This window comes from Janthinobacterium salmonicoloratum, assembly GCF_051380845.1.
Taxonomy (GTDB): domain Bacteria; phylum Pseudomonadota; class Gammaproteobacteria; order Burkholderiales; family Burkholderiaceae_D; genus Janthinobacterium; species Janthinobacterium lividum_F.
This window is the reverse complement of record NZ_JBNYXV010000001.1, coordinates 2,609,575-2,724,917: the sequence shown is the minus strand read 5'-3', so window position 1 is coordinate 2,724,917 and position 115,343 is coordinate 2,609,575. Positions and strand designations below refer to the sequence as shown.

Annotated in this window: 95 protein-coding genes, 1 tRNA gene and 3 pseudogenes (2 of these 99 only partly in view); 70 read left to right on the top strand and 29 right to left on the bottom strand. The window is 58.5% G+C overall.

Annotated elements, in window-relative coordinates; translation table 11 throughout:
- Positions 1-835, top strand: the 3' portion of a protein-coding gene (hrcA, locus tag ACQ4WY_RS12555; RefSeq protein ID WP_034745713.1) for a heat-inducible transcriptional repressor HrcA. The gene continues 182 nt to the left of window position 1, outside the view; only the last 835 of its 1,017 coding nucleotides appear in the window; the start codon falls outside the window, past its left edge; the stop codon is at positions 833-835.
- Between the two features lie 58 nt (positions 836-893).
- On the opposite strand, the gene fur is transcribed toward hrcA, so the two are convergent.
- A complete protein-coding gene (gene fur, locus ACQ4WY_RS12550; RefSeq protein ID WP_099761922.1) occupies positions 894-1,325 on the bottom strand; it encodes a ferric iron uptake transcriptional regulator in 432 nt (143 codons plus the stop codon).
- 194 nt (positions 1,326-1,519) lie between these two features.
- Here fur and ACQ4WY_RS12545 point away from each other — a divergent pair, with 194 nt between their 5' ends.
- Genes ACQ4WY_RS12545 through ACQ4WY_RS12535 form a run of 3 tightly spaced genes read left to right on the top strand, consistent with a single transcriptional unit; the run spans position 1,520 to position 3,319 of the window.
- Complete coding sequence (locus ACQ4WY_RS12545; RefSeq protein WP_436504444.1) at positions 1,520-2,155, top strand: outer membrane protein assembly factor BamE; 636 nt, start codon at positions 1,520-1,522, stop codon at positions 2,153-2,155.
- Positions 2,156-2,174: 19 nt separating this feature from the next.
- Positions 2,175-2,984, top strand: coding sequence for a 4-hydroxy-tetrahydrodipicolinate reductase (gene dapB / locus ACQ4WY_RS12540; protein ID WP_436504273.1), 810 nt, complete (start codon positions 2,175-2,177; stop codon positions 2,982-2,984).
- 8 nt (positions 2,985-2,992) lie between these two features.
- Entirely contained in the window at positions 2,993-3,319 is a 327-nt protein-coding gene (locus ACQ4WY_RS12535; RefSeq protein ID WP_436504272.1) for a barstar family protein, read from the top strand.
- A 54-nt stretch (positions 3,320-3,373) separates the two neighbouring features.
- Here ACQ4WY_RS12535 and ACQ4WY_RS12530 read toward each other — a convergent pair whose 3' ends face one another.
- Entirely contained in the window at positions 3,374-4,633 is a 1,260-nt protein-coding gene (locus ACQ4WY_RS12530; protein ID WP_436504271.1) for a CaiB/BaiF CoA transferase family protein, read from the bottom strand.
- On the bottom strand, positions 4,633-5,811 hold the full coding sequence (locus ACQ4WY_RS12525; RefSeq protein WP_035822683.1) for an acyl-CoA dehydrogenase: 1,179 nt from the start codon (positions 5,809-5,811) through the stop codon (positions 4,633-4,635). The genes ACQ4WY_RS12530 and ACQ4WY_RS12525 overlap by 1 nt, the downstream gene beginning before the upstream one ends.
- Before the next feature lie 159 nt (positions 5,812-5,970).
- Between ACQ4WY_RS12525 and ACQ4WY_RS12520 the strand changes: the two genes are divergently transcribed.
- Entirely contained in the window at positions 5,971-6,876 is a 906-nt protein-coding gene (locus tag ACQ4WY_RS12520) for a LysR substrate-binding domain-containing protein (RefSeq protein WP_436504270.1), read from the top strand.
- Here ACQ4WY_RS12520 and ACQ4WY_RS12515 read toward each other — a convergent pair.
- Positions 6,873-7,265: a VOC family protein gene (locus ACQ4WY_RS12515; RefSeq protein ID WP_436504269.1), complete on the bottom strand. Its 393-nt coding sequence runs from the start codon at positions 7,263-7,265 to the stop codon at positions 6,873-6,875. The two genes, ACQ4WY_RS12520 and ACQ4WY_RS12515, sit on opposite strands and share 4 nt — an antisense overlap.
- Positions 7,266-7,317: 52 nt before the next feature.
- Complete coding sequence (locus tag ACQ4WY_RS12510) at positions 7,318-8,061, bottom strand: DUF6597 domain-containing transcriptional factor (protein WP_436504267.1); 744 nt, start codon at positions 8,059-8,061, stop codon at positions 7,318-7,320.
- A gap of 177 nt (positions 8,062-8,238) precedes the next feature.
- On the opposite strand from ACQ4WY_RS12510, the gene leuS reads away from it, so the two are divergent.
- The 31 genes from leuS to ACQ4WY_RS12355 all read left to right on the top strand — a co-directional run bounded on the left by leuS (position 8,239) and on the right by ACQ4WY_RS12355 (position 48,690).
- Positions 8,239-10,878: a leucine--tRNA ligase gene (gene leuS, locus ACQ4WY_RS12505; RefSeq protein ID WP_436504266.1), complete on the top strand. Its 2,640-nt coding sequence runs from the start codon at positions 8,239-8,241 to the stop codon at positions 10,876-10,878.
- A gap of 2 nt (positions 10,879-10,880) precedes the next feature.
- Complete coding sequence (locus ACQ4WY_RS12500) at positions 10,881-11,471, top strand: LPS-assembly lipoprotein LptE (RefSeq protein WP_436504265.1); 591 nt, start codon at positions 10,881-10,883, stop codon at positions 11,469-11,471.
- Positions 11,472-11,481: 10 nt separating this feature from the next.
- Positions 11,482-12,498, top strand: a complete 1,017-nt coding sequence (gene holA, locus ACQ4WY_RS12495) for a DNA polymerase III subunit delta (RefSeq protein ID WP_436504264.1) — start codon at positions 11,482-11,484, stop codon at positions 12,496-12,498.
- A 24-nt stretch (positions 12,499-12,522) separates the two neighbouring features.
- Positions 12,523-13,794, top strand: coding sequence for a glutamate-5-semialdehyde dehydrogenase (locus ACQ4WY_RS12490; RefSeq protein WP_436504263.1), 1,272 nt, complete (start codon positions 12,523-12,525; stop codon positions 13,792-13,794).
- Between the two features lie 70 nt (positions 13,795-13,864).
- Positions 13,865-14,302: a CopD family protein gene (locus tag ACQ4WY_RS12485; protein WP_034745744.1), complete on the top strand. Its 438-nt coding sequence runs from the start codon at positions 13,865-13,867 to the stop codon at positions 14,300-14,302.
- 10 nt (positions 14,303-14,312) lie between these two features.
- Complete coding sequence (locus tag ACQ4WY_RS12480) at positions 14,313-14,927, top strand: 2-hydroxychromene-2-carboxylate isomerase (RefSeq protein ID WP_251351286.1); 615 nt, start codon at positions 14,313-14,315, stop codon at positions 14,925-14,927.
- 100 nt (positions 14,928-15,027) lie between these two features.
- Positions 15,028-16,233, top strand: a complete 1,206-nt coding sequence (locus ACQ4WY_RS12475; protein WP_374106359.1) for a THUMP domain-containing class I SAM-dependent RNA methyltransferase — start codon at positions 15,028-15,030, stop codon at positions 16,231-16,233.
- A 74-nt stretch (positions 16,234-16,307) separates the two neighbouring features.
- On the top strand, positions 16,308-17,588 hold the full coding sequence (locus tag ACQ4WY_RS12470) for a multidrug effflux MFS transporter (protein WP_436504262.1): 1,281 nt from the start codon (positions 16,308-16,310) through the stop codon (positions 17,586-17,588).
- Positions 17,589-17,790: 202 nt separating this feature from the next.
- On the top strand, positions 17,791-19,944 hold the full coding sequence (locus ACQ4WY_RS12465; RefSeq protein ID WP_436504261.1) for an HDOD domain-containing protein: 2,154 nt from the start codon (positions 17,791-17,793) through the stop codon (positions 19,942-19,944).
- Between the two features lie 5 nt (positions 19,945-19,949).
- Complete coding sequence (locus tag ACQ4WY_RS12460) at positions 19,950-22,154, top strand: EAL domain-containing response regulator (protein WP_436504259.1); 2,205 nt, start codon at positions 19,950-19,952, stop codon at positions 22,152-22,154.
- 3 nt (positions 22,155-22,157) lie between these two features.
- A complete protein-coding gene (locus tag ACQ4WY_RS12455) occupies positions 22,158-23,747 on the top strand; it encodes an SEL1-like repeat protein (protein ID WP_436504257.1) in 1,590 nt (529 codons plus the stop codon).
- A 181-nt stretch (positions 23,748-23,928) separates the two neighbouring features.
- Entirely contained in the window at positions 23,929-24,633 is a 705-nt protein-coding gene (locus ACQ4WY_RS12450) for a DUF4197 domain-containing protein (protein ID WP_436504255.1), read from the top strand.
- A gap of 380 nt (positions 24,634-25,013) precedes the next feature.
- On the top strand, positions 25,014-27,944 hold the full coding sequence (locus ACQ4WY_RS12445) for a YjbH domain-containing protein (RefSeq protein ID WP_436504253.1): 2,931 nt from the start codon (positions 25,014-25,016) through the stop codon (positions 27,942-27,944).
- Positions 27,945-27,998: 54 nt separating this feature from the next.
- On the top strand, positions 27,999-29,933 hold the full coding sequence (locus ACQ4WY_RS12440) for an SLBB domain-containing protein (protein ID WP_436504251.1): 1,935 nt from the start codon (positions 27,999-28,001) through the stop codon (positions 29,931-29,933).
- 94 nt (positions 29,934-30,027) lie between these two features.
- Entirely contained in the window at positions 30,028-31,251 is a 1,224-nt protein-coding gene (locus ACQ4WY_RS12435; RefSeq protein ID WP_436504249.1) for a GumC family protein, read from the top strand.
- Positions 31,252-31,302: 51 nt separating this feature from the next.
- Positions 31,303-32,073 carry a glucose-1-phosphate cytidylyltransferase gene (gene rfbF, locus ACQ4WY_RS12430; RefSeq protein WP_436504247.1) on the top strand — a complete coding sequence of 257 codons (771 nt, stop codon included), beginning with the start codon at positions 31,303-31,305 and terminating at the stop codon, positions 32,071-32,073.
- On the top strand, positions 32,073-33,140 hold the full coding sequence (gene rfbG, locus ACQ4WY_RS12425; RefSeq protein ID WP_436504245.1) for a CDP-glucose 4,6-dehydratase: 1,068 nt from the start codon (positions 32,073-32,075) through the stop codon (positions 33,138-33,140). The genes rfbF and rfbG overlap by 1 nt, the downstream gene beginning before the upstream one ends.
- Before the next feature lie 18 nt (positions 33,141-33,158).
- Positions 33,159-34,484 carry a lipopolysaccharide biosynthesis protein RfbH gene (gene rfbH, locus ACQ4WY_RS12420; protein ID WP_436504243.1) on the top strand — a complete coding sequence of 442 codons (1,326 nt, stop codon included), beginning with the start codon at positions 33,159-33,161 and terminating at the stop codon, positions 34,482-34,484.
- A gap of 22 nt (positions 34,485-34,506) precedes the next feature.
- Positions 34,507-36,321 carry a thiamine pyrophosphate-binding protein gene (locus ACQ4WY_RS12415; protein ID WP_436504241.1) on the top strand — a complete coding sequence of 605 codons (1,815 nt, stop codon included), beginning with the start codon at positions 34,507-34,509 and terminating at the stop codon, positions 36,319-36,321.
- A 62-nt stretch (positions 36,322-36,383) separates the two neighbouring features.
- A complete protein-coding gene (locus tag ACQ4WY_RS12410) occupies positions 36,384-37,322 on the top strand; it encodes an NAD-dependent epimerase/dehydratase family protein (RefSeq protein WP_436504239.1) in 939 nt (312 codons plus the stop codon).
- Positions 37,323-37,392: 70 nt separating this feature from the next.
- A complete protein-coding gene (locus ACQ4WY_RS12405; protein ID WP_436504237.1) occupies positions 37,393-38,295 on the top strand; it encodes an acetaldehyde dehydrogenase (acetylating) in 903 nt (300 codons plus the stop codon).
- On the top strand, positions 38,288-39,304 hold the full coding sequence (gene dmpG / locus ACQ4WY_RS12400; RefSeq protein ID WP_436504236.1) for a 4-hydroxy-2-oxovalerate aldolase: 1,017 nt from the start codon (positions 38,288-38,290) through the stop codon (positions 39,302-39,304). The genes ACQ4WY_RS12405 and dmpG overlap by 8 nt, the downstream gene beginning before the upstream one ends.
- On the top strand, positions 39,301-40,353 hold the full coding sequence (locus tag ACQ4WY_RS12395) for an NAD-dependent epimerase/dehydratase family protein (protein WP_436504235.1): 1,053 nt from the start codon (positions 39,301-39,303) through the stop codon (positions 40,351-40,353). The genes dmpG and ACQ4WY_RS12395 overlap by 4 nt, the downstream gene beginning before the upstream one ends.
- A 39-nt stretch (positions 40,354-40,392) precedes the next feature.
- Positions 40,393-41,649, top strand: a complete 1,257-nt coding sequence (locus tag ACQ4WY_RS12390; RefSeq protein ID WP_436504234.1) for a lipopolysaccharide biosynthesis protein — start codon at positions 40,393-40,395, stop codon at positions 41,647-41,649.
- Between the two features lie 23 nt (positions 41,650-41,672).
- Entirely contained in the window at positions 41,673-42,473 is an 801-nt protein-coding gene (locus ACQ4WY_RS12385; RefSeq protein WP_436504233.1) for a glycosyltransferase, read from the top strand.
- Positions 42,474-42,494: 21 nt separating this feature from the next.
- Positions 42,495-43,160 carry an acyltransferase gene (locus tag ACQ4WY_RS12380; RefSeq protein WP_436504231.1) on the top strand — a complete coding sequence of 222 codons (666 nt, stop codon included), beginning with the start codon at positions 42,495-42,497 and terminating at the stop codon, positions 43,158-43,160.
- Positions 43,160-44,293 carry an NAD-dependent epimerase/dehydratase family protein gene (locus ACQ4WY_RS12375; RefSeq protein WP_436504230.1) on the top strand — a complete coding sequence of 378 codons (1,134 nt, stop codon included), beginning with the start codon at positions 43,160-43,162 and terminating at the stop codon, positions 44,291-44,293. The genes ACQ4WY_RS12380 and ACQ4WY_RS12375 overlap by 1 nt, the downstream gene beginning before the upstream one ends.
- Positions 44,290-45,171 (top strand): glycosyltransferase family 2 protein, encoded by an 882-nt coding sequence (locus ACQ4WY_RS12370; protein ID WP_436504229.1) that lies wholly within the window; start codon positions 44,290-44,292, stop codon positions 45,169-45,171. Before ACQ4WY_RS12375 ends, ACQ4WY_RS12370 begins: the two co-directional genes overlap by 4 nt.
- Before the next feature lie 122 nt (positions 45,172-45,293).
- Positions 45,294-46,289: a glycosyltransferase family 4 protein gene (locus ACQ4WY_RS12365; RefSeq protein ID WP_436504228.1), complete on the top strand. Its 996-nt coding sequence runs from the start codon at positions 45,294-45,296 to the stop codon at positions 46,287-46,289.
- Entirely contained in the window at positions 46,286-47,212 is a 927-nt protein-coding gene (locus tag ACQ4WY_RS12360; RefSeq protein WP_436504227.1) for a glycosyltransferase family 2 protein, read from the top strand. Before ACQ4WY_RS12365 ends, ACQ4WY_RS12360 begins: the two co-directional genes overlap by 4 nt.
- Positions 47,213-47,445: 233 nt before the next feature.
- Positions 47,446-48,690, top strand: a complete 1,245-nt coding sequence (locus ACQ4WY_RS12355) for a hypothetical protein (RefSeq protein WP_436504226.1) — start codon at positions 47,446-47,448, stop codon at positions 48,688-48,690.
- An 872-nt stretch (positions 48,691-49,562) separates the two neighbouring features.
- On the opposite strand, the gene rfbD is transcribed toward ACQ4WY_RS12355, so the two are convergent.
- The 8 genes and pseudogenes from rfbD to ACQ4WY_RS12315 all read right to left on the bottom strand — a co-directional run bounded on the left by rfbD (position 49,563) and on the right by ACQ4WY_RS12315 (position 57,231).
- Complete coding sequence (gene rfbD / locus ACQ4WY_RS12350; RefSeq protein ID WP_436504225.1) at positions 49,563-50,447, bottom strand: dTDP-4-dehydrorhamnose reductase; 885 nt, start codon at positions 50,445-50,447, stop codon at positions 49,563-49,565.
- A 28-nt stretch (positions 50,448-50,475) separates the two neighbouring features.
- Positions 50,476-51,021 carry a dTDP-4-dehydrorhamnose 3,5-epimerase gene (gene rfbC / locus ACQ4WY_RS12345; protein ID WP_436504224.1) on the bottom strand — a complete coding sequence of 182 codons (546 nt, stop codon included), beginning with the start codon at positions 51,019-51,021 and terminating at the stop codon, positions 50,476-50,478.
- A 24-nt stretch (positions 51,022-51,045) separates the two neighbouring features.
- A complete protein-coding gene (gene rfbA, locus ACQ4WY_RS12340) occupies positions 51,046-51,939 on the bottom strand; it encodes a glucose-1-phosphate thymidylyltransferase RfbA (RefSeq protein ID WP_436504223.1) in 894 nt (297 codons plus the stop codon).
- Positions 51,939-53,018, bottom strand: coding sequence for a dTDP-glucose 4,6-dehydratase (gene rfbB, locus ACQ4WY_RS12335; RefSeq protein ID WP_436504221.1), 1,080 nt, complete (start codon positions 53,016-53,018; stop codon positions 51,939-51,941). The genes rfbA and rfbB overlap by 1 nt, the downstream gene beginning before the upstream one ends.
- 118 nt (positions 53,019-53,136) lie before the next feature.
- Complete coding sequence (wbaP, locus tag ACQ4WY_RS12330) at positions 53,137-54,600, bottom strand: undecaprenyl-phosphate galactose phosphotransferase WbaP (protein WP_436504220.1); 1,464 nt, start codon at positions 54,598-54,600, stop codon at positions 53,137-53,139.
- 77 nt (positions 54,601-54,677) lie between these two features.
- Positions 54,678-56,094 (bottom strand): annotated as a pseudogene (locus ACQ4WY_RS12325) (mannose-1-phosphate guanylyltransferase/mannose-6-phosphate isomerase).
- A gap of 241 nt (positions 56,095-56,335) precedes the next feature.
- Complete coding sequence (locus tag ACQ4WY_RS12320) at positions 56,336-56,692, bottom strand: diacylglycerol kinase (protein ID WP_436504218.1); 357 nt, start codon at positions 56,690-56,692, stop codon at positions 56,336-56,338.
- A 299-nt stretch (positions 56,693-56,991) separates the two neighbouring features.
- Positions 56,992-57,231 carry a hypothetical protein gene (locus tag ACQ4WY_RS12315; protein WP_436504217.1) on the bottom strand — a complete coding sequence of 80 codons (240 nt, stop codon included), beginning with the start codon at positions 57,229-57,231 and terminating at the stop codon, positions 56,992-56,994.
- A 298-nt stretch (positions 57,232-57,529) separates the two neighbouring features.
- Here ACQ4WY_RS12315 and ACQ4WY_RS12310 point away from each other — a divergent pair.
- The 3 genes from ACQ4WY_RS12310 to galE all read left to right on the top strand — a co-directional run bounded on the left by ACQ4WY_RS12310 (position 57,530) and on the right by galE (position 59,549).
- Positions 57,530-57,603, top strand: a tRNA-Gly gene (locus ACQ4WY_RS12310).
- Positions 57,604-57,695: 92 nt separating this feature from the next.
- Complete coding sequence (gene trmB / locus ACQ4WY_RS12305; RefSeq protein WP_436504443.1) at positions 57,696-58,376, top strand: tRNA (guanosine(46)-N7)-methyltransferase TrmB; 681 nt, start codon at positions 57,696-57,698, stop codon at positions 58,374-58,376.
- A 153-nt stretch (positions 58,377-58,529) separates the two neighbouring features.
- Positions 58,530-59,549, top strand: coding sequence for a UDP-glucose 4-epimerase GalE (gene galE, locus ACQ4WY_RS12300; RefSeq protein WP_436504216.1), 1,020 nt, complete (start codon positions 58,530-58,532; stop codon positions 59,547-59,549).
- A 93-nt stretch (positions 59,550-59,642) separates the two neighbouring features.
- On the opposite strand, the gene ACQ4WY_RS12295 is transcribed toward galE, so the two are convergent.
- The 7 genes from ACQ4WY_RS12295 to ACQ4WY_RS12265 form a co-directional block, all read right to left on the bottom strand.
- Positions 59,643-60,929 (bottom strand): Glu/Leu/Phe/Val family dehydrogenase, encoded by a 1,287-nt coding sequence (locus tag ACQ4WY_RS12295; protein ID WP_034745922.1) that lies wholly within the window; start codon positions 60,927-60,929, stop codon positions 59,643-59,645.
- 290 nt (positions 60,930-61,219) lie between these two features.
- Positions 61,220-62,197, bottom strand: a complete 978-nt coding sequence (locus tag ACQ4WY_RS12290) for a LysR family transcriptional regulator (RefSeq protein WP_436504215.1) — start codon at positions 62,195-62,197, stop codon at positions 61,220-61,222.
- A 44-nt stretch (positions 62,198-62,241) separates the two neighbouring features.
- Positions 62,242-62,724 (bottom strand): hypothetical protein, encoded by a 483-nt coding sequence (locus ACQ4WY_RS12285; protein ID WP_436504214.1) that lies wholly within the window; start codon positions 62,722-62,724, stop codon positions 62,242-62,244.
- Positions 62,724-64,547 (bottom strand): DNA helicase RecQ, encoded by a 1,824-nt coding sequence (recQ, locus tag ACQ4WY_RS12280; RefSeq protein WP_436504213.1) that lies wholly within the window; start codon positions 64,545-64,547, stop codon positions 62,724-62,726. The genes ACQ4WY_RS12285 and recQ overlap by 1 nt, the downstream gene beginning before the upstream one ends.
- Before the next feature lie 6 nt (positions 64,548-64,553).
- Positions 64,554-65,399 (bottom strand): undecaprenyl-diphosphate phosphatase, encoded by an 846-nt coding sequence (locus ACQ4WY_RS12275; protein WP_353659741.1) that lies wholly within the window; start codon positions 65,397-65,399, stop codon positions 64,554-64,556.
- Positions 65,400-65,555: 156 nt separating this feature from the next.
- Entirely contained in the window at positions 65,556-66,704 is a 1,149-nt protein-coding gene (locus tag ACQ4WY_RS12270; RefSeq protein ID WP_436504212.1) for an MFS transporter, read from the bottom strand.
- A 33-nt stretch (positions 66,705-66,737) separates the two neighbouring features.
- The gene (locus tag ACQ4WY_RS12265; RefSeq protein WP_436504211.1) at positions 66,738-67,508 is read right to left on the bottom strand and encodes a DeoR/GlpR family DNA-binding transcription regulator; all 771 of its coding nucleotides are present in this window, start codon (positions 67,506-67,508) and stop codon (positions 66,738-66,740) included.
- Positions 67,509-67,657: 149 nt separating this feature from the next.
- On the opposite strand from ACQ4WY_RS12265, the gene ACQ4WY_RS12260 reads away from it, so the two are divergent.
- Entirely contained in the window at positions 67,658-67,906 is a 249-nt protein-coding gene (locus ACQ4WY_RS12260) for a hypothetical protein (protein WP_436504210.1), read from the top strand.
- On the opposite strand, the gene ACQ4WY_RS12255 is transcribed toward ACQ4WY_RS12260, so the two are convergent.
- The 3 genes and pseudogenes from ACQ4WY_RS12255 to ACQ4WY_RS12245 all read right to left on the bottom strand — a co-directional run.
- Complete coding sequence (locus ACQ4WY_RS12255; RefSeq protein WP_436504209.1) at positions 67,903-68,208, bottom strand: YkgJ family cysteine cluster protein; 306 nt, start codon at positions 68,206-68,208, stop codon at positions 67,903-67,905. The two genes, ACQ4WY_RS12260 and ACQ4WY_RS12255, sit on opposite strands and share 4 nt — an antisense overlap.
- Before the next feature lie 70 nt (positions 68,209-68,278).
- Entirely contained in the window at positions 68,279-69,148 is an 870-nt protein-coding gene (locus tag ACQ4WY_RS12250) for a head GIN domain-containing protein (protein ID WP_436504208.1), read from the bottom strand.
- A 791-nt stretch (positions 69,149-69,939) separates the two neighbouring features.
- Positions 69,940-70,262 (bottom strand): annotated as a pseudogene (locus tag ACQ4WY_RS12245) (ATP-binding protein); the annotation flags it as partial.
- Positions 70,263-70,969: 707 nt separating this feature from the next.
- Here ACQ4WY_RS12245 and pigA point away from each other — a divergent pair.
- The 17 genes and pseudogenes from pigA (at position 70,970) to ACQ4WY_RS12160 (ending at position 95,906) form a co-directional block, all read left to right on the top strand.
- Positions 70,970-72,118, top strand: a complete 1,149-nt coding sequence (gene pigA / locus ACQ4WY_RS12240) for a prodigiosin MBC biosynthesis dehydrogenase PigA (RefSeq protein WP_436504207.1) — start codon at positions 70,970-70,972, stop codon at positions 72,116-72,118.
- 128 nt (positions 72,119-72,246) lie between these two features.
- Positions 72,247-76,623: a prodigiosin ligase PigC gene (gene pigC / locus ACQ4WY_RS12235; RefSeq protein WP_436504206.1), complete on the top strand. Its 4,377-nt coding sequence runs from the start codon at positions 72,247-72,249 to the stop codon at positions 76,621-76,623.
- A gap of 52 nt (positions 76,624-76,675) precedes the next feature.
- Positions 76,676-79,117, top strand: a complete 2,442-nt coding sequence (gene pigD / locus ACQ4WY_RS12230) for a prodigiosin MAP biosynthesis protein PigD (protein WP_436504205.1) — start codon at positions 76,676-76,678, stop codon at positions 79,115-79,117.
- 113 nt (positions 79,118-79,230) lie between these two features.
- Complete coding sequence (gene pigE / locus ACQ4WY_RS12225; RefSeq protein ID WP_353659751.1) at positions 79,231-81,744, top strand: prodigiosin MAP biosynthesis aminotransferase PigE; 2,514 nt, start codon at positions 79,231-79,233, stop codon at positions 81,742-81,744.
- A gap of 13 nt (positions 81,745-81,757) precedes the next feature.
- Positions 81,758-82,780 carry a methyltransferase gene (locus tag ACQ4WY_RS12220; protein WP_436504204.1) on the top strand — a complete coding sequence of 341 codons (1,023 nt, stop codon included), beginning with the start codon at positions 81,758-81,760 and terminating at the stop codon, positions 82,778-82,780.
- Between the two features lie 46 nt (positions 82,781-82,826).
- A complete protein-coding gene (locus ACQ4WY_RS12215; RefSeq protein ID WP_436504203.1) occupies positions 82,827-83,105 on the top strand; it encodes a hypothetical protein in 279 nt (92 codons plus the stop codon).
- A complete protein-coding gene (locus ACQ4WY_RS12210) occupies positions 83,102-85,045 on the top strand; it encodes an aminotransferase class I/II-fold pyridoxal phosphate-dependent enzyme (RefSeq protein WP_436504202.1) in 1,944 nt (647 codons plus the stop codon). The genes ACQ4WY_RS12215 and ACQ4WY_RS12210 overlap by 4 nt, the downstream gene beginning before the upstream one ends.
- A gap of 153 nt (positions 85,046-85,198) precedes the next feature.
- Positions 85,199-86,827 carry a D-alanine--poly(phosphoribitol) ligase gene (locus ACQ4WY_RS12205; protein WP_436504201.1) on the top strand — a complete coding sequence of 543 codons (1,629 nt, stop codon included), beginning with the start codon at positions 85,199-85,201 and terminating at the stop codon, positions 86,825-86,827.
- A complete protein-coding gene (locus tag ACQ4WY_RS12200) occupies positions 86,787-89,549 on the top strand; it encodes a beta-ketoacyl [acyl carrier protein] synthase domain-containing protein (protein ID WP_436504200.1) in 2,763 nt (920 codons plus the stop codon). The genes ACQ4WY_RS12205 and ACQ4WY_RS12200 overlap by 41 nt, the downstream gene beginning before the upstream one ends.
- A 15-nt stretch (positions 89,550-89,564) precedes the next feature.
- The gene (locus tag ACQ4WY_RS12195; RefSeq protein ID WP_436504199.1) at positions 89,565-89,885 is read left to right on the top strand and encodes a RedY/HapK family protein; all 321 of its coding nucleotides are present in this window, start codon (positions 89,565-89,567) and stop codon (positions 89,883-89,885) included.
- Positions 89,882-90,622 carry a 4'-phosphopantetheinyl transferase family protein gene (locus tag ACQ4WY_RS12190; RefSeq protein ID WP_436504198.1) on the top strand — a complete coding sequence of 247 codons (741 nt, stop codon included), beginning with the start codon at positions 89,882-89,884 and terminating at the stop codon, positions 90,620-90,622. The genes ACQ4WY_RS12195 and ACQ4WY_RS12190 overlap by 4 nt, the downstream gene beginning before the upstream one ends.
- 15 nt (positions 90,623-90,637) lie before the next feature.
- Positions 90,638-91,789, top strand: a complete 1,152-nt coding sequence (locus ACQ4WY_RS12185; RefSeq protein ID WP_436504197.1) for a nitroreductase family protein — start codon at positions 90,638-90,640, stop codon at positions 91,787-91,789.
- Between the two features lie 13 nt (positions 91,790-91,802).
- Positions 91,803-91,991: pseudogene (locus ACQ4WY_RS12180) on the top strand (IS21 family transposase); the annotation flags it as partial.
- 625 nt (positions 91,992-92,616) lie between these two features.
- On the top strand, positions 92,617-93,267 hold the full coding sequence (locus ACQ4WY_RS12175; RefSeq protein ID WP_353659779.1) for a TetR/AcrR family transcriptional regulator: 651 nt from the start codon (positions 92,617-92,619) through the stop codon (positions 93,265-93,267).
- Positions 93,268-93,436: 169 nt separating this feature from the next.
- Positions 93,437-94,087 (top strand): protein-L-isoaspartate O-methyltransferase family protein, encoded by a 651-nt coding sequence (locus tag ACQ4WY_RS12170; protein ID WP_353659780.1) that lies wholly within the window; start codon positions 93,437-93,439, stop codon positions 94,085-94,087.
- Between the two features lie 13 nt (positions 94,088-94,100).
- A complete protein-coding gene (locus tag ACQ4WY_RS12165) occupies positions 94,101-94,424 on the top strand; it encodes a rhodanese-like domain-containing protein (RefSeq protein WP_436504196.1) in 324 nt (107 codons plus the stop codon).
- Positions 94,425-94,565: 141 nt separating this feature from the next.
- Positions 94,566-95,906 (top strand): TolC family outer membrane protein, encoded by a 1,341-nt coding sequence (locus tag ACQ4WY_RS12160; RefSeq protein WP_436504195.1) that lies wholly within the window; start codon positions 94,566-94,568, stop codon positions 95,904-95,906.
- Between the two features lie 69 nt (positions 95,907-95,975).
- Here the strand turns inward: ACQ4WY_RS12160 and ACQ4WY_RS12155 are convergent, their stop codons facing one another.
- Positions 95,976-96,443, bottom strand: coding sequence for a DMT family transporter (locus ACQ4WY_RS12155; protein ID WP_436504193.1), 468 nt, complete (start codon positions 96,441-96,443; stop codon positions 95,976-95,978).
- Positions 96,444-96,534: 91 nt separating this feature from the next.
- Here ACQ4WY_RS12155 and ACQ4WY_RS12150 point away from each other — a divergent pair, with 91 nt between their 5' ends.
- Complete coding sequence (locus tag ACQ4WY_RS12150) at positions 96,535-97,440, top strand: LysR substrate-binding domain-containing protein (RefSeq protein WP_436504192.1); 906 nt, start codon at positions 96,535-96,537, stop codon at positions 97,438-97,440.
- 4 nt (positions 97,441-97,444) lie between these two features.
- Here the strand turns inward: ACQ4WY_RS12150 and gloA are convergent, their stop codons facing one another.
- The 4 genes from gloA to ACQ4WY_RS12130 form a co-directional block, all read right to left on the bottom strand.
- The gene (gene gloA / locus ACQ4WY_RS12145; RefSeq protein ID WP_010401713.1) at positions 97,445-97,852 is read right to left on the bottom strand and encodes a lactoylglutathione lyase; all 408 of its coding nucleotides are present in this window, start codon (positions 97,850-97,852) and stop codon (positions 97,445-97,447) included.
- Between the two features lie 124 nt (positions 97,853-97,976).
- Positions 97,977-98,399 (bottom strand): OsmC family protein, encoded by a 423-nt coding sequence (locus ACQ4WY_RS12140; RefSeq protein ID WP_034788746.1) that lies wholly within the window; start codon positions 98,397-98,399, stop codon positions 97,977-97,979.
- A 100-nt stretch (positions 98,400-98,499) separates the two neighbouring features.
- Positions 98,500-99,810, bottom strand: a complete 1,311-nt coding sequence (locus ACQ4WY_RS12135) for a PQQ-dependent sugar dehydrogenase (protein ID WP_436504191.1) — start codon at positions 99,808-99,810, stop codon at positions 98,500-98,502.
- 39 nt (positions 99,811-99,849) lie between these two features.
- Complete coding sequence (locus ACQ4WY_RS12130) at positions 99,850-100,116, bottom strand: hypothetical protein (RefSeq protein ID WP_436504190.1); 267 nt, start codon at positions 100,114-100,116, stop codon at positions 99,850-99,852.
- A gap of 262 nt (positions 100,117-100,378) precedes the next feature.
- Between ACQ4WY_RS12130 and ACQ4WY_RS12125 the strand changes: the two genes are divergently transcribed.
- The 11 genes from ACQ4WY_RS12125 to ACQ4WY_RS12075 all read left to right on the top strand — a co-directional run bounded on the left by ACQ4WY_RS12125 (position 100,379) and on the right by ACQ4WY_RS12075 (position 113,170).
- Complete coding sequence (locus ACQ4WY_RS12125; protein ID WP_436504189.1) at positions 100,379-101,350, top strand: NAD kinase; 972 nt, start codon at positions 100,379-100,381, stop codon at positions 101,348-101,350.
- Positions 101,351-101,397: 47 nt separating this feature from the next.
- A complete protein-coding gene (gene recN / locus ACQ4WY_RS12120) occupies positions 101,398-103,065 on the top strand; it encodes a DNA repair protein RecN (protein ID WP_436504188.1) in 1,668 nt (555 codons plus the stop codon).
- 149 nt (positions 103,066-103,214) lie between these two features.
- Positions 103,215-104,324, top strand: a complete 1,110-nt coding sequence (gene hemH, locus ACQ4WY_RS12115) for a ferrochelatase (RefSeq protein WP_436504187.1) — start codon at positions 103,215-103,217, stop codon at positions 104,322-104,324.
- Positions 104,325-104,677: 353 nt separating this feature from the next.
- Positions 104,678-105,214: a nucleotide exchange factor GrpE gene (gene grpE / locus ACQ4WY_RS12110; RefSeq protein ID WP_034788734.1), complete on the top strand. Its 537-nt coding sequence runs from the start codon at positions 104,678-104,680 to the stop codon at positions 105,212-105,214.
- 91 nt (positions 105,215-105,305) lie between these two features.
- The gene (dnaK, locus tag ACQ4WY_RS12105; RefSeq protein WP_034745982.1) at positions 105,306-107,249 is read left to right on the top strand and encodes a molecular chaperone DnaK; all 1,944 of its coding nucleotides are present in this window, start codon (positions 105,306-105,308) and stop codon (positions 107,247-107,249) included.
- A 160-nt stretch (positions 107,250-107,409) separates the two neighbouring features.
- Complete coding sequence (gene dnaJ, locus ACQ4WY_RS12100; RefSeq protein ID WP_219115251.1) at positions 107,410-108,543, top strand: molecular chaperone DnaJ; 1,134 nt, start codon at positions 107,410-107,412, stop codon at positions 108,541-108,543.
- 135 nt (positions 108,544-108,678) lie between these two features.
- The gene (can, locus tag ACQ4WY_RS12095; RefSeq protein WP_225242737.1) at positions 108,679-109,350 is read left to right on the top strand and encodes a carbonate dehydratase; all 672 of its coding nucleotides are present in this window, start codon (positions 108,679-108,681) and stop codon (positions 109,348-109,350) included.
- A 161-nt stretch (positions 109,351-109,511) separates the two neighbouring features.
- Positions 109,512-110,396: a TauD/TfdA dioxygenase family protein gene (locus tag ACQ4WY_RS12090; protein ID WP_436504186.1), complete on the top strand. Its 885-nt coding sequence runs from the start codon at positions 109,512-109,514 to the stop codon at positions 110,394-110,396.
- A gap of 32 nt (positions 110,397-110,428) precedes the next feature.
- Positions 110,429-111,454 carry an ABC transporter substrate-binding protein gene (locus ACQ4WY_RS12085; protein ID WP_436504185.1) on the top strand — a complete coding sequence of 342 codons (1,026 nt, stop codon included), beginning with the start codon at positions 110,429-110,431 and terminating at the stop codon, positions 111,452-111,454.
- A 1-nt stretch (position 111,455) separates the two neighbouring features.
- Positions 111,456-112,301, top strand: a complete 846-nt coding sequence (locus ACQ4WY_RS12080) for an ABC transporter ATP-binding protein (RefSeq protein ID WP_353659790.1) — start codon at positions 111,456-111,458, stop codon at positions 112,299-112,301.
- Positions 112,298-113,170 carry an ABC transporter permease gene (locus ACQ4WY_RS12075; RefSeq protein ID WP_436504183.1) on the top strand — a complete coding sequence of 291 codons (873 nt, stop codon included), beginning with the start codon at positions 112,298-112,300 and terminating at the stop codon, positions 113,168-113,170. The genes ACQ4WY_RS12080 and ACQ4WY_RS12075 overlap by 4 nt, the downstream gene beginning before the upstream one ends.
- Here the strand turns inward: ACQ4WY_RS12075 and ACQ4WY_RS12070 are convergent, their stop codons facing one another.
- Complete coding sequence (locus ACQ4WY_RS12070; protein ID WP_436504182.1) at positions 113,171-114,064, bottom strand: HTH-type transcriptional regulator ArgP; 894 nt, start codon at positions 114,062-114,064, stop codon at positions 113,171-113,173.
- A 138-nt stretch (positions 114,065-114,202) separates the two neighbouring features.
- On the opposite strand from ACQ4WY_RS12070, the gene ACQ4WY_RS12065 reads away from it, so the two are divergent.
- Positions 114,203-115,343, top strand: the 5' end (the start) of a protein-coding gene (locus tag ACQ4WY_RS12065; RefSeq protein WP_436504181.1) for a penicillin-binding protein 1A. It continues 1,292 nt past the right edge of the window; only the first 1,141 of its 2,433 coding nucleotides appear in the window; the start codon lies at positions 114,203-114,205; its stop codon lies off the right edge, out of view.

The window sequence follows — 115,343 nt, the reverse complement described above, 5'->3', positions numbered from 1 at the left end:
CTCGGCCGGACGCATACCGACACCGCGCGGCTACCGCATCTTTGTCGATACCTTGCTGACCGTCAGGCATCTGGACGAGCACCTGGTGGAGTCGCGCATGCGTCTGCAGACGCCGCAACCGCAAAAAACCATCGCCAACGCGGCGCAGATGCTGTCGTCGCTGTCGCAGTTTGCCGGTGTCGTGCTCAGTCCGCGCCGCGAATCCGTGTTCCAGCAAATTGAATTCCTGCGCTTGTCCGAAAAGCGCATCCTGCTCGTCATCGTCGCCCCCGGCGGCGACGTGCAGAACCGTTTATTGCTGACGGAGGCCGACTATACGCCGGCGCAGCTGGTGCAATCGGCCAATTACATCAACCAGAATTATGGCGGCCTGTCCTTCGATGCCGTACGCGTGCGCCTGCAGGGCGAATTGCGCCAGTTGCGCGACGATATGGGCAGCCTGATGCAGGCGGCCGTGGAAGCGGGCAGTGAAGCGATGGCCGACCATAGCGATGACATGGTGATTTCCGGCGAGCGCAACTTGCTCAGCGTGAGTGATCTGTCATCGAATATGCATTCGCTGCGCCAGATGTTCGACATGTTCGAGCAAAAAACGGGCTTGATGCAACTGCTCGACGTGTCGAGCAAGGCAACGGGCGTGCAGATATTCATCGGCGGCGAATCGAACCTGGTGCCGATGGATGAGATGAGCGTGGTGACGGCGCCGTATGAAGTCAACGGCAAGATCGTGGGAACATTGGGAGTGATCGGACCGACGCGCATGGCTTACGAGCGCGTCATCCCGATCGTCGATATCACGGCTAAATTATTGTCCAGCGCACTCAGCCATCATTGAGCGTGATGCCTGCCGCGCCAGCCGTCCCATGGGAACGGCCGGCGGAATGTGTCAGACGTCAGGCTGTTTTGTGCGGGCAAGCCGTCTTGATGCAGTTGCCGTAGATGGCCAAGGCGTGTTCGGCGATCTTGAAGCCGCGTTCTTCGGCTACTTTTTGCTGGCGGATTTCGATTTCTTCGTCGAAGAATTCTTCGACCCGGCCACAGTCGAGGCACACCAGGTGATCGTGGTGGGAGCCTTCGTTGAGCTCGAAAATCGCCTTGCCGGTTTCAAAATGGTTGCGGTTGAGCAAGCCTGCCTGTTCGAATTGCGTCAGAACGCGATAGACAGTTGCTAAACCGACATCCATATTGTCGGCCAGCAGAATCTTGTAGACGTCTTCCGCGGTCAGGTGGCGTACCGGGCTACTCTGGAAGATATCGAGTATCTTCAGCCGTGGCAGGGTGGCTTTCAGGCCGCTTGCCTTGAGATCACTAGGATTGTTACTCATGTTTGTTGCTCGTATGTGGGTCAGGTGCTTTATCATATAGCGTTTTGTCGGGGAGTGCCAAAATATGCTTTTTTGGCGGGCCGGTCACTCCTGGCGTTTTGTTCATCCAATTGAGGTCATTTATGCGCGTAACACCGGCTGTATTGCCATCTCTCTGGCACCGTATTTCATTTCGAGCACCAGTCGTGGCAGGCATGGTCTGTGTCGCGCTGGCCATGTCCGGCTGCGCCAGCCGTGGCATCCTTGGCGAAAAGCCGGCAGCGAGCCAAAAAGAAGGCAAGGAACTGGTTCCCGAACAGGGCGCACAAACGACCACCATTACGCCGCTGCAAAAATTCATGTGGTTTTTCTCGCCGTACCGTCCTGACATTCAACAAGGCAACTTTGTCTCCGAAGAGATGCTGGCCCAGTTGAAAGTAGGCATGACGCGCGACCAGGTGCGTTTCGTCCTCGGCACCTCGCTGCTGACCGATATCTTCCATGCCGACCGCTGGGATTACCCATTCCGCCTGGCCCGGGGCAGTGGCGAAACCACCAGCAGCCGCGTGGTTGTGTACTTCGGCAAGGATGGCAAGGTTGAACGTTTCGAAGGCGGCAACTTGCCGACGGAGAAAGAATACATCGACCGCATTGCCGGTCCGTCGCCGTTTGCCAAGGTTGCCAAGGCCGATGTGCCTGCCGCCGTCGTTCCATCGCCCGTGGCGCCGAGCGCCGTGCCGGTGCCAGCCGATGCCGCACCAGCCATCCCTGTTAGCAAGCCTGACGTTGCACCAGCACCCGCAACGGCGCCTGCCGCCGAGCCTGTACCCGCTGCCGAACCCACCAAATAAGTTGTTGTAAGAGAATAAAATGACTGAACTGAAAATTGCCATCGCTGGCGCCAGCGGCCGCATGGGCCATATCCTGATCGAAGCGGTCAGCAATGCGCCTGACGCCGTGCTGGCCGGCGCGCTCGACCGTGTTGGTTCGCCTTCCGTCGGCCAGGATGCCGCCGCTTTTCTCGGCAAGCCTGCCAGCGTGCTGATCGAATCCGATCTGGCCACCGGCCTGGCCGGCGCCGATTACCTGATCGACTTCACGCGTCCAGAAGGCACTTTGCAGCACCTGGCGTATTGCGCCGAGCACGGCATCAAGATGATCATCGGCACTACCGGTTTCGATGACGCGGGCAAGGCTGCCATTGCGGCCGCCGCCGAAAAGACGGCCATCATGTTCGCGCCGAACATGAGCGTGGGCGTGAACGTCACCATGAAGCTGCTGGAACTGGCCGCGAAAAGCCTGTCCGAAGGCTACGACATCGAGATTATCGAAGCGCATCACCGCCACAAGGTCGACGCGCCGTCGGGCACCGCCCTGCAAATGGGTGAAGTGGTGGCCGGCGCCCTGGGCCGCGACTTGAAGGAATGCGCCGTGTACGGCCGCGAAGGCGTGACGGGTGAACGCGACCCGTCGACCATCGGCTTTGCCACCATCCGCGGCGGCGATATCGTCGGCGACCATACGGTGTTGTTTGCCGGCATCGGCGAGCGCATCGAGATCAGCCACAAGTCGAGCAGCCGCGTCACCTACGCCCACGGCGCCCTGCGCGCCGCGCGTTTCCTGGCCGACAAGCCGACCGGCCTGTTCGACATGCAGGATGTGCTGTCGCTGAAGAACTGAGGAAGACCATGGCCACTGCCATCCTGAATGGAAAAGACATCACCGACGAAGCGAGCTTTCACGCGCAATGCGTGCAATCCTTCGGTTTCCCCGCGTTTTACGGCAACAACATGGATGCCTGGGTCGATTGCCTCAGTTATCTGCGCGACGATGAAAACATGACGCAATTCCGTTTGAAGCCGAACGAAGTGCTGGACATCGTCGTGCAGGATGCGGAGGCAATGAAGGCGCAAGTGCCGGACTTGCTGGAAGAAATCACCTTCTGTATCGCCGGCATCAATGAGCGCTACGAAGACTATGGCGAAAAGCCGGCGCTGAAACTGGTGCTGAAATAAGGCTGAAGACATAAAAAAACGCCGGACAGTTTTGCAACTGCCCGGCGTTTTTCTTTAGACGACCTTGCGTTCGCGCAAGCCGTCGATCTGGCCGCTATCGAGCCCCAGCCACTGCTGCAGCACTTCCTGCGTATGCTGGCCCAGTAACGGTGGCGGCAAGCGGTATTGCACTGGCGAGCCGGACAGGCGCACGGGATTGGCCACCAGCGCCACCGTGCCCGCCGTCGGATGCGGCATTTCCACTTTCAAGCCACGCGCGATCACTTGCGGGTCGGCAAAGACCTGGTCGATGCGGTTGACGGGGCCGCACGGCACGGCTTGCGCCTCGAAGGCGCTGATCCACTCGGCCGTCGTGCGCATGACCGTGGTCTGGCGCATCAAGGGGATCAAGATCGCCCGGTGTGCCACGCGCTGCGGATTGCTCATGAAACGCTCGTCCTGCGCCCATTCCGGGTGACCGGCGATGGCGCAAAAGCGCGAAAACTGCCCATCGTTGCCGATCGCCAAAATCATGTCGCCATCGGCCGTCGGAAAGTCTTGATATGGAACAATGTTCGGATGCGCATTGCCCATGCGCTGGGGAACTTTTCCCCCGCACAAGTAGTTGGCTGCCTGGTTGCCCAGCGCCGCCACTTGTACGTCGAGCAAGGCCAGGTCGATATGCTGGCCCAGGCCCGAGCGTTCCCGTTCGGCCAGCGCCGCCTGCACGGCGATGGTGGCATACAGGCCCGTCAGGATGTCCGTCTGCGCCACGCCCACTTTTTGCGGCCCGGCGCCTGGCTGGCCATCGGGCACGCCCGTGATGCTCATCAGGCCGCCCATGCCCTGGATCAGAAAGTCATAGCCTGCGCGCGCCGCGTACGGCCCGTCCTGGCCAAAGCCCGTGATGGAGCAATAGACGAGGCGCGGGTTGAGTGCCAGCAAGCTGGCCGCGTCTAAACCGTATTGCTTCAAGCCGTCCAGCTTGAAATTTTCCAGCAAGACATCCGCTTCGGCAGCCAGCTGGCGCACCAGCGCCTGGCCTTCAGGGGCGGCCAGGTCGATGCACAGCGAGCGCTTGTTGCGGTTGGCGCACTGGAAGTAGGCGGCCTCGGCCGTATCGCGGCCATCTTCATCTTTCAGATACGGCGGGCCCCACGAGCGCGTGTCGTCGCCGCGGCCAGGCTGTTCAACCTTGACCACGTCGGCACCGAGGTCGGCCAGCATTTGCCCGGCCCACGGGCCGGCCAGCACGCGCGACAGGTCCAGCACGCGCAAGCCGGTCAACGGCGCGGGCCGCAGGGTGGAGGCGAAGGTGGAAGCCAAGGCGTCCATTAGTTGAACGCGGCGATGCCGGTGATGGCGCGGCCGATGATCAGCGCGTGCACATCGTGCGTGCCTTCATAGGTGTTGACCACTTCCAGGTTGACCAGGTGACGGATCACGCCGAACTCGTCGGAAATGCCGTTGCCGCCCATCATGTCGCGCGCCACGCGGGCGATGTCGAGCGCCTTGCCGCAGCTGTTGCGTTTCATGATCGAGGTGATTTCCACGGCAGGCGAACCTTCATCCTTCATGCGGCCCAGGCGCAAGCAGCCCTGCAAGCCCATGGTGATTTCCGTCAACATGTCGGCCAGTTTCTTTTGCACCAACTGGTTCGCAGCGAGAGGACGGCCGAACTGCTGGCGGTCCATCGTGTACTGGCGTGCCTTCAGGTAGCAGTCTTCGGCCGCGCCCAGCGCGCCCCAGGCGATGCCGTAGCGGGCGCTGTTCAGGCAAGTGAACGGGCCTTTCAAGCCGCGCACGTCGGGGAAGGCGTTTTCTTCCGGGCAAAATACTTCGTCCATGACGATTTCACCCGTGATGCTGGTGCGCAAGCCGACTTTACCGTGGATCTCGGGCGCCGACAGGCCTTTCCAGCCTTTTTCCAGCACGAAACCGCGGATCGCGCCTTCATCATCCTTGGCCCAGACGACGAACACGTCGGCGATGGGGCTATTGGTGATCCACATCTTGGCGCCGGACAGGCTGTAACCGCCAGGCACCTTGCGCGCGCGCGTGACCATGCTGCCAGGGTCTGAGCCATGGTTTGGTTCCGTCAGGCCGAAGCAGCCGATGAATTCGCCCGTTGCCAGTTTCGGCAGGTACTTCTGTTTGGTTTCCTCGTTGCCGAAGGCGTTGATCGGCACCATTACCAGCGACGATTGCACGCTCATCATCGAGCGGTAGCCCGAATCGACGCGCTCGACTTCGCGCGCGGCCAGGCCATAGCAAACATAGTTCAGGCCGGCGCCGCCGTATTCTTCGGGAATGGTGGTGCCCAGCAAGCCCAGTTCGCCCATTTCGCGGAAGATGGCGGCATCCGTGCGGCCATGGCGGAACGATTCGAGTACGCGCGGCACCAGGCTGCCCTGGCAATAGTCGCGGGCCGCTTCCAGCACGGCGCGTTCGTCGCCCGTCAGTTGTTCTTCCAGCAGCAGGGGGGAATTCCAGTCGAATACGGTTTTGCTCATCACAGGCCTCGCAGGTGAGCGCCGGTGATCGGCGCAAGATTGAATATGGCTCATGGTAGGTTTTTGCCTAGCCTTGCGCAAACGATTTTTTCGCACCCAGACATGCGTGTTACGCATATCTTGCGGCATACTAGGATACTTTCACCGGCCGGATACCCCATGTCACGCAAAATTCCCATGCTGCAGGCGCTCAATTGTTTCGAGGCGGCCGCGCGGCACCAGAGTTATACGCACGCGGCGCGCGAACTGTCGCTGACGCAAAGCGCCGTGTCGCGGCAGATTTCATCTTTAGAAACTTTTCTTGGCGTGCAATTGTTTCAGCGCACACGTCACGGCGTGTTGCTGACCAGCGCCGGCGCCGCGTATGCGCGGCAGATCGCGGCCCGCCTCGATGGCCTGGAGCGCGACACGCTCGACACCATGGCGCGCCAGGGCGGCGGCGGCGCCTTGCAGATCGCTTCCGTGCCCACGTTTGCCACGCGCTGGCTGATGCCACGGCTGTCTTCGCTGGCGGGCTTGCACCCCGACATCGTCGTGCATATCGATGCCTACACGAAACCGTTCATGTTTGCCGATACGGAATACGACGGCGCCCTGTACGCGGGCACGCCCGAGCAGCTGGCGCGCTGGCCCGGCACGCGCGCGACCTTGCTCATGCATGAAGAAATCGTGCCCGTCGCCAGCCCCCGCCTGCTGGCGGCGCACAGCCAGTGGCAGCCGCAGGATTTATTGGAACTGACCTTGCTGCAACAAAGTACGCGCCCGGGCGCCTGGCGCCAGTGGTTTGACGCCATGCAGGTCGAGGGAGAGGGGCGCGATGGGGCGCATTACGGCGCCCGCTATGAACTGTTTTCCATGCTGGCCATGGCGGCCGTGCAAGGGCAAGGCGTGGTCTTGCTGCCGCGCATGCTGGTCGAAGCGGAACTGGCGCGTGGCGAACTGCGGATCGCCTGCGAGCGCCCACTGCGCGGGCAGCGGGCGTATTACCTGATCACGCCAGAAACGGCGCATGAAAAGACGGCCTTGCAGCAATTGCGCGCATGGCTGCAAGGCGAAGCCGCTTAGAGAACCTTGGCGGTATCGAAATGGGGATTGTCGATGAAGCCGATCTGGTTGCCGAACGGGTCGAGCAATTCCACCGTGCGGATGCCGTCGCCCACGTCCGTGATCGGGTGATGCAGGCTGCCGCCCAGCGCAACGACGCGCTCGACTTCCTGCTCGATGCCGTCCACGCCCCAGTACGTCACGCTGCCCTGCGTACCCGGTTCGCCACCGGGCATCAGCCCAAGCTCGAAGCCGCCGATGGCAAAGCCGACATAAAACGGCTGGTCGAAATAGGGCGTGGTATTGAACACCTGGCTGTACCAGGCCTTGGCCTTGTCCAGGTCGGGGACGGGATAGGTGACGGTACGTAAACCCTTGATCATGTTCTGCTCCTGTTGGTTAAAATGCATGGCGCCATCATGCCACCGGCGCGCGCCGCGCGATTGGAAAAATGGAAGGTGCTCAAGCGCGCCGGCCCGTCAGCCACGCCTCGGGCGAACTGCGGGCGAAATCCTGGAAGTCGTGGATCAGGTGTGACTGGTCGAAATAGCCAAATTGCAAGGCGACTTGCGCCCAGTCCGGCTGTCCCGCCAGGCTTGTCAGCCCCTGGCTGGTGGCGCGAAAACGGCAGATGCGGGCAAACAGCTTCGGGCTGATGCCGACTTGCTGGCGAAATTGCAGCGCCAGGTGCTGGCGCGATACGCCCAGTTGCCGCGCCAGGCCATCCACGCGCACCTGGCCGGATGCTGCTTCGATGGCCGCGATGGCGTAGTCGGCCGCGCCCGCCTGGCGCCGTGGCGGCGCTGTGCGCAGGCGCAGCAGCAGATAATCCTGCAAGATGGCGATGCGTTGCAGGCTGGACAAGGGCTCGCTCCACAGGGCGTCACCCAGGCGCGCCGCCAGTTCGCGGCCCCACAATTGCTGCAATCCCGTGCGGCCATCGCTGAGTTCGCACAAGGGCAGCTGGAAGAAACGGGCCGCCGCACCCGGCTTGAAGCGGGCCGCCACCGTCTGCACCAGCCCCTGGCTGACGACGGCAATGGGCGCCGTCATCATGCCCACGGCAAAGCTTGCATCTTGCTGGTCCTGGCACAGGATGTCGATGCAATTGTCCGGCAAGACTTGGTGCGTCAGGGGCGTGGCGCCCGTCTGCACGCGGCAGGTCCAGACGCAGTCCAGCCACGGCCGCAGGGCGGGGATGGGCATATATTCCTGGTAGACGATCATGGCCGGTTTTGATGCAAAGAACAAGATTGCGTATATATTACACAGCAAAATTGTGCGCCGGCCAAAATATGCCAGCCCGGGCCGCCAGCGCGCCACGCTATCGGGCGGCGACAACCAGTATAATGCTCGGTTCATATCCACTATTGGCCGCACATCATGCAAGATAAATATAGTCCCGCCGACGTCGAACAAGCCGCCCAATCGCACTGGAAGGCGATCGACGCCTATAAAGCCGTCGAACACGACCCGCGTTTCCCAAAAGGCAAGTATTTTGCCTGCTCGATGCTGCCTTACCCTTCGGGCAAGCTGCACATGGGTCACGTGCGCAACTATACGATCAATGACGTGATGTACCGCTACCTGCGCATGAACGGCTACAACGTGCTCATGCCGATGGGTTGGGATGCGTTCGGCATGCCGGCGGAAAACGCGGCCATGGCCAACAACGTGCCGCCCGCGCAATGGACGTATTCGAATATCGCCCACATGAAGCAGCAGATGGAATCGATGGGCCTGGCCATCGACTGGTCGCGCGAAATGACCGCCTGCAAGCCCGAATATTACAAATGGAACCAGTGGATGTTCCTCAAGATGCTGGAAAAAGGCATCATCTACAAGAAGACCGGTACCGTGAACTGGGACCCGATCGACCAGACCGTGCTGGCCAACGAGCAAGTCGTCGATGGCCGCGGCTGGCGTTCGGGCGCGCTGATCGAAAAGCGCGAAATCCCCATGTACTACGCGCGCATCACCGATTACGCGGAAGAATTGCTGGCCTATGTGGATGACAAGCTGCCGGGCTGGCCCGAGCGCGTGCGCACCATGCAGACCAACTGGATCGGCAAGTCGACGGGCGTGCGCTTCGCCTTCCCGCATCAGATCAAGGACGCGAATGGCTCCCTGATCGGCGACGGCAAGCTGTATGTGTTTACCACCCGTCCGGACACCGTCATGGGCGTGACCTTCTGCGCCGTGGCCGCCGAACATCCGCTGGCGATCCACGCCGCGCAAACCAATGCCGACTTGGCCGCCTTCAACGCCGAATGCAAACTCGGCTCCGTCATCGAAGCGGACATGGCAACGATGGAGAAGAAGGGCATGCCGACCGGCCTGTTCGTCACCCATCCGCTGACGGGCGCGCAGGTGCAAGTCTGGGTCGGTAATTACGTGTTGATCACCTACGGCGATGGCGCCGTGATGGGCGTGCCGGCGCACGACGAGCGCGATTTCGGCTTTGCCAAGAAATACAATCTGCCGATCAAGCAGGTCATCGAAGTCAAGGGCCAGGAATTTTCGACGGACGCGTGGCAGGAATCGTATGGCAGCAAGGATGGCGTCTGCGTCGCCTCCGGCAAATACGACGGCCTGCATTTCGCTTCCGCCGTCGATGCGGTGGCCGCCGACCTGGCGGAGCTGGGCCTGGGCGAAAAGAAAACCACGTTCCGCCTGCGCGACTGGGGCATCTCGCGCCAGCGCTACTGGGGCACGCCGATCCCGATGATCCATTGCGCCGATTGCGGCGTGGTGCCGGTGCCGGAAAAAGACTTGCCGGTGGTGCTGCCGGAAGACTGCGTGCCGGACGGCACGGGCAACCCGCTGAACAAATATGAAGCCTTTTTGCAGTGCGATTGCCCGCAGTGCGGCAAGCCTGCGCGCCGTGAGACGGACACCATGGATACTTTTGTGGATTCGTCGTGGTACTACATGCGCTATACCTCGCCAGGCTCGAACGACGCCATGGTCGACGCGCGCAACGATTACTGGATGCCGATGGACCAGTACATCGGCGGCATCGAACACGCCGTCATGCACTTGCTGTACGCGCGCTTCTGGACCAAGATCATGCGCGACTTCGGCCTGGTCAAGTTCGACGAGCCATTCGTCAACCTGCTGACGCAAGGCATGGTGCTCAACGAAACCTACTTCCGCAAGGACGCGGTGGGCAAGACCACCTGGTTCAACCCGGACGACGTGCGCCTGTCCCTCGATGACAAGGGCCGTCCGCAAAGCGCCGTCCTGGTGGCCGACGGCCAGCCGGTGGAAATCGGCGGCACGGAAAAAATGTCGAAGTCGAAGAACAACGGCATCGATCCGCAAGCGCAGATCGAGCAGTACGGCGCCGACACGGCCCGTCTGTTTACCATGTTCGCTTCGCCGCCGGAACAGACGTTGGAATGGTCGGGCAGCGGCGTCGAAGGCGCGAACCGCTTCCTGCGCCGCGTGTGGAACTTCGGCTACGCCCAGTCGGCCACGATTCAAGCCGCGCTGGCTGGCGGCGCGGCACCGGCCACGGGCGACGCGCAGAAAAACCTGCGCCGCGAATTGCACAAGCTGCTGCAGCAAGCCGATTACGACTTGAAGCGCATCCAGTACAACACCGTGGTGTCGGCCTGCATGAAGATGCTCAACACGCTGGAATCGGCCAAGCTCGATGACAGCGCGCAGTCGAAAGCGCTGATCGCCGAAGGCTTCTCCATCTTCCTGCGCCTGCTCAATCCCGTCGCGCCGCACATCACCCATGTGCTGTGGCAGGAACTGGGCTATGCGGGCGTGCACGGCGACCTGCTCAACGTCGCCTGGCCGCAAGTCGACCCGGCCGCATTGGAACAGTCCGAGATCGAGATGATGATCCAGGTGAACGGCAAGCTGCGCGGCTCGATCACGGTATCCAAGGATGCGGACAAGGCCAGCATCGAAGCGGCTGCGCTGGCGTGCGAAAGTGTGCAGAAGTACGTCGAGACCACGCCGAAGAAGATCATCGTCGTGCCAGGCAAGTTAATCAGCATCGTGGTGTAATCATGACGACATCCTCTTCCATATCGCTGTTGGGCCGCCGTGCCGTGCTGGCTTTGGGCCTGACGGTTTTGCTGTCGGCCTGCGGCTTTCATTTGCGCGGTTCGAACGGCAGTTTCATGCTGCCGTTCGCGACGATGTACATCGGTTTGCCCGACACGTCGCCGCTGGCGATCGGCCTGAAGCGCTATATCCGCGCCATTGGCAGCACGGAGGTGGTCGACACCAAGGATGGCGCCGACGCCGTCCTTGAAGTTCTCAACGACCCGGAGAGGAATCGTACCAAGACCATTTTGTCGCTGAACAAAAATGGCCGCGTGCAAGAATACCAACTCGGCTATTCGATCAATTTCCGCGTGGTGGACAAGGCCGGCAACCAGTTGCTGGCACCGACCACCATCAGCCTGGTGCGTCCGATTACCTTCGACGAATCGCAGGTACTGGCCAAGGAAACCGAGGAAGCGGCGCTGTACCGCGACATGCGCAACGACCTGGTGCAGCAGATCATGCGCCGACTGGCCGCCATCAAGCCGGTGCTGCCGGCCATGTCGGTGGCGCCAGTGACGCCGGTCGCGCCGGCAGCCCCGCAGCAGTAACGGGGTCGCCATGCAATTGCGGATAGACGCGCTCGATGGGCATGTGGCCAAGCCGCTGGCGCAGCTGTATGTGATCAGCAGCGACGAACACCTGCTGGCGCTGGAAGCGGCCGACAAGATCCGCCGCGCGGCGCGCGCGCAGGGTTACTCCGAGCGCGATGTGCTGACGGTGGAGCGCAGCTTCAAGTGGGGCGAACTGCTGGCGGCGAACCAGGAGCTGTCGCTGTTCGGGGACAAGAAAATGATCGAGCTGCGCATCCCCACCGGCAAGCCGGGCAAGGATGGCGGCGCGGCGCTGCAAAGTTACGCGAAAAACCTCAGTCCCGACAACCTGACCCTGATCACCTTGCCCAAGCTGGACTGGGCGACGCAGAAGGCGGCCTGGGTCGCCAGCCTGCAGCAGGCGGCCGTGTATATCGAGATTCCGAATGTGGAGCGGGCGCAGTTGCCTGCCTGGATATCCCAGCGCCTGGCCGCGCAGGGGCAAAGTGCCGAACGGGCCAGCATCGACTTCATCGCCGAACGGGTGGAAGGTAACTTGCTGGCGGCACACCAGGAAATCCAGAAACTGGGCTTGCTGCATGCCGCGGGCAAGCTGACGTATGAACAAGTGCAGGACGCGGTACTGAACGTGGCCCGCTACGATGTCTTCAAGCTGTCCGAAGCCATGCTGGCCGGTGACCCGGCGCGCCTGGTGCGCATGCTCGAAGGCTTGAAAGGCGAGGGTGAGGCGCTGCCGCTGGTCTTGTGGGCCGTCTCCGAAGAAATTCGCACGCTGTTAAAATTGAAGGCCGGCATGGCGCAAGGGCGTCCATTGGGCGCGCTGCTGAAGGAATACCGCATCTGGGGTCCGCGCGAGCGGATGATGGAACCGGCCCTGCGGCGCATTTCGCTACCCGTGCTGGAAGCGGCGTTGCAGCAGGCGGCGCAGGTGGACAAGATGATCAAGGGCTTGCGCGCCAAGGGCTACGCGGGCGATGCCTGGGATGCCATGCTGCGGTTGGGCCTGAAGATCGCCCGAGGCTAGTTTTTTTACACTATGGATACGAGCATGGACATCACAGAATATATGCAGGACGTGGGCGCGCGCGCGCGCGCCGCCTCGCGCGCCATGGCGCGTGCCGACAGCGCCACGCGCAACCGCGCCTTGAGCCTGATCGCCGCCGCCATCGTGCGCGATGCCGATCTGCTGCGCGCGGCCAACCAGCGCGACCTCGACGCGGCCGCTGCCGCCGGCCTGGCGCCGGCCATGCTCGACCGCCTGACCCTGTCCGACGCCGCCATCGCCACCATGGTCGAAGGCTTGACGCAAATCGTCGCGCTGGCCGATCCGATCGGCGAGATCTCGAACATGAAATTCCGTCCGACGGGCATCCAGGTGGGCCAGATGCGCGTGCCGCTCGGCGTCATCGGCATCATCTATGAGGCGCGTCCGAACGTGACGGTGGACGCGGCCGGCCTGTGCATCAAGAGCGGCAACGCGACGATTTTGCGCGGCGGCTCGGAAGCCATCCATTGCAACCGCGCGCTGGCCAAGCTGGTACAGGAAGGGCTGGCTGGCGCCGGCCTGCCAGCCGATGCGGTGCAAGTCATCGACACCACCGACCGCGCTGCCGTCGGCTTTCTCATCACCATGCCGCAGTACGTGGACGTCATCGTGCCGCGCGGCGGCAAGGGCCTGATCGCGCGCCTGATGAACGAGGCCACCGTGCCGATGATCAAGCACCTCGATGGCATCTGCCACGTCTACATCGACGCCAAGGCCGATATCGGGAAGGCGGTCGATATCGGCTTCAACGCGAAGTGCCACCGCTACGGCACCTGCAACACCATGGAAACCCTGCTGGTGTCGCGCGCCATCGCCGCTACCGTGCTGCCGCAACTGGCGGAGCTTTACATGACCAAGCAGGTGGAACTGCGCGCCGATCCGGAAAGCCATGCGATCCTGGCCGCCGCTGCTTATCCGCACCTGGTGCCCGCCACCGAGGAAGACTGGCGCACCGAATACCTGGCCGCCATCCTGTCGGTGAAAGTGGTCGACGGCATCGACGAAGCGATGGACCACATCAACCAGTATTCGTCCAAGCACACGGAAGCTATCATCACGGAAGACTACAGCGATGCGCTGCGCTTCCTGCGCGAAGTCGATTCCGCCTCGGTGATGGTGAACGCGTCGACGCGTTTCGCCGACGGTTTTGAATATGGACTGGGGGCCGAGATCGGCATCTCGAACGACAAGCTGCATGCGCGCGGTCCGGTGGGACTGGAAGGCCTGACCTCGCTCAAGTACGTGGTCTTTGGCCACGGCGAAGTACGCAAATAGTCTCTTTCGCGGGCGGCTCACGAGGCGGCCCGCGCTCTCCTTTTTCGATACCTCTGACACTGGGAACCCCATGCTCTTTCTCTGGACCAAAGCCTTCCACATCATCTTCGTCATGTCCTGGTTTGCCGGCCTGTTTTATTTGCCGCGCATTTTCGTGAACCTGGCGATGGAGACGGAAACGGTGGCCACCGAGCGCCTGCTGCTGATGGCGCGCAAGCTGTACCGCTTCATGTCCCTGCTGGCGCTGCCGGCCATGGTGCTGGGGCTGGCGTTGATGTGGATGCTGTACGGTGGGGGCGAAGGCCGCATGAAGATGCCGGGCTGGATGCACGCCAAGCTGACGTTCGTAGTGCTGCTGCTCGGCTACCACCACGCCTGCGGTTCCATCCTGCGCAAGTTTGAAAAAGGTCTCAACAAGCGCAGCCATACCTGGTTTCGCTGGTTTAATGAAGTGCCGGTAGTGATGCTGCTGGCCGTCGTCGTGCTGGTCGTGGTCAAGCCTTTCTAAGGGAGTCGAGATGAGTGCAAGTCAGAGCAAAGTCGTGCAGTATTTCTTCGCCCCCCACTCGCCATGGACCTACCTGGGGCACGCGCGCCTGATGGCCATCGCCGCAAAGACGGGCGCGCAGATCGACGTGCGCCCTTTCGACCTGGGCAAGGTTTTCAGCGTTTCGGGCGGCCTGCCGCTGGCCAAGCGCGCACCGCAGCGCCAGGCGTATCGCCTGGCCGAACTGGCGCGCTGGTCGGCCTTTTTGCAAGTGCCATTGACCTTGCAGCCAAAGTTTTTCCCCGTGTCGCCGGAAGCCTCGGCCAAGCTGATCATCGCCACGCGCCTGGCGCACGGCGTGGAGGCATCGCTGAACCTGGCCCACGCCATCATGCGCGGCCTGTGGGCTGAAGAGCGCAACATCGGCGACGAGGAAACCCTGGTGCAGATCGCGCTTGATGCCGGTTTCGATGGCCGCCAGTTGCTGAAAACGTCGGAAACGGCCAGCGTGCAGGCCGAATACGATGCCAATACGGAAGCGGCCACCGCCGCCAGCGTGTTCGGTTCGCCGTGGTACATCGTCGATGGCGAAGGGTACTGGGGCCAGGACCGCCTCGATTTTGTCGAGCGGGCGCTGGCAGGGTAGTCAAGGAATAGCAGTTTTTTAACGTAGTATTTTTTAACGTAGCAAACAGCGCCTGTAATTTAGCGGGCGTTCAACACAATGGAATAAGGGTACACCAACCATGGCTTCATATTTTTGCCCATGCCCGCGCGGCATGGAAGCGGCGCTGGCCGAGGAACTGGGCGAGATCGCCCAGGATAGTTCGACCATGAAGGTCCATAACCAGGTACCGGGCGGCGTACACTGCTCGGGCGACCTGCTGGACTCCTACCGCATCAACCTGCATTCGCGTATCGCTTCGCGCGTGCTGATGCGCATGGCCCATTCCGGCTACAAGACGGAAAACGATATTTATGATCTGACCCTGGCGCAATCCTGGGAAGACTGGTTCGGCGTGCACCACACGATCCGCGTCGACGTCACGGCCGTGAAATCGCCGCTGCGCAGCCTGGAATTCACGACCTTGAAAATCAAGGATGCGATCTGCGACCGCTTCCGCGACCAGTTCAACGAGCGTCCATCGGTCAACACCAAGACGCCGGACATGCGTATCGTCGGCTTCCTCGACGCACACACGTTTACCGTCTACCTCGACACTTCGGGCGAAGCCCTGTTCAAGCGCGGCTGGCGTGAAGAGACGGGCGACGCGCCGCTGCGCGAAAACCTGGCCGCCGGCCTGCTGCGCGTATCGGGCTGGAAGCCTGGCATGGTGCTGTTCGACCCGATGTGCGGTTCCGGTACCATCCTGGCCGAAGCGGCGCAGATGCTGCAGGGGATTCCGCCGGGCGCCTCGCGCCAGTTCGCCTTTGAAAACTTCCACGACTTCGATCCGGCACCGTGGAATGCCATGAAAAACGCCATCAAGGTCAATCCGCTGCCGGCTGAACCGACCATTTTCGGCAGCGACATTTCGGGCGACATGGTCGCCATGACGCGCCATAACCTGCGCTGCGCCGGCGTGCGTTTCGACGTGCCTTTGAAACAGATCGAAGCGCAGGAAGTCAAGCCGCCAAGCGACGTGCCTGGCATCATGCTGACCAACCCGCCGTATGGCGAGCGTATCGGCGTGCGTGGCGACAGCACCATCCCGGAAGATGAACTGTCGACGTCCTTCTATTCGGCCATGGGCACGACCCTGAAGCAGCGTTTCGCCGGCTGGACCGTGTTCCTGTTCACGGCCGACCTGGGCCTGCCCAAGCTGCTGCGTTTGAAAGAAGCGCGCAAGACGCCATTCTTCAACGGCGCGCTGGAATGCCGTTTGTTCCGCTTTGACATGGTCGCGGGGTACAACCGCCGCGAAGAAGCCAAGCCCAAGCCACAGCAGTAAGCGTTCACCGCAAGACACCCGCAGTCACCCCGCGCGCGGACCGTAACCGGTCCGCGCGCCACTTTGGATCCGCCATGTTTCCCACGCCTCCGGCCGATGTGCCGCCCGACCCGGTCACGCCCGTTCCGCCTCCCACACCGAGCCACATGGCGCCGCTGAGCCGCGGTGCGCTGGCCATGATGCTGGCCGGGCTGTCGATGCTGGGGCCCCTGTCGATCGACACCTATCTGCCAGCGTTTGGCGCGATCCAGGGTTCGCTGCAAGCCTCGCCGCTGGAAGTGCAGCAGTCGCTGACGTTCTACATGCTGGCCTTTGCCGGCATGGTGCTGTGGCATGGCGCGATCTCGGATACCTTCGGCCGGCGCAACGTCATTCTCGTGTCCTTGCTGATGTTTGCCATCGGCTCGCTCGGCTGCGCTTCGGCGCACACGGTGCACTATCTGTGGTTCTTCCGCATCATGCAGGGCGTCTCGGCCGGCGCCGGCGTGGTGATCAGCCGCGCTATCATCCGCGACCTGTATGCCGATGCGGCGGCGGCGCGGCTGCTGTCGCTGGTGACGATGATCTTTTCCATCGCCCCGGCCGTGGCGCCGATTCTCGGCGGCTGGATCGTCATCTGGTTCGACTGGCGCTCGATCTTCCTGTTCCTCGCCTTTTACACGGTGGTGCTGCTGGCGTTCTGCTACTGGCGCCTGCCCGAAACCCTGCCGATGGAAAAGCGCCAGCCGTTCAATCCCCGCTTCCTGGCCTCGAGCTATGGCCAGATCCTGCGCTCGCCCCTGTTCCACATCAAGGCCGGCATCGTCGCCCTCAATTTCGCGGGCCTGTTCCTGTTCATCACGGCCGCGCCGGAAATGCTGCCCAAGCAGTTGGGCCTGGGACCATCGCAATTCGGCTGGTTGTTCATTCCCTGCGTGAGCGGCATCTTCATGGGCGCCGCAGCGGCCAACCGCATCGCCGGCAAGGTCACGTTCGCGCGCCAGATCGGCATCGGCTTCGCCTTCCTGCTGTGCGCCGCCAGCGTCAATGTCGTGTATCACCTGTTCCTGCCGCCATCCTTGCCCTTGTCGGTGCTGCCCCTGTTCTTCTACACCTTCGGCATGTCGCTGGTGGGGCCGGGCGCGACCTTGCTGGCGCTCGATCTGTTCCCGCATATCCGCGGCACGGTGGCCTCGTGCCAGTCGTTTGCCAGCACCTTGCTGGGCGCCGTGGTGGCTGGCGTGATCTCGCCGCTGCTGTCCGGTTCCGTGCTGTGGCTGGCCTCGGGCCAATTGGCGTTTACGGGTCTGGCGCTGGCCCTGTGGCTGATATCGCGGCGCTTCCGCCACCGTTTGCTGGGTTCCTTCAAGGCATAAGTTTCCATGGCAGAACGCTGGATTTATTTCAACTTAATTTTCTATATTGCAAGTAATATTCGGCGCTTATGATAAGATGACTTTTTTCCCGGCATCCTCTCAGGCGACATTTTTTTGGGTTACAGGAGTAGAGGATTCCTCTGACGTGGCCGCGCTTCGCTGCTAAGCGCTCATCCTTTTTGAACCGGCAATGCCTGATACGATGCATCAATCTGATCAAGATATTCGCAATCGCCTGCTGATTGCCCGCCTGCCGGCCATGCCGCAGATCCTCATCAAGCTGATCGCCCACTTGCAGGCCGACGATGCCGGCATGCCGGAGCTGGCCGCCCTGATCGCCAAGGATGCGGGCATGACCAGCAAGATCCTCGGCGTGGCCAACAGCTCGGCCTACCATCGCCAGAGCAAGGTCGTCAGCCTGGAGCAATCGCTCGTGTCGCTGGGCACGGACATGATCAAGACCTTGGTCATCAGCGAATCCGTGTTCCAGACCTTCAACAGCTTTCCCCATTCCGGCAGCACGGATTTGCGCGCCTTCTGGAAAAGTTCGCTATCGGCTGCCGTCATGGCGCGCGCTTTGGCCAAGGCCATGGCGTATCCGCACGTTGAGGAAGCGTATCTGGCAGGCTTGCTGCACAACGTGGGCCGTCTGGCCTTGCTGGCCGCGGCGCCGAAGGAATACGCGTTCAATTTCACGGCGCGCGACGATGCCGCCCTGTGCGCGGTGGAGCAGCGCACCTTGCAGATCACGCATGCCGAAGCGGGCGCCTGGCTGATCGAGCGCTGGCATCTCGATTCCTTCCTGGCCGACAGCGTGCTGTATCACCATGAACCGCTGGCGCGCCTGGAAGCGAGCCATCCCCTGATCCGCATCGTGCGCCTGGCGCACCTGCTGTGCTGCCATGCCGACGATGCGGAGTCGATCACGCAGGCGGCAAACCTGTGTGCGCTGGACGTCGAGGTACTGGAAGACCTGACCGGCAGCGTGGCGCGCCAGGTGGCGCAGGCCGCACAGCACCTGGGCATCGACCTGACCGGCGCGGACGATATCGCCACGCCGCCCGCGTATGCGCCGCCATCCATCGATCCGGTGCAGCAGCGCCTGTCCGACGAAGTGCGCAACATGGTGCTGGTTTCCGAAGTGGGGCAGACCTTTGCCCGGCAACAGGGCGAGAGCAAGCTGCTCGAAGCCATCACGCGCTCGGCGCGCATCCTGTTCGATTTCGACACTGCCGTCATCCTGCTGCAAAACCCCACCGGCCATGCGTTGATCGGCGTGGCGGCGGGAGAACATCAGCAGCGCCTGGCCGGATTCTCGATCCCGCTGGCCAAAGGCGGCCCCTTGGCCGCCTCGGCGCTGGAGTGTCAGCTGGCTTTCCTGAAACGCGACTTGCCGGCGCTGGGCATCGTCGAGGAGCAGCTGTTCCGCATCTTGGGCACGGACAGCCTGGTCTGCGTGCCGCTGGTGGCAGGCCAGCGCAGCCTGGGCGTGTTGATTGGCGGCGTGGCGGCGTGGCAGATTCCCGCTTGCCAGAAGCGCGAGGGTTTCCTGCGCGCCTATGCCAACCAGGCCGCCACGGCGTTGGAAACGGCCCTCAGCGCGCGCGGCCTGGCACGGCGTCAGCTCGATCATGTGGCCGAGGAATACCGCGCCGCGTCGCGCCGCGTCGTGCATGAAGTGAATAACCCGCTGTCCATCATCAAGAACTACCTGAGCGTGCTCGATCACAAGCTGGAGAAACAGGAGCCGGTCATCGGCGAGATGGCTATCCTGAACGAGGAAATTGACCGCGTCGGCCAGTTGATCAGCGGCCTGGCCGATCTGCAGCCGGTAGCGGTAAGTGGCGCGACCGATTGCGCGCGCGTGGTCGACGATGTGCTGCGCCTGTTCCGCGCCACCGATTTCCTGCCGCCGAAGATCGAGGTGGTCACGCACATGCAGGACGCGCCATGCGAGGTGGAGGCCGATGCCGACATGCTCAAGCAAATCCTGCTCAACCTGCTGAAAAACGCCGTCGAAGCCTTGCCTGATGGCGGGCGCATCGAAGTGGCGAACCGTGGCCACGTCAACCGCGACCGTCGCCTGTATCTGGAATTGTGCGTCAGCGACAATGGCACCGGTCTGGCGCCGGAAGTGCTGGCCAATCTGTTTTCCCCTGTGCGCAGCAGCAAGGAAGGGGCGCATCACGGCCTGGGCTTGTCCATCGTGCATGACCTGGTCACCCGCCTGCATGGCGTGATCGGCTGCCGCAGCAGCAAGTCCGGCACCTCGTTTGAAATTCTGCTGCCCGTTCCCTTGGCTGCGAGCGCTGCAGCCGCGCTTCCCGCGCCCGGCAATATCGCCTTGTCTTCGTAACGTCCATGAACTCCTCCGCCATTCCCTTTGACCTGGAAAACAGCCCGCGCATCCTGCTGGTCGACGACGAGCCCCGTCTGCTCGCTTCCCTCCACGAATTGCTGAAGGACCGCGGCTACCAGCTGTACACGGCCACCTGCGGCAGCGAGGCGCTGGCGCAGTTGTCGAAACTGCGCTTCGACCTGATCCTGCTGGACTTGCGCCTGCCCGACATGAGCGGCCATGAAATCATGGACCACATCAACCGGCGCGGTATCGAGGGCGACGTGATCGTCATGAGCGGCGACGTCGGCATCGAGGCGGCCATCGGCGCCCTGAAGCGCGGCGCCTATGATTATCTGCGCAAGCCGTATAGCCGCGAGGAGCTGCTCAAGACGGTGGAGAACGCGCTGCAAAAGCGCAAGCTGGCGCTGGAAAACGAGCGCATCGCGCTGCAGCTGGAAAACTCGGAAAAGATGTACCGCTACCTGGTCGACAGCTCGCCCGACATCATCTATACCCTGAATCACGAAGGCCGCATCACCTTCATCAATGACAGGGTGCACCAGCTGCTGGGCTTTAGCCGCGAGGAGCTGATCGGCAGCCATTATTCCATCCTCGTGCACGACGAGGACCAGGAGCGGGCGCGCTATGCCTTCAATGAACGCCGCCTCGACGAGCGCGCCTCGCGCAACGTGGAGCTGCGCCTGAAGTGCCACAGCGGCAGCGGTAGCGACCGCACCTTCAACAACACCCTGATGACGATCCCGCTCAACTCGATCGGCGTGCACAGCCACGATCACGAAGCGAAAAAGCAGGAATACTTCGGTACCTACGGCGTGGCGCGCGACATCACCGACCGCAAGCGCGCCGAGGAAGTCATCTCTTACCAAGCCTATCACGACATCCTGACGGACCTGCCGAACCGCATGCTGTTCAAGGACCGACTGGGGCTGGCCGTGATCCAGGCGCGGCGCAAGCTGACGGAACTGGCCGTGATGTTCATCGACCTGGACCGTTTTAAACTGGTCAACGATACCCTGGGCCACGTCAAGGGCGACGAGTTGCTGCAGCAGGTGGCGCTGCGCCTGAAGGATTGTCTGCGCCGCGGTGATACCCTGGCGCGCCAGGGCGGCGATGAATTCACCATCGTGCTGCCGGAACTGCGCGACCGCCAGGATGCGCGCCTGATCGCCGACAAATTCCTCGAATGCCTGCACCAGCCCTTCGACCTCGATGGCAACCAGGTGCATATTTCGGCCTCCATCGGCATCGCCATCTATCCGGGCGACGGCGAGACCATCGACGAGCTGCTGCGCCACGCCGACATCGCCATGTACCAGGTCAAGGCGCTGGGCAAGAACGGCCACAGTTTTTATCACGAGTCCATGCTCGATGTGTCGCACCAGAAGATCGCGCTCGAACAGAGCCTGCGCAAGGCGCTGGAACTGAACCAGCTGGAGATGTATTACCAGCCGCAGGTGGACGTGATGACGGGCCGCATCGTTGGCGCCGAAGGCCTGATGCGCTGGAATCACCCGCAGCGGGGCTTGCTGACGGCCGGCGAATTTTTGCCGTTCGCCGAGGAAAACGGCTTGATGCTGCCGATCTCGGACTGGATGCTGGGGGCCCTGTGCCGCGACCTGGTGCAGTGGAACGCGGCTGGCGGCGAAGCCGTGCGCCTGTCGCTCAATTTGTCGCCGCAATACCTGGACCGGGGCGACTTTTTCGAGAAGATGCGCGGCGCCCTGACGCGCTATGGCATCGCGCCGGAAAAGATCGAAGTGGAGATCACGGAAAACATCTGCATCCGCAACCCGCAATATGCGATCGAGCAGTTGAACAAGCTGTGCCAGCTGGGTGTGTCGGTGGCCATCGACGATTTCGGCACCGGCTATTCCTCGCTGTCGTACCTGCACCGCTTCCCCATCCACACGATCAAGATCGACCAGTCGTTTGTGAAGGAAATCCACGACGAGCACGGACACTATCCCGTCATCCTGGCCATCATCTCGATTGCGCGCGGCCTGGGCCTGCACCTGATCGCCGAGGGCGTGGAAACGGAGGGGCAGGCGCGCTATCTGCAGGACAAGGGCTGCACCACGATGCAGGGCTATCTGTATCACCGGCCCATTTCGCTGGGCAGCTTCATCGGCGTGCTGCAGGAGCAGAACCGCCTGATCGCCGATGCTGCCCCCGCGCTGTCGCAGACGCTGGCCATCGAGGCCTGACCCATGCCAGTTGCCGCTCCCCGCTACACGGCCGCGCATTCCACGGCTGCGCATTACACAGCTGATTACCTGCGCCTGAAAGGGCTGGCCGAGAAGGGCAATGCGAACGCCCAGCACAGCCTGGGTTTCATGTATTTCAATGGCCAGGGAATAGAACAAAGCTATGCGCTGGCGCTGCACTGGTATGGCCTGGCCGCCGCGCAGGGGCTCGAACACGCGCAATACAACCTGGGCGTGATGTGCCAGAAAGGGCAGGGCGTGGCGCAGGATTTTGCGCAGGCGGCGCACTGGTACCAGCAGGCGGCCGAGCAGGGCTACGCGGCGGCGCAATACAACCTGGGCTGGCTGTATGCCAAGGGCCAGGGGCTCGCGCAAGATAGCGGGCTAGCCATGCTGTGGTTCAGCCGCGCGGCGGAACAGGGCGACGCGGGCGCGCAAAACAATCTGGGCATGATGTATGACAATGGCAAGGGCGTGCCGCAGGACTTCGTGCAAGCCATCGCCTGGTACCGCAAGGCGGCCGAACAGGGCTATGCGCGGGCGCAGTTCAACCTGGGCCTGCGCTACGACAATGGCCAGGGCGTGCGCCAGGACCGCCAGCAGGCGACGGCCTGGATGCGCAAGGCGGCCGAACAAGGCTATGCGCCGGCCCAGTTCAACCTGGCGCTGCGCTATGAAAATGGCGACGTGCTGCCGCAGGACAGCAGGCAGGCGATCACCTGGTACCGGCGCGCGGCCGAGCAGGGCCACGCCAGTTCGCAGTTCAACCTGGGCCTGATCTACGACAATGGCCAGGGCGTGCCCTGCGATAAACAGACGGCACTCGAGTGGTACGTGAAGGCGGCTGGCCAGGGGCACGCGGCGGCCCAGCACAATCTGGGCCTGCACCATGAACATGGCGCGCAGGACTATACCCGGGCGCAGGTCTTTTACCGCCAGGCGGCAGAGCAGGGCTTTCCCGCCGCGCAGTATCAGCTGGGACTCCTGCATGAGCATGGACAGGGCATGCCTGCCGATGCGCAGGAATCCATCTTCTGGTATCGCAAGGCGGCTGACCAGGGACATGTGCGGGCGCAGTTCGACCTGGGCCTGCGTTATGAACATGGCCAGGGCGTGCCGCAGGATCTGTCGCTGGCGCTGGAGTGGTACCGCCGCGCCGCCGAGCAGGATTACGCGCCGGCGCAATACATGCAGGGCGTGTTGCATGACCGTGACGACGGCCCGGCGCCCGACAGCCAGCTGGCCTGCGCCTGTTACTGCCGCGCCGCCGCGCAAGGCCACAGTCTGGCCCAGTTTGCGCTGGGCCTGCGCCATGACAATGGCCAGGATGTGCCGCAGGATTATGCCGCCGCCTGGGACTGGTACACGCTGGCCGCGCGCCAGGGCCATGCGCGGGCACAAATGAATCTGGGCCTGATGGCGGCCAGCGGCCAGGGTGGCCCGCTCGATTTGCAGCAGGCGTATATCTGGCTATCGATGGCCGTGGCGGCCGGCGTGGCCGGCGCGGAAAAATCCTTGCGCCAGACAGCGGCGCGCATGCGTGAGACGGATCTGGCGCGGGTGCGCGAACAGCTGGCGGCGATAGCAGGCTAAGCCATACAGCCGGCGTTAGCGTGCGCGGATACAACAGCAGGTGCCGTATAGTCCTTCCCCTCCGCCACCTGTAGCACCCCTTGTTTCCCCCAAGCGCAAAAAATTGCTGCAGTATTTGCAGTTTTGATGTGCTAAGGTTCCAGCAAAAGGTGGTCTGTCTATTATTTAGAAAAGGAAAACTATGCGCCTGAACCCTTCCACTGGCCGTTCGGCCGCCATCCTGTGTGCGCTGGTGTTGTTGTCGTCCGGCGCAGGCGCCGCCGGCCCCCTGGATGCCCTCAGCAACCAGGATGCCAGCAATGGCTTGAAGGCCGCGCTGGAAGCCGGATCGGCCGCCGCCGTTGCCAAGTTGGGCATCGAAAATGGTTTCCTGAACAATGACAAGGTCAAGATCAAGTTGCCTGGCATCCTGGAGCAAGCCAAACCCTTGTTGAAAATGACGGGCCGCGGCCAGCAACTGGACGACCTAGTGGTGGCCATGAACCGTGCCGCCGAGTCGGCAGTGCCCATGGCCAAGCCCTTGCTGCTCGACGCGGTCAAATCGATGAGCGTGAGCGATGCGAAAAATATCCTGTCCGGTGGCGACACGTCGGTGACTGACTTTTTCCGCCAGAAGACCTCGGCACCCCTGGCCGTCAAATTCCTGCCCATCGTGAAATCCGTTACCGACCGTTCGGGTCTGGCCAGCAAGTACAACAGCACCATGAGCCAGATCGGCAAGACAGGACTGGTGCCGCAGCAGCAATCGACGGTGGAAGGCTATGTCACGGACCGTGCGCTTGACGGCCTGTACCTGATGATTGGCGAGGAAGAAAAAGCCATCCGCAGTAATCCGCTCGCGTATGGCAGCAAGATTATCGGCAAAGTATTTGGCAGTTTGAAGTGACTGTTCCAGCCCGCAGCAGGGTCGAAGGCGGTGTTTGCCGTGCATAGACAGGTGTGGCGCAAGGGAAACAAGTTAAGCATTTGCTACAAGAAAACAATGTTAAAATTCTGCGAACTACATTCCTGAGGCATGATTAAGCAACGATCTGCTGTCCGGAAGTGCTCAGTCTTAGTGGCGAACTGATGCGTGGCATTGCAACATGCCCGTCGGTTGGCCTTTTTTCGTTTCATTCACATTTCCCCAAGCTCATTGATTTTCTGAATATATTCTCAGGAATTCCAGACGCAGGATATTTTAGGTAGCCGGATTTGTTAAGCGTACTCAGAAAATCAATCAAATATACTTGGTGTGGCTGTTTGGTGCTTGGCGCGCCTTCGGTGATGGCCGCGACGCCGAATCATGGTGGTCAATCTGGCTATATCAATATGCCTAGCGCCGTGGTGGAAACGGACGGCACCTTCAGCGTCGGCTATAGCTATGACAGCCCGTATGGCCAGTTATGGGCGACGGCGAATATCCTGCCTTTCCTGCAGATGACGGGACGTTATGTGTCGATAACGGGCATTCCTGGTTTTACCAATGTGGCCGGTGAATATGGCAGTGGCTATGGCCGCTACAAGGATAAAGTCGTCGACGGTAAATTGCGCCTGTGGACGGAAACGGAGTGGATGCCTTCCGTTGCTGTCGGCATGACGGATTTGTTCGGTACCGAGCTGTTCAAGGGCCAATATGTGGTTGCCACCAAGACATTTGGCGCCAGCAAGAATATCGAAGCGAGCCTGGGCTATGCCCATAAACGCCCGGATGGCGTGTTTGCCGGCGCGCGCTGGACGCCGACTGTGCTGCCGCGCTGGTCGGTGGTGGCCGAGTACGACACAACCAATTATCTGCGCGACTTCCGCGCCAGCGAAACGAATGCGGGCAAGCGCCGCAAGGGTGCCTCCGTGGGTCTGGAATACCGCTGGGGCTGGCTTGCCTTGCAAGCGGCACGCAGCCGCGACCAGTTCAGCGTGAACGCCTTTATCAGCATTCCCTTTGGCGAGCGCGAGTTCATCCCCAAGGTGTATGAGCCACCGTATTTCGTGGACGACAAGAATCCGCCACCGCTGCCGAGCAGGGAAGAATGGCACCGCGACGCCGTGTATGGCGCCGACCTGGTCAATGCTCTGGTAAAACAGGACTACAAAAATATCCGTGTCGAGCAAGAAGGCAATGTCCTCAGCCTGAGCCTGACCAACAGCCGTATTTCTAACATGGGCCGCGCCGTTGGCCGGGCCGCGCGTACCGCTGTCGCCTTCGCGCCGAAGGGCGTGACGACCCTGCGCATCACGTATACCAAGCTGGACCAGCCAATCGCCACCTACGAATTCTTTGATTTGCCAAAATTAAATGACTATTTGGCAGGCAAGATCGACCGCAAGGCCTTCCTCGATGTCGTGCTGCTGCGCTATCCTGAAAAAAGCGATGTCATCCGGGACGATCAGCAAGGCTGGCTGCAGGAATTCCTCGACAAGCCGGCACCCGTCGTTGCCGCAGAACCTGCACCAGCTCCCGCTCCCGCGCCGGTACTTGCCGCGGCTTCCGCGACTGCCATGGCGCCGGCTCCCGCCGTTTCCGTACCTGCTCCCGCCAAGGCCGCCAACGTCTTGAAGGATGATGGCAAGCTGGCCGTTGGCGTAGGCGTCGATGGCGACGTGGTGCAAATCAAATCGCTGGACCGGGAAGCGAACCGCTTCAAGGTCGCTCCCAAGGTGGGCTTCTTCTTCAATGACCCGAGCGGCGCCTTCCGCTATTCGATTTCGGCCGTGGCCAACTACGACCGCCGCCTGGGCGACGGCCTGTACCTGAATAGCGCCGCCAGCCTGCAGTTGCTGGAAACGGTATCGGGCGTCAAGCAGCCATCGAACAGCAACTTGCCGCACGTGCGTACGGATATCGCGGAATATCTGCGCGGTGGGCGTTTCTCGCTGAGCCGCGTCTTGCTGAATAAATACAACAATCCTGCCGAACGCGTGTATACCCGCATGTCGGCCGGCCTGTATGAAGACATGTACCGTGGCGTGGGTGGTCAGGTGCTTTACCTGCCGAAGGATAGCCGCTGGGCGGCCGACGTGGCTGTTGATGCCTTGCAGCAGCGTGGCTACAAGGGCTTGCTCGACTCGCGCGACTACAAGACGGTAACGGCGATCGGTTCCCTGCATTACCGCTTGCCGCACGACATAACCGTGACGGCCCGTGCCGGCCGCTTCCTGGCCAAAGACACGGGCGTACGTATGGAATTCAAGCGCCGCTTCCAATCCGGTATCGAGGTCGGCGCCTGGTACACGCATACGAATGGCAACGACATCACCAGCCCTGGCACGCCGTCGAAGCCGTATCAGGACCGTGGCATCTTCCTGTCCGTGCCGCTGAACAGCATGTTGCCGATGGACACGCAATCGACGGCCGGCTTTGCCCTTGCGCCATGGACGCGCGATGTGGGGCAAATGGTCGCTTCGCCTGGCGACCTGTACGACATGTTCGAGCGCCCGCGGGCCGACATGCTCAGCTACGATGGCCTGGGTAATTTTGCCGAGCGGCCGGACGAACAGCACCTGCCTGCCGTCAATCCGCCGGACCGGCCGTTTGTCAGCCCATGGCCCGCCATGCGCGCGCGCCTGGAGCAATCGTCTTCCGCCTTGCCGCAACCGGCCGAGTGGGTCAAGGCGACGGCCCTGATCGGCGGCGTGGTGGTGGCCTCCGCCTTGAGCGACAAGCCCGTCGACCGTTTCGTCAAGAAGCACGAGGATTCCAAGGTCTACCGTAATTGGGACAAGCTGGGCAAGGCCATGCCCTATGCGGCAGTGGGCGCTGCGGCTGCTGCTTTCGCCCTGGGCGATGAGCGCATGCAAAATACGGGACTCATTTCCCTGCAATCGGTTGCCGCGGCAACGGGTCTGGCAGTGGCCGGAAAATATGCGTTTGGCCGCGCCCGTCCAGAGGAAGACCTCGGAGCGTGGAGCCGCGTCGGCAGCGGCAGTTCCCGCTCGAATTCCTCATTTCCATCCGCGCATGCGGCAATCGGCTTTGCTGCCGTGACGCCGTTTGCCAAGGAATACGATGCGCCATGGTTGTACAGCGTGGCCGCCGTGGGTTCCGCCGGCCGCGTGTTTGGCCGCAAGCACTGGGTCTCCGACACGGTCGCTGGAGGCATCCTGGGCTACGCCATGGGCAGCTGGCTGTGGCACGCGCAGCGTGATCAGAGCAAATCGGGTTTGTCGATCAATCCCGGACCGAAAGAAATCAGCGTGACCTGGCAGGGCAAGTATTAAGCGCGCATGGCGCTCCCTTTTACTCATACAACATTCATCCAGACAAAGACCAGCATGAAAAAGCAATTTCGTACTTCCTCGCCTTTTGTGAAACACGTGATTTTCTCGGCTTGCCTGCTGGGGGCAACTTCTGCCTATGCCGTGGAGCAGGAACTTGGCGCGAATGACATGCCTCGTACGGATATCTCCCGTGCACAGGCGAATGAAATGGGCGGCAGCAGCTTGCCAAGTATTCGCAGTGGCCGCGGTGAGCAGCGTCAGGCAAAAACCGTCCCCGTCCCCGTCAACAGCAACGGCAAACGGAGTGTTGTTGGTGCGGGTACTGAGGTCGATGTGCCAGTTGGCGCTTTTGAGGAATATGTCGATGGCGTGACGGGCAAAAAACTGAATATTTTTGGCAAGGATCTTTTCGGCGATGTGCCATCCACCTTTGCGCCGCTCGATGGCGTCCAGGTAAACCAGGAATACGTGATCGGTACGGGCGACGAGTTGCAGGTACGCGGCTGGGGCATGGTCGATATCGACGTCAGCGCCACGGTTGACCGCAGCGGCGCGATTTTCATTCCACGCGTTGGCTCCATCAAGGTCAGCGGCGTGCAGTACAAGGATTTGCAGGGCTACCTGAAGAAAGCCATTGGCAAAATCTACAACAATTTCGACCTAACGGCGAGCATCGCGCAAACGCGTGCCGTGCAGGTGTACGTGGTCGGCCATGCCGTTCGCCCTGGCACGTATACCTTGAATTCCATGAGCACCCTGCTCAATGCCCTGTTTACCTCGGGTGGTCCGGACGCTACCGGCAGCATGCGCAATATCCAGCTCAAGCGCGGCAAGGATACCGTGACGACGTTCGACCTGTATGACATGCTGGTCAAAGGCGACAAGAGCCGCGACGTCACCTTGCGCGATGGCGACGTGATCTATATTCCTGAAGTGGGCCCGCTGGTGGCCCTGACCGGTAGCGTGAAGCAGCCGGCCATTTTTGAGTTGAAAGGCAACGCCACTCTGGCCGATGTGATGAGCTGGGCTGGCGGCTTTGATTCTGCTGCTGAAACCAAGCAGGTTGTTGTCGAAAAAAACATCGACAATCAATATAAAACCGTACTGGAATTGGTGGCCGACAATGGTATCTCCAGCACCCAGTTGGCCGGCATTGCCGTCAAGCCGACCGATATCCTGCGCGTGTTCGCACCAGGCGCCGTACCCGTGCAGGCACAAATCCAGAATGAATATGTGCGCGTGGCTGGCGAAGCAAAGCAAAGCGGTATTTTCTTGTTGAAAAAAGGTGAAACCTTGCGCGAGCTGATCGCCCGTGTTGGTGGCGCCAATGAAAACGGCTACCTGTACGCCACCCAGTTGAACCGCGAATCCGTACGCCGCGCCCAGCAAATCAAACTGAACCAGGTGGCCGACCGCTTTGAGCGCGACCTGGAATCGAACGCCACCCAGCGCATGTCTGCCTCGGGCGACAAGGAAAATGCAGCGAAGACCGCGGCCGAAGTGGAGCAGCAACGCCGCATCGTGCAAAAACTGCGCACCGTCAAGGCGGAAGGCCGCATTGTGCTCGATTTGCCGGGCGTCGATACGCAAGTGAAAAACCTGCCCGATTTGCCCTTGCAGGACGGCGACTCGATCCTGATCCCACGCCGCCCCGGCACCGTGGATGTGCTGGGCTCTGTCTTCCAGCAAAACGCTTTTGTTTACCGTTCACAGCGCACGGTCAACGACTATGTGCAGCAAGCCGGCGGCATCACCGCGAATGCGGATAAATCCGAAATGTACGTGATTCGTGCCGATGGTACGGCGCAAAGCGGCCAAGGCACCGGCTGGTTCGGTGGCCTCGGCGGTACGGCGTTGAATCCTGGCGATACCGTGGTAGTGCCGGAGAAGATTGAGCGCAGTACGTTTATGCAGAGTTTGAAGGAATGGACCGCAATCTTTTATCAGTTTGGTCTTGGTGCGGCAGGTCTTAAAGTATTGAAAGACTAATTTTTCCGTTGGCATCGGGACTGGTTGCATTCACCATAAATGGTGTTCCTTGGTAACATTTCAAATATGTTGGGTTGTCCTTTGAAAGAGAAAGATGATTGAAGAATTAAAAGATAAAGTGTCGCCAGCAGTAATAGGTGAAAAATATGATGAAATCAGCTTATTGGATATACTGACTGCGCTGGCTAGGCAAAAAAAGACAATTTTGATTGTTCCCTTGGTAACGGGTATATTGGCCATTGCCATTGCATTCCTGATAGTGCCTAAATTTTCCGCCACAGCAGTGATTTTGCCGCCACAACAGCAACAGAGTTCTGGCGTCGCAGCTATGCTTGGTCAGCTGGGTGGCTTGGCTGGAGCAGCCGGAAATATTGCTGGTTTGAAAAACCCCAACGATTTATATGTTGGCATGCTGGAAAGTCGTACAGTCGCGGATAAATTGATTGATCGTTTCGATTTGAAGAAACGCTATGATGTTGAAACGCTTGATGAAGCGCGCAATAAGTTGAAATTATTTTCAACAGTATCCAGCGATAAAAATGGAACAATTTCTGTTTTAGTGGAAGACAGGGAGGCAAAATTTGCAGCAGAGCTTGCTAATTCCTTCGTGATTGAATTGACCCATCTGACCAAGGGTCTTGCAATCTCTGATGCTGCACAGCGCCGCCTGTTTTTCGAGAAACAGTTGCTAGCGGTGAAGGATGATCTGGCTGATGCTGAGATTGCACTGCGTAAAACTCAGGAAAGTACAGGCTTGCTTCAGCCGGATGGTCAAGTTCAAGGAATCATTCGTAGTGTTGCGCAGCTGGAAGGAACTATCGCGGGGAAAGAGGTGCAACTGAATTCGATGCGTAGTTTTGCGACAAGCAACAATCCAGATCTGATGCGTCTACAAAGTGAAATTCAAGGATACCGGGCGCAACTTGAAAAATTAAAAGTTGGAAAATCATCTGGTGACGGTGACTTGATGGTGCCAACCGGAAAACTTCCTGAAGTGGGAATTGAATATATACGTAGATTGCGGAATGTAAAATATCAGGAGGCGATATTTGAACTGCTTTCGAAGCAATACGAGTTGGCGAAAATAGATGAGGCAAAAGAATCATCGATCATCCAGATTCTTGATGTTGCAGTTCCAGCGGAAAAAAAATCCAAACCAAAAAGAATTATTATTATCTTGTTAGGTTTTGTCGGTGGTGCATTTTTGGGTATGCTGATCGCATTGTTGCGTGATGCTTATTTTCATTCCACGAAAGACGAAAAAAGCAGATATCGTTGGAGTGAATTGCGGATGGCATGGAAGAATAAAAATAATTAGTTGAAATGCCTTGAATGGCGTGCATTAGCACTTGGATGAGTAAGGAAGAAAATGAAAGCTGTTATTCTGGCGGGTGGGCTGGGAACTCGTATTAGCGAAGAAACATCGACAAAGCCAAAGCCAATGGTGGAAATTGGCGGCAAGCCGATTCTGTGGCATATCATGAAGTCTTATTCTGCACATGGCGTCAATGACTTCATTATTTGCTGCGGCTATAAAGGCTATGTCATCAAGGAATATTTTGCCAATTATTTCTTGCATACGTCGGATGTGACATTCGATATGCAGAATAATCAGATGGAAGTCCATACGCGCAATGCGGAACCGTGGAAGGTTACGCTGGTCGATACCGGTGATGAAACAATGACCGGTGGTCGTTTGAAGCGTGTCAAATCGTATCTGGAGGGCGAGGACGCATTTTGCTTTACCTATGGCGATGGCATTAGCGATGTCAACATCAGCGAATCAATCGTTTTTCATAAAGCGCATGGCAAACTGGCTACCTTGACGGCTACCCAGCCACCTGGTCGTTTTGGTGCGTTGATTCTGGATGGCCAGAAAATCAACAGTTTTCAGGAAAAGCCACAAGGCGATGGTGCCTGGATTAATGGAGGTTATTTTGTTTTGTCGCCAAAAGTCATCGATTACATTGCAGGCGATAGTACTACCTGGGAAAAGCAGCCGCTGGAGCGCTTGGCCGAAGAGGGAGAATTGGATGCATTCTTCCACCATGGTTTCTGGCAGCCAATGGATACCTTGCGCGACAAGGTCCATTTGGAGGAACTGTGGCAGTCGGGTAAAGCCCCCTGGAAGGCTTATTGATGAATCCTGCATTCTGGCAAGGAAAACGGGTTTTCCTGACCGGGCATACCGGCTTCAAGGGCGGGTGGCTCAGTTTGTGGCTGCAGCAGCTTGGCGCCGACGTGACCGGTTACGCACTGGAAGCGCCCACGACGCCCAGCCTGTTTGAGGTCGCCGACGTGGCCAGTGGCATGCAGTCGATCATCGGTGACGTGCGCGATGGCGACGCCGTCAAGCGTGCCATGGCTGTCGCACGCCCCGACATTGTCATTCACATGGCCGCCCAGCCGCTGGTGCGCTACTCGTACGTTAATCCGGTGGAAACGTATTCCACCAACGTAATGGGCGTGGTGAATGTGCTCGAAGCCGTGCGCGCCACGCCAGGCGTGCGCGCGGTGGTCAATGTTACCAGTGACAAGTGCTATGAAAACCGTGAGTGGCCCTGGGGCTACCGCGAAAATGAAGCGATGGGCGGCTACGATCCCTACAGTAATAGCAAGGGTTGCGCCGAACTCGTCACAGCCGGCTATCGCAGTTCCTTCTTCAATGCGGAGAAATATGCGGAGCACGGCATTGCCCTGGGGAGCGGCCGCGCTGGTAATGTCATCGGTGGCGGCGACTGGGCAATGGATCGTTTGATTCCAGACATGCTGCGCGCTATCGGCGCCGGTGAGTCCGTCATGATCCGCAACCCTCATGCGATACGTCCATGGCAGCACGTGCTCGAACCGCTGAGCGGCTACCTTACCCTGGCGGAAAAGCTGCATACGGAAGGCACCGTGCATGCCGAAGGCTGGAATTTCGGTCCACACGACACCGATGCCAAACCCGTGGAATGGATTATCGAGCGCATGACACAAGAATGGGGCGCGGGCGCGTCCTGGTCGCTGGATGGCCAAGACCATCCGCATGAGGCAACCTATCTAAAACTCGATTGTTCCAAGGCGCGCGGCCAGCTGGGCTGGCATCCGCGCTGGGATATTGGCCAGACCATCGCCAAAATTGTTGAATGGCATAAAGCGTGCGACGAGGGTGCCGACATGCGTGCAATGACGCTGGCGCAAATCACTACTTATCAAAATACTTAACAAATTGAAGGCTGTATCATGAGCGAACAACTGACCCAACAACAAATCCGCGAACAGATCGCTGCCCTGGTGGCGCAATACGGCGCAATGGCCAGCGTGCCAAAACCATTCGAACCGGGCGTGACGGTGATTCCACCGGCCGGCAAAGTCGTTGGCGCGCCTGAGATGGGTCTGATGGTCGAAGCCTCGCTGGACGCCTGGTTGACTACGGGGCGTTTCAATGACGAATTTGAAAAGCGCCTGGCCAAGTTCATCGGCGTCGAATTCCTGATCACGGTGAACTCGGGCTCGTCGGCCAACCTGGTGGCCTTCTCGGCGCTGACGTCGCCAAAATTGGGTGCGCGCGCTATCCAGCCTGGTGACGAAGTCATCGGCGTCGCGGCCGGTTTTCCGACTACAGTCAATCCCATCCTGCAGTTTGGCGCTGTACCCGTCTTCGTCGACGTTGAGCTGGGCACCTATAACATCGATGCCTCGAAAATTGAAGCGGCCATCACTGACAAGACCAAGGCCATCATGCTGGCCCATACTCTGGGCAATCCGTTCAATTTGGAAGTCATCGTAGCGTTGTGTAAAAAGTACAACCTGTGGCTGGTGGAAGATTGCTGTGACGCCCTGGGCGCCACCTACAACGGCCAGATGTGCGGCACCTTTGGCGATATCGGCACCATGAGTTTCTATCCTGCGCATCACATCACGATGGGCGAAGGCGGCGCGGTATTTACCAACAATCCTGAGTTGAAAGCCATCGCCGAATCGTTCCGCGACTGGGGCCGTGATTGCTATTGCGCGCCGGGCAAGGACAATACCTGCGGCCAGCGTTTCTGCTGCAAGCTGGGCACGTTGCCGGAAGGCTACGATCACAAGTACACCTACAGCCACCTGGGCTACAACCTGAAGATCACCGACATGCAGGCCGCCTGCGGCCTGGCGCAGATGGACCGCGCGGCTGGTTTTGTGCAGGCGCGCAAGGACAACTTCGTCTACATGAAAGAGGGTCTGAAAAACTGTGAAGAGTTCCTGATCTTGCCGGAAGCGACGCCGAACTCCGATCCATCCTGGTTCGGTTTCCCGATCACCATCCGCCCGGAAGCGAATGTGGACCGCGTCAGCCTGCTGACTTTCCTGGATCAGCACAAGATCGGTACGCGTCTGCTGTTTGCCGGTAACCTGACGCGGCAGCCCTACATGATCGGGCGTTACTACCGCGTCTCGGGCGAGCTGACGAATACGGACCGCATCATGCACGATACCTTGTGGATTGGCGTCTTCCCTGGCCTGACCAAGGAAATGATGGACTTCTCGATCAGCAAGATTGAAGAGTTTTTTGGCGTGAATTTTTGAAATAGAACAATACTTATTAATCATGAAAAATAAAGTCAGCGACCTCATTGCAGAAACGCTAGAAAACCTTGGAATTACCCATGCTTTCGGTATTATTGGTGCAGGTAATGTACATCTATTCGAAGCAATAACCCGTCGTGGTTTTACCGAGATCGTTTGTGTCCACCATGAGCAAGCAGCCAGCATGGCGATGCAGACTTATTACCGTAGTTGCGGAAAACTTGCTGCGTGTTTGCTTACGACAGGAGCTGGCTCCACTAACGGCGTGACCGGTGTGGTTTCTGCGTGGGCGGACTCGATCCCAGGACTCGTCATTGCGGGGAATGAGCATTCCAAGCATACATTCCCTGAGAACAGCCACCGGATGTGGGGTGTGCAAGGATATGACACGGTAGACATGATTAAGAAGGTGGTCAAGTACGCTAAACGCGTTATGAGGCCTCAAGATGCTGGCTCTGAAATCGAAAAGGCGGCTTTTATTGCTTTGGATCAGCGCCCCGGCCCTTGCTGGATAGAAATTCCGATGGATATCCAATCTGCCATGATCGAGCGAGACGAAATGCTTGCGTTTGTTCCTCCGGCTCCTGCTGTTGTTGACATGACGCTTTTGGGGGATCAGCTCGACAGCGTGATTGCCGCTTTGAGAAAGGCTGAAAGGCCCGTACTTTGGCTAGGTAACGGTATACGTTTGGCTGGCGCAGAAAAGAAATTACCTATATTACTAGACTTGCTTGGCGTACCGTCGCTGGTTTCATGGGCCGGTATCGACATGATCGGTTCGAATCATTCGCTTGTATATGGCAGGGCTGGTGTTTATGGCCAGCGCAGCGCCAATTTCATTCTCCAGAATAGCGACTACGTATTGGCGATCGGCACTCGGCTAGCTATTCCGCAGGTAGGTTACGATTTGTCAGAACTGGCGCGAGCTGCGAGAATCGACGTAGTCGACATTGATGAAAAAGAAGCTATAAAACTCAAACCACGCATTGAGCAGGCGATTGTTTTCGATGCCGGGAATTTTATTGATGCATTGATTGAAAAAGTCCAGAAGGATCATGTCGGAAAGAAAACCAAATGGATCACACAATGCGATACCTATTTTGAACAATTCCCATTGATTGGTCCTGAACACGCTGACTCAGAAAATTTCATCAATTCGTATCGTTTTATTGATCGATTGAATACATTTTTGAAGCCTGATCAAGTCATCGTTACAGATATGGGGACTGCTTTATTGTGCGGCCATCAGGTTCTCGATCTCAGGGATGGACAGCGCCTGATGACATCGACTGGTCTAGGCGAAATGGGCTATGGCCTGCCTGCTGCAATTGGTGCTTCGTTCGCAGGCCAACGCAGTGAAGTTATGTGCCTGAATTGCGATGGTGGCATCATGATGAACCTGCAGGAGTTGCAAACTATCGCGCATCATCAATTACCGATAAAGATATTCATTTTCAATAATGATGGATATTTAATGATAAAGCATACCCAAAATTCTCTATTTAAAAACGGTTATGTGGGTACCGACCGGAAGTCTGGTGTTTCTTGCCCTGATTTCAGCAAAGTTGCCGCTGCGTTTGACATGCCAGCTTATCAGATTCGTGATTGGGAAAACTGTGATGAAGTATTGCGTCAAGTACAGGCTGCGAATGGCCCTGTTATTTGCGAGGTATTCATGCACCCAGAACAATTGTTTGTTCCAAAACTATCGCTGGTAGTGAAGCCTGATGGATCCTTGGTCTCGCCTCCGTTGGAGGATTTATCCCCAGTCTTGCCGCGTCACGTATTAGCGGAAGCCATGATAATCGGCATGCATGAAAAATCCCGGAACATGTAACGAGAATAAATCGGTAAACGAAATGGAAGAATAATGGATGCAGCACGATCAGTAGGATGCGTATGAAACACGTCGCCATCCTTGGCGCCAGCAGCCAGATTGCTAAAGATATGATCCGCCTGATGGCGCAGCAGGAAGATACCTGCATGCAGTTATATGTGCGCGATCTGGTGCCGGTGCAGCAATGGCTGGGGCAGCTCGGTTTGGGCGGGCGTTGCACCCTGCATTTGTATGAAGCATATGGCCAGCACGAGCATGATGCGGTGATTAATTTTGTCGGCGTTGGCGATCCGCAGCGTGCTGCCTGGATGGGGGCATCAATTTTTGGCATTACCCAGCAGTATGACGACATGGTGATGGCTGGCTTGATGCAACATCCGCACCGCCGTTATATCTTCCTGTCCAGCGGTGCCGCGTATGGCAGCACTTTTTTGGAGCCGGCCGGTCCTAAAACCCAGGCAGCCATCTCAATCAATTCGCTGACGCCGCAAGAGTACTATTCGGTCGCCAAGTTGTACGCTGAATGTCGTCACCGCGCTCATCCGGAATTGGCGATCACGGATATCCGCATATTCAACTGTTTCAGCCGCACGCAAGACATAGCGGCGCGTTTCTTCATAACCGATATCGTACGCGCGATCCGCGATAACACAGTGTTGCAGACCTCGCCTGATTACATGGTGCGTGATTTTATGCATCCAGAAGATTTCCATCAATTGGTGAATTGCATCCTGAACGGTCCGCGGCGTAACGGCCCGGTCGACTGCTATACTCTCGCCCCGGTCGACAAGCCCACTCTGCTTGAAGCGATGCAGCTGCAATTCGGACTGCAATACGAGTTTGTTGGTACCGCCGCCACTGTAGTTAATGCCACAGGCACCAAGCCACACTACTATTCGTTGAATCGCCAGGCGGAGGCACTGGGCTACCTTCCAGTATATTCCTCGCTCGACTGTGTCACGAAAGAAACTGCGAGTATTCTCGGACGAGATATATTCTAGAGACCAGTGCCTACGAACGTCAGACCGGCGATTGAATAAAAGTAATGAAGATCAAACTGAACGGAATGAAATGACTCAGAAAAGCAAAGTAAAGGTTGGTATTATTGGCACCGGCAATATTGGCACTGACCTGATGGTCAAGATCATGCGCTCCCAGTGGCTCGAATGCACCTTGTTCGCCGGCCGTAACTTTAACTCGGCAGGCATGCGAAAAGCCAACGAACTAGGTGTGCATATTTCTGACCGGGGCATCGACGCCATCATACAAAACCCGGAGATTTGTGACATCGTGTTCGACGCTACCTCGGCGCATGCCCATCATGAGCATTGGGCTATTCTCGACAAGCTGGGCAAGACGGTTATCGACATGACCCCTGCCAAGCTGGGTGCTCTGTGTATTCCGGCTATTAATGCCAAGGAAGCACTTGATAGCGGCGCACGCAATATCAACATGATTACCTGCGGTGGCCAGGCATCGATTCCTATCGCCCACGCAATTGCCCAGGTACATCCAAATATCGGCTATATTGAAGTTGCTTCCAGCATTTCTTCGCGCAGCGCTGGTCCTGCCACGCGGCACAATCTTGACGAGTACATCGACGCAACCGAGCAGGCACTGCAAAAGTTTTCTGGCGCCGCACGCTGCAAGGCGATTCTGATTCTGAATCCGGCCCGTCCCCCGATCGACATGCAAACGACGATTTATGCCCAGATCGAAGATCCGGATATCGAGAAAATCCGCATTTCGGTCGAAGCAATGGTCAAGAAAATCAATGCCTACGTTCCTGGCTATAAAATGATTGTCAACCCGACCGTCGATGGCAACCGCGTCATCGTTACCATCAAGGTTGTAGGTGCGGGCGATTATCTGCCACCCTATGCTGGCAATCTGGATATCATCAATTGTGCTGCCATCGCCATTGCGGAACAGGTAGCTGAAATTTCATTGCGCAAGGAGCAAAAAAATGACTAAGAATGTACTCATTACTGATCCGACCTTGCGTGACGGCAATCATGCGGTGCGCCACCAGTTGACGGCGGAGAATGTTGCCAATTACTGCCGAGCCGCTGAAGCGGCCGGCGTCCCTATCGTGGAAGTCGGCCACGGCAACGGCCTTGGTGCATCGTCGATGCTGATCGGCGAAGCGAAATTGAGTGACGTGGACATTCTCGCGGTAGCGCGTGAAAACTTGAAAAATTCCAAGCTGGGCATCCATTCAATTCCAGGTTTTTGTACGATCAAGAAAGACTTGGCCAAGGCTATCGACGCTGGTGTTGACGTATTTCGCATCGCCTCGCACTGCACTGAAGCCGATACAACCGACCGTCATATCGGTTACGTTCGCCAGGCAGGTAAGCAAGTATTTGGCGTGCTGATGATGAGCCATATGGCCATGCCGGAAGTGCTGGTCGAAGAAGCCAAGAAAATGGAATCCTATGGCGCTGAAGGCTTGATCATCATGGATTCTGCCGGTGCGTATTTTCCAGCCGATGTGACGGAACGCATCTCGCGTCTTGTCGATGCGCTGTCGATCCCGGTCGGTTTCCATGCGCATAACAATCTGGGTATGGGCGTGATTAACTCGGTAACGGCAGTCAATGCCGGCGCTTCCATGATTGACGCCAGCGTCTACGGTTTTGGTGCTGGCGCCGGTAACGCACAGTTGGAAGTATTGATTGCGGTGTTTCAGCGCCTAGGCATCGAAACGGGCATCGACCTGTACAAGATTCTCGACGCGGCCGGTCTGGCAGCAGATGAGTTCATCAAAGTGATCCCTACCATTTCGTCGCTGAGCATCGTTAGCGGCCTGGCCGGTGTGTTTTCTGGTTTCGCCAAGCCCGTTGACCGGGCGGCCAAGGAATACGATGTCGATCCGCGCGATATCTTCTTTGCCCTTGGTAAACGTAATGCCGTAGCTGGACAGGAAAGCTTAATTTTTGAAGTGGCGCAGGAACTGGCCGCGCAAAAGGCGGCTGTATGATGAGCGATCTATCCGCGGGATTTTCCAAGGATTGCCTGGCTGCTGCGACTAACCTGCAGGTGCGCTCTGCCTTGTCCGGCCAGCGCATTGCCGTTACCGGCGGTAGTGGTTTTCTCGGTAGCTGGCTGGCTGAAATGGTCGCTGCACTCAATGATGAATATCGGCTTGGCATCACGCTGGATCTGTATTCACGCAGCGCGGCAGACTGGGCCAAGACGAATCTACGTCTGTCGTCACGCGACGATATTCATCCCCTTGTGCAGGACGTCCGGTCGCCGTTTGCCTTCCATCCTGCAACTATCTATGTGGTGCATGCTGCGGGGATCCCAGATAACCGCGTACACGCCTCCGATCCAGCGCGCGTGTTTCAGACGACTGTGTTTGGTGCAGCCCATGTGTTAGAAGCCGCAGCCAAGTTGTCCGGCTTAAAACGCCTAGTCAATCTGAGTTCGAGTCTGGTCAACGGTACGCCGAACCGTGCAGGAGCAGTTGTCGAGACAGACAGTTTTCCGATGCTGGCTGGCCAACTGCATCATGTTTATCGCGACGCGAAACGCGCAGCGGAAAGTCTGTGCGCTACTTATCGTAGCCAATTCCGCTTGCCTGTCAGTACCTTGCGTCCATTCACCTTTGTCGGGCCATATCAGGAACTCGATCGTCCCTGGGCAATTAACAACTTTATGCGGGATATGTTATTAGGCAGCGAGATTCGCATGCACGGTGACGGTGCCGCTCGGCGTAGCTATCTATACGGCAGCGATGCCGCGTGGTGGACTTTGTCCGCATTGGTGAATGGTGTCGATGGCCAGGCCTACAATATGGGGAGTGCCGAGCCTGTATCGCATCTAGAGTTGATCAAGCTGATCGAATGCGCAGCCAGCAGGTCCGCAAAATATATTTTTAGTAATGTATCTGGAGAGCGCAAGGCCCAGGACGATCTGTATCCGGATCTCGCTAACAGCCATAAAAACTTGCAGGTTGAGCAGACTTGTTCGCTGGAGCAGGCGGTAGTCAAAACCTATCAATGGTATTTTCAGAAAAATACATGAAATTGTGAATAGCGGAGCGTAAAAGAACTTCATAAAACCATGTTTAAAAATTTGATTTCTGCGGTAATCAGGCGGAATTTTTTTGAAACCGGCGCAGTAATCGGATTGAGACTATTTTCGATTGGCGTCGGTTTCCTTTTTATAAAAATTTATACAAACAACCTTTCGACCGAAGAAGTCGGGAAATATTTCTATCTAGTGACGCTTTCATACATCATGAATGCGCTAATTTTTGTTCCTATTGATTATTATTTACAGGCAAGACTGGCTTTGCATGGTAAAGAAATACCTGTCGCTGCGCTCTATAAGATCAATAAAATAGTCTGTTTGATGGCGATGTTGTTATGCGTGATTTTTTGTATTCCATTGTTATATTTAGGACAGATCCATGTAGTTGACATATTTGGAATTTACATTACCGCATTGCTGGTTTATTTATGTAATTTTTCCAGGGGATTGTTGAACAACCGAGGGCATAAAGTTTTTGTGGTTTGTATGCTGGTTTTTGAAGGCTTGGCCAAAGTTGGATTTTTTATTTTGAGCAATAGTTTAATGGTGGCAACCGCTGGTGCGCTGCTCTACTCCTCGGTGATCGCATTATTATTGGAAGTTTTGATTATTTTTCTGTATGGTGCCAGAAAAATAGATTACAACTGGCTTGATGAGGGAATTGAAAATTATAAAACGGTTTTCCGGAAATCTTACGCTTTGTCAATCGGCGCCATTTGTAATCTTGTGCAATTACAATCATACCGATTGATGTATGTATGGGCAGGTGTCCCCGTCACTGCAGCAATATATGTCGTAATAACAAATCTAGGTAGTTCCGGAATGGGGGCAATCTCATCTGTGTATTCGCAGATATTTTTACCTCGAATTTATTCCAGCAAAGGCGATTTTACACTAAGGTATATCAGGAATGCATTAATTGTGTCACTGATTGTAGTCATCGGTGCGGTTCTGACTGGAAAATACCTGCTGCTGTTTCTTACAAAAAACGACTACGTTGAGTACGCTCAAGCAATCGGTTTTGGCGTACTGGTTGAAGGCGGAAACTTAGTCATCGGTGCGGCCACCGTCTACCTGATGCTGAATAGTGCAGCGAAGGCGACTATTGTTTGTAATTTGCTCGCAGCTCTTGCATCAGTGGTTGGTGGATATGCGGTATTACATTACTGGCCTGAAAATGCTTTTGCTATTGGAATCCCAATAGCAATATCGCAGATATTTATTGCAGCATTTCTTATTTCATATGTAATTCGTTTTCAGAAAGCAAAAAAGAAGGAAGTAAAATGAAATTTTGTGAGAAGTTGACCTTCGTGATCTTTACTTACAATGAAGAAAAAAGAATTGAAAGAGTGCTGAGGAACCTGACCGGTTGGGCAAATATTTTAATTGTTGACAATCATAGTACCGATGCTACCAAGGATATCGCCGAAAAGTATGGGGCAACAGTTTTTCCTAATAAAAATGTAGGCTGGGTTGAAGATGAGAAAACAGTCGATTTAATCAAGGAAACAGTTCAGACACCGTGGATATACTGGGGATTTGCCGATGAAATGCTGGACCGAGCAACGTTGACGGAAATCGTAAATGCAATTGATTCAAATAAATACAAAATTGTAAATTTAATACGAAAAAATTTTTATTATGGTGAATTCTGTCATGACGCTTATGCTGATAGATTGAATCGCGTATTTGAAAAAACTGCACTTGACTTCTCTGAAAATAAGATTCACTCCTTCGGTAAGGCCACCGTTCCGGAAAGCCAGATATGTTATTTGGATGAGAAAAAATATTATGTGCGGCATTTCATATCGAATACTGCAAAAATTTACCTGGCAACGATCGACAGATATACGGATATCGAGGCAGAAAAAACAAAATATAGTGGAAATTTTATGTTGTTTGCCCGACTGGGAAAACAATTTCTAAAGCAATATGTAATCTGCGGTGCATATAAAGCAGGAAAGGCGGGCCTATTTTTGGTTCTGCAGATGATGTATTATCAGTGCATACTGGCGATGAAAACACATGAGCTACATAATGGTCTGTCTGTTACTAAAATTGAAGATAAGAATAATGTTGAGCGCGAAGAAATACTTTCCCGATTAAGTTGAAGATAATATTATGGAGGCTGGGTGTATAAAATATTTGTCAGAAAATATTCTGCTTTTAAAAGAATGGATTTTTTTGATTTATTTGGCTATGCCAAAATGTTATTTTGCAAAGCAAAAACTCGCTGGATTTACGCGTATTTATTTGGGAAAATAGGGAAGGGCGTCTGGATCAAGAAACCTGCACAGATATATGGCGCTCAGAATATTTTCATTGGAGATGATGTGCGCATAGAGCGAGGTGGTATTTTCTATGCTGTGAAATATTATGGTGGCAAGAAATACAATAGTCGGATTGTTTTGGGGAATGGAACTTTTGCGAACCGGGATTTGAACTTGACTTCAGCGTACGAAATAAATATTGGGAAAGAAGTTGTATTCGGCCCTAATGTATTTTTGACAGATTTTGATCATGGCTATGACGACGTGAAAAAATCACGTTTACAGACTGATTTAATATCGAAAGGACCGATTAATATTGGTGACCGTTGCTGGATTGGTGCAAATTCTTTTATCGGTAGTGGTGTCGAGCTTGGCGAATATTGCGTGGTCGCTGCGAACAGCGTAGTTACGAAGAGTTTTCCAGCTTATTCTGTCATTGCAGGCGTGCCAGCTAAATTGATAAAAGTATATGATCCATCGATAGGTAGTTGGATAAAAGTAAATAAAAAAACTTGTTTGGAAAAGTAATGAATATTCTTATAACTGGCGGTGCAGGTTTTATTGGTTCGAATTTGGCGCTTCACCTCATTGGACTGGGCCATGAAATCACCATATTGGACAATCTGTCCCAGCAGATCCACGGTGTAAATCCTGAAGAATCGTCGCCGCTGTACAAGAGTGTCAAGAATAAAGTGCGTTTTGTCGCAGGTACGGTATGTGATGAGGCGGCGTGGCGTGAGGTCTTGCCTGGCCAGGATGCGGTCGTTCATCTCGCTGCCGAAACCGGCACAGGCCAATCGATGTATGAAATAAAACGTTATGTAGATATTAATATTGGTGGTACTGGATTGATGTTGGATTTCCTGGCAAATACCAAACATCAGGTAAAAAAAGTCGTCGTAGCATCTTCTCGGTCTATTTATGGCGAAGGAAAATATTATTCGCCCGCATTAGGAATTATTTATCCAGGTGCGCGTAAGGATAAAGATATGCAGGTTGGGCGCTTTGAACCCTTATGCCCCCAAACAGGCGAACCATTGGAGTTGCTGGCAACCGATGAAGAGTCAAAAATTCATCCATCTTCAGTGTATGGCATTACCAAGCAGAACCAAGAACAGATGGTCATGACTGTATGCAGCTCGCTGGGCATTGGTGCGACCGCACTGCGCTATCAAAATGTTTATGGTCCAGGCCAGTCGCTGAGCAATCCATATACGGGGATTTTGTCAATTTTTTCCACGCGTATTAAAAATGGTAACGACTTAAATATTTTTGAAGATGGAAAGGAAAGCCGCGATTTTGTGTTTATTGATGATATCGTTGCGGCGACGACGTTGGCGCTGACAAAAGAAGAAGCCAATGGTGAAGTATTCGGTATTGGTGCTGGCGTTGCAACCAACGTTCTGACGGTTGCACAGACACTGGTTCAGCACTATGGCATCGAAGTACCGATCAAGGTCACTGGCGCTTACCGCCTCGGCGATATTCGCCACAACTATGCGGACCTATCCAAATCGAATCGTTTACTTGGCTTCCAGCCTAAAGTGACTTTCAGCGAAGGTATCGCACGTTTTACCGCATGGGTTAACGAACAGGCAATACAGGCAGACGCTTACGACGCCAGTATTGCCGAAATGAAGCTACGGGGACTGTACAAATGACAGCTAAGATTGGCCTCGTAACAGTATTGTTCAACAGCGCCGCTATGCTGCCTGGTTTCTTCGAAAGCGTGAACCGTCAGGATCTTGAAAATTATTGTCTATATATTGTCGATAACAGTCTGGATGATCTTTCCTATAACACATCGGTTCAATTGATTGAACAATATGGCATGAAAAATGTCACGTTGATCAAAAATGCTGATAATGTTGGTGTGGCCAAAGGGAATAATCAGGGCATAGAGCTCTCATTGAAAAATAACTGTGAGTATATCCTGCTATTGAACAATGATATTGAGTTCGATGATCCAGCATTAATCAGCAAGATGCTGGCGTTAGCCAGGAATTGCAACGAGAAAATGATTGTGCCAAAAATATATTTTTTTGATTCTGGGAAAATTTGGTGTGCAGGCGGTGATATCAGCAATTGGAAGGGTACCACGACACATCGCGGCGAGGGGGAGCTGGACCGCGGACAGTATGATACGGACGGGCGTATCAATTATGCCCCGACCTGTTTCATGCTGATCCATAAATCGGTATTTGAAAAGATCGGTGTCATGGATGAAAAGTATTTCGTTTATTACGACGATACCGATTTTGTCTGGCGTGCAAATCACTCGGGCTTTGGTATTTACTATTGGGCAGCAGGGGAAGTCAAACATAAGGTCAGCAGCAGTACTGGTGGCTCTGGATCTACATTCACGACATATTATGCTCAGCGTAACAGACTTTATTTTATTCGGAAAAATTTCGGATTGTCAATGAAAATCATTTCGTTAACATACTATTTCCTGACACGATTGCTTAAATTCAATCTGCTTTCCAAAAAAATGCGTAAGCCATTTCTTTCGGCAATAAAGGATGGCTTGAAAATGTAGAGCAAGTGTACCTGAATTTATTTGCTTGTACTTCATGTGCCAAAGTATGGCTTTCCGCTCATATTTTGGCAAATTTGTTTTATGCAATCATAATTGCATATGTGAAAAGTTGATAAAATTTCATGAAATTGAGCTATGATCCGCGTTGGTTAGGTCCGACAGGCATTGGTGCTGTTGCTGCCGCTTTGATAAAAAGAAAGCCTGCCCATGTAGAATTGCTGCCTTTGAAATATAAAGGAAAAATCTCAGATCCTCTTTCTCCTTTAAAAATTGGTAGCGAGTTGCGCGAAATTGAGTCTGATGTATTCTGGTCTCCGGGATTTATCGCGCCATTTAATTCAAAGACGCCCGACGTAGTGACCGTACATGATCTGATCCATTTGCATTACTATAGTTCGGCGCACAAGATTTATTATGACTATGTATTGAGAAATCTTTACAAGAAATGTGCGAAGATCCTGACGGTATCAGAATATACAAAAAAGGAACTGTTGGAGTGGGGCGATTTCGATCCTGAAAAAATTGAAGTTGTTTACAACGCCGTCGAACCTTCTTTTAATGAGGACGTGGTTCCGGCATCGCTTGGTTATCCGTATATATTTTATGCTGGGAATCGCAGGGGCTATAAAAATATAGCGCGATTGATTGAATCATATGCACTTTCTACATTACCGTCACTTGGTATCAAGTTATTGCTGTCAGGGAAAATGGATGAAGGCCTGATAAAAATGGTCAATCAATTTTCTATGGCTAACATGGTCATGACAGCAGGCTATATTAGGGACGAAGACCTGCCTAGCTACTATAAGGGGGCAACGATGATCGTATATATATCGCTGTATGAAGGTTTTGGTTTGCCAATTTTGGAGAGCATGGCAGTTGGTATTCCGGTAATTACTTCTGATCTCAGCTGCATGCCGGAGATTGCTGGGGGCGCTGCTATGTTGGTAAATCCGCTGGACATTAAAGCGATATCAAATGCAATGAATCAGCTGATCGAGGATACTACGTTAAAATCGGATATGATAGCGGCAGGATTGATTCGTGCAAAAGATTTTTCCTGGGATCGATCAGCAAAGAAGTTTTGGAATATTATCGATGAAGTTAATAAAAAATGAATAGAATTGGTATCGTTATTCCGACCTATAATCCTGGTCCTCTATGGCAGCAGTGGTTGGAGAAAATGAAGGTACAGTCGCTGCTGCCTGATGTACGTCTTATCGTCGACTCGAGCTCAAATGATGGCTCACTGACGCAGGCTACGTATGACTTATTCGAGTTGCACACTATCGATAAGAGAGAGTTTAATCATGGCGGCACGCGGCAACTTGCTGTCCAGAAAATTGCAGAGCAAGTTGATATTGTTATCTTCATGACGCAAGATGCATTATTGCATGATGAACATTCTTTGAGAAATCTCGTGCGTATATTTTCAGAGAACGAAAATGTTGCTGCTGCCTATGGCCGTCAGTTGCCACATATAGGCAGCCGTCCAAATGAGGCGCATGCACGCATATTTAATTATGCAGAGCGAAGCCTTTTGAAATCACTGGCTTCAAAAAATGAGCTTGGCTTCAAGTCCATATTCATATCCAATTCATTTTCTGCTTATAGGATAAAAGATTTGATGGATGTAGGCGGCTTTCCTGCCAATGTTATTTTGGGTGAGGACACTATAGTTGCGGCAAAACTTTTACTTTCTGGAAGGGTTGTTGCATATGAAGCTAGTGCTACGGTTTATCATTCGCATCATTACACCTATGCCCAAGAATTCAAACGCTACTTTGATATTGGTGTTTTACACGCACGTGAACCATGGTTGCTGAAAGAGTTCGGCCAAGTGAGTGGAGAAGGCATTCGTTATCTGCGTTCCGAGATGCAATATGTGAAAGAAAATGCATGGTATTTGATGCCATCATCTTTGATTCGGACGTTCTTTAAATACGCTGGTTATAAAACAGGTCGTCATGAGCAACATCTACCTAACAAGGTGAAAAGGATGCTGAGCATGTATAAAGGTTACTGGTCAAAAAACAACTAAAATCCACGCGATATTTTTAGGATAGTCGAATTTTTATATTTCATTAGTTAATTTCGTGATTTTCTATTTTTTTTACAAGATTGAATTTTAAGCTTATTTTCAATTTAATATTATTTTCATTTTCATTTTCATTTTTATTTCATTATTTCTATTTATTTTAAAATTAAAAATCCTTAATTAAAAAGATCAGCAATATTATGCGTTTAATACATCCTCTGCGTTGGAGCATGCCCGTGTTACCTGTAAGCAGACTTAGTAAAATGGATTTTTTTCTACTGATAGGTGTTGTAGGATCAGTTTTGCTTGATGTTTTGACAAATATTTTCGCGTATGCGGGTATTCAAAGCCCGATTGTTGCTTTGTTGAAAGGAAGCATACTTCTGCTAATAGTCGGAAATTATCGGTCACTGTATAGTTGGGCGATCACCTTGGCATTTGCAGGAATTTTTTTTATTCGGGAATTTCTGATAGCGAGTAGCTCTTTGGAATCGTATCTGATGGAGGATGCGGTTTTTTTCCTGAGGATTTTTTTCTTTATTGGCTGGCTGTTATTGTTTTATGAGCGACGGAAGAGGATTGAATTTTTAAACTGTGTTTTATACGTGGTTGTTGTCACTTTCATTTTAAGCGTAATTTGTCAGCTTGCAGGATATCTGTTGAGTATCGAATTTTTCAAGGCATATGGTGAGCAGCGAGGTGGATACAAGGGTCTCTTTTTCGCTGAAAATGATACAAGTGTGTTTTATCTTTTTATTTTAATTTATGCGATGTATCTGTGGGGAATTGGTCGCAAGATATTTACTTTTATTACTTTGATCGGTTTATTTCTTCTTGGGCTGGGATCTAAAACTGCACTATTGGGTGCCTTGATTGTTCCTGTAATCTATTTCTACTTTACTCATAATTTTTCTTTCCCTGTAAATATAAAAAATTTTTCACTTCGACCGCGTCCAATGATGTATATAAGTATTTTTTTAATTATTGGAGTAGGTGTTAGTTATTTTTTTCTATTTTATATTGGTAGTTTTCTTTTGGCTTTTAACTATGATCAACTCATCCGTGTATATGAAAAGAGTGGATTGTTGAGTAGCCTGTTATCTTTCAGGGACCTGAAAGTGGCTCTTTATTTCAATAACATCAACAATTTAAATGATTTATTTTTTGGGCTTCAAATTAAGGAAAAAATAGAAATATTCGGTCTGGAAAGCCCGGGAACATTCATGTATGAAATCGATATTTTCGACTATTTAGGGCGTGTCGGACTGTTGGGCTTGATGTTGACGATCATGACCATTTGTCGCTGTACAGGACTCCGCAGATGGGGCTCTGCGACACCGGAGTTGAAGACGCTTATTTTTTCCATTATTATTTTAGGACTTACAGTCGGGCATACGCTTGTTTCTGCCATGAATGGCGTGTGGCTGGGCTTTTGGTTGATTTTATTTAGCCAATTGCGCCATCGACGTTTCGAAAATTGAATTGCAGGCTTGAAACTTGACGATGATTGATATCATCGTCAAAACTATGCTTGATTTTTTATGATTTCTCGCAGCGTCATTTCATTGACTGCTATGATTTTGGCCCCTCCAGACAATAGGTGAATCCTGCCCGATTTCCTGTCTGTTTCTCGTGTTATCTATGTAATAATATTTTTCAGCTGACTTATTCTTATTGAAGCAGTACCCTGGAAATAGGTGCTGGTCTTTAGTCGTCATTGCCTGAATATTGATTCCATATGAGTGCGTCGACGCAGTTTTTACGTACGCAATCCATGAACACAATCTTGTGGCTAGAATTTGATTTCAGCACGCTTACTGTTTCAATTCAAACAGGAGCAACATGAGAGGCGACACCGAATACTGGAGCACGCGTTGAGGCGTACCGACACGAAGCTCTGGTGGCAAGCGCATATGCGCGGAAGTAGTGGTTGACGCTGGCGTCGCTGTATTGCTGGCGTCGCAAACTAACATCTGCCGCCGTAGTCGCCGACGGCCTTGTAATGGGAAAGTTCGTCGTGCTACGCGTAGTAGACGCGTAAGCAAGCGCAGCAACCGGCCGTGCATATTGGTGCTCGGCTCCGGCCTGCGCTTGGAGATGACCGATGATCATATCGCGTAACATTTGAAAAATAGTGCTGATGAGAATATTACAAGCTGCGTCTCTTGTGCCGGCAGGGTCATATGGCAACAAGCCACGCAATTTAGTACAGCGGAATAAGACGAATCTGTGGTAACGGCCGCAACTGATGTATGCAGGACGGTACGCCGAGTGTCGGTATGTCGTGGCTTTTGCCTGCCGAATGCCGCGTGGTGGCGGCGCTCGGTAGGGGCAGAAATGCTTCTGCAGGTAGTCAGCCTTGGCACAGGGCCAAGGCATCTTTCCACTGCGGCAATCCACAGAAAGTGTCGATCAAACGTTGTGAAGACAGCTCCGAATTGGTCGGACGCTTGGCCGGGACTGGATAGTCTTGCGCTAGGATCGGTTTCAGGCGTGGTTTTTTTTCGGCTGAAATATGGGACATGATCGCCTCGGTAAAACCAAACCAGCTGGTCCTTCCTTGCGCCGTCAAATGATACAGACCGGATCGTGCCTGCCACCATGCTTGCTGGTCACTTGCTGTCAGGCTTTGCGCGACGATATGTGCTGTGGTGTCGGCAATAGTGCGGCTCCAGGTCGGTGCGCCGAACTGGTTGGAAACGATACTCAGCTCTTCGCGCTCTTGCGCCAGGCGGAGCATGGTCAGCAGAAAGTTCTTGCCATGCGTGCTGTAAACCCAGCTGGTGCGCAAGATCAGATGTGGGATGCCTGCCGCCTGGATGGCTTGCTCGCCGGCCAGCTTGCTGGCGCCATACACATTCACGGGGCAGGTCGGATCGGTTTCGACGTAGGCGCCGTCTTTCGAGCCGTCAAAGACGTAATCGGTGCTGTAATGGATCATCGTGGCGCCCAGCTTTTTGGCTTCCTCCGCCATCACGCCCGGTGCTTCGCCATTGATACGCAGTGCCAGTTCAGGCTCGCTCTCCGCCTTGTCGACGGCGGTGTAGGCTGCCGGGTTGACGATCAGCGTTGGTTTCACGCGGCGGATGACGTCGCGCACCTGGCCCAGGTCAGCTAGGTCCATCTGGCTGCGGTCGAGCGCGATGATTTCTCCCAGGCCCTGCAAGCTACGCTCCAGCTCGTAGCCGACCTGGCCGGTTTTTCCTGTAATTAAGATACGGTGCATATTTGTTCTCATGACGTGTGGAGCGGCTGTATTGCAGTGCTTAGGCGAAGACGTCGGCATTGGCCAGCAGGGTGCCGGCTTTGTCCTTGCCCGATAATAACGGTTCGCCATCGAGTGGCCAGTCGATGCCGATGGCCGGGTCGTTCCACAGGAGGCTGCGCTCGAATTCCGGTGCCCAGTAGTCGGTCGTCTTGTACAGGAACTCGGCGCTGTCACTGGTGACCACGAAGCCGTGCGCAAAGCCCTTCGGTATCCACAACTGGCGTTTGTTGACCGCTGATAACGTCACGCCTACCCAGTGACCGAACGTTGGCGAGCTCTTGCGCAGGTCGACGGCAACATCGAAGACTTCGCCGGCGGTCACACGTACCAGCTTGCCTTGCGGCTGCTGGATCTGATAATGCAAGCCGCGCAATACGCCTTTGGCCGACTTGGAATGATTGTCCTGCACGAAATCGCGCGTGACGCTGGTCAATTCTGTAAAGCGCTTCTGGTTGAAGCTTTCGTAGAAAAATCCCCGGTCATCGCCGAATACGGTGGGCTCGAGGATCAGGACGTCTGGTATGGCGGTGGTTTGAATTTGCATGGTGTGAAATGAGCCATTCAGGCTTTAGTATATTTTTTCTTCAAGCAGGCGCAGCAAGTATTGACCGTAAGCGTTCTTTTTCAAGGGTTGCGCCAACGCCTCGAGCTTGGCGGCGTCGATGTAGCCGCGACGGTAGGCGATTTCTTCAGGGCAGGCAACTTTCAAGCCTTGTCGGTTCTCGATGGTGGCGATGAATTGGCCCGCTTCCAGCAAGGATTCATGCGTGCCGGTGTCGAGCCAGGCCATGCCGCGGCCCATCAGTTCGACGTTCAACTGCCCGCGCTCCAGATAAGTACGGTTGACATCCGTGATTTCCAGCTCGCCACGTGGTGACGGGGTGATGCCGGCGGCGATATCGCACACCTGCTTGTCGTAGAAATACAGGCCGGTGACGGCGTAGTTCGATTTTGGTTTGAGCGGCTTTTCTTCGATGCTGACGGCACGCCGCTGTGCATCGAAGTCGACCACGCCATAACGTTCTGGATCGGTGACATGATAGGCGAACACGGTGGAGCCGCTGGTGCGCGCGGATGCTTCTCGCAATTGCAATTCGAAGTCGTGACCGTAATAAATATTGTCGCCCAGGATCAGGGCCGATGGTGCGTCGCCGACGAATTCACGGCCGATGATGAAGGCCTGCGCCAGGCCGTCGGGCGTGGGCTGCACGGCGTAGCTGAGCTTGATGCCCCACTGACAGCCGTCACCCAGCAATTCCTGGAACCGCGGCGTATCTTGTGGCGTGGAAATGATCAGGATGTCGCGTATGCCGGCCAGCATCAGGGTGGTCAGCGGATAGTAAATCATCGGCTTGTCATACACGGGCAGCAGCTGCTTCGATACGGCCATGGTGACGGGGTACAGGCGCGTGCCGGAACCGCCAGCCAGGATGATGCCCTTGCGTTCGATAGTTGTTTTCATTATTGCTGCTCCTGGGCCGTGTCGCGTGCCGCGTAGTTTTTCTCTACCCACTTCAGATAATCGCCCGACTGGACATCGCGCACCCAGGCCTGGTTGTCCAGGTACCACTGGACGGTCTTGCGGATGCCGGTGGCGAAGGTTTCGGCCGGCTTCCAGCCCAGTTCGCGCTCGATCTTGCGCGCGTCGATGGCATAGCGGCGGTCGTGGCCTGGACGATCTTGTACATAGGTGATTTGTTCGCGATAGCTGCCGGCCGCTTTCGGGTCCAGCGTATCGAGGATGTCGCACAAGGTATGCACGACTTCCAGATTGGCCATTTCATTGCAGCCGCCAACGTTGTAGACCTCGCCCAGGCGTCCCGCTTCCAGCACGCGACGGATCGCCGAGCAATGGTCGCCCACGTACAGCCAGTCGCGCACTTGCATGCCATCGCCATAGATAGGCAAGGCTTTGCCGGCACGGGCATTGCTGATGATGAGCGGAATCAGTTTTTCCGGGAAATGGAAGGAACCATAATTATTCGAGCAGTTGGTGGTGAGCACCGGCATGCCATACGTGTGGAAATATGCGCGCACCAAATGATCGGACGCCGCTTTTGATGCCGAGTAGGGGCTGTTTGGCGCATACGGCGTCGTTTCCGTGAATGGCGGGTCATTCGGTCCCAGGGTGCCATACACCTCGTCGGTCGAGACGTGCAGGAAGCGGAAGTCGTCCTTGGCTTCGCCAGTCAAGCCGGACCAGTAAGCGCGTGCGGCTTCGAGCAGGCTGAAGGTGCCGTTGACGTTGGTCGAAATGAATTCGCCGGGGCTATGGATCGAGCGATCGACATGGCTCTCTGCGGCAAAATGCACGATGGCGCGTGGCTGGTGTTCTGCCAGCAGGCGGGAGATGTGGGCGGTTTCGCAAATATCGCCGCGTACAAAGATATGCCGTAGATCTTGCTCCAGGCTGGCCAGGTTGCTGAGATTGCCAGCGTAGGTCAGTTTGTCAAAATTGATCACGGGCTCATCGTTGAGCGCCAACCAATCGCGGACAAAATTGGAACCGATGAAGCCGGCGCCGCCAGTCACTAAAATCATGTTGTTATCCTTTTTTACTTGAACATCTTCACGATGCTTCGCTCTTCTGATTGTTTTGAGAGCGAAGGGAGAAAAAATTCTGAAATGAAACTATTTGGAACTCTATTTGATCAGGGACCTAATACGCGCCATCTTTCTTGAAAATGACTTTAACCGTTTTCAGTAGAATAACAATGTCATTGAATAAAGACCAGTTTTTGACATACCATGCATCCAGATAAACGCGCGTATCATAGCTGACGTCGTTCCTGCCGCTGACTTGCCATAGACCCGTGACACCGGGTTTCGCTTCCAGGTAATAGTCTACTTGGGGGCCATAACGCTCGAGTTCCGCATCGACAACCGGGCGCGGCCCGACCAGGCTCATTTCGCCTTTCAGTACGTTCCATAGCTGCGGCAATTCATCGAGGCTGGTCCGACGCAGGAAGTGGCCGATCGAGGTGATCCGAGGGTCGTTCTTCAGTTTGAAATCACGGTCCCATTCGGCACGGGCGTCAGGGTCGCGCTCCAGTAGTTCCTTGAGCAACACGTCCGCGTTCACGGCCATGGTGCGGAACTTATAGCAGAGAAAATGCTTGCCATTCTGCCCCACGCGTTTGTGGCCGTAGAAAATGGGACGGCCCGATGCCATGACCTTGGCCGCGATCCATAGCAAGATGGGGGCACCGACGATCAGCACGCCGATCGAGGCCGTCAGATCAAAGCAGCGCTTAATCAGTTGCAAGCCTGGCCGCGCCAGGTTGTTGCGCATGGTCAGCAGCAAGACTTCATGTGCAAAGAAATGGTTGACCTCCATGCCGTACAGGGGCAGGCCGCGTACGGCTGGCACCACTTGCATGTTGGCAACGCAACGGCTGACTTGCTGGATCATGCCCTGATAAGCGTCGATGCCGCCTTGTTCCAGGGCGACAACTGCATGCGGGTCGCCCAGCAGCCTGAGCGTTTGTTCCGGGTTCTCGCCGAGCGGAATGCAAGGCACCGCTTGTTTGCTGTGGTTCACATAATGCTGTTCCAAGTGGTCTTGGCCTTCCGGTATCAGGAAGGCAATCAGGCGATAGCCCATCAACGCTTCCTCATCGAAGGCGCGCGCTGTTTGCAAGGCATTGTCACCCCATCCGATGATGACCATGGGACGTATCCAGCCGCCAGCTTTCATCAGCAGGTATTTGACCATGCCGCGCAGCAGCAAGACACAGCACGGCACCAGCAGCCAGGTGGCTAACAGTGCCTCGCGCGAGGAGTCGCGCTTGTCGAGAAAGACCAGGGCCGCGTCGATCAAGCCCATGACCATGGCGACCTTCAGCAGTTCCTTGATTTCATTCGAGTACGGACGGCGTTTGGCATGATGGCCCTTCAGCTTGAAAATCGCCAGGATCACCAGGGAAAGCAGGCTGTAACTGAGCAGGCGCGAGCTATCCAGCCCGAAGCTGTTTAAGTCTGTGGCATCGAGGGTCCATGTGCCAGCGAGCCAGAATGCCATGAACATGGCAAGTGCATCGGCAAAGGTGAGAAAATATTTTTCTGCCCTGCCGCTGCAATACCATTTCACTTCTTGTACAAAGATGCCTTCGATTGGTTTCATGATGACTTGCTAAACCTTATAAACTTCAGTGTGAATTCTTGCAGTGCCGTATGCATGGTGATTACGTATCTGTTCGGTCAAGCGCGACCGTAGCGGTCTTCAAAGCGGATAATATCGTCTTCCCCAAGGTAGCTACCCGATTGAATTTCAATCAGTTCCAGCGGTAGCTTGCCCGGGTTAGCCAGAGAATGGACGACCCCGAGGGGGATATAGGTGGACTGGTTTTCGGTCAGCAAATATTCCTTGTCTCCGTTGGTGATCTGGGCAGTGCCGGATACCACGATCCAGTGCTCGGCGCGGTGGTGATGCATTTGCAATGACAGCTTGGCACCAGGCTTGACAGTGATCCGCTTGACCTGGAAGCGGTCGCCAGTGCCGATAGAATCATAGGAACCCCATGGACGGAAGACTTCACGGTGCATGGTGGCCTCGGGACGCTGCCTGGCGACCAACTGCGCGACCATGGTTTTCGTTTGTTGTGCCTGATCCGCATCTAACCAGCACGGCATCGGCGGTTTCCACGATGACGGTATTACGCATCCCGATGGCGGTGACCAGGCGGCTAGTGCTGTGCACCAGGCAATCGTTGCAATCCTGGATCAGCACATCGCCGTGGGCGTTATTGTTATTGGCATCTTTTTCCGCCACGTCGAGTACGGCTTTCCAGGAGCCGATATCATTCCATCCCGCATCGAGGGCGATGGTAGCGGCATGTCTGGTGCGCTCCATGACGGCGTAGTCGACGGCAATGTCGGGACTGGCAGCGTAGGCATCCTTGTCCAGTCGAATGAAGTCGAGGTCGCTCTTCGCGGCGGAGGTGGCAGCGCGGCACGCGGTCAGGATCGCGGGTTGGAAGCGTTCCAACTCTTCCAGGTAGCGGCTGGCGCGGAACAGGAACATGCCGCTGTTCCAGACGTAATCACCGCTGGCGTTGTATTGTTCTGCAAGCGCCAGAGCCGGTTTTTCCACGAATTCAAGTACGCGCTGGACTTGTCCGCTTGCAGAGCCCGCAGCGCGAATATAGCCGTATCCTGTTTCTGGCCCCGTTGGCGTGATGCCGAAAGTCAGCAAATTACCTGCCTCTGCAGCAGTACGGGCCAGCGCGATTGCACGATGGAAAGCTGGGGTATCCAAAATGACGTGGTCCGATGGCAGCACCAGCAGGAGCGGATCTTCGCCGTTCTCCAGCGCATACAAGGCGGCTGAGGCGATCGCTGGAGCCGTATTGCGGCGCATGGGTTCAAGTAACAGGCGACTATTTTCCAGGCCGATCTCACGTACTTGCTCCGCAACAATGAAACGCGAGGATTCATTGCATACCAGCAGTGCTGGCGACACGGTGTCTATGCCTGCCAGGCGCTGCAGCGTTTGTTGCAGCATGCTACCCTGAGCGGACAAACGCAGAAACTGCTTTGGGAATGCCTCGCGCGAAAGCGGCCATAAACGTGTGCCGGAACCACCACAAAGAATTACCGGTAGGAGGGGAATAGTCATTTATGCATCAATGTGAATTGGATGAGCTGAGTAATTCGTCATTCGACATGTATTAAAACCTGCCCGGCTTGTCGCGCTCGTATACGGCGGCGTACGCGCTGGAAAAACATCAATATTGCCAATGGCAACAATGTTTTAATAAATTGCAGGAATCTTTGTATTTTTTCCCGACTCTATGGAATCTGAGACGCAGGTACCCTAGCGCGTCCTGTATTGTAATTTGCTACCCCAGTATTCCTACTCAGCACACAACGTTTTTAAGCAAAAAAGCAACAAACACGCATATGGCTGCCAAACTGAGGAGCAACACTGCTCCTGCTGCGCAGTCCTTGGCAATCTTGATGCTGGGATGTAGGGACGGATGGAGGTGATCGATCAGGTGCTCCAGCGCGGTATTAAACAATTCCGCTGCCAAGACTATGCTGCAATTGAGCAATAGCAAGGCCCACCATATCAAGGGAGGTCGGGACCAGCAGAGTACGATGATCACCATTAGGGTGGCCAGACACTGCAGGCGGAAGCTCGATTCCATGCGGGAAGCAGCGCTTATGCCTTGCAGGGCAAATCCCATGCGCTTGAAGAAAGGCTGGTTCTTCATAGCAACTGAAGCGATGGCGCGGGATATTTTACTGACATGAAGGCGGATCTCTCAATGAATAGATGAGGATCGCAGGCAGGGCCATACGATATGACATCATTCGTCCACAGCAAAAAGACTGGTGCCAATCTTTTTGATGTTTGATAAAAGTAAAAAAGCCCGTTTTCAAATGAAAAGGGCTTTTATTGCAATAGTTGACATATTTTAGTATATCAACTATTGCGGTACCAGGCCTTCACCTTTTGCTAGATATCAAGCTGCAGGATGGACCTACCTGTCGCTGCCTCGGCAGCCAGGTATTAATGGTGGGTTGGGGTCGTGTGCGTGGTGGTCGAATCCGAGCTTGCTGCACCGGCCACAACGGCAACTGCTGCGCCGATTGCGATCAGGGCGCTCGTGCTCAGGCCGGCAATAGTGCCGCCGGCGGCAGCGCCAGCTGCCGGTGCAGCTGCTGCTGGTGCAGGAGCTGGTACCGATTGAGCCATGGCTTGTGCGGAAGCGAAGCACAGGATTGCCGAAGCGATCAGAATTTTCTTCATGGGATATCCTTTTAGGTTGAACAGCGGGAATGCTAAACTGTCACACGATTGTAGCAACATTTCTCCTGCTAGTCTGCGCCACACAGTTCTCGATAACAATAATTTATCCTATTTTAGCCGTATACCAAGTCATTCACTGCGCCTGGCAGCTAGCGATGTTGTTCTCTATCAACAAAATGCTACCGTGCCGATGCGGCTGTCTATGCATTTCGTCGCATGCCGCGAGAATTCCTGATGAATTCGAAAGCGCCGCACAAGTTTGCCAAGTGCTTGCCATCCCGCGTAAAATGCAGGCTTCGCGGGTGTAGCTCAATGGTAGAGCAGAAGCTTCCCAAGCTTACGACGAGGGTTCGATTCCCTTCACCCGCTCCATTTTTCGCTGGCGCCTGGTTTGATGCGGCGCAGCCACTTATTTCTCCATTCCCATGTCTTCTGATACCCCAGCAAACGGCCCGGCGCGGCCGATGATGTACGATCCGACCGAACACCGCATCCGCAGTTTTGTGACCCGCGCGGGACGGCTTTCCGTGGCGCAGGCGCGCGCGCTCGAGACTCTGGGGCCGCAGTTCCTGTTCCCTTTCGCCAAAGATCCGATGGATTTCGAGCAGGTATTCGGCCGCAAGGCGCCCGTCATCCTGGAAATCGGTTTTGGCATGGGGGCGACGACTGCGCATATCGCCAAAGCCATGCCGGAGAAGGATTTCATCGGCGTCGAAGTGCATACGCCCGGTGTCGGCAGCCTGTTGAAGCTGATTGGCGAGGAGTCGCTGACGAATCTGCGCCTGCTGCAGCACGATGCGGTGGAAGTGCTCACGCACATGATTCCCGCCAATTCGCTGGCCGGCATCCACGTTTTCTTCCCTGATCCATGGCACAAGGCGCGCCATAACAAGCGCCGCCTGATCCAGTCGCCGTTCGTCAAGCAATTGACTGATCGCCTGGCGCCGGGCGGCTATCTGCATTGCGCCACCGATTGGGAAGATTACGCGGTGCAAATGCTGGAAGTGCTGGGCGCCGAGCCGCAGTTGCGCAATAGCGCCGACGGTTATGCGCCACAACCGGCGTACCGTCCGCTGACCAAATTTGAAAACCGTGGCTTGAAGCTGGGCCATGGCGTGTGGGATCTGGTGTTCATCAAGAACTAATCTGGCGGTTTGCCCATCCGTGCCGTTCATGCGAGAACAAGCCTGCCGTGGCGACGCCGCAGGCTTTTTTAATGCGCGCGCTATCGTGTGCTGGCTAGGCAAGGTGGAAGAATTACGGTAGTCTTATCTTTTTTGCATTGATTGATTGAGATTATGTCCAAAAAAATACTCGTGACGGGCGCATCCGGTTTCATCGGTTCGCATACTTGTGTCGAATTGCTGGCGGCCGGCTTTGAGGTCGTTGCGGTGGATAATCTGTGCAATAGCGCGCGCGAAGCGATGGCGCGCGTGGAGCGCATCTCCGGCAAAAGCGTGCCCTTCTATGTAGCGGACGTGCGCGACCGCGCGGCCATGGCTGCCGTTTTGCGTGAGCACGCCATCGATGCCGTGATCCATTTCGCAGGCTTGAAGGCCGTGGGGGAGTCCGTGGCGCAGCCGCTGATGTATATGGACAACAATGTTTCGGGCACCGTGGCGCTGCTGGAAGTGCTGGCGGAGGCGAATGTGAAGCGTTTTGTCTTCAGCTCGTCGGCCACCGTATATGGCGATCCGGAAGCCTTGCCGATCCTGGAATCGTCGCGTCTGTCCGTGACCAACCCATACGGCCGCTCCAAGCTGATGGTCGAGCAGATCCTGGCCGATCTCGTGCATGCCGATACCCAATGGCAAGTCGGCGTGCTGCGCTACTTTAATCCGGTGGGCGCGCATGCCAGCGGCTTGATCGGTGAAGATCCGGCCGGCATCCCGAACAACCTGATGCCCTTCATCGCCCAGGTGGCCGTGGGCCGCCGCGAGCGCCTGGCCGTCTTTGGCAAGGATTACGATACGCCGGATGGCACGGGCGTGCGCGACTACATCCACGTAGTCGACCTGGCGCTGGGCCATGTGGCCGCCTTGAACCGCCTGTTTTCCACCGAGGGCGGCTTTACCGTCAACCTGGGCACGGGCCACGGCTACAGCGTGCTCGATACCGTGCGCGCCTTCGAGGCCGCCAGCGGCCGCACCGTGCCGTACGACATCGTGCCGCGCCGCCCGGGCGACATCGCCAGCTGCTACGCCTCGGCCGACAAGGCGAAGGAACTGCTGGGCTGGCAAGCGCAGAAAAACATCGACGACATGTGCCGCGACCACTGGCGCTGGCAGCACCAGAACCCGCAAGGCTACGCGGCGTAAAAAAGTCCGCAGATACAAAAAATCCCGCTCACACGCAAGTGTGGCGGGATTTTTTTTAGAGCGCCATTAAACCAATGGCGTCAAAAGCAGCTATTAAGGATACAAGCCGCGCACTTCGCGAGCCTGGAGAACACGGGTGCACGCCAGGATAAAGGTGGCGGTACGCATCGACACTTTCTTCTCTTGCGACACTTGCCATACCGAATCGAACGCTTCGCGCATGATGCGGGTCAGGCGGCTGTTGATTTCTTCTTCCGTCCAGAAGAAGCTCGAGAAGTTCTGTGCCCACTCGAAGTAGCTGACGGTCACGCCGCCAGCGTTGGCCAGCACGTCCGGTACGATCAGCACGCCGCGGTCGGTCAGGATGTCGTCCGCTGCCGGCAGGGTCGGGCCATTGGCGCCTTCCAGGATGATCTTGGCGCGGATGACTTGTGCGCGTTCGGCGGTGATCTGCTGTTCCAGTGCGGCCGGGATCAGGATGTCGCAATCGATGCCCCAGAAATCTTCGCGCGGCACGAACGCCTCGGCGCCAGGGAAGCCTTCGACGCTGCCCACTTCGGCCACGTGTGCCAGCAATTGCGGGATGTTCAAGCCGCCGGAATGCACCACGGTGGTCTTGTGGTCTTGTACCGCGACCACTTTCGAGCCGGCTTCTGCGAACATGCGGGCAGCGACGCCGCCCACGTTGCCGAAACCTTGCACGATGACTTTCGCGCCTTCGAGCGACATGCCGACCTTGGCGGCCGCGTCGCAACCGACGACGAATACGCCGCGGCCCGTCGCATCGCGGCGACCCAGGCTGCCGCCCAGCGAGATTGGTTTGCCCGTCACCACGCCGGTCGACATATTGCCGCCGATCATGGCGTAGCTGTCCATCATCCACGCCATGACTTGTTCATTCGTGTTGACGTCCGGCGCCGGGATATCCTTGTTCGGTCCGATGATCATACTGATCTCGCTCGTGTAGCGGCGGGTCAGGCGTTGCAGTTCGTTGCGCGACAGGGTCTTCGGATCGACACGGATACCGCCCTTGGCGCCGCCGTATGGCACGTTGACGGCTGCATTCTTGACCGTCATCCAGGCCGACAGAGCCATCACTTCCGACAGGGTCACGTCCTGGTGGAAGCGCACGCCGCCTTTACCCGGGCCGCGCGACAGATTGTGCTGTACGCGGTAGCCTTCGTAGTGGGCAATGGTGCCGTCATCGCGCTCGATAGGCACATCGACCGTCAGGATGCGCTTTGGACGCTTCAGCGTTTCCACCCAGCGCGACAGGTTGCCCAGGTACGGCGTAACGCGGTCGATCTGCTCGAGGTAGACGCCCCATGGGCCCAGGTCTTCAGGATTGAGGTAGGAAGGAAGTGCGTGCTTGCTGGTCATGCTTGATAAGCTCCTGGACAAAACGGTGGTGTAATGCCGAAAAATATACTGCGCGTCGTGCTTTGCGGCCGGCGATGCTCGCTGTACCTTCGTACAGCTGCGCTTCTCGGCCACAAATCATCGCCGCTCGCTACGATTTTTCCTGGCATTCAAAAATGCTGTGGTAGGCGCACCCAATTGAGTTGCGCGCAGCGGAACCGCATCGTAGGCGATAGCCTCATGCCCCGGCCAATGCTTTGTGCGCATCCGGTTATGCATTTATTGCATAGTTGTGTTGCCAGGATAGCCAGTCAGGATGGGACGGTCTCGATGGCGCGTTTGCGGCGCTTGCCGGCGCGCGCCTTGCCTTCCTGCGCCTGTACCAGGTATTGCCACAGGCTTTCGACGATCTGCTTTCCGGGACGCAGGCTTGACGGGCGCTCGCGGTACAAACGGATTTCCAGCTCGATTTCCCAGCCTGGTGCGCCGCCGTCGGCGCGCGCCAGATGCTTGTATTTGACGTCGCGCATGACGGCCGATTCGGGCAGGAAGGCGATGCCGCGGCCTTCCAGCGCCATCATTTTCAAGCCTTCGGCCATGTCCGTTTCGTAGCACGTCTCCAGGAACAGCGGCGCCTTGGCGTCGGCCACCAGTAATTCCACCATGCGTCCCAGGTAGGCGTTGTTGGTGTAGGAGAGGAAGGGCAGCGGTTCTTTGGCGCTGCCCGGCAGGACGAAGTCCGGCACCCTGTCCTGGCCGCAGCGCGCATAGGCGCGCAGGGTTTCGCGGCCCATCACCAGCATGTCATAGCGGCCCGGATCCAGCTGCACCGGTTGGCGCGGATGGTGGTAGCACAGCAGCAGATCGCAGCCGCCATCGACCAGCTGCAGCACGGCGTCGTGCACGTTCAGTGCCATCAGGCGGCTGTTGATCGGCGCGAAACCTTCTTCCAGCGCCGTCAGCCACTTCGGCATGAAGGTCAGCGACAGGGTGTGCGGCACGGCGAAGTCGACGCTCGTTTGCGTGGCCGCCCGCTTGCCGCGTAACAGGGCGCGCACGCCGTTGATTTGCCCCAGCATTTCCAGCGCCTGCTCGTAAAATACGGCGCCGGCCGGCGTCAATCGCGTAGGGTAGGAGGTGCGGTCGACGAGGTCGATGCCGAGCCAGTTTTCCAGCGACTGGATGCGCCGCGAGAAGGCCGGCTGGGTCACGTGGCGCAGGGCCGCGGAACGGCTGAAGTTATGCGTTTCAGCGAGTGAAATGAAGTCTTCCAGCCATTTGGTTTCCATCGCGGGACCGTTCTCTTATCAAGGGCAAAGGCAAGGTGAGGCGGTCAGGGCGTCTCGGGCGATGCCGCCGGCTGGTACAGGGCAGTGGGCAGGCCGAAGAAGGAGGGAGGGCCCAGGGTCGTGCCATCGAGCGAGCCGCCCGCGTTCAAGCCCTTGTTGATGGCCGACAGCAAAGAGCTGCGGCTGGCCAGGTTTTGCATCAGCGCGCGCGGGCCGTTGTGGAAGGTGTGCTGGGCGATATCCGCGGCGACGACAAAGATCGGTTCGCGGCGCAGGGGGAATTCCACCCATTCGCCGTCCTCGTCCTGGGCGCGGAAGGTGTCGGGCAGGGTCATGTTTTCGGCGCCGGGAAGGTGCGACGCCAGCACCAGGCCAAAGGCTTCCGGCACTACGTCGGCCAGGCGGCGCATGGTAAGGTCGTCGCCGACCAGGGCACGGACTTGCGCTTCCACCGCGTCGTCGGCGTCGGGCTGGGCGCCGAGAATTTTCACGGCCTGATAGATCAGGTCGGACGAGAGTGCTTCCATCAAATCATCTCCAGGATCATGGCGACGATTTCGTCGCCGTACGAGGCCAGTTTTTTCTCGCCCACGCCGCTCACGCCGCGCATCTGCTCCAGCGAGGTGGGTTTGGCCTTGGCGATTTCACGCAGGGTGGCGTCGACAAAAATCACGTAGGCCGGCACGTTGTGCGTGCGCGCCGTCTCCACGCGCCACCAGCGCAGCTTGTCGAAGATCGCCTGCTCGCTGGTCGACAGATCCGTCTCGACATAGCCTTTCGCCACGCTGGTGCTGCGCTTGCTGGTTTTCACCGGTTTCTGGTACTGGCGCAGCTGCACCTTTTGGCCGCCCTTGAGCACGGGGCGCGAGGCGTCCGTCAGTTTCAGCGAGCTGTATTGTTCATGGTCGACCGACACGAGGCCCAGCGCGATGGCTTGGCGCAGGATAGCTTTCCATTCCGCTTCGCCCAGGTCCGAGCCGATGCCGAAGACAGACAGCGTATCGTGGTGCCAGGTCTTGATGCGTTCCGATTCCACGCCGCGCAGCACGTCGATCACGTGCCCGCCGGCGAAGCGCTGGTCGACGCGGTAGATGGCCGACAGCAGTTTTTGCACGGGCACCGTGCCATCGAAGGACACGGGCGGCACCAAACAGGTGTCGCAATTGCCGCACGGCGAAGCCGGTTCGCCGAAGTATTCGAGCAGGCGCATGCGGCGGCAGCTGAGCGTTTCGCACAGGCCCAGCATGGCGTCGAGTTTCACACCCAGCACGCGCTTGAAGGTGTCCTCCGCTTCCGATTCATCGATCATGCGCCGCTGCAGCACCACGTCTTGCAAGCCGTACGCCATCCAGGCGTTGGCGGCCATGCCGTCGCGGCCCGCGCGGCCCGTTTCCTGGTAATAGCCCTCGATGCTTTTCGGCAGATCCAGATGCGCGACGAAGCGTACGTCGGGCTTGTCGATACCCATGCCGAAGGCGATGGTGGCGACCATGACGATGTTTTCTTCGCGCAGGAAGCGCGCCTGGTTGGCGCTGCGCTTGGCATACTCCATGCCGGCGTGATACGGCAGGGCGCGGATGCCGCTCTGGTTCAAAAATTCCGCCGTCTCTTCGACCTTTTTGCGCGACAGGCAGTAGACGATGCCGCAGTCGCCCGCGTGTTCCGTGTTGATGAAGTCGAGCAGCTGCTTGCGGCCGTTCGCCTTTTCCACGATTTGATAGCGGATGTTCGGCCGGTCGAAGGACGAGACGAACTGGCGCGCGTCTTCCAGCTGCAAACGCAGCGCGATTTCGGCGCGCGTCTGCGGGTCGGCCGTGGCCGTGAGCGCGATGCGCGGCACGTCCGGGAACTGCTCGTGCAGCACCGACAGCTTGATGTATTCGGGGCGGAAGTCGTGACCCCATTGGGCCACGCAATGCGCCTCGTCGATGGCGAACAGCGAGATCTTCGAGGCCTGGAACAGGTCCAGGCAACGCTGCGTCATCAGGCGCTCGGGCGCCACGTAGACGACGTCGATGCCGCCCGTGCGCACCAGGCGCTCGATGCGGCTCGCTTCTTCGTAGGTTTGCGTGGAATTGAGGAAGGCGGCGCGCACGCCGACTTCCTCCAGCGCGTCCACCTGGTCCTGCATCAGCGCGATCAGCGGCGAGACGACGACGCCCACGCCGTCGCGCAGCAGTGCCGGAATCTGATAGCACAGCGACTTGCCGCCGCCCGTGGGCATCAGCACCAGCGCGTCGCCGCCATGGCTGACGTGGTCGACGATATCGGCTTGCTGGCCGCGGAAGGCGGGGTAGCCGAAAACGGTTTGCAGCAGGTGCAGCGCGCGCTGGTTAATATCTTGATTCATAATGCCTTATTCTGCCCAAACAACCCAGCCGTAGTGGGCGCTGGCCAGGACCAGCAAGCCAAACACAATGCGGTACCAGGCAAAAAACGTGAAGTCGTGCGAACTGATGTAGCGCAGCAGCCAGCGCACGCACAGGAAGGCGGAAATGAAGGCGGCCACGGTGCCCAGACCGAACAGGGGCACGTCGGTGGCCGACAGGATGTCGCGCGCTTTATACAGCGAGTAGAAGGTGGCCGCCAGCAACGTCGGGATGGCCAGGAAGAACGAGAATTCGGTGGCCGTCTTGCGCGACAGGCCCAGCAGCATGCCGCCGATGATGGTCGAGCCGGAACGGCTGGTGCCGGGAATCAGCGCGAACGCCTGCGCGCAGCCCACTTTCAAGGCGTCGAACGGCGTCATTTCATCGACCGAGTTGACGCGCACGGTGACGGGATTGGTGCGCGCACGGCGCTCCACCAGCAAAATCACGATGCCGCCGATGATGAAGGCCATGGCCACGGGCACGGGCTTGAACAGCGCATGCTTGATCATCTTGCCGATCGCCAGGCCGATGATGGCCAGGGGCAGGAAGGCGATGGCCACGTTCAGTACGAACTTGCGCGACTTGGCTTCGCTGCCGAAGGTGCTCAGCACGCTACCGATGCGCTGGCGGTATTCCCAGCACACGGCCAGGATGGCTCCGGCCTGGATGGCAATCTCGAAGACGTCCATGACTTCTTTCGATACATCTTTGGTAAAGTCGAGCAGGCTGCCGGCCAGGATCAAATGTCCGGTGGACGAAATCGGCAAGAATTCGGTAAAACCTTCGACCAGCCCCATGATGATGGCTTTTAAAGCAAGAATGAGATCCATAGATGTATAAAAGGGTATAAGTGACAGGATGGGGTGAGTGCGTGGCGCCAGCAATGTGCGCGGGGTCGAAGCTTACCATGCCGGAGGCACATCGAGCCGATTTGGGCGCTGGCGGGCAGCGGTTTTTTGCCGCTGCCCGCCAGGCAAGGGGAGGGTTCAAGCAGCCTGTTTTGCCGGCGCCACCAGGCGCGCGCTGGCCGCCACCAGCAGCAGGGCGGCGCCCAGCATGGCGAAGGCGATGTTCAGGCTGGTGGCGTGGGCGATGAAGCCGATCACGGCCGGGCCGGCCAGGATGCCCGCGTAGCCGATGGTGGTGATGGCCGCCACCGCCAGGCTGGCCGGCATGGCATGTTGCTGGCCCGCCGCCGTGAACAGGATGGGCACGATGTTCGCCGCGCCCAGGCCGATCAGCACGAAGCCAAGCATTGCCAGGCTGGTGTGCGGGGCTAGCACGGCCAGGAAGAAGCCTGCCGCTGCGCACAAGCCGCCGAAAGTAAGCACACGCTTTCCGCCAAAACGGCTGACCACCTTATCACCCGTGAAGCGGCCCACCGTCATGGCAATGGCGAAGGCAGCGTAGCCGAGGCCGCCCTTGGCTTCTTCCACGCCGCGCGTGGTGGTGAGGAACAGGGCGCTCCAGTCGAGAATGGCGCCTTCGGCCAGGAAAACGATAAAGCACAACAGGCCGATGAAAATGACGGCGCCATGCGGCATGACGAACAGCGGCGTCTTTTCGCCGGAGGCGGACGCTGTCGGCAACAGATGGCCTTGCGCCGCGCCCAGCACGCCACACAGCAGCAGCATCACCACCACGCAGGACCAGGCAGGTGTCAGGCCCAGCCACAGCAGCAAGGCCATACAAGCCGCGCCGGCAAAGCCGCCCACGCTGAATAGCGCATGAAAGCCCGACATCATGGCGCCGCCGTTGGCCTTTTCGATGATCACGGCCTGGATGTTGATGGCCACGTCAAAGGTGCCCATGGCCGCGCCGAACACCAGCAGCACCAGGCCCAGTTGCGGCGGCGTGGCGGCCAGCGCGAGGCCGGGCAGCACGGCGATCAGCAGCAGGCCGGCGCCGATGATGACCTTGCGGCAGCCGAAGCGGGCGGAGAGCATGCCCGTAAACGGCATCGCGCATAGCGAGCCGGCGCCCAGGCATAGCAGCAAAATGCCGAGAGTCGCTTCATCGAGGCCCAGGCGTGACTTGGCGTAGGGAACCAGCGGAGCCCAGGCGGCCATGCCGAGGCCGGCAGCGAAGAAGACCAGGCGCGTGGCGCGTTGTTGCAGGGTGCCGGTGAGATGCATGGGGGAGCTTTTCTAGAGTCGGGGTGGATAAAATCAGGCGCGGGCGCGCAGCACTTGCACGCCCAGCCGTTCAAAGGCAGCCACGTGGGCCGCATCGGCATCGGCTTCCAGCACCAGATGCTGCAGCAAGCCCGTGGCCAGCACGCCGAAGGGCGCGGCCGTGCCCAGCTTGTCGCTGGTGACGGCGACGATGACGGCCTTGCTGGCGCCGGCGATGCTGCGCTTGAACTCGGCCTCGTCGTAATTGAACGCCGTCACGCCTGCGTCCGCATCGGCGCCGCAGGCACCGAGAAAGCACAAGTCGGGATGCATGCGTTCGACGGTGCGTAGCGCCTGCGGGCCCAGGCTGGCGCCGGCACGGCGGTCGACCCTGCCGCCAGCCATGATCAGTTCGATTTCCGGGCGTTCCATGAGCGCCAAGGCAATCGAGGGCGCATTAGTGATGACAGTGAGCGCCAACTCTGGCAAGGCGCTGGCGATGGCAAGATTGGTCGACCCCGCATCGAGAAACAGCACCTGGCCCGCGCGCACGAGGGAAACGGCGGCCTGCGCCAGGCGCGCCTTGCGTTCCGGCGCTTCCTGCTTGCGTTGCGTCAAGCTGCCGCCGTCGGGCGCCAGCGGCAGGGCGCCGCCATACACGCGCTGGCACAGGCCGGCCGCCGCCATCTCGCGCAGGTCGCGCCGTATCGTATCTTCGGACACGTCGAGCTGGCGCGCCAGGTCCAGCGCCAGCACCCTGCCGTCGGCCTGCAATTGTTGTTGGATCAGCGCGTGGCGTTGTTTGAGGAGCAGGGTGGCGGACATGGGTATATTTCTGAAACGTGCACGAATGCGCATAAATATACGCAAACGTGCAATCAGAGTCAAGCCGGATGTCTTATCTGAGCAGGCATTGCTGGAAAGACATAATTTCTGCTAGTGTTGTAAAAAAACAGAATGAGTAAAGGAACACTATGCTGTCACGTACCTCGTTGCTGACAACCCTGTTGGGCCGGCCCATGGGTCGCCATGGATGGGGAATGCTGGGTGCGCTATTGTTTTTAAATGTCATGCACTGGATGCGCCACAGCACGCTGGACTGGCGCGACGCGCGCGATTCCCTGTTCCTGCTGCTGATTTATATGGGCCTTGCCATGTTGTTGGAATACAAGCGCCTGCGCGACGCGGAGGAAGTATCGGCAGCAGCCGAAGACGGCCGCTAAGCGGTAAAGGTGGCAGGGGTAACTGCTCCGGGCGCCGTCAGCCGTTCCAGCTCTGCCAACCAGCGCACCGCATGTTCGCGGCTGTCGCCGCACATCTCCTCGGATGGCTGCAAGCCACCGCAAAACGCGGGCCGCTCCGGGCGGCCAAAGATATTGCAGCGGTTGTCGTCGGCCAGTTGCACGCAGCGCACGCCTGCAGGCTTTCCATCCGGCATGCCAGGAATCGGGCTGGTGATGGACGGTGCGGTGCAGCAGGCGCCGCAGGATGGGCGGCATGCCAGGGAAACGGCGGGGGACGGCATGGCGATGAGTGAAAAGGGACAGGGGCCGACAGTATAGCAAGCCGGCCCCCGTGCGTCGCCAGAGGCGCGTCTAGCGCAAGATGCTGACGCGCTTGCCGGACAAAGTACGGCGGGCCGGATCGCCATGCACGGTGATGCGGCCGGAACCGCTGGCGCGGGCATTGACTTCATTCTGGACGGTGACGTCGATGTCGCCGGAACCGTTGCTCGCCAAATAAGCAACGTCGCTGCGCAGGGCCGCCAGGTTGATATCGCCCGAGCCATTCACGTTGGCGTCGAGGCGCTGTACGGCGCCGCTGGCGCTGATGCTGCCCGAGCCGTTGACGGCCACGTTGATGCGTTCGCCGCGCAGGTTGCCCAACTGGATGTTGCCTGAACCGTTCTGCACCGCGTCCGTGTTGCCGCTGGCGAGGGCCGCCGCGTTGATGCTGCCCGAGCCGTTGTTGGCCACGTCGAAGCGTCCCACCGTGCCTGACAATTCGCTCTTCATCGAACCGCGCTGCTCCAGGCTGAAATCTTCGCCATTGAGGCCGCTGACCACCAGGCGACCAGAGCCGGAAATATTGATCTTCTTCAATTGCGGCGTCGTATAAATGACGTGGATGCCATTGCTGCTGCGAATGTTCGTATCGCTCCAGATGCGCAGGGTATTGCCGCTCACCTCGCTATGGATACGCGGCTGCAGATTGCTGTCCGCTTCGATCACCAGCGATGTTGCCGGCCCGACGCGCACGTCGATCTTCATATCGATGCGCTTCATGCTGTCGATGTCGAGCGTGTTGATATTGCTGACCTGGCGCACGTCGCGGCTCACTTGCTCGTTGCCCAGGATGGCATTGCCACCCGAGTCGGCATAGCGCACTTCGCCATCGTTGGGGTTGATGACGATGGCGCAACCGCCAAGGGCAACGGCACAGCACAGGGCCAGCAAGGTACGCATGGTGTTTCCTTTATGATTGTTGTAGTTCAGGACAAGAAAAAGCCGGCTGCCGCGCCGCGGCTGCCGTGCTGTCGATGACAAGGTAGCAAATCCGACACGCTTGTTGAGTGGAAATGCGATGAACTGCGCAAAATGGGGGCTGAAACGCATTCTGGTTCACTCTGCGCCGCAGGTCCGGCGCCAGAAGGTCGTGCCGCCAACGCCTGCACGGAGCGTACAATGCCTGTGTTCGGCGTGCCGGGCGGCGTCCCGCGCTGCGCGCATGACTGTTACGTCGGAAAAGAAACTTGAATAATGGTCCCTGGAAATCAAGGGCTTACCGCTCCCACCCCGGTCGCGGGCAAGGCATAAATTCTTGAACAGCGACTTTTCTGAGCTTCTCTTTGATGTGAAATTTCAATATATTCTTGAATGATCGCCTCAAACAGACAAGCGAATTCACTCCTTGGATGGTCGGAGGGAGGTTGGCCCCCAGCGCTTCAACACAAGTTTTGCCTGTGCGTCGCCCGGCCTGAACTCGACATGGCTGGCAAATTTCCGCACCTACCCTTGTAAATACTGTGGCGTTTTCGCGTTTACTCACGTCTTTTGGGTGACGTGTTTGTTGGCGCCGACCCAATAATGACCACCGTTCTGAATGAAGAAATACCCAGGGAGGGGCGTTGCGTTTTTGAGTAGCAGTTGTGGATAAGTGCACCAAATAAAGAAGGGTAATTCGTGGAGGGCGTAGCCCGGAACGAATTCCTCTTCTTCTTCCTTGCGTAAATTAACGATATAAACGATTTATCCTGCTATGTAATTTTTCCTTGTTTACCTTCCGATCCATGGTCATCTGGAGCCCAGTCACCAGACTTGCTTTTGTTCTCTCGTACCTTGATTCTCCCCTTAGCCGCCATGCTGCTGTGCTGGAAACGGTACGACTCGTTGTCCTTCTCCACGATGTGACAGTGGCGGGCGAGCCGGTCGAGTAACGCCATGGTCATCTTGCGTCGCCGAACACGTTCGACCATTCAGCGAAGCTCAGGTTGGTGGTGATGACGACGCTGGCATGCTCGTACAGCTTCGACAGCCGTCGGAACCGCAAGGCGGCAGCGGCCTGACTGAACGGCCAGTACCTTCGAAGCCGTGTCTCGCAGCGAGTCGGTAAAAGCCCGGCCCAGCTGATGACCGGCCAAGACCATTCCCACTGGCTCACGCTCCCTGGCCTGGGACCGCTTCAGCCACAGCGAGCCTGATCAACCGGAGGCATCTCGCCTCCTGGACTCACTTCCGGAATGCTGAAATTCCATTGCTTAAGTGGAAGGAATACGCTCGGCATCTGTTACCTAAAAATGACCGTTTTTGAACCACGCCCAATTTCTTTACATCTTCATTTAGTTTGATAATTATCAACATAATGTTGCGCCATGTCGTTAATCTAGTTTTTGCGGCGCCTTAGGATATGGTCGGAATTAACTTCCCGATTTTGACGCACCTGATGGGCGCGCTACGGCGTTGCGCCTTGTTTGTGTGGCCCGTTCTGCTACGACGAACAACGCAGCCAGGGAGCCGAAAAAGTGTGCAATCGACCCTGTAGCGCTCTCACCCAACTGGTGAACGGTATCGAAGCAGCGAAAGTCAATGCTCATGCGGATCTCCAGACGAAATTGAGCGGTCAACTGCCGTCTCTAGGTTAAAAGATCTCGAACAGGCTCTTAGGCAGTAGCACAGTGCAATTGTAGCGGTACGGATCGTGCAGGCGTGATGATGCATTGCCAAGGGAGCTTCCAATAAAAACATTTGCAGCCGCTATTGCCGCTGCACCAAATATAGGGTTGATGCATGGATTTTCGTCTCAGCAGCGAGCAGCAAGAAGCTGTCTCACACATCCATCGTTTTGCCCGCGAAGTGTTGTCCGCCTCGGCCAGCGAACGCATCGCGTCTTCCCATTTCGACCGCAACAAGTGGACGCAGGCGTCAGAGATCGGCCTGGCCGGTTTGCCGTTGCCTGAAGAGTGGGGCGGTTCCGGCTTTGGTGCGCTCGATACCATGCTCGCGGTGGAGGCGCTCGGCCAGGGTTGCGTCGACATGGGGCTGGTGTTCTCCTTGTGTGCACACATGTTCGCTTGCGCTGTGCCGCTGTGGCGCCATGGTTCGCGCGAGCTGCACGAGCGCTACCTGTCTGGTATGGCGAAAGGCAGCCTGATTGCCGCCAATGCGATCACCGAGCCCGGCTCCGGTTCCGACGTATTCGCAATGCGCAGCAGCGCGCGGCGCGACGGCGAGCACTACATTCTCAACGGCGAAAAATGTTTCGTCACCAATGCGCCGGTGGCCGATGTCTTCCTGCTGTATGCGAAGACCGATGAGCACCAATCCTATTTCGGCATCAGCGCCTTTTTGATCCCGCGCGGAACGCATGGCCTCACAGTGACTACCGGTGAGCGCAAGTCGGGCCTGTGCACCTCGCCCTGGGGCAGCGTCCATTTGGAAGACTGCAGAGTACCCGTATGGGCGCGCGTGGGCGACGAAGGCGCGGGCGCGACCATCTTCCATGACTCCATGATCTGGGAGCGCGGCTGCCTGTTTGCCGCCTATGTCGGCGCGATGGAGCGCGTGCTTCAGCAATGCGTCACGCACGCGCGCGAACGTAAGCAGTTCGGCCGTCCGATAGGACACAACCAGGCGGTGTCGGACCGGCTGGTCGACTTCAAGCTGCGCCTGGAAACATCGCGCCTGCTGCTGTACCGCGCCGGCTGGCTCTATGACCAGGGCCTGCCGCATGAAGAGGCGATCGCACAAAGTAAGCTGTGGGTGTCCGAGTGCGCGGTGCAATGTGGGCTGGACGCGGTACAGATCTTTGGTGGCGCCGGTGTCTGCAGCGAGACCGGCATCGATCGCTTGCTGCTGGATGCACTGCCGGCGCGCATCTTCTCCGGCACCAATGAAATACAGCGCGAGTTCATCGCACGGCACATGGGGCTGCGTTAGCCCGAATCATTCGGTTTCGCATACGCGCCGTACACATAGCTTGTCCGTGGCTAGTTGTAATCCAACGGTCCTGCAAAGCTGGCTTTTGGAAGGCAGCTGTTCAACCCGGGAAAAGGTAGAGACAGAAAATGGCAACGCAGAAAAAGTTCCCCAGCAAGGATTATGAAAAAGGTGTAGCGGACATTCCCGTTGCGGACGATAGCGGTGTGCGGGAAGGCGAAGCGGTCGGCGCTTGCGACGTGGTGGTGGTCGGCGGCGGGCTGTCCGGCCTCGTGGCAGCCTGGAAGCTTGCTGGCCATAGCGTGCTGGTGCTGGAGCGGGAGTCCACGGTGGGCGGCGCGGCGCGCAGCGGGCAGCGCGGTGAACTACGCTTCGCCACAGCAGGCAGCTGCTTCCAGGAGCCGGTGCCCGGTTCGGACACGGCGCAATTGCTGAGCGGGCTCGGCTTGTCCGATGCATGGCGCTCCACCGGCAACAGTCAATTCGTGCTGTTCAACACACGCCATCTGCTGCGCCGTCTGGGGGAGGTCACGCTGGGGCTGCTGAAGCAGCCGAAGGAGTTGCTGAACCCGGCGATGTATGGACTGACATGCAACCTGCTCGGCGCCGCATTGCGCGGCAAGAAATTCATCGCGGCGCCGAAGAAGCTGGGCGATCCGGTGTTTGCGGAACTATATGCCTACCTGCAGCGCTTCCGCAAGGATGGCGGCAAGTATCCGGCGGTACCGTGGCAACCCGGATGCGGCTGGACGCGCGAGGAGATGGAACAGTTCGACTCGATTTCGCTGGCCGAACTATTGTTCGATGAGAAAGTGCGTTCGCGGCTGTCAACGGCGCTGGTGCCGGATGCGAAGTTCGGCCCGCTGGTGCGCGATGCGGTCGAGACGACCCTGAAAGTGGAATGTCTGTCGGCGGCGGATGTGTCCGCCTATGTCGGGCTGCACTTCCTGGTCGGCTACTTGTATGGCACGCTGGTGACCTTCCCCGGCGGGAACGGTTATCTCAGCGAACGTCTGCAGGCGGCGTTGCGCGAGCGTGGCAACTGCCATATTGCAGTCGGTGCGCGCGTGCAGACGGTTGCGCGTGATGGCGAACGTTACCGCATCACCTTTGAACGTCGCGGCGTGCAGAGCGAGGTTAGCGCCGGCGCGGTAGTGTGGGCCGCGCCCAAGCATGCCGCACTGGATGCGGTCTCCGGTTTGCCGGCGCAGCAGCAGCATGCGATACGTCAGATCCAGCACCGCGACTACTGCATCGCGAACGTCTACCTGCGCAACGCTGCCTGGACTGAATACTTCGGCGGCTATGTGATCGAAGGAGATACCGCCGCCGCTGCGCCGCTGGCCTGGTGCCGCAGCAGCGTGTGCGTGGTCGCCAACTGGCTGGACCGCGACAACGGTAAGAAAGCCGGTGTGCTGACCTTGCTGAAGCCGGTGGCGGAACGGCTCAACCAGGGCAAACTCGGCAAGACAGATTTTGCGCAGCTGCAGCAGGTGACCTTGCAAGAAGTGTCGGAAATGCTGCAGGCGAAGGGACTATCCACTGACGAGGTGGAAGACATCCGGATCTGGCGTTGGCCGCGTGCGTTGGTGGTCGCTACGCGCGGGCAAATTAAAGCCGACTTGTTTGTGCGGGCGTCGCAGCCGGTGGGTGGGGTTTCCTTTGCGAACCAGGACAGCGTCGGCATCGGCAACCTGGAGAGCGCAGTGAGCGCAGGGTTCAATGCGGCACAACAGGCGCAGGCATACCTGCAGCGTACGGCGGCGGATACGATGGTGGTGCAAGCACTGCGTTCCGGCCTGCATGTGATGGAAATTACCGGCAACCCTGCGACCGGCGTGCAGCGTTTCGGCGGCAAGGCTAACTCGCTCAATACATTGATCGGCGCCGGCTTCCCGGTGCCACGCGCATATTGCGTGACGGTCGATGCCTGTCATGCTTTTTTGCAGGCATCCGGATTGGCGGCCTGGATCGACGGCATGGACAAGGTCGACCGCGACACCTCCGCCGACATCCGCGCACGCATTGCGCAAGCGCCGTTGCCGCCCGCGCTGCAGGATGCGATCGTCGCTGCCTATCGCGAACTCGGTAGCGGCCGGGTCGCGGTGCGATCCTCCGCCGTCAATGAAGACGGCGATGCACAATCATTTGCAGGCCAGTACGACACCTTCCTGCACGTGGAGGGCGAGACCGCGCTGCTTGATTGCGTGAAGCGTTGCTGGGCGTCGCTGTGGAACGAACGCGCGCATGCCTACCAGGGGCGCAACCGGGCCGACGGCGGCATTGCGGTGGTGATCCAGCAGATGATCGTTGCCGATGCTGCCGGCGTGTTGTTCACCGCCGACCCGATCAGCGGCGATGCCGGACGCACGGTGATCGAATCTTGCTGGGGATTGGGCGAGGGCGTGGTGTCGGGCCAGGCGAGCACCGATACCTATGTGGTGGACAGCGACAGTCATGCGCTGATGGAACGTATTGTCCGGGCGAAGCCGGTGATGTGTGCGCGCACTGCAGATGGCGTCGCGATGCAGGAGGTACCGCCGCAATTCGTCGATCAGCCGAGCCTGAGCGATATGCAGGCATCCGAACTGGCGGCCTGTGCCGCACGCATTCGCCGCCATTACGGCTGCGAACTGGATATCGAGTGGGCACTGAAGGATGACAGTATCTGGATACTGCAGGCACGGCCGATCACGGTGACTGCTTCCATCGCCGGTAAGCTGTACGGCGACGAGCAGGAAACCAATCAGCAGGTGCGCGACAACACTATGTTTTCGCGCATGGACACCGGCGAAATCCTGACCGGGCTGATGACGCCGCTCGGACTGTCCTTCACCCGCTTCTACCAGCACCACGTGCACGGCCCGGCAGTGAAGACCATGGGCTTGCTCGACATCGGCAGTTCGCAGTATTACGTCGGCTACCTGCAGGGTTATGTGTACCTGAACATCTCCGCATCGGCGCGGCTGCTGACGCAATGCCCTCCCACGCACGAGCCGATGAAGTTCACGCGGCGCTACGCGACCCCCGACGTCGACTTCACGCACTACAAAAATCCCTACGGCAAACCGGTGTCTGGGTTCCAATTCTTCAAGAGCAGCCTCTACTGGCTGGTATGCCAGGTGCATAATATGTCGACCGCTAGCGGCACGGTGAACAAGATGATCGCCTTGCGCCAGCGCGAAACCGAGCGCTTCCGCAAGCTGGATCTCGAGAAGATGAGCCTGCCGCAGCTCAATGCCGAACTGCAGCGCATCGATCGCTACTTCCTCGAATCCTGTGCTGCCTACATGCCGTTCTTCCTGCAATCCTTCGCGCTGTACGATGCGCTGGCGGAGCTGTGCGAGAAGTGGCTGGGGAACGAAGGAAAAGGGCTGCAGAACCGCATCAAGGCATCGATGAACAACCTGCGTACCATCGAGGTGACGCGTGGCGTGTGCGAACTAGCAGCGCGCGTCGACCGCTCGCCGGTGCTGCGCACACTGTTCCTGGAGACGCCGCTGGAGCAGTTGGCGGATAGCTTGCAGCAGCATGCAGAGGGCCGCCGTTTCTGGGACGAGAATTTTGGCGCCTTCCTCGCGGACTTCGGTTCGCGTGGTCGCCAGGAATTCGAACTCAGCATTCCGCGCTGGAACGACGATCCGACCTATCTGCTGCAAATCATCCGTCTGTACCTGACCAGCGATGTGCAGCTTGAATCGCGTCTGGCGACGATAGACAAGGCGCGCGAAGAAGACACGCGGCAGTTGCTGGACAAACTGCCGTTCAAGGCAAGGATGACATTCCGCTTCGTGATCGCCGCCTACGCGAAGATGGCGGAACGGCGCGAAGCGACGCGTCCGACCCTCATCGCCGAGACCTGGTTCTACCGCAAAATCATCGTCGAGGTGCTGCGCCGCGCCGAGGCGGAGGGTGTGTCTGGCATACAGGACCTGCCGTACATCGATTTCAACGAATTGCGCGATTACGTGGCCGGGCGCAAAACGGCGCAGCAGGCATTTTCTCCGCAACTGATTGCGCGCAACCGTCAGCAGCATCTGCTGAACGAGCGCCTGAAGGAACCGCCAATGGCGCTGATCGGCGGCCATGTGCCGCACCGCGACGATCAGGTGTTGCTGGACGCGGCGCAGGGCGACCTGCTGCATGGCCTCGGCGCCAGCCCCGGCGTGGCGGTGGGGCGCGCCCGCGTGATCACCGACCTCAACCGCCAGGCGGGCGAATTCCGCCAGGGCGAAATTCTGGTGGCACGCTTTACCGATGCATCGTGGACGCCGCTGTTCGTGCTGGCGGCCGGGGTGGTCGCAGACATCGGCTCGGCCTTGTCGCACAGCTCCATCGTGTCGCGGGAGTTCGGTATTCCGGCGGTCGTCAATGCGAAGCAGGCGACGCAGACCATACGCACCGGCGACCTGATCTACCTCGACGGTGACGGCGGCGTGGTGCGCATCGAGGAACGCGTTGCCGATACCGACGAACCGCTGGTCGAGCAGAGAGTGATCGCATAAACATTCGGTAGTTATCTCCGCAGATTTCAATTTTCCACTAAAGGACAAAAATATGGATATGACGGCTATAGGCGTGGTTGTTGTCACGCGCCGCCGCGAGTTCTTTGAAACCGGTCTCAGTGTGTTGAACGATGTGCGCGGCGAAGTATTCCAGCACGTGGAAATTGATGCCGACATCGACTATGCACCAGCACAGTCGGTGTCGAACCCGGTATATCTCGAAGCGTGCGACAAGGCGGTGCGCTTCCTCGCCGCGCGCCAGGAACGCTTGGCGATCAAGGTGATCCAAGCCGACAGTCTGGAGGCGGCGTTCGACAAAATTACCGCCGCGCCCACGCAGGGCGGCTTCCAGATTTGCATGCTGTTCATCGATTACGCCGATCCGCTGTACGATGGCATCAGCCCGCAAGAAATCGACGAGCAGCTTGCTAGCTTCCACGCGCGCCTGCAAGAGGCGGCGGTGCCGGCATTCTGCTCTTCGTTTTCGACGGCGGTATTCACCTCGCCGCACGAGAACCGCATCCGCTACCAGCCGATGGAATACATCGAATGCATCCTGCCGTCCGAAAGGGCGGTGCTGCAGACGGAGTTGCTCTGCCTGTGGATGGATTTCCTCGAACTCAGTTATGTCAATCGCCGCGCCAAGACCGACACACGCGGCCTGCGCAGGAATACGCTGGCCTGCTTCCTGACCGGCTTCCTGTCCGGGCGCGCCTGCAGTGACTGGCTCGGTTTTTACTTCACCGGTTCGCTGGTGTCCAATCTGATCAATTATTTTGAAGTGGAAGCGAACCGGCTTGGCGCGCTGGTGCTACGTGGACCGAGCGAACACAGCCTGGCTTGCGGCGCGATGGCCAACTGGCAGCTTTACAAGAAGCCGTTCGCAGTGATCGTTACCAGCGGCATGATCGACGAATTCCGGGGTACGCTCGCCAACCTGCGCGAGGCGCGCGCCAAGGGCTTCATCGTATGCGCGGAAAACCGTGCCAGCCAGTGGTTTGCGTTCCAGGGCACGATTTCTAGCGAGGAGGATACGCGTGCGGTGCTGCAGGCGCGCGGCATTCCTTATGTGTACATGGAAGACGTCGACAATATCGCTGAAGATCTTCGACGCGCGGTGGCGCTGTACGACGCAGGGCAGGGGCCGGTGGTGCTGTTGGCGACGCAGGCAGTGCTCGACGCCGGCGACGAACTGGATCCGGCTCTGTTTGCTCCTGTGGTCAACGAGTGCACGGCAGCGCCCGACGAGGCGGTGCAGGATGTTTTGCAGGACGTGATGCAGATCATCAACCAAGGGCCGGAACGGCTGCTGTGGCAATGCGGGCCGATGGATGAGGAAGAACTGGCGTTGACCTTGTCGATCGCCGAGCGTGCCGGCATCGCGCTGACCGACTCCCTCACCCATCCCGGTTCGGTGCCGAAGTACCGCGACGGCAAGCGTATTCCAAATTACATCGGCACGCTGGCGGTGTACGGCTACAGCCCGCGCGTGTACAACTACTTGCATACCAGGGACAAGCTCAATCCGCAGTCGCAGCAATGCCTGTTCTTCATGAAAAGCAAGCTTGGGCAGGTCAGTACGCCGTTTTCGGAAGGCCGGTTGAAGCGCAAGCTGAGAATCGTGCAACTGACCCGCAACGCCGCGCACATTTCACCCTTTACCGACCATGGGCTGGTGATGGACTACCGTAGCTTCCTGCGCCATGTGGACCGCCACCTCGACGTGTCGCCGGCCTTGCGCGAACGCCGCTGCCGACTGATGGCGTCGGTGCCGGACACGCCGTCGGATGTGGCAAGCAAACTGCCGGCGACACCGATGAGCCCGAACTATTTTTTCGCGCGCCTGAATCAACTGGTGGAAAAGCTGATCGTCGAGCGCGCTTACGACTACACCGGCCTGTACGACGTCGGCCGCTGCGGCATGTCGGCGGTCCGCAATGTCGCGCGCACCCGGCGCGGCTTTTCCGGTTGGTACGGACGGGCGCTGATGGGTGATGCGCTGCAGGCCACGCTGAGCGTCGCGTACACCAGCGGCACCAACGTTGTCGCCTTCATCGGCGACGGCGCCAAGGGCCTCGTGCCCGAAATTCTGCCGAGCTTTATCGAGAACGCGCTGAATTATCCGGACCGCATGCGTAAAAACTTCACCGTCTTCTACTTTATGAACGGCGGCCACTCGGTGATCAACACCTACCAGGAGCGCATCCTGTTCAACCGCACCTCGCGCCAGATGCGTCTGGTGAACCTGATGTCCGCGGACTGGGAAGAAGACATCTGCGGTCTGCAGGTCTGCGCGCGCACGCTCGACAGCTTCGACGCCGACATGCTGGCCGAGGCGCTGCAGAAGCCGGGGCGCATCAATCTGTTCTCCGTGGTGGTTGGGCATAACAACGAAGGCGACGGGATAAGCTTGGCGACGGCGACGGGATGGCAGCGCGATGAGATGCAGATTGAGCCGGCTGCCGTGGCGGACGATGTGCCGTTGATCGTGTGACGACAGATAGCTCGTGCTCGGACGGGCTCCTTTTCCCTGCCAGGAGGAGGGGATAAGTAGTGACGGCGGCTAACTTTAATGATCCCCATAAGAAACAAGTATCAGGAGAAACAATGAAATTTGGATTCATCGCACATCCGACGTCGGTCGGACTCAAGCGTTACGTGAAGATGCTCGACCTGCTGCAGCGTCAATCGAAAGACCTGCAAAGCGGCTACCAACGTGACTTGTGGCGCCGCGAAAACATGGTTCCCTTCGTCGACTTCGGCCAGATCCGTTCCGCCGCCGGCGCCACCTGCGAAGGCATCGTGCACTACCTGCCGCTGACCGCTGATGAGATGCTGGCATCGGCGCGCGAGGTGCAGGAACGCATCTTCGAAGGCATCGATACGCTGGGCAAACAGGGCGCACAACTAGTCGGCCTCGGAGGCTTCACGTCCATCATCGGCAAGCGCGGCTTGGTCACCGCCGAGCGCGCCAGCCTGCCGGTCACTAGCGGCAATTCGCTCACTACCTATGCCGGTTACAAGGCCCTGCTGCAGGTGTTCGAATGGCTGCAACTGCGCCCGCAGGAGGCACGGGTGGCGATTGTCGGTTACCCCGGCTCGATCTGCCTGTCTCTGGCGAAACTGCTGCTGGCGCAAGGCTGTCGCCTCGACCTGTTGTACCGCAGCGGCAGCGCCAGTCCGGACGAATTGCTGGAACACCTGCCGGCGAAATGGCATGCGCAGGTGACGCTGCGCGACAGCATCGACGACTGCTATGTGAACAACCGCATCTTCGCATCGGCTACCTCGTCCGGCGACGTGATCGACGAGGCGCGCCTGCTGCCGGGTTCGATCGTGGTCGATATTGCGTTGCCGCGCGATGCGGTCCGCAGCACGCCGCCACGTACCGACACGCTGGTGATCGACGGCGGCTGCATGACCGCGTCGCCGCAGGTGAAGCTGGGCGGGGAATCATTGAACATGGCGATCAAGCAGCAGATCAACGGCTGCCTGACCGAGACCATGGTGCTGGCCTTGGAAGGGCGCGCCGAGTGCTTTTCCATCGGGCGAACGCTGGAGCCGGAAAAGGTGCTGGAGATTGGTGCGCTGGCTGAGCGCCACGGCTTTTACGCATTCCCGCTGGCGTCCTGGGGTGAGCGCATCAATGAGAAAATCATCAGCGGCCTGCGTCGTTATCACCGGCGGCAGGAGTCCGCTCCGGCACAAGCGGATGGCGGCGAACAGCGTCGTACACAGACGCTGCAGCGCTACCGCAGCCACATCAATCCAATGATGGCCGACTTCCTCGGCATGCAGCGCTGCGATCATGTGTTCGATCGCGCCGAGCAATGCACGCTTACCGACACCGAAGGCCGACAATTCCTCGACATGGTGTCCGGTTACGGTTGCCTGAACCTCGGCCACAATCCGAGCATCGTGACCGATGCGATCCGGAAGTTCCTGACCGATTCGACGCCCAACTTCGTGCAATACGTGTCGTTGCCGCAGGAGACCGCAAAGCTGGCCGAGCGCTTGTGCGCGATTGCGCCCGGCGAATTCGAGCGTGTGTTCTTCAGCAACTCCGGCACCGAAGCGGTGGAGGCGGCGCTGAAACTGGCGCGTGCTGCCACCGGCCGCACACGCTTCGTGTACGCGGAAAACAGTTACCACGGCAAGACGCTGGGCGCGTTGTCGGTGACAGGCCGCGAAAAGCACAAGAAGCATTTCCGGCCGCTGGTGCCGGGCTGTGTCGGAGTGGCCTTCGGCGATCTCGAGGCATTGCGGAGCGAATTGATATCCGAAGAGGTGGCGGCCTACATTGTCGAACCGATCCAGGGCGAGGGTGGCGTCAAGATGCCGCCGGCCGGTTACCTGGCGGCGGCGCAGGAGATCTGCCGTCAGACCGGCACGCTGTTGATCGTCGACGAGATCCAGACCGGGCTGGGACGCACCGGCCGCATGTTCGCCAGCGAGTGGGAAGGACTTGAGCCGGACATTATGGTGCTGGCGAAATCGCTGTCGGGCGGCTTGATCCCGATCGGCGCCACGCTCAGCACCGCGCAGGTATGGGATGCCGCCTACGGCACCATGGGCCGTTTCCTGCTGCACACATCCACCTTCGGTGGCTGCAACATCGCCGCGGTCGCCGGCCTGGCCGCGCTCGACGGCCTGCATCAGCAGGGTCTGGCCGAACGCGCGGACGAACTCGGCACCTACTTCAAGGCGGAGCTGGAAAAAGCCACCGAGCACTATCCGTTCATCGCCGAAGTGCGCGGGCGCGGCCTGATGCTCGGCATCCAGCTCGACAACGATTTCGCGGGCGCGGTGGAAGCCTGCGCACGCGAATTCGGCACGCGCCTGCCGGGCGACTGGCACCTGACCTACCGTTTCTTCCCCGATGAAGTGAAGCAGCACCTGGCCGATGCGATGAGCAAGATGGAAGAGTCGCTGGCCGAGATGTTCTGCATGCGCTTCGTCACCAAGCTCAGCAATGACCACGGCATCCTCACCTTCGTCACGGCCAATAGTTCGACCGTGATCCGCATCCAGCCGCCGCTGGTGATCAGCCGGGAAGAAATCGATCACTTCGTTCGTTCGTTCGCGACCGTCTGCGAAGAAATGTCCACTTTTTTAAATTAATGGGAACCGTAACATGGAAATGAATAAAGAGCAGATCGTTGACTTGATGATGGGATTTTTCAAGACCAAGACGATTACTTCCGCCCTGGAACTTAAAGTCTTCGACGCGCTGGAGCAAGGCCCGGCAACGGCAGAAGCCATTTGCGAGCACCGCAACATTCCGCTGCAATCCGGCAAGCGCCTGCTGATCGCGTTGACTGCCATCGGCCTACTGGCGAAGGAGGAGGATCATTTCTACCTCACTAAGGCTGCGAGCGAATACATGGTGAGTGGTTCAGCGCAATGGCTGGGCTGGCTCGGTCGCCATATCGATACCTTCCTGTATCCGCTGTGGTCACATACGGCGCAAGGGGTGCGTGACGACAAGGATCAGCGTCAGGCGGCTTTCGGTGATGACCGCAGCTGGTTCAGCATCCTGTACCAGAACCCGCAGGATGTAGTTGATTTCCAGGAATTCCTCGGCATTTTCGCGAAACCCTTTATCGAGGGCATGCTGCAGGGATTCGATTTTTCCGGCTACAGGAAATTCATGGATATCGGCAGCGGCATCGGCACCTTGCCGATGGCTGTGGCTGCGCGCTATCCACAGCTTGGCCTTAGCGTCTGCGAACTGCCGCAGGCGACTAGCTTCGTGCGCGACAAGATCGCCGAGAACGGTTATGCCGACCGCATCAAGATCGTGGCGGGCGACGTCATCAGCGGCACCATCCCCAAGGGGGAACACGACCTGATTCATCTCGGCTGGATGCTGCACGACTATGCGCCGGACATCCAGATGCAGATCCTGCGTCACATCCACGAGGCGCTGCCGCCGGGCGGCACCTTCGTCGCCAGCGAGACACCGTTGGCCGATGACGAAAGCGGCCCACTGTTCACGTCGCTGCTGTCGATCAACATGCTGGTGTCCACTGACGGCGGCATCGAATCGACCTGCGCGCAATACCTGCAACGCTTCACAGAAGCGGGCTTCGTCAATGCAAGGGTGCAGGCGATACCGGGGCCACGCACCTTGTTCATCGGCGAAAAGCGGAAATGAGCGCGGCAGTCAGAAACCTGAAAACATCATCTAACGAGAGGACACTATGTTAGGAAACAAGCTTCTCGCGTATATCGCGGAGAACTACCTCGGCGGCGAGTGCCAGCAGTTTGCGTTGGACACGCCCTTGCTGGAATTGAACATCATCGATTCCAGTGCGTTGTTCGATCTGGTCGACTTGCTGCGGCGGGAAGCCGGCGTGACGGTGCCGCTGAAGGCGGTCGTCCCGAGCAATTTCAAATCGGTGCAGCACATGCTGGATCTGGTCGAGCGCCTGCAAAGCGAAAGCCGGCCGGCACTGGCACAGGCAGCGGGGGTAGCATGATGAACGTACAGGTAATCGACCACATCGCAACGCCGGACGCAGGACTGCAGGCGTATGTGCTGGACATGTTCCAAACCCACACCGGCTACGCACGCGCCGACCTCGTGCCGGATGCCGATTTCGAGAGCGATCTCGGCATCGACTCGGTGACGCTGGCCACAACCCTTGCGGAGCTTTACAAGGCGCTCGGCCTGTCCAGCCGGCAAAATCCGCAACACACCAGCACGATTGCGCTCGTGCTGGCGCATATCGGGCAATGCCTGGAACAGGACGGAAAGATGCTTGCCTTGCCGCAGCGACCCTGCGTGCCGGAGCACGCAGCCGATGCGCTGACGACGGCGGTAATCGCCGCCTACAGCCGGCACACCGGTTACAAGCCGAGCGAGCTCGTGCTGGATGCCGAGCTGGAGAGTGATCTCGGCATCGACTCCGTTACTCAGGCAGCCGTGCTGTCCGAGCTTCCCAAGTTGCTTGGGATTGCCGCCGTCACCTTTCCCACAGGGTTGACCAGCATTGCACAGGTCATCGCGCATCTGCGGCCTCTCGTGCACCTGGAAATGCTGGAACCGGCAGCTCCGGCAATTGCAGTGCCGCCGGCGACGAAAGAAAAGAAGTGGTCAGAGTTCATCGACAACCTCGGCCATGCTGACGCCAGCGCTCTTTCCGTGGCGGCAGAGCCGACAGCGGACGACGCTCGTACGATGAAGGATTTCGTCAACATCCCGCATCGCGACCTGTTCCATAAGGCCCGCGAGTTCAATACGTTCTATCAGCGCAAGCAGCAAGAACAGTTGTACTGGTACGGCATGCCGCTGGAATCGCGCTGCAGCAACCGTGCGGTGATCTACGACGAGGTCAGCGGCAAGCGCCGGGAATTCCTGATGTTTGCGTCGAACAATTACCTGGGCCTGGCGAATCATCCGGAAGTGATCGAGGCGATCGTCAAGGGCGTGCGCGAATACGGTGCCACTAATACCGGCTGCCGCCTGATCGGAGGCACCAATGTGCTGCACATGGAACTGGAGCGGCGGCTGGCGAAGCTGAAGGGCAGGCAGGCATGTATCGTCTACCCGTCCGGCTATTCCGCCAACCTGGGATGCATTTCCGCGCTGGCCGGGCAGAACGATCTGATCTTTACCGATGCGCTGAACCACATGAGCATCCAGGACGGCTGCAAGCTGGCCGGCGCAGCGCGCAAGATTTATCCGCACGACCTGGACGGACTGGAAAAAATTCTACAGAAATATGCCGACCACGACGGCGGCAAGCTGATCGTCACCGACGGCGTGTTCAGCATGCACGGCGATGTGGTCGACTTGCCGCGCCTGGTCGCGCTGGCGAAGCAATACGGTGCGCGGGTCTTGGTTGACGATGCGCATTCCACCGGTGTGCTCGGCCGCACCGGTTCGGGCACCACCGAGCATTTCGGCATGAAGGGCGCGGTGGACCTGGAAGTCGGCACCATGAGCAAGACCTTGGCTGGCGTCGGCGGCTTCGTTTGCGGCGACGAGGAGGTGGTCGATTACCTGCGTTTCTATTCGCATTCCTATGTGTTTGCAGCCACTATCCCGGCGGCGGTCGCGGCCGGCCTGATCGCCGCGATCGACGTGATGGAGCGCGAGCCGCAGCGCATCAGCATGCTGTGGCGCAACGTCCATCACTTGCGCGGCCATTTGCTGAAAGCCGGGTTCGACCTTGAGCATTCCGCCAGCGCGATCATCCCGGTGGTGGTCGGCGATGATCGCAAGACGCTGGAATTTGGACGCGCGGCGCGTGCACGCGGCATGTATTGCCAGACCGTGGTGTTCCCCGGCGTCGCTGTCGGCGATGCGCGTTTGCGCATCAGCGTGAGCAGCGAGCACACGGTGGATGATCTGGATGAGGCGGCGCAGATACTGGTGGATGCGGCGAAGGAGGTGGGGGTGGAGGTGCGGGGATAGGTCTTCAGGTGAAGGACTTACGGTTCCTTCCCCTCTGTAAGGGGGAAGGTGCCCTATCCCGGATAGCAATGTGCGTGCACGGGAACGGCAAAGGACTGGTTACCCTCTTTTTTACAAAGAAGTGAAGCACCTCAATCTAATTAACGGACGAACATGAGCACTCCAACCTTCACCCCAGTCATTGATTACCTGCGCACCTCCGCGCAGGAACATCCCGATCGCCGTGCATTCGTTGATCCTGACGACATCAGTTTTAAACAGTTCTACCAGGCCGTGCGCCAGCGCGCTGCCCATTTTGCCCGCCATGGAACACAGCATGGCGACCGCGTCGCCATCTGGCTGCCGAAATGCCAGGACTATGCGTTGTCGCTATATGCGGCGATGGAAATCGGCGCCGTCTATGTGCCACTGGACGGCACGCAGCCGGCGGAACGCGCAAGGAAAATCCTGGACAGCGCCGAACCGACGGTGCTGGTCACGGATGCCGCACATTTCCGTGCACTGGACGGATGGCAGCGCGATACGCTGAAACTGATACTGATCGTTGATGATGTGCCCCGCGATTATGCGCCGGCTGGTAACACTGCGATCATGAAGGTTGCCGCAATACAGCCGTCGGTCGAACTGCCGCCACCATTCGCCGCCGGTGTGGACGATCTTGCCGCCATCCTGTTTACGTCCGGCTCCACAGGCGTGCCGAAAGGCGTGCAGATCAGCTACGGTAACCTGCACAGTTTCATCGCTTGGGCACTGGCGGAATTCAAGATGACGTCGCACGATGTATTCGCCAACCATGCCGGTTTTCATTTCGACCTTAGCACCTTCGATTACTTCGCCGCTGCTGCAGTCGGCGGTGCGGTATGGATCGTGCGCGAGGACGAGCAGCGCGATCTTGCGGCGCTGATCGCCGGCATCCGGCGACACAAGGTCAGCGTCTGGTACAGCGTGCCGTCGGCACTCGCGCTGCTGGCTGGCAGCGGCGAGCTGACATCTGAGGTTACTGCATCGTTGCGCCATGTGCTGTTCGCTGGCGAGGTATTCCCGATACGGCAACTGCAGGCATTGAAATCCTGCCTGCCTGCGGCATGCGCGCTGTATAACCTGTACGGCCCGACCGAGACCAACGTCTGCTTGTACTACCACGTGCGCGAAGATGACATGGCCCGCGATAAGCCAGTCTATATCGGCAGCACGCTGCCCGGCGTGATTGCGGAAATTCTCGACGCCGACGGGCAGCCGGTCAGCGGCGAACGTGCGATCGGCGAACTGGTCGTTTCTGGCGCGTGCGTGACGCCTGGCTACTGGCGCCGGCAGGAACCGGCCAATTACGTCAACCACCTGCACGGGCGGCATGCCACAGGCGACTTGGTCGGCATCGAGAACGGCTTCCTGTACTACCACGGCCGCAAGGACCGCATGCTCAAGCTCAACGGCAACCGTATCGAACTGGGCGAAATCGAAGCGGTGCTGGGCGCGATGCCGGGTATCGCAGAAGTCGCGGTCGTGGCGGAGTGCGCCGGGGATACGCAACACATCGTTGCCTATTACACGCTGCGTCATGCCGGCGAAAGACTTGGCGTGCTCGATATCAAGAGCTACTGCAGCGCCCGGCTTCCGCGCTACATGATCCCCAGGCTTGCCCGGCAACTGGAAGAATTGCCGAAGAATGCGAATGGCAAGATCGACTACCGCGCGCTGGAGCAACTGACTCGCAGCACCAGCGACACCGCAGCCATGCCGCATGCGGACGACCGCAACGACATCGTCACCGCCGATGCATAAGCCGCCGGCTTTCGAACCGATCGCGATCATCGGCATCGGTTGCCTGTATCCACAGGCGCGCGGCAAGGATGCGTTCTGGCGGCAGTTGCAGGCGGGGAAGTCTCACTTTGCGCCGCTGCCGCTGGCACGTTACTGGGACACTGACGGCAACGTGCGCGAACAGTTGCGGGGATGGCACGGCGCCTTTTTCGACGAGATGGAATTCGATTTCAAGCGCTTCCGCATTCCGCCGGTCTACCGCAAATCGGTATCGCAAATGATGTTGATGCTGTTGCAGGTGGCGGACGAGTGCGTGCGCGATGCCGGGTATGACAAGCGCGATCTGCCGCGCGATGAAGTGGCCGTTATGTGCGGCACCTGCTTCGGCTTCGACAGCACCATCGCCAACGCATTGAAGGTGGAAGGCGTGCGGCTGGCGCATGAACTTGCTGGCAGCGCCGAGGAATTTTCGCTCCTGAAGGAGACATTGCGCGAGCGCTTCGGTTCCTCCTCGCATGACCGGGTCGGCGAAATGGCAAGCAGCATTCCGGCGCGCATTGCATCCTTCCTGTCGCTGCGTGGTCCGGTGCAGGCAATGGAATGCGCGGATGCGACCGGCTACGCGCTGCTGGAGGCGGCAAGCCTGTCGCTTCACAGCGGCCAGAGCAGGGCAGTAATCGTCGCCAGCGGACAACGCATCGAGAGCCTACTGACGCCGTTGGCACTGGCAAGAAAGGGTTTTACTGGCGCCTGCGGCGGCCACCCTTTTGCGCAGGACGGAGCAGGCACGCCGATGGGCGAAGGCGCCACAGCGCTGCTGCTCAAACGCTTGTCCGATGCGCGACGCGACAACGACCGCATCTACAGCGTGCTGCGCGGCATGGGTGCGGCAAGGCAGGACGTGCCGGGGGCATTGGCTTATGCAGTTGATGGCACGGCGGCGTTCCATGTGATCAATGAAGCTTGTGCACAGGCGGAAGTGACGGCGGCGGCGCAACAGTATATCGATTGCGTGCTGCCCGGCATCGGCAGCCAGGCGCCGCAGTTGTTTAGCGTCTTGAGCGATGCCTGTGCGGAAGGCAAGCATCGGCCGTTGCAAGTTGGCGCCAGTGTCGCCACATTCGGTCATACCTTTGCCAATGCGGCACTCGCCGCGGTAGCAGGCAGCAGCCTGGCGTTGCACGAAAAAACCTTGCCGCAGATGCGGAGTTCGGCAGCGCTGCATGCGCGTGCCGGTATTGCGTATCCCGATGCTGCTATTCCTTGGCCTGGCGACGCGCCGCAGCTTGCCGGCGTCTTTGGCAGTAGCCTGACCGGCGTGCAATGGCATCTGCTGCTGTCGGCACCCGAAAGTGCCAGTCATGCATTGTCGTCCGATATGTCGCCTGCGCAAGAACAGCAGGAACCGATTGCGATCGTCGGCATCGGTGGTGCCTTCGGTCCCTGCAGCAATAGCGCCGACTTCGCGCAGCGCCTGTTCGACGGCCTTGATGCAGTGCAGCCGCTGCCGGAAAACGTGCTGCCGCGCTCCGCCTATTTTGGCGAAGGCGAGGCCGGTGTGCTGTCCAGCTATGCGCAATACGGCGCTGACCTCAAGCAGCGCGAGTATTACGATGCCGGTCTTGCCGCATATAAAATATTCCCGAAGCGCGCTGCCGCGCTGGATATCGCGCAAAAGCTGACCCTGCATGTCGCCGCCGAAGCACTGGTCGATTTCGGCTTGGCGCAGAAGCGCGACAAGCTCGGCCGCACCGCGGTGATCGTCGCCTCCAATCTCAGCCTGGGCCGCGAGCGCGAACTCGCGTGCCGGCTGCACGCGCCTGAACTGGTGCGCACCTTGGGAAGCGTGCCCGATGCCGGTACGGCGGACAACGGCATCGATCATTTCACGCTGGACGGCTACCTTGCCAGCGGCAGTGCGGCACTGGTGTCGGCCTGCTTCGGCCTTGCCGCGATGCCGGTCGCGGTGGAAGCGGCCTGCGCGTCGTCACTGGCAGTGTTCAACAATGCGGTGCTGGCGTTGCGTCGGCATCGCTACGACCTGGTGCTGGCCGGCGGCGTCGAATTGCCGGCCAACCTGCGCGATCTGGTGCTGTGTTCGTCGCAAATGATGCTGTCGCAACAAAGGATAGCGCCGTTTGCCGAGCATGCCGACGGCTTCTCGCCGGGTGATGGCGCGGCGCTGTTCGTGCTCAAGCGGCTCAGCGATGCGCTGCGCGACGGCGACCGTATTCATGCGACGATCACCGGCGTTGGCGGCTCCGCCGATGCAGTGTCGATGACCGCGCCCGATCCAGACGGGCAGGCGCTGGCGATGCGCCGCGCCTTCGCGCAGGCCGGCTATGCGGCAGCCAGCGTGCAGTACGTCGAAGCGCACGGTACCGGCACGCGCCTGGGCGATCTCGCGGAACTGACGTCGATCGGCAGCGTGTACGGCGGCGCGCGCGCAGTGCCGCTGCGCATCGGTTCGGTCAAATCCAACATCGGTCATACCTTCGCCGCCGCTGGCGCCGCCGGCTTGCTGAAAACGGTGCTTGCCTTGCAGCGGCATGCGCTGCCGGCCACCTTGCTGCGCCGCCGGATCGATCCGCAGTTGCCGCTGGCGGGCATCCCGGCCGAACTGGTGACCGCCAACACGCGCTGGGATGCGATCGACGGCAGCCGGCGCGCGGCGGTCAGTTCCTTCGGCACCGGCGGCATCAATTACCACCTGCTGGTGCAAGCAGATGGCGGCGTTCATTAACCACGGGAGTCTCACATGCAATCCATCGTCCATAAAATCCGCCTGCTTGACATCGGCCATGCGCAGGCTTTCGAAAACTGGGTACTGGACACCGACTATGCGACCTGTCCGGAATTGCCGAGTGTGCGCAGTTTCGACGTGCACCGGGTCAGTAGCGCGCATGATGCGCCGTTCCACTATATCGAGGTAATCAAGGTGAGCAGCAACGAGGCATTCAAGCGCGACATGGGCAGCGTGAGCTTCGCGCGGCTGGTGGAATGCTTTTCCACGATGGCGGAAGTGGTGGAGGAAGTCGCCGGCACGCAGCTCGGTGCCGGTTACCGGGCGCCTGCATGAGCGGCATTGCCGCAATCATGTTGCCTCAGACGGAAGCGCCTTGCATAGTGGGCATCGGTGACTGCGTTGTCAGCGCAGTGTCGGTCGAAGCGGTAGCGCGGCGCGAAAATGATCATGTTTACCTCGCACGCATGTTTGGCAATACCGAGCGCGAGCGGCTGCACGGATTGCGGCTGGCCAAGCGGCGCCGCGAATGGATGGCCGGGCGCGTCGCCGCCAAGGCCGCATTACAGCATCTGCATGCGCAGGCCGGTGCCGAATCGCCGTTGCATGCGCTGGTCATCGGCAACAGCAGTGCCGAACACAATCGGGGCCAGCCGGAGGCAGCCGGTGGCCATGTCAGCATCAGCCATTCGCAAGGATATGCGGTGGCTGCGGCCAGTGCTTATCCGGTCGGCATCGATATAGAGCGTGTGAGGCCGTTTCCGGATGCAGCGCGCGAGATGGCATTTACTGCGCATGAATTGCGCGTCAACGCCGCTGGCGGCGATGCCGTCTGTACTGCCGTCTGGGCCTTCAAGGAAGCCTTCATGAAGGCACACGGGAAAAGCATATTCGGCTGGTTTGCCGACATCGAGCTGGAAGCAATCGGCTTCGACGGCTACTTGTCATGGCGCGTGTCGCCGCGCCTGGTGGCACAGTTGCCGAGCAGCCAAGGATCGCAGCTTAGCGGCTACGGCGGGCTGATCGGCGATTACGCGCTGGCGCTGGTAGGACAGTGCGTATCACACGGGTAAGGGTAAGGGACGTTTATGGAATTTGAAGAAAACCTGCTACAAGCAGTCGACATTGCGCGCCAGGCGCCGTCTTCGCACAACTGCCAGCCATGGAAGCTGGTGCACATCGAAGACAGGCGGATGCGGGCGCAACTTTTGCCGGCACATGCTTGGCCGGAGCACGAGCAGTTGCTGCTGCTGGGCATCGATCGCAAGCGTACGTTGAGAGCACTACCCAGTCTTACGCTGGAAATGCAGCTCAGTTGCGGCATGTTCCTCGGCTTGTTGAGCGCGGCCTTCGATGCGCTGGGTTTTCACTGCAACTGGCACTGGCTGGATATGCTGGATACGCAGGCCCCCGCAGCCATGCCGTTCTTGCAATCGCTGGAACAACGGTATGGCTGCCGGGGCCTGGTGTTGCTTGCTCTGCAGCCGCAGCACGTTCCAGATGCCACGGCATTAGCCGGGTTGCAAGACAGCGTCCGGCAGCGCCGTACTCATCGCGCGCCGTTTGCCGAGGGCAGTTGCAGTGACATGGTGCTCGCGCAACTGCTGGAACGGCACTGGCCGGAACAGCTGACCGGGGACCAACTGCACATCCGGGTGGAACGCAGCCCGGCCTTCATTGCCCGTGCCGCCGATTTGGTACGGCAGTTCGCGGCGCTGGACTTCTCCAGCTATCGCGCATGGAAGGAAACCTACCGCTACCTGCATTTCGATCCGCGCAAGCCGGCCGAGGACGGTTTTTATCTGCATAGCCTGATGGGACCGATGTCGCCGCTGCGTACGCGCATCATGCAATGTGTGCTGGCGCCGGAGGTCATGCAAGTGCTGCGCATCGTGCGCGTGCCGCATAACATGGCGGCGCAACTGGCGGCGCTGGTAGAAGACTCAGCGCAACTGCTGTTGTGTAGCCTGCCGTCGGACGGCGTTGCATCGACGGTGATGGTCCAGGCCGGCGCGCGCCTGATGGAAGTATGGCTGAACGCGCAGCGGTTCGGACTTGCGCTGCACCCGCTCAGCGTGATGCTGCAGCACGACCGGGCGCGCGGCGAATTGCAGCGCCTGGCCGGCGGCGACCGGCGCATCGTTTTCTTCGCGCGCCTCGGTGCGATCAGGCAGCGGCACGGCGAATGCCTGCGTAGGCCGCTTGCCGCCATCATTGAAACCCACGGCGAGACAGTCTGATCCTCCCGCCATATATGCGGAGCGCCAATCGGCCAGCGCCATCGACCCATACGCTTTTCACCTCGCAGGCTGGCTCAAGACCGAGGCGGCCAAATCACGCAAGCAACGGCGCAGCCTAAAACAGCTTCACGAGGATCTAACGGAATTGGGGTTCAAGGGGGCTTACGACCGAGTGGCGGCGTTCGCCAGGCAATGGAAGGAGGGTCAAACAGAGTGGGTCAATTCGGTGCGCAAAAGAACAACTGACATTACACGCACAAAAATTTATACGCAAATCATTGATTATGTTCATTATTTGTCATTTTGGATTTTAATCATTTACACAGAAAAATGATTTTTTGATTTCTACAGTGAGATCTTTAGTTGTCATAAATAAACGATATTTTTACTGTGCAAACCAGAAAAGCATTTGTCTTCCCCATGTGTGTGCGATGAATTTCGCGGTGGAAAACGATTTAGCTGAGAAGTTGGACATTCAGCGCAGTGGCCTCATAATTCCTCGCGCTGACCTTCGGACTACGAGTTGTATAATCTCGATCACGCGTTTAGCGAGGTCGATAGGAATTCTTGTACTCTAGTCCATACCTCATCTGATACTGAACTACACCTGAAATGGCTTTTCGCCACGCATAGACAGATTGCACACGGCTTGTATTTTTTTGCGTGTTCCTAAATCCGCTGGCAAGTTTTTGTTGCATTGCGTGCAAACGGATGTGTCGTCCGTGCAAAGGGACGTGTCGTCCAACGCATAACACGGCCAGCGCTTGACCTTGACCGTAGACCGGTCTACCATTAATGACTCAAAAGTAAGTTACCCGGAACGATACATGCAAGCCCCGATTGATACCAAGCCCCGCTGGGAGCGGCGCAAGGATGCCCGCCCGCAGGAATTGCTCGCCGCCGCCCTCGACCTGTTTGTCGAACGGGGCTTCGCATCGACGCGCCTGGAGGATGTGGCCAAGCGGGCTGGCGTATCGAAAGGCACGCTGTACCTGTACTTTGAGAACAAGCAAGAGCTGTTCAAGGCCGTCGTGCGCGACAATATCGTGCAGTCGATCGGCGAGGCGGAAGACAGCATGGCCGCCTCGGACAGCAGCAGCGCCGAGTTGTTGCGCAAGGTGATGATGCAGTGGTGGGAAGAATTCGGCGCCACCAAGCTGGCCGGTTTGACCAAGCTGATGCTGGCCGAAGCGAACAATTTTCCGGAACTGGCGCAGTTTTACAACGAAGAAGTCGTCACGCGCGGCAATGGGCTGATCGTCAGCCTGCTGGAACGGGGCATGCAGCGCGGCGAATTCCGCCAGGTCGATCCGGTGCTGGTCAGCACCATCCTCAGCGCGCCCGTCACCATGCTGATGATGTGGACGCACTCCTTCCTGCCATGCGAGGTCAAGAATATCGATCCGCTCGCCTATATGGATGCCTTTATCGACATGAGCTTGCGCAGCCTGCAGGTGGAGGCGCCCGGGAAAAGTTGATCTGCAGAGCTTGCCTCTACCGTTCAGTTGCCCCTTTTCCAAGGTTCGCCCCCTCAAATCTGCAGATCGTCGCAAATTCCCTCCATTCCCCGTCTTTATGGTTAACATGTGCTTTCAGCCAGTTCAACGATAAAATGGCGGATTATTACTTCACTTACCGAGTCCAAAGATGAATATCGAACAAGCCCGCTTCAATATGATCGAACAGCAAATCCGTCCATGGGACGTACTGGATATCGACGTATTGGAGCTGTTGAACGTGGTCAAGCGTGAAGATTTCGTGCCGGCCGCCTATAAAAACCTGGCCTTCGTCGATACCGAAATTCCACTGGGCGGCGGCGAATGCATGTTGACGCCGAAGCTGGAAGCGCGCATTTTGCAAGACGTAGCCGTCAAAAAGCATGAAAATGTGCTGGAAATCGGCACCGGTAGCGGCTACATGGCCGCTTTGCTGGCGCACAAGGCACGTCATGTGACGAGCGTGGAAATCGTTCCCCAATTGAAAACCTTGGCCGAGCAGACCCTGGCCGCCAACGGCGTGACGAATGTGACCGTGGAACTGGGCGACGGCGCCCAGGGCTGGAGCAAGGGCGCACCGTACGATGTGATCGTCGTGTCCGGTGCCCTGGCTGTGTTGCCGGAAGCACTGTTGCAACAAGTCAAAGTCGGCGGTCGCATCCTGGCCATCATCGGCGAAGCGCCTATCATGTCGGCGCATCTGATCACGCGCAGCTCGGACAAGGCTTATGACACGCGCAAGCTGTTTGAAACCAATGTTACGCCGCTGCAAGCCGTGGCACCGTCGCATTTCAAGTTCTGAGGCGACCGATTCGATGGAGCATTTGAATGCACCGCAGCTGGCCGCCTGGCTGGCTGATCCTTCCCGCCCGCGTCCGTTTTTGCTCGACGTGCGCGAACAGTGGGAGTTCGACCTGTGCCACCTCGATGGCGCCACCCTGATGCAGATGAACTCGATTCCTGCGCGCATCGATGACCTCGATGAAGATGCCGAGATCGTTTGCATCTGCCATCACGGCATGCGCAGCATGCAAGTGGCGGCCTTCCTGGAGCGCAATGGTTTTGGCAAGATCAGTAATTTGACGGGCGGTGTGCATGCCTGGGCGCTGCAAGTCGACAGCGCGATGCCTAAATACTAAGTTATTTTGCAGTAGATGCACCCAGGCATGTTTTCCTGCATGCCTGCGGAGGCCTGTACCCCGCTCACCCGGCGGGCGCAAGGCAAGCGGTAGCAGATTTTTGATTCCATCAACTTTTGACGACTCCAACGGAGAAATGCAATGCGGAAACCCCTTATCGCCGTGCTGATGACCAGCGCCTTTGTCTCGATGACATGCTCGCTGCAAGCGCAGGCGGCCGATCTCATCCAGGTGTACCAGCAGGCGCTGGCCAATGACGCGCAGTACGCCAGCGCGCGCGCGGCCCTGTCGGCCGGGATGGAGCGGGTTCCGCAGGGGCTGGCAGGCTTGCTGCCGCAAATCTCTGCGTCGGGCAGCAATACGCGCGGCAATCAGGAGCAAATCGTCCAGAACAATGGCGGCAACAAGATCACTTCGCCATCCGTGAACGTGCGCACGAACAGCTACAACCTGACCCTGGCGCAGCCGCTGTTCCGCTGGGACCGCTGGGAAACCTATCAGCAAAGCAAGCTGGCGCAAGCGATTGCTGAAGCGCAATTTGCGCAAGTCCAGCAAGACTTGATCACCCGCGTGGCGCAGGCGTATTTCGATGTGCTGAGCGCGCAGGACAACCTGGGCGCCACGCAGGCGCAAAAGGTCGCCACGACGGAGCAGCTGGCATCGGCCAAGCGCAATTTCGAAGTCGGCACGCAAACGATTACCGACACGCACGAAGCGCAAGCGGCCTACGACCTGGTGGTGGCGCAGGAATTTGCCGCCATCAATGACCTGGCCAACAAGCGCAGCGCCTTGCAAACCATCATCGGCGAAGCGCCGACCACCTTGGCGCCGATGCGCACGGGCGTCGTCATCAGCGCGCCCGAACCGGCTGCCATCGAACCGTGGGTGTCGTCTGCCGAAGAGCAGAACTATGGCGTCGTCACGGCCCAGTTCAATGTGGAATCGGCCAAGCGCGACATCGGCCGCAACCGCGCCGGCCACTACCCGACCCTGGACCTGATCGCCAACGCTGGCCATACCTATTCCTCGGGTGGCGGCAATGGCAACGGCAACAACAACAATGCCATCGGCGTGCAGTGGAGCGTCCCTATCTTCAGCGGCTTTGCCGTCACCAGCAAGGTGCGCGAATCGATCGCGCTGGAAAACAAGGCCCGCAACGACCTGGAAACGGCGCGCCGCGCGGCATCGCAAGGCGCGCGCCAGGCTTTCCTGGGCGTCAATAGCGGCCTGGCGCAAGTCAAGGCGCTGGAAGCGGCGGAAGTGTCGAGCAAATCGGCGCTGGAGTCGAACCAGCTCGGCTATCAAGTGGGCGTACGCATCAATATCGACGTCTTGAATGCGCAGAAACAATTGTTCTCGACGCAAAAAGACCTGTCGAAAGCCCGTTACGACACCATCATGAACGGCTTGCGCCTGAAGGCGGCGGCCGGCACCTTGAAGGAAACGGACTTGATGCCCGTCAACGCCTTGCTCGACAAGTAAGCGTGGTCTTGCTCTGAATGAAAACCAGCACCGGCGACGGCGCTGGTTTTTTTTCGTCTTGAGGTGTTTTCACACGGTGCGGCTGTTGGCGATCTGGGTGAGTACGACACCGGCCACCACCAGGCCCGCGCCGGCGCAGTGCAGCGGAGAAATATGCTTGACGGCAAAGCCCAGCAGGCCGTAGCGGTCGATGGCCAGCGCGGCCAGCATTTGCCCGCCGATGACGGCCGCCATGAAGGGACCGGACCCCATTCGTGGCGCCAGCATCAGCGCGGCCGTAATATAAAACACGCCGGCCGCGCCGCCCAGCCAGGACCAGCCCGGCCCGCGCACGGCGAGGTGGAAATCGGGCGCCGGCACCCGCCAGGCCAGCATCACGAGCGAAGCGAGCACGGCGCTGACGGCCAGCGAGGCGATGGTGGCCAACAGCGGGTGGCCCAAGTTGCGGCCTAGCGCGGCATTCGCGCCCGCCTGGAAAGGGACGACGGCGCCGGCCAGCATGGCCAGCGGGGCAAATACGGTGATCCATCCATGCATGTGTGACTCCCACAGTTGAGTTGATGGGATCATCGTATTATGCTGTCATGATTAAATCCAATTCGTAATTTGTCAGCCAACTATGCACCAAATGAATAATTTGCGCGCCGTCGATTTGAACTTGCTGGTGATCCTGGAAGCGCTGCTCAGCGAGCGCCATTTGTCACGCGCGGCGGAGCGCTTGCACATGAGCCAGCCTGCCGTCAGTCATGCGCTGGCCCGCTTGCGCCATCTGCTCGACGACCCGCTGCTGCTGCGTGGCAAGGGGGGCTTCCAACCGACGGCGCGCGCCCTGGAATTGGCGCGGCCGCTGGCCGAAGCCTTGCAAAGCGTGCGCTCCGTGCTGGGTGGCGCCGTCTTCGAGGCGGCCACGGCGCAGCGCGTGTTTCGCCTGGCCATGTCGGATTACGGCGCGGCGCTGATCTTGCCCGCTTTGCTGCGGCGTTTGCGCGTGGAAGCGCCCGGCATCGATCTGGCCATCAGCTACGCCAGCCGCCCGGCCGTGATCGCTGGCGTGCAGGATGGCGAGATCGACCTGGCGCTGGGCGTGTTCCCGCAACTGCCCGAGCAGTTACATAGAGAAACCCTGTTCGAGGAAACGTTCGTGTGCGCGCTCGATCCGGCCAGCCTGGCGTCAGGTGAAATGCTGGGCCTGGAAACCTATCTGGCGCGCCCCCATGTGCTGGTGGCGTCCAGCGAAGGCGGCATGGCGGCCGAAGTCGACGCGGCTCTGGCCCAGCTGGGCCAGACGCGCCGCATTGCCGTGCGTGTGCCGTACTGGACGGTCGCACCGGATGTCGTGATGGGGACGGACTTGGTCCTGACGGTGGCGCGGCGCGCCTTGCAGGGAAGCGCGGCGCAAGGGCTGGCGCTGTACGCTGCGCCGTTTGCCATCGCGCCGTTTGCGTTTGAAGTGATACGGCACCGCCGCACGGAGGGCGATGCGGGCATCGCCTGGCTACGCGCGGCCATCGCACAGGTCGTCGAGCCAGGCTGAGGTATTACAAGCCGCCGCCCTGGCCATCGAACTTGCGTTCGATCAATTCGATCTTGTAGCCGTCCGGGTCGGTGATGAAGGCGATGACCGTGTTGCCACCTTTCACGGGGCCCGGTTCGCGCGTGACGTTGCCGCCATTCGCGCGTGCCGCGTCGCAAGCGGCGACGATATCGTCGGCCGAGATGGCGATGTGGCCATAGGCCGTGCCCAGCTCGTAGCTGGTGGTGCCATAGTTATACGTCAGTTCCAGTTCCGCGTGGTCGGGATTCGAGCCGTAGCCGACGAAGGCCAGCGTGTACTGGTATTCCGGATTGTCGCTGGTGCGCAGCAATTTCATGCCCAGGACCTTGGTGTAAAAATCGATGGAGCGCTGCAGGTCGCCGACCCGTAACATGGTGTGCAAAATACGCATCGTAAATCCTTGATGATGATAGGGGAATGGCAGGATTTTATGCGTTTTACGGCTTTCTTGCCGAGACCGCCCCGGCTGCCCTGGTACAGGACAGCAGCGGACGGTGACGTCAGTGCCCCAGGATTTACTCCAGATGGGCGTCCAGGGTGATTTCCGTGGCCAGCAACTTGGACACGGGGCAGCCGAGCTTGGCGCGCAGGGCCGCGTCTTGGAACGCTTCTTCGGTGGCGCCGGGAATGCTGGCCACCAGGGTCAGGTGCACGGCCGTGATGGCATAGCTGCCATCGATTTTTTCCAGGCTGACATCGGCTGTGGTTTTCAGGGCCGTGGCGCGCAAACCCGCCTCGCCCAGTTGCCCGGACAGGGCCATGGTGAAGCAGGCGGCATGGGCAGCGCCGATCAGTTCTTCCGGATTGCTGCCGGGACCGTCCTCGAAGCGTGTGTTGAAGCCATATGCCACATTGTCGAGCGCACCGCTTTGGGTGGAAATAAACCCTTTGCCATCTTTAAGGCCGCCACTCCAGACGGCTGATCCTGTTTTTTTCATGATGTACTCCTTGCGTGGTTCGAGCGTCCATCATGCGCGCCCCACCCTTGCCCTTCCGTTCGTTGCGTCACACAGGGGGGCATGCGCGGCGCATCGGCGCTCACGGCGCCGGCGTCACGCGCCAGACGACATTGCCCACGTCGTCCGCCACCAGCAGCGCGCCCGCCTTGTCGACGGCCACGCCAACGGGGCGCCCCTGCGCCTTGCCATTGCCGTCGAGGAAACCGCTGACGACATCTTGCGGTGGCCCGCTGGGCACGCCATTGGCAAAGGGCACATAAATGACTTTATAGCCGCTGAAAGGCTTGCGGTTCCACGAGCCGTGCTGGCCGATGAAGGCGCCGCCCCGGTAGCGGGCGGGCAGCAAGGTGCCGTCATAAAACGCCAGACCCAGCGAAGCCGTGTGTGCACCCAGCGCGTAGTCGGGCGCGATGGCGGTGGCCACCAGTTCGGGGCGCGGCGGCTTGACCCGCGCATCGACGTGCTGGCCGAAATAACTGTAGGGCCAGCCATAGAAGGCGCCATTCTTGACGGAGGTCATGTAGTCGGGCACCAGGTCGTTGCCCAGCTCGTCGCGTTCATTAACGGTCGTCCACAGTATCCCGCTGTGCGGCTGCCACGCCATGCCGTTCGGATTGCGCAAGCCCGTGGCATACACGCGTGCCTTGCCTGTCGCGCGCGTGACTTGCCAGATGGCGGCGCGGCCATCCTCGGCCCCCATGCCGTTTTCGCCCACATTGCTGTTCGAGCCGACGGAAACATAGAGAAATTTGCCGTCGGCGCTGGCGACGACGTTCTTGGTCCAGTGATGATTGATGGGCCCGCCTGGCAAATCCATCACCTTGACGCCCGGCGCCGTGATGGCCGTTTGCCCGGCGACGTAAGGAAAGCGCATCAGCGCATCGGCATTGGCAATGTACAGCTCGTTGTCGACCAGGGCCATGCCAAAGGGCGAGTTCAGTCCTTGCAGGAGTACGCTGCGCGTCTGCGCCACGCCGTGCGCGTCGATGCCGCGCAGCAGGGTGATGCGGTTGGCGCTGGGCGTGGCCGCGCCCGCCTTTTTCATTTGCATCTGCATGATGGCGCCCTTGATACCCTTGCTGTCGTCCGGTTTCGGCGGGGCATTCGTTTCCGCCACCAGCACGTCGCCATTCGGCAGCACGTACAGCCAGCGCGGATGGTCGAGGTCGCGTGCATACGCCTGGATGGCCAGGCCCGCCGCGACGGCGGGGCGCTGCGCGGCCGTCCAGCGCTGCACGGGCGCCACATTAACGGTGGGAATGAACTGCTTGTCTGGCGCGGGCAGGGCGGGTTGCGGACCAAAACCCACGGGCATGGCGGACGCGTGGGCGTGGGCGATCGTGGTGCCGCAGGCAGCGGCCAGCAGGAATGAACAGACGTAGCGGTGCATGGCGTACTCCGGAAAGATAGCGGTGCGTGACAGTTCGATTCAGCGCGCCTTCTTTGGTTCCAGCTGCGCGTCGGGGCGGGCTTGCTGCGGGGCGGCGGGCTTGACCTTTTCCACGCCGGGCTGGGCGTGGCGATCCGTGTCAACCAGGCCCTGTTCCAGGTCGCTGGCCGCCTGTTGCATGATTTTGCGCGGATGCACGTTTTGCGCATCGGGCGATTCATCGCGCTCGTGCGGCAGACGGTCGACACCGTCATTCTTGACCTTTTCATCGGTATTGATCTTGCGTTCGCTATGCTGGGTAACCATATGGCCTCCTGACAGGAAAGTTGACGTAAGCTCAGTGTCCTGCCGTGACAGGCCGCCTGCAAGCGGATATATCCATGTTGGGAGCGCTGGCGCACGCATGAACGATTCTTTTTCTGCGCTACACTGCGTGCAATACCAAGAACGCCCCTTGCGGGCACACGGCAGCCGCACTATACTGTGCATATATACAGTATTATTCGATGCCGGCGTGCGACGCGACTGCCTGGGGCGGTTTGCCACCGAATTCACTTCCGAGACTCTTATGCCCGTCGATACACACGCCGAACAGCGCGCCGAACAGCCAGCCGCGACCTTGCCAGCCCCGGGCGAGCGCTTCAACCTGGGTGCCAAGACCATCGCCCTGGTCGTGCGCCAGAATACGGATGGCATTGCCGAGCCCGTGAAAAGCATCGTCGATTTCCTGCAAGTGCTGGGCCACACGGTGGTCTTTGAGGCGGAGACGGCCGCGCACCTGAACCTGGCGTTTCCCGGCGTGCGCGCCATGTCGCCGGCCGAGATCGGCGCCGCCGCCGATTGCGCCATCGTCATGGGCGGCGACGGCACCATGCTGGGCATTGCGCGCCAGCTGGCGCCATTCGACGTACCTTTGATCGGTATCAATCAGGGGCGCTTGGGTTTCATGACGGATATTCCGCTTGAGCGCATGCTGCCCGTGCTGGCGCAAATTCTCGGTGGCCGCTTCAAGGCCGAACGCCGCACCTTGCTCGAAGGCAGTGTGCTGCGTGACGGTGAGTCGATTCACGTGGGCATGGCCGTCAACGATGTCGTCGTCGCGCGCGGCGCCGGCGCCGGCATGGCCGAATTGCGCGTCGAGGTCGATGGCCATTTCATGTACAACCAGCGTTCGGATGGCTTGATCATTTCCACGCCGACGGGCTCGACCGCGTACTCGCTGTCGGCCGGCGGCCCTTTGCTGCATCCGACCTTGGGCGGCATCGTGCTCGTGCCCATCGCTCCACATGCGCTGTCGAATCGCCCCATCGTCCTGCCCGACTCCAGCCAGATCGTCGTGGAAATCGTGCGCGGGCGCGATATCAGCGTCAATTTCGACATGCAGACCTTTGCCAGCCTGGTGCAGCAAGACCGCATCCTCATCCGCCGTTCGCCGCATACGATTACCTTCCTGCATCCGGAAGGGTGGAGTTACTACAACACCCTGCGTGAAAAATTGCACTGGAATGAGTACCCGTCGGGCGAAGGCAAGCTCAGCTAACATTTTCTCCACGCTAACCCGCGGTGCGCCGCCTAACCACAGAAGCCATGCTCCATACACTGTCCATTCGCGATTTTGTCATTGTCGATACCATTGAACTGGAATTTTCCGCCGGCTTCAGCGTGCTGACGGGTGAGACGGGCGCCGGCAAGTCCATCCTCATCGATGCGCTGACCCTGGCGCTGGGCGGGCGCGGTGACGCCAGCGTGGTGCGTGAAGGCGCGGCCAAGGCCGACATCACGGCCGACTTCTCCGTCAGCGAGGTGGCGCAGGCCTGGCTGGTGGCGCATGAATTCGCCAACGACGATGGCGGCGCCCTGTTGCGCCGCGTGATCGACAATGCGGGCCGCTCGAAGGCGTACATCAACGGCATCCCCGCCACGGCCGCGCAGCTGCGCGAACTGGGCGACATGCTGGTCGACATCCACGGCCAGCACGCGCACCAGTCCTTGTTGAAAAGTGAGGCGCAGCGCGCCTTGCTCGACGGCCAGGCGACGGCGCGCGAAGCGGGCGCGGAACAGGATGCGCGGCAAGTGGCGGCGCTGCACAAGCGCTGGCGCGCCCTCGTGCGCCAGCGCGAAGAATTCGAAACGAATGCCGCCAACGTGCTGTACGAGCGCGAACGCCTGGAATGGCAAGTGGGGGAACTGGAAAAACTGGCCGCCAAGCCCGGCGAGTGGACGGAGATTACGAACGAGCACAGCCGCCTGTCGCACGCGGCCAGCCTGCTGGAGGGGGCGCAGGACGCCCTGTCGACTATTTCCGAGTCGGAAGACCATCCCATCGTGTCGCAACTGTCGGCCCTGAACCAGAAGCTGGGCAAGCTCGTCTCCGTCGATGCGGAATTGCAGCCGATCGTCGACCTGATCGAATCGTCGCGCATCCAGCTGCAGGAATCCGTGTACGCACTGAACAATTACCTGGACCGGGTCGAGCTGGACCCGGAGCGGCTGCACCAACTCGACGCGCGCATGGAAGCCATGCACAGCACGGCACGCAAATTCCGCGTCACGCCCGAAGAATTGCCGGAGGAACACGCCAAGCTGTCGGAAAAGCTGCAGCACCTGGCCGACGCTTCCGACATCGAGGGCTTGCTGCGCCAGGAAGCGAAGATCGAGGCCGAGTACCGCGGCGTGGCCGAGCGCCTGTCCGACACGCGCCGCGCCGCCGCCCTGGAGCTGGGGCAAGCCGTCACGCGCGCCATGCAGGAACTGAGCATGACGGGCGGCAGCTTTGAAATCGCCCTGCACCCGTGCGAACCGGCCGCCCACGGGCTCGAGCAAGTCGAGTTCCTCGTCGCCGGCCATGCGGGCACGGCACCCCGATCCCTGGCGAAAGTCGCTTCCGGCGGCGAATTGGCGCGCATCGCGTTGGCCATCTCCGTCATCACCTCGCACGCCACCACCACGCCGACCTTGATCTTCGACGAGGTCGACAGCGGCATCGGCGGCGCCGTCGCCGAAGTCGTGGGGCGCCTGTTGAAACGCCTGGGGCAGGGACGGCAAGTGCTGTGCGTGACCCACTTGCCGCAAGTGGCCAGCCAGGCCAATCAGCATTTCCAGGTGGCAAAAAGCACCCTGGACAATGGCAAGACGGCATCGCGCATCGACATGCTCGACGCCAAGGCCAGGGTGGAAGAAGTGGCGCGCATGCTGGGCGGCCTGGAAATCACGGCCACCACGCGCAAGCATGCACGCGAGTTGCTGGCGATTTAAACGCAGGCTTAAATCCGGGGTCAGACCCCCGGATGCGTTAGCGCCGAGCTTGACGTTAGCGGCATTGAGGGTCTGACCCCAGTGCCTCGCTATTAACTCAATGCAACTATAATAACTGGCTATCCATCCAACGCCTTCGAAGAGCCTTCATGTCATTTCAAACAGAACCGCCGTACACGCATGGCAGTATCGACCGCAGCGCCGTGGTGCTGGTCAACCTGGGCACGCCCGATGCACCGACCTCGTTGGCCGTGCGACGCTACCTGAAGCAATTTTTGTCGGATCCGCGCGTGGTGGAGATTCCCCGCATCGTCTGGTGGTTCATCCTGAACCTGATCATCCTGCCATTCCGCTCTGGCCAGTCGGCCAAGAAATACGCGTCGATCTGGACGCGGGAAGGCTCGCCCCTGAAAGTGCACACGCAAAAGCAGGCCAAGTTGCTGGCCGGCGCCCTGGCCGAGCGGGGTCATGATGGCGTGACGGTGGCCATGGCCATGCGCTACGGTTCGCCTTCCTTGCCCGACGTGCTGGCCAAGCTGAAAAGCGAAGGCTGTGAGCGCATCACCATCCTGCCTGCCTATCCGCAATATTCTGGCACGACGACGGGTTCCATCTACGACGCCGTGTTTGCCCATTACGCCACGGTGCGCAATGTGCCGGAATTGCGCTTTATTAAGCAATATCACGAGCACGACACGTATATCGACGCCTTGCGCGACTCCGTGCTGAACCACTGGGAGGCGCATGGCCGTCCCGAAAAACTGGTGATGAGTTTTCATGGCGTCCCCAAGCGCACCTTGCTGCTGGGCGACCCCTACCACTGCCAATGCCTGAAAACGGCGCGCCTGCTGGCGGAAAAGTTAAAATTATCTAAAGATCAATATGTGGTGACCTTCCAGTCGCGCTTTGGCAAGGCCGAATGGCTGCAGCCGTACACGGCGCCCACCCTGGTGGCGCTGGCGCAACATGGCGTCAAGCGCGTCGATCTGCTGTGCCCGGGCTTTACCAGCGATTGCCTGGAAACGCTGGAAGAGATCGCCATGGAAGCCAAGCATGATTTTGAAACGGCTGGCGGCCAGCAGTTTCATTACATCGCTTGCCTGAACGAAACGCCAGCCTGGATCGCGGGCCTGGCGGAAATTGCGGAACAGCACATGATAGGCTGGCCGACGATGAAGACGGCGGCGCAGCGCGAGGCGGACAAGAAAGTGGGCGAGCAGGCGCGCGAGGCGGCGCTGGCCCTGGGCGCGCCGAATTAAGCTGTCGCTGCCGGTATCCAATATCATCAAGAAAGCCGCGCTTGCGCGGCTTTGTCATGTCTGGCGTGGTCAAGGGGTTTTCCAAATAGCAACACCACCAGTGGCGATGGCGGCGGCGGGGCTGGTAGAATGCCCGCTTTGCCGTGGGAAGCCTGGAAAACCAAGGGGGCGCGCGCACGGATCGCTGTCCGAAATGGGTAGCGTTTTGTAATAAGCTGTAACATGGATCGATGTAATCCTGGTTTTGCCGCACATACCCCTTGAAACAATAGGATATAGCCCCATCTGCCCGTTAGTGTTGTAAAGATAGTTAGACTAACTCATTTAAGTCATTGATTGTAGGAGCTTTTCAGATGCAAGATCAGGAAAACCAAGCTGTACCTAATCCGCAAGCGGACGCCGCGGCGACTGCCCCATCGACTCCCGCAGAGCCTACTTTGGAAGAGCAGCTGGCGAGTACCGAAGCGCGTCTTGCAGAGATGCACGATGCCTTCATGCGCGCCAAGGCCGATGGCGAAAATATCCGCCGCCGCGCGCAGGAAGATGTTGCTAAAGCACATAAATTCGCAGTGGAAAGCTTTGCCGAGGCCATGGTGCCGGTGAAAGACAGCCTGGAAACGGCGCTGACGGTGGAAGCACCGACCATCGAATCGCTGAAAGAAGGCGTCGAGATGACCCTGAAGCAATTGAACGCCGCGTTCGAGCGCAACCGCCTGGTGGAAGTATTGCCAGTGCAGGGTGAAAAGCTCGATCCGATGAAACACCAGGCTGTTGCCGTGGTGCCAGCGGAGCAGGAAGCCAATACCATCGTGTCCGTCCTGCAAAAGGGCTATATGATTGCGGACCGCCTGCTGCGTCCAGCCATTGTAACGACCGCGCAAGCAAAATAATCAGAGTGCGGCATCAAGCAAGCCTTGAAACCATGCCGCTTTGCCACATATAAGAACCATCTGAAATCTAGCAAATAAAAGGAAAAAAATCATGGGTAGAATTATCGGTATCGATCTGGGAACCACGAATTCCTGCGTTTCCATCATGGAAAACGGTCAACCAAAGGTAATCGAAAACGCTGAAGGCGCACGCACGACGCCGTCGATTATTGCTTATCAAGAAGATGGCGAAATTCTCGTCGGCGCGCCAGCGAAACGCCAGGCCGTGACCAATCCGAAAAACACGCTGTACGCAGTCAAGCGTCTGATCGGTCGCAAGTTCGACGAAAAAGAAGTTCAAAAAGACATCGCGCTGATGCCGTATCAAATCATGAAAGCCGACAACGGCGATGCATGGATTGGCGTACGCGACAAAAAACTGGCGCCGCCGCAAATTTCGGCTGAAGTCCTGCGCAAGATGAAGAAAACGGCAGAAGACTACCTCGGTGAAGAAGTCACCGAAGCCGTCATCACCGTGCCCGCGTACTTCAACGACTCGCAGCGTCAAGCGACCAAGGATGCCGGCCGTATCGCTGGCCTGGACGTCAAGCGCATCATCAACGAGCCAACCGCGGCAGCGCTGGCGTTCGGCCTGGACAAGACCGAAAAAGGCGACCGTAAAATCGCCGTGTATGACTTGGGTGGCGGTACGTTCGACGTGTCGATCATCGAAATCGCAGATGTTGATGGCGAGAAACAATTTGAAGTGCTGTCGACCAACGGCGACACCTTCCTGGGCGGCGAAGACTTCGACCAACGCGTCATCGATTACATCATCGACGAGTTCAAGAAGATCAACGGCATCGATCTGAAAAAAGATCCGATCGCTCTGCAGCGCATCAAGGCTTCGGCCGAGCGCGCGAAGATCGAGTTGTCGTCGTCGCAACAAACCGAGATCAACGAGCCGTACATCGCCATGGCGAACGGCGCACCGGTCCACTTGAACCTGAAGATGACCCGCGCCAAGCTGGAATCCCTGGTGGAAGAGCTGATCACGGCCACGATGGAACCATGCCGCATTGCCATCAAAGATGCTGGCGTGAAAGTGTCGGACATCGATGACATCATCCTGGTCGGCGGCATGACGCGTATGCCGAAGGTACAGGAAAAAGTGAAGGAATTCTTCGGCAAGGATCCACGCAAGGACGTGAACCCGGACGAAGCCGTCGCCGTGGGCGCAGCGATTCAAGGTTCGGTCCTGTCGGGCGAACGCAAGGACTTGCTGTTGCTGGACGTCACTCCTCTGTCCCTGGGTATCGAAACCCTGGGCGGCGTGATGACCAAGATGATCCACAAAAACACGACGATTCCGACCAAGTTCAGCCAGGTGTTCTCGACGGCCGACGACAACCAGCCTGCGGTGACCATCAAGGTCTTCCAGGGTGAGCGCGAAATCGCCGCCGGCAACAAGGGTCTGGGCGAATTCAATCTGGAAGGTATCCCGCCAGCATCGCGTGGTACGCCACAGATCGAAGTGACCTTCGACATCGACGCCAACGGCATCTTGCATGTCGGCGCGAAAGACAAGGCCACCGGCAAGGAAAACAAGATCACGATCAAGGCCAATTCCGGCTTGACCGAGGCTGAAATCCAGAAGATGGTCAAAGACGCCGAGTTGAACGCGGAAGAAGACAAGAAGGTCAAAGAATTGGCCGAGTCGCGCAACCAGGCCGATGCTCTGGTACACTCGACCCGGAAATCCTTGACCGAATACGGCGACAAGCTGGATGCGGGCGAGAAAGAGAAGATCGAAGCGGCCATCACCGACCTGGAAGCAAGCATCAAGGCGGGCGACAAGGCTGAGATCGACGCCAAGGTGGAAGCACTGTCGAGCGCATCGCAGAAACTGGGCGAAAAAATGTATGCCGACATGCAAGCGCAGCAAGCTGCCGGCGGCGCGGAAGGTGCACAGCAAGCTGCTGGCGCATCGGACGCAGGCGCCAAGCAAGACGACGTTGTTGACGCTGACTTCAAAGAAGTCAAAGACAGCAAGTAATGTCTTGCGCTCCCATGAACTGGGGGCAGCCGGGCTGAACGCTACATCGCGGGATTAGCCGCGAAGACCGGCCGAGCCGAGTCGTTGCCCAGTGCAGCACTCGACTCGGCTTTTTCGTGTAATTTTTACATCAGTAGATAGACTGCAAGGTGCCGACAACATGGCAAAGCGTGATTTTTACGAGACACTCGGTGTCGCAAAAAATGCTTCGGAAGAAGAGATCAAAAAGTCTTACCGTAAACTGGCGATGAAATACCATCCGGACCGCAATCCGGATAGCAAGGAATCGGAAGAAAAGTTTAAGGAAGTCAAAGAAGCCTACGAGATGCTGACCAATCCGGAAAAGCGCGATGCGTATGACCGTTATGGTCACGCTGGCGTGGACCCGAACATGGGCGGCGGTGGCGGCTTCGGCGGCGGTGCTGGCGGCTTTGCCGACAGCTTCGGCGATATCTTCGGCGACATCTTTGGCGGTGGCGGCGGACGCAGCCGCAATGCGGGTCCACAGGTGTACCGTGGCGCCGACTTGCGCTACAACCTGGAAATTACACTGGAGCAAGCTGCTCACGGCTTCGACACGACCATCCGCGTGCCGAGCTGGGACAAGTGCGACACGTGCCACGGCAGCGGCGCCAAGCCGGGCACCTCGCCGACCACTTGCGGTACTTGCGGTGGCCACGGCCAGGTGCGCATGCAGCAAGGTTTCTTCAGCATCCAGCAAACCTGCCCGAAATGCCATGGCAGCGGCAAGGTCATCACCGACCCGTGCACGCCATGCGGCGGCGCCGGTCGCATCAAGCGCAACAAGACCCTGGAAGTGAAAATTCCAGTCGGTATCGACAACGGCATGCGTATCCGTTCGTCCGGCAACGGCGAACCGGGCACGAATGGCGGCCCGGCGGGCGACCTGTATGTGGAAATCCACATCAAGCCGCACGCCGTGTTCCAGCGCGAAGGCGACGACCTGCATTGCGAAATGCCGATTTCGTTCACCAAGGCGGCCCTGGGCGGCGAAATCGAAGTGCCTACCCTGAACGGCAAAGTGTCGTTCACGATCCCGGAAGGCACCCAGTCGGGTAAAACCTTCCGCCTGAAAGGCAAGGGCATCAAGGGCGTGCGCTCCGGTTACGCGGGCGACCTGTTCTGCCACGTGGCGATCGAAACACCGGTGAAACTGACGGAAAAACAGAAAGACCTGCTGCGCGACTTTGAAAAGTCGACCACCGAGGGCGGTGCCAAGCACAGTCCGCAAAGCAAGACCTGGAAAGACAAGGTCAAGGATTTTTTTGAGTAAGCACACGTAATACCAGGCGCCGGGATGCTTAAACATCCCGGCGTTTTTTTCACTAAGACTGAGAAATTGCGCACATCGCCGGCCTATGGGCGCGATCTGCCGCCAATTTAGTCGTACTTACACAATGGGAGCGATATGACCGAACAGAAAAATGGCCCGGCCCTGGCGGAACTGCTGCAGCGTAACCGCCGCTGGGCCGACTCGATGGTGGCGAAAGACCCGAATTTCTTCAAGAACCTGGAAGCGCAAACGTCGCCTGAATACCTGTGGATCGGCTGTTCCGACAGCCGTGTGCCTGCCAACGAACTGCTGGGCATGGCGCCTGGCGACGTGTTTGTGCACCGTAATATTGCCAACGTGGTCGTGCATTCCGACCTCAATTGCCTGTCCGTCCTGCAATTTGCCGTGGACGTGCTGAAAGTCAAACATGTCATCATCGTCGGCCATTATGGCTGCAAGGGCGTGCATGCGGCCATGACGGGCACGCGTATCGGCCTGGTCGACAACTGGCTGCGCCACGTGCAGGACGTGGGGCAGAAGCATGAGCGCTATCTGGGCGACGTGCTGACCAGCCGCCAGCGCGGCGACCGCCTGTGCGAACTGAACGTGGTCGAACAAGTCTTGAACGTGTGCCAGACCACCGTCGTGCAAGATGCGTGGGAACGGGGCCAGGAACTCAGTGTCCATGGCTGGGTCTATGGCTTGAAGGATGGTTTGCTGAACGACCTGGAAGTGACCGTCACGGCCGGCCACGAACTGGCGCCGCGCATGGCGACCCGCCTGGCTCGCTACGAAGCAACGGCGTAATCGGCGCAGCCAGGTTTTTGCCTGGGAGATATCTTAGCAAGGGCCAGCGCGCTGTTGCTGCGTGGCGCAACGCGCCGCGCATATCCATATAGTAAATGCTTCGTTTGCAAGCAGGGCCGGCCGGCATACAGTGGACTTCCCCAGACTCTTGGCGAATTCCCATGTCGGCCGTCCTGAAACCCGTGCAATCCACCAGCCAGTTCCGTATCGAGACTTTCGATGCGCCGCTCGGCGCACAAGTGCTGGGGCTGGACCTGGCGCAGCCACTGTCGCTGGGCGATTTCCAGCGCCTGCACCACGCCCACCTCGACCATCACGTGCTGGTGTTCCGCGACCAGCGCATCACGCCGCAGCAGCAAGTCGATTTCAGCCGCCGCTTCGGCCCGTTGCAAATCCACGTGCTGCGCCAGTTCCAGCTGCCCACGCAGGCGGAAGTGCTGATCATCTCGAACATCGTCGAAGATGGCCAGCCCATCGGCTTGGGCGACGCGGGCCATTTCTGGCATTCCGATTTGTCGTACAAGGAAGTGCCCAGCCTCGGCTCCATGCTGCACGCGCAAGAGTTGCCGCAGGATGGAGGCGATACCGTGTTTGCGAATATGCACCTGGCCTGGGAAAGCTTGCCGGCCGCGCTGCGCCACGCCGTGCGCGGCGCCCGTGCCGAGCACAGCTACCTCAGCCAGTATGAGGAATTGCGCCGTCGCAATCCCTGGCGGCCCGCCTTGACGCAAGCGCAGATCGATGAAGTCAAACCCGTCACGCATCCCGTGGTGCGCGTGCACCCGGAAACGGGACGGCGCGCCCTGTTCGTCAGCGAGCATTTCACCACGCGCGTCGTCGGCTTGCCTGACGATGAAAGCCGTTCCCTGCTCGACGAACTGTTTTCCCACAGCGTGCGCCCGGAGCACCTGTATCGGCACCGCTGGCAGCCGCATGACCTGGTGTTCTGGGATAACCGCTCCCTGATGCACCTGGCGACGGGGTGTCCGCCCGACCAGCGCCGCAAGTTGTATCGCACCACTATTGAGGGCGATGCGCCGTACTGACTTTGACTGTTGATCTGACCCAAGGAGTGTCCATGTTGCCGATCTTTACCTTTGCCCGCCGCCGCCTGCTCGCCGCCATCGCCATGCTGTGTTTGACAGGCATGGCGATGCCCATGGCCCGGGCCGAAGGACAGATCCGCATCGCGGGCCAGCATGGCATCACCTTCTTGCTGCTCAATATTGCGCAGGAACAAAAGCTGATTGAAAAGCATGGCAAGCAGCAGGGCGTCGATGTGAAAGTCGAGTGGATCACCCTGTCCGGCGGTCCTGCCATCAATGACGCTTTGTTGTCGGGCAATATCGATATCGCAGGGGCCGGCCTGGGGCCGCTGTTGACCATCTGGGACCGCACGAAAGGCCGGCAGAACGTGCGCGGCGTGGCGTCCTTGGGCAATTTCCCCTACTACTTGATCAGCAACAACCCCAAGGTGAAAACCCTGGCGGACTTGACGGACAAGGACCGCATCGCCTTGCCCGCCGTGTCTGTCTCCGTGCAGGCGCGCATCTTGCAAATGGCGGTGGCGAAGCAGTGGGGCGACAAGGAATTTGCCCGCCTCGATAAAATCACGCAAACCCTGCCGCACCCGGACGCGGCCGCCGCCATCATCGCCGGCGGCACGGAGCTCAGTGGCCACTTCGGCAACTCGCCTTTCCAGGAGCAGGAACTGGCGCAAAACCCGAACGCCCACATCATCCTGAACTCGTATGACGTGCAAGGCGGGCCCAGTTCATCGACCCTGCTGTATGCGACGGAAAAATACCGCAAGGATAATCCGAAGACCTATCGCGCCTTCATCGCCGCGCTGGCGGAAGCGGCGCAGTATGCGAGCAGCAATCCGCAAGGCGCGGCCGACATCTATATCAAGGTGAATAAAAGCAAGGTGGACCGCAATTTGCTGCTGAAAATCTTTGCCAACCCGCAAGTGCAATTCAAGATCGCGCCGCAAAACACCTATGGCCTGGCGCAATTCCTGCACCGCGTGAGCGCCATCCGCAACCTGCCCGACAGCTGGCGCGATTATTTCTTTGATGACCCTGCCATCACGCAAGGAGGCTGACATGAACGCACCCGCCTTTCACCTGGTACGTCCTCCGGTTGCGCTACAGCCACTGCTCAGCGTCAAGAATGTCAGCCTGGAGTACCGCACGGAGCAGCGCACCGTGCGCGCCACGCATGACGTCAGTTTCGACGTGTTCCGCGGCGACCGTTTCGTGCTGCTGGGGCCATCGGGCTGCGGCAAGTCGTCACTGCTGAAAGCCGTGGCCGGCTTCATCGCTCCGCGCGCTGGCAGCATCGCCATGCAGGGGCAGCCCATTCATAGACCGGGGCCGGACAGGGTCGTCGTGTTCCAAGAGTTCGACCAGTTGCCGCCGTGGAAAACGGTGCTGGAAAACGTCATGTTCCCCTTGCTGGCCAGCAAGCGGCTGGACAAGGTGGCGGCCCGCGAGCGCGCCCATCACTGGATCGCCAAGGTGGGCCTGGCCGGCTTTGAGGATGCCCATCCGCATACCTTGTCGGGCGGCATGAAGCAGCGGGTAGCCATCGCCCGTGCGCTGGCCATGCAGCCGGAAGTGCTGCTGATGGACGAGCCGTTTGCCGCCCTCGATGCCTTGACGCGGCGCAAGATGCAGGAAGAGCTGAGCCGCTTGTGGGAAGAGCTGCGTTTTACGCTCGTGTTCGTCACGCATTCGATCGAGGAAGCCTTGGTCGTGGGCAACCGCATTCTGCTGCTGTCGCCGCATCCGGGCAGGGTGCGCGCCGAATTGAACAGTCATCAGTTCGGCTTGCACAGCGCCGGCAGCGCGGAATTCCAGGCGGCCAGCAGCCGCATCCACGGCTTGCTGTTCGATGAGGACGTTGTTCCTGTTCCGCACGCAGGCAGCGCGCAACGGGAGGCCGTATGAGCGCGCTGCTGGAACCGCCGATCCGCCAGGAGTTCGTGTATGCGGCGCCACCGCCGGCCGGCGTCACCGTCGAACGGCCGCTGTCGCGCTGGCAGCGCTTGAGCCAGCACGCCTTGTGGCGCAAGGTCTTGATTTTACTCAGCCTGGCCCTGCTGTGGGAAGGCGCGGCGCGCTGGACGCAGAACGATATATTGCTGCCCAGCTTTCTGCAGACGGCGCAGGCGTTTATCGGCGGCATCGCCAGCGGTGAATTGCTCACGCGTACAGCCGCGTCCCTGGTCGTCTTGCTGCAGGGCTATGCGGTGGGCGTGCTGGCCGCCTTCGTGCTGACCTTGCTGGCAGTGTCCAGCCGCCTCGGGCGCGACGTGCTGGAAACCCTGACGGCCATGTTGAATCCCTTGCCGGCGATTGCCCTGCTTCCGCTGGCCCTGCTGTGGTTCGGCCTGGGCCGCGCCAGCCTGATCTTCGTCATCGTCCATTCCGTGATGTGGCCGCTGGCACTGAACACGTATGCGGGTTTCCAGGGCGTACCGGAAACCCTGCGCATGGCGGGCCGCAATTACGGGCTGAACGGCTTGCGCCTGGTGCTGCACATCCTCGTGCCGGGCGCCTTGCCCTCCATCGTCTCGGGCTTGAAGATCGGCTGGGCGTTTGCCTGGCGCACGCTGATCGCGGCCGAGCTGGTATTTGGCACCACATCGGGGCAGGGCGGTCTGGGCTGGTATATCTTCCAGAACCGCAACGAGCTGTACACGGATAAGGTGTTCGCCGGCCTGGCGGCCGTCATCGTCATCGGGCTGCTGGTGGAAAACATTGGCTTTCGCAGCCTGGAGCGCGTCACCCTGAGGCGCTGGGGCATGCAGCGGTAACTACTTCAGCATGCTGCGCGCCGCCCTGATGATTTGCCGCGACAGCTGCTCCATGCGCGGCGACTGCACCTTCCACGTGTGCCAGTACAGTGCCACGTCGGCCGGGCTCTTCGGCGTGAGCATTTCCACCAGCTCGCCATCCGTATTCGCTTTCAGCAGCAGCTCGGGCACCATGCCGTAGCCGAGGCCGTAGCGGATGGCGTTGAAGTGCGAGGTGGCGCCCGGCACGTAATGGCAGGGGTAGGCTCCCTCGGGCAATCCCAGCGCCTGTTGCAGGAACGACGATTGCAAGGTGTCCTTGCGCGTGTAGGCGACGACGGGCGCCGTGCGCGCCGCCTTGCGCGTCAGCCCGTGCGGGAACCACTGCTGGCGGAACGCGGGCGTGGCCACCAGCCAGTAGCGCATCACGCCCAGCGGCTCGGCCGTGCAGCCGCGCATGGGCTTGGGCTCCGTGCTGATGCAGCCGATAGCCATGCCCGTCTCCAGCAAGGTGTACGTGTGGTCCTGGTCTTCCACGGTCAGGTCCAGCAGCACCCTTTCGCGTATCAGCACCTCCGACAGGGCCGGAAAAAACCAGGTGCCCATCGAGTCCGCGTTCAGCGCCAGCACCAGGGTCAGCGGGGCATCCTGCTGCACCGCCAGCTCCGCCTGCAAGTCCGCTTCCAGCAGCTTGGCGCGCTTCAGGTACTGCATCAGGCGCTGGCCCATGCGCGTGGCGCGCGCGGGACGGCTGCGCACGATCAGCGCATTGCCCAGCTGACTTTCCAGCGCCCGCACCCGCTGCGAAATGGCGGGCGACGTCAGGTGCAGCCGCAGTGCCGCCTGCTCGAAGCTGCCCGTTTCGACGACGGCGCGGAACGCTTCCGTGTGCTTGGGATTGAGATCCATGGTCATTGCCTTGCATAAGAAAAATTTATCAATACTAAATAATACTTACTTTTGATAAGGATGGGTGTGGTGCAGTGCACAATGCCTCTTTGATGGAGTGCCGCATACCCGTATGCGGCCTCCTGGCAGCAAGGAAATACCACCATGGAAGCACAAGCGAACGACAACACCACCCGCAAGCCCCAGTCGAAGCTGGCGCGCAATCTGAAGTTCGGCCTGGGATTGACCCTGGGCCTGGGCCTGGCCGGCGCGCTGGCGGGCGGCTGGTGGCTGCGCCAGGCGTGGCAGGACTTGCCAGCCGTCGAGCATCTGGCGCAGTACAAGCCTGCGCTGCCGCTGCGCATTTTTTCCAGCGAAGGCGAACTGCTGGCCGAATACGGCGAAGAGCGTCGCGAATTTTTGCCCTTGAAAGACATCCCGCTGCGCATGCGCCAGGCCTTGCTGGCCATCGAGGATGCGCGTTTCTACGAACACGGCGCCGTCGATTTCTATGGCTTGACGCGCGCCACGCTCGCCAACGTCGTCACGGGTCACCACGCGCAGGGCGCCAGCACCATCACCATGCAGGTGGCGCGCGACTTTTTCCTGTCGCGCGAAAAGACCGTGCAGCGCAAGCTGACGGAGATGCTGCTCGCCTACAAGCTGGAACAGCACTACGGCAAGGACAAGCTGCTGGAACTGTATATGAACCAGATTTATCTGGGCGAACGTTCCTACGGTTTTTCCGCCGCCTCGAACATTTATTTTGACAAGCCCCTGGCCGAGGTCAGCATCGCCGAAGCGGCCATGCTGGCCGGCTTGCCGAAAGCGCCGTCGGCCTATAACCCCGTCGCCAATCCGCAACGCGCCACCGTGCGCCAGCACTACATCCTGCAGCGCATGCGCGAACTCGGCTACATCACGCCGGCCGAATACGACGCCGCCGTGGCGGAAAAACTGGCCCTGAACAAGGACCGCAACAGCTCCGTGCACGCGGCCGCGTATGCGGTCGAGGAGGCGCGCCAACTGATCCTGCAAAGCTATCCCGAAGGCGCCTACAGCATGGGCCTGGACGTAACGACCACCATTCGCATGGCGCCGCAAATCGCGGCCGACAAGTCGCTGCGCGATGGGCTATTGAATGCACAGGCGCGGCGCGGCTATCGTGGCCCGGAAGCGCGCCTGGCCGCCTCCGAAGACAGCGTGGCGCGCCAGCTGGCCGCCTATCCGGACAGCGGAGAAGTGCGCGCCGCCCTGGTGCGCAAAGTCGAGACGAGCGGCAAGCGCCAGGTGACGGCGCAGTTGC

What these genes read in the sequence shown, in the direction of transcription:
- fur (WP_099761922.1), bottom strand. Translation starts at nt 1,325, where the DNA reads ATGAGTAACAATCCTAGTGATCTCAAGGCAAGCGGCCTGAAAGCCACC.
- ACQ4WY_RS12545 (WP_436504444.1), top strand. Translation starts at nt 1,520, where the DNA reads ATGGTCTGTGTCGCGCTGGCCATGTCCGGCTGCGCCAGCCGTGGCATC.
- dapB (WP_436504273.1), top strand. Translation starts at nt 2,175, where the DNA reads ATGACTGAACTGAAAATTGCCATCGCTGGCGCCAGCGGCCGCATGGGC.
- ACQ4WY_RS12535 (WP_436504272.1), top strand. Translation starts at nt 2,993, where the DNA reads ATGGCCACTGCCATCCTGAATGGAAAAGACATCACCGACGAAGCGAGC.
- ACQ4WY_RS12530 (WP_436504271.1), bottom strand. Translation starts at nt 4,633, where the DNA reads ATGGACGCCTTGGCTTCCACCTTCGCCTCCACCCTGCGGCCCGCGCCG.
- ACQ4WY_RS12525 (WP_035822683.1), bottom strand. Translation starts at nt 5,811, where the DNA reads ATGAGCAAAACCGTATTCGACTGGAATTCCCCCCTGCTGCTGGAAGAA.
- ACQ4WY_RS12520 (WP_436504270.1), top strand. Translation starts at nt 5,971, where the DNA reads ATGTCACGCAAAATTCCCATGCTGCAGGCGCTCAATTGTTTCGAGGCG.
- ACQ4WY_RS12515 (WP_436504269.1), bottom strand. Translation starts at nt 7,265, where the DNA reads ATGCATTTTAACCAACAGGAGCAGAACATGATCAAGGGTTTACGTACC.
- ACQ4WY_RS12510 (WP_436504267.1), bottom strand. Translation starts at nt 8,061, where the DNA reads ATGCCCATCCCCGCCCTGCGGCCGTGGCTGGACTGCGTCTGGACCTGC.
- leuS (WP_436504266.1), top strand. Translation starts at nt 8,239, where the DNA reads ATGCAAGATAAATATAGTCCCGCCGACGTCGAACAAGCCGCCCAATCG.
- ACQ4WY_RS12500 (WP_436504265.1), top strand. Translation starts at nt 10,881, where the DNA reads ATGACGACATCCTCTTCCATATCGCTGTTGGGCCGCCGTGCCGTGCTG.
- holA (WP_436504264.1), top strand. Translation starts at nt 11,482, where the DNA reads ATGCAATTGCGGATAGACGCGCTCGATGGGCATGTGGCCAAGCCGCTG.
- ACQ4WY_RS12490 (WP_436504263.1), top strand. Translation starts at nt 12,523, where the DNA reads ATGGACATCACAGAATATATGCAGGACGTGGGCGCGCGCGCGCGCGCC.
- ACQ4WY_RS12485 (WP_034745744.1), top strand. Translation starts at nt 13,865, where the DNA reads ATGCTCTTTCTCTGGACCAAAGCCTTCCACATCATCTTCGTCATGTCC.
- ACQ4WY_RS12480 (WP_251351286.1), top strand. Translation starts at nt 14,313, where the DNA reads ATGAGTGCAAGTCAGAGCAAAGTCGTGCAGTATTTCTTCGCCCCCCAC.
- ACQ4WY_RS12475 (WP_374106359.1), top strand. Translation starts at nt 15,028, where the DNA reads ATGGCTTCATATTTTTGCCCATGCCCGCGCGGCATGGAAGCGGCGCTG.
- ACQ4WY_RS12470 (WP_436504262.1), top strand. Translation starts at nt 16,308, where the DNA reads ATGTTTCCCACGCCTCCGGCCGATGTGCCGCCCGACCCGGTCACGCCC.
- ACQ4WY_RS12465 (WP_436504261.1), top strand. Translation starts at nt 17,791, where the DNA reads ATGCATCAATCTGATCAAGATATTCGCAATCGCCTGCTGATTGCCCGC.
- ACQ4WY_RS12460 (WP_436504259.1), top strand. Translation starts at nt 19,950, where the DNA reads ATGAACTCCTCCGCCATTCCCTTTGACCTGGAAAACAGCCCGCGCATC.
- ACQ4WY_RS12455 (WP_436504257.1), top strand. Translation starts at nt 22,158, where the DNA reads ATGCCAGTTGCCGCTCCCCGCTACACGGCCGCGCATTCCACGGCTGCG.
- ACQ4WY_RS12450 (WP_436504255.1), top strand. Translation starts at nt 23,929, where the DNA reads ATGCGCCTGAACCCTTCCACTGGCCGTTCGGCCGCCATCCTGTGTGCG.
- ACQ4WY_RS12445 (WP_436504253.1), top strand. Translation starts at nt 25,014, where the DNA reads ATGGCCGCGACGCCGAATCATGGTGGTCAATCTGGCTATATCAATATG.
- ACQ4WY_RS12440 (WP_436504251.1), top strand. Translation starts at nt 27,999, where the DNA reads ATGAAAAAGCAATTTCGTACTTCCTCGCCTTTTGTGAAACACGTGATT.
- ACQ4WY_RS12435 (WP_436504249.1), top strand. Translation starts at nt 30,028, where the DNA reads ATGATTGAAGAATTAAAAGATAAAGTGTCGCCAGCAGTAATAGGTGAA.
- rfbF (WP_436504247.1), top strand. Translation starts at nt 31,303, where the DNA reads ATGAAAGCTGTTATTCTGGCGGGTGGGCTGGGAACTCGTATTAGCGAA.
- rfbG (WP_436504245.1), top strand. Translation starts at nt 32,073, where the DNA reads ATGAATCCTGCATTCTGGCAAGGAAAACGGGTTTTCCTGACCGGGCAT.
- rfbH (WP_436504243.1), top strand. Translation starts at nt 33,159, where the DNA reads ATGAGCGAACAACTGACCCAACAACAAATCCGCGAACAGATCGCTGCC.
- ACQ4WY_RS12415 (WP_436504241.1), top strand. Translation starts at nt 34,507, where the DNA reads ATGAAAAATAAAGTCAGCGACCTCATTGCAGAAACGCTAGAAAACCTT.
- ACQ4WY_RS12410 (WP_436504239.1), top strand. Translation starts at nt 36,384, where the DNA reads ATGAAACACGTCGCCATCCTTGGCGCCAGCAGCCAGATTGCTAAAGAT.
- ACQ4WY_RS12405 (WP_436504237.1), top strand. Translation starts at nt 37,393, where the DNA reads ATGACTCAGAAAAGCAAAGTAAAGGTTGGTATTATTGGCACCGGCAAT.
- dmpG (WP_436504236.1), top strand. Translation starts at nt 38,288, where the DNA reads ATGACTAAGAATGTACTCATTACTGATCCGACCTTGCGTGACGGCAAT.
- ACQ4WY_RS12395 (WP_436504235.1), top strand. Translation starts at nt 39,301, where the DNA reads ATGATGAGCGATCTATCCGCGGGATTTTCCAAGGATTGCCTGGCTGCT.
- ACQ4WY_RS12390 (WP_436504234.1), top strand. Translation starts at nt 40,393, where the DNA reads ATGTTTAAAAATTTGATTTCTGCGGTAATCAGGCGGAATTTTTTTGAA.
- ACQ4WY_RS12375 (WP_436504230.1), top strand. Translation starts at nt 43,160, where the DNA reads ATGAATATTCTTATAACTGGCGGTGCAGGTTTTATTGGTTCGAATTTG.
- ACQ4WY_RS12370 (WP_436504229.1), top strand. Translation starts at nt 44,290, where the DNA reads ATGACAGCTAAGATTGGCCTCGTAACAGTATTGTTCAACAGCGCCGCT.
- ACQ4WY_RS12365 (WP_436504228.1), top strand. Translation starts at nt 45,294, where the DNA reads ATGAAATTGAGCTATGATCCGCGTTGGTTAGGTCCGACAGGCATTGGT.
- ACQ4WY_RS12360 (WP_436504227.1), top strand. Translation starts at nt 46,286, where the DNA reads ATGAATAGAATTGGTATCGTTATTCCGACCTATAATCCTGGTCCTCTA.
- rfbD (WP_436504225.1), bottom strand. Translation starts at nt 50,447, where the DNA reads ATGAGAACAAATATGCACCGTATCTTAATTACAGGAAAAACCGGCCAG.
- rfbC (WP_436504224.1), bottom strand. Translation starts at nt 51,021, where the DNA reads ATGCAAATTCAAACCACCGCCATACCAGACGTCCTGATCCTCGAGCCC.
- rfbA (WP_436504223.1), bottom strand. Translation starts at nt 51,939, where the DNA reads ATGAAAACAACTATCGAACGCAAGGGCATCATCCTGGCTGGCGGTTCC.
- rfbB (WP_436504221.1), bottom strand. Translation starts at nt 53,018, where the DNA reads ATGATTTTAGTGACTGGCGGCGCCGGCTTCATCGGTTCCAATTTTGTC.
- wbaP (WP_436504220.1), bottom strand. Translation starts at nt 54,600, where the DNA reads ATGAAACCAATCGAAGGCATCTTTGTACAAGAAGTGAAATGGTATTGC.
- ACQ4WY_RS12320 (WP_436504218.1), bottom strand. Translation starts at nt 56,692, where the DNA reads ATGAAGAACCAGCCTTTCTTCAAGCGCATGGGATTTGCCCTGCAAGGC.
- ACQ4WY_RS12315 (WP_436504217.1), bottom strand. Translation starts at nt 57,231, where the DNA reads ATGAAGAAAATTCTGATCGCTTCGGCAATCCTGTGCTTCGCTTCCGCA.
- trmB (WP_436504443.1), top strand. Translation starts at nt 57,696, where the DNA reads ATGATGTACGATCCGACCGAACACCGCATCCGCAGTTTTGTGACCCGC.
- galE (WP_436504216.1), top strand. Translation starts at nt 58,530, where the DNA reads ATGTCCAAAAAAATACTCGTGACGGGCGCATCCGGTTTCATCGGTTCG.
- ACQ4WY_RS12295 (WP_034745922.1), bottom strand. Translation starts at nt 60,929, where the DNA reads ATGACCAGCAAGCACGCACTTCCTTCCTACCTCAATCCTGAAGACCTG.
- ACQ4WY_RS12290 (WP_436504215.1), bottom strand. Translation starts at nt 62,197, where the DNA reads ATGGAAACCAAATGGCTGGAAGACTTCATTTCACTCGCTGAAACGCAT.
- ACQ4WY_RS12285 (WP_436504214.1), bottom strand. Translation starts at nt 62,724, where the DNA reads ATGGAAGCACTCTCGTCCGACCTGATCTATCAGGCCGTGAAAATTCTC.
- recQ (WP_436504213.1), bottom strand. Translation starts at nt 64,547, where the DNA reads ATGAATCAAGATATTAACCAGCGCGCGCTGCACCTGCTGCAAACCGTT.
- ACQ4WY_RS12275 (WP_353659741.1), bottom strand. Translation starts at nt 65,399, where the DNA reads ATGGATCTCATTCTTGCTTTAAAAGCCATCATCATGGGGCTGGTCGAA.
- ACQ4WY_RS12270 (WP_436504212.1), bottom strand. Translation starts at nt 66,704, where the DNA reads ATGCATCTCACCGGCACCCTGCAACAACGCGCCACGCGCCTGGTCTTC.
- ACQ4WY_RS12265 (WP_436504211.1), bottom strand. Translation starts at nt 67,508, where the DNA reads ATGTCCGCCACCCTGCTCCTCAAACAACGCCACGCGCTGATCCAACAA.
- ACQ4WY_RS12260 (WP_436504210.1), top strand. Translation starts at nt 67,658, where the DNA reads ATGCTGTCACGTACCTCGTTGCTGACAACCCTGTTGGGCCGGCCCATG.
- ACQ4WY_RS12255 (WP_436504209.1), bottom strand. Translation starts at nt 68,208, where the DNA reads ATGCCGTCCCCCGCCGTTTCCCTGGCATGCCGCCCATCCTGCGGCGCC.
- ACQ4WY_RS12250 (WP_436504208.1), bottom strand. Translation starts at nt 69,148, where the DNA reads ATGCGTACCTTGCTGGCCCTGTGCTGTGCCGTTGCCCTTGGCGGTTGC.
- pigA (WP_436504207.1), top strand. Translation starts at nt 70,970, where the DNA reads ATGGATTTTCGTCTCAGCAGCGAGCAGCAAGAAGCTGTCTCACACATC.
- pigC (WP_436504206.1), top strand. Translation starts at nt 72,247, where the DNA reads ATGGCAACGCAGAAAAAGTTCCCCAGCAAGGATTATGAAAAAGGTGTA.
- pigD (WP_436504205.1), top strand. Translation starts at nt 76,676, where the DNA reads ATGGATATGACGGCTATAGGCGTGGTTGTTGTCACGCGCCGCCGCGAG.
- pigE (WP_353659751.1), top strand. Translation starts at nt 79,231, where the DNA reads ATGAAATTTGGATTCATCGCACATCCGACGTCGGTCGGACTCAAGCGT.
- ACQ4WY_RS12220 (WP_436504204.1), top strand. Translation starts at nt 81,758, where the DNA reads ATGGAAATGAATAAAGAGCAGATCGTTGACTTGATGATGGGATTTTTC.
- ACQ4WY_RS12215 (WP_436504203.1), top strand. Translation starts at nt 82,827, where the DNA reads ATGTTAGGAAACAAGCTTCTCGCGTATATCGCGGAGAACTACCTCGGC.
- ACQ4WY_RS12210 (WP_436504202.1), top strand. Translation starts at nt 83,102, where the DNA reads ATGATGAACGTACAGGTAATCGACCACATCGCAACGCCGGACGCAGGA.
- ACQ4WY_RS12205 (WP_436504201.1), top strand. Translation starts at nt 85,199, where the DNA reads ATGAGCACTCCAACCTTCACCCCAGTCATTGATTACCTGCGCACCTCC.
- ACQ4WY_RS12200 (WP_436504200.1), top strand. Translation starts at nt 86,787, where the DNA reads ATGCGGACGACCGCAACGACATCGTCACCGCCGATGCATAAGCCGCCG.
- ACQ4WY_RS12195 (WP_436504199.1), top strand. Translation starts at nt 89,565, where the DNA reads ATGCAATCCATCGTCCATAAAATCCGCCTGCTTGACATCGGCCATGCG.
- ACQ4WY_RS12190 (WP_436504198.1), top strand. Translation starts at nt 89,882, where the DNA reads ATGAGCGGCATTGCCGCAATCATGTTGCCTCAGACGGAAGCGCCTTGC.
- ACQ4WY_RS12185 (WP_436504197.1), top strand. Translation starts at nt 90,638, where the DNA reads ATGGAATTTGAAGAAAACCTGCTACAAGCAGTCGACATTGCGCGCCAG.
- ACQ4WY_RS12175 (WP_353659779.1), top strand. Translation starts at nt 92,617, where the DNA reads ATGCAAGCCCCGATTGATACCAAGCCCCGCTGGGAGCGGCGCAAGGAT.
- ACQ4WY_RS12170 (WP_353659780.1), top strand. Translation starts at nt 93,437, where the DNA reads ATGAATATCGAACAAGCCCGCTTCAATATGATCGAACAGCAAATCCGT.
- ACQ4WY_RS12165 (WP_436504196.1), top strand. Translation starts at nt 94,101, where the DNA reads ATGGAGCATTTGAATGCACCGCAGCTGGCCGCCTGGCTGGCTGATCCT.
- ACQ4WY_RS12160 (WP_436504195.1), top strand. Translation starts at nt 94,566, where the DNA reads ATGCGGAAACCCCTTATCGCCGTGCTGATGACCAGCGCCTTTGTCTCG.
- ACQ4WY_RS12155 (WP_436504193.1), bottom strand. Translation starts at nt 96,443, where the DNA reads ATGCATGGATGGATCACCGTATTTGCCCCGCTGGCCATGCTGGCCGGC.
- ACQ4WY_RS12150 (WP_436504192.1), top strand. Translation starts at nt 96,535, where the DNA reads ATGAATAATTTGCGCGCCGTCGATTTGAACTTGCTGGTGATCCTGGAA.
- gloA (WP_010401713.1), bottom strand. Translation starts at nt 97,852, where the DNA reads ATGCGTATTTTGCACACCATGTTACGGGTCGGCGACCTGCAGCGCTCC.
- ACQ4WY_RS12140 (WP_034788746.1), bottom strand. Translation starts at nt 98,399, where the DNA reads ATGAAAAAAACAGGATCAGCCGTCTGGAGTGGCGGCCTTAAAGATGGC.
- ACQ4WY_RS12135 (WP_436504191.1), bottom strand. Translation starts at nt 99,810, where the DNA reads ATGCACCGCTACGTCTGTTCATTCCTGCTGGCCGCTGCCTGCGGCACC.
- ACQ4WY_RS12130 (WP_436504190.1), bottom strand. Translation starts at nt 100,116, where the DNA reads ATGGTTACCCAGCATAGCGAACGCAAGATCAATACCGATGAAAAGGTC.
- ACQ4WY_RS12125 (WP_436504189.1), top strand. Translation starts at nt 100,379, where the DNA reads ATGCCCGTCGATACACACGCCGAACAGCGCGCCGAACAGCCAGCCGCG.
- recN (WP_436504188.1), top strand. Translation starts at nt 101,398, where the DNA reads ATGCTCCATACACTGTCCATTCGCGATTTTGTCATTGTCGATACCATT.
- hemH (WP_436504187.1), top strand. Translation starts at nt 103,215, where the DNA reads ATGTCATTTCAAACAGAACCGCCGTACACGCATGGCAGTATCGACCGC.
- grpE (WP_034788734.1), top strand. Translation starts at nt 104,678, where the DNA reads ATGCAAGATCAGGAAAACCAAGCTGTACCTAATCCGCAAGCGGACGCC.
- dnaK (WP_034745982.1), top strand. Translation starts at nt 105,306, where the DNA reads ATGGGTAGAATTATCGGTATCGATCTGGGAACCACGAATTCCTGCGTT.
- dnaJ (WP_219115251.1), top strand. Translation starts at nt 107,410, where the DNA reads ATGGCAAAGCGTGATTTTTACGAGACACTCGGTGTCGCAAAAAATGCT.
- can (WP_225242737.1), top strand. Translation starts at nt 108,679, where the DNA reads ATGACCGAACAGAAAAATGGCCCGGCCCTGGCGGAACTGCTGCAGCGT.
- ACQ4WY_RS12090 (WP_436504186.1), top strand. Translation starts at nt 109,512, where the DNA reads ATGTCGGCCGTCCTGAAACCCGTGCAATCCACCAGCCAGTTCCGTATC.
- ACQ4WY_RS12085 (WP_436504185.1), top strand. Translation starts at nt 110,429, where the DNA reads ATGTTGCCGATCTTTACCTTTGCCCGCCGCCGCCTGCTCGCCGCCATC.
- ACQ4WY_RS12080 (WP_353659790.1), top strand. Translation starts at nt 111,456, where the DNA reads ATGAACGCACCCGCCTTTCACCTGGTACGTCCTCCGGTTGCGCTACAG.
- ACQ4WY_RS12075 (WP_436504183.1), top strand. Translation starts at nt 112,298, where the DNA reads ATGAGCGCGCTGCTGGAACCGCCGATCCGCCAGGAGTTCGTGTATGCG.
- ACQ4WY_RS12070 (WP_436504182.1), bottom strand. Translation starts at nt 114,064, where the DNA reads ATGACCATGGATCTCAATCCCAAGCACACGGAAGCGTTCCGCGCCGTC.